A 115,343-nucleotide genomic window follows, 5' to 3' on the forward strand; every position below is an offset into this window, starting at 1 on the left:
CCCCCTCCACGCCGACCACTCCCGCTCCCGGGCCCAGCACGGCACCGTCGGCAACGCGCCGGACAGGCTGCTGCACGGGTCGTGCAATGAGTCCCGGGGCGACGGCAGTCGAGACCACCTGCGGCCAGCTCTCGCCGCCGCCGGGCCCTCTGATCCGGGCGCAGATCCTCAACTCGGGACCCTGCGCTATTTCGACTGGCCTGACTGACCGCGACACCCCCCACCCGGTTTTTCTGAGGCCACCCCCCGTCCCAGACCCCGCGGTAGGTCTGGCGATTTTTTTACAGAGCCCCAGATTATTTTGGCCGACTGGGGGTGGGCTCAGGGTGAAAAATGCTGTGCCGCAGGTGCTTTGATGCAAACGAGTTGGCGATTTCTGCGCGAAACTGACCGGGACCGGTGGAGCGCCGGTCACGGGGGTGCGTTCACCTGTGGCGCTGTGAGGGCATCGAACGCCAGCGCGGTTCCTGGCCCTCGGGGCCGGTTCGATACTCGATCAGCCAGAGCAGCGTGTCCGGTGAAACCTGGCGTCCGCCGTGCGGACACCCGAGTACCACGGGCCACTCACCGGTCTCGGCGAGCAGCTCCTTGACGTGGGCCTCGATGCGCGCACGCGTTTCTTCTCGCCGCAACTTCGCCGGGAGGTAGAGCTCGGTCTGACCCCAGCGGCCGTCATCCCATGACTGCGTCATCCTTCTGAGGGTAGGGCCGCTCACGGACAATGCCTGAAGCCGGCATGCAGGTGGCTCCGCTGACCTTGGACACCAGATCTGAGGATGCCGAAAGTTTGCTGGAGGGCCTCAGGTTGGTAGACGGTGGTCCGGGCGGCTAACTAAGAAAGTGCCTACCGAGTCGGCGTTGACCCTGTAAATCGTGCTGCGACGACCTACGCGCTGAGCGCGTAAACCCTTCACTATGCGAGTGCAGATTGCCGCATATTGGGGCATACGTCGGTATATCGGCGGTTTGTCGTTTGACCGCCATGCGACAAGATCTTAAGAAACGCGCATTGCTCTACGCATGACATTGGTTGACAATCCCGCTACAGTCGAGTTCGCCAGCCAGAGGGGAACACCGGGAAACCGGACACCAACCGAAGGTTGTGCGCTGGAGCTAGTGGGAGTCGAACCCACCGCGGGCGGCTTTGGAGGCACCCCGGGCTAACCTGCTAGCCCCAGCGGCGGAAGTGGGTCCGGGCGGACGGTGCTACGTCTGCCCGGACTTCACCTCGGTCCCGAGCCTAGTAGGTGTTGGGTCTATCACCCCCGTATGCCCGCGTTTCCGGGCGTGTCTCTTTCACTTCTTTCCCTCGCGTCACATTGGTCACTCGAACCGCTGCCCGGTCGCCGGTCACGTGGGGTCCAGTCGGCTGATCGCCTCGCTGAGCTTCGGGTCCGAGATCAGCACGTACCGGGCGGTGGTGTTGAGCTGTTCGTGCCGCATCAGCGTCTGCGTGGTGCGCAGATCCGTGCCGCTGCTGACCAGCGTGGTCCCGTACCAATGCCGCAGCCGGTGCGCGGTGCCCCCCGGGATGCCTGCGCGGATCATCGCGTTGCCGATGATGTCGCCGACCCCGCGCGGCCGGATCGGGAGACCCTTGCGCCTCGAGTTCCCGGGGAACCACCAGCCGCGGCGTGGCATGCCTTTCGCGGCCTCGGCGAGGACCGGGTGCAGCGGCAACACCGCGGTCTTCTTGCCCTTGCCGGTGACGCGCAGCGTGCCCGCCACGGGGTCGACGTCCTCGCCCCGCACGTTCGCGATCTCATGGATGCGCAGGCCCGCGAAAGCGGCGAGCTGGATCATCACCCGCGTGCGGTGGTGCATGCGGACCGCCAGCAGATCCCGCACCTGCTGGTCGGTGATGGGCCGCGGGACGCCCTTGGGTGCCTTGGGCCGTTTCACGCCGGCCGCGGCGTTCACGCCGCCGTTGCGTTCCCACCAACTGTAGAAGCTGTGGATGTACCCGTAGTAGGCGGCACGGCTGTTCTGGTTGAGTGAGGGCTGGCCGAGGAACCGCGCAATGTCGATGGTCCGCACCGACTCCAGTCGCGAGCCCGAGAACCTCTCCAGCCTGTGCATGAGGCCGAGCATCTCGGCGATGGTGCGATTCGAGCGGCCCTCGCCGCGCATGTAGATCTCCCACTCCTCCAACAGCGTCAGATCCCGCTCCCGGTCCCCGCTGTCGGCGTCGGGGACGAGCATGAGGTGCGGAGCGGCGCTCACAGCGACGTCACCGTGTACGCGTCGGCGACCCCGTCGAACTGGCGGCCACAGTGCGCGCAGCGGCCCGTGCTGCTCTCGATCGCCGCTCGCTGCCACGCTCGCAGGTGATGGCCACACAACAGCGCCTGCTCGCACCCGTGGAGGTTGAGCCGCCAGCGGGCCGGCCGCCCGCACGCGGTGCCGGCTCTGGTCGGCATCTCGCACGCGAGGTGCTCGTTCCATCCCGAGATCGCAGCTTCGAAAGCCGCCAACTCGCTGTTGTCAGGTGGGGCGGGTGATGGCTGTACAGGTGTCATGACGGCAGACTATGTCCGTCAAATTCGCTGCGCCACAACTGTTTTAAAGTCTGTCCGACGCTACAAAATATGGGCTGAGCCGATAGCTATGGCGCTGCGCGATAGATATGCGCAAAGGGCATAGATATTGCCCACCGGTGGAACGAATGGTCGCTGGTTGGGTGAATTACCCACCAGTGGGAACCGCGACGGGCGACTCGATCGACGAGCCAATTTGTGGGGTTCCTACGAAAGGCTCCCGCTGCGTGGTCGCATTCACTGCCCGTACCCCAACGCTGACCCCAACCAGGGAGAAAACCGGGTGTGTTCGCCAGTGTTCGTGGTTGCACAAAATCCCACTGAGCTGCATTGATAGAACGAGTGTGAACAGTGGCGAACGCCGCTCGGCTATCTGGGGGTCAAGTGGTCGCAGGTTCAAATCCTGTCAGCCCGACGTTGTGATGTCTCAGGACATCGGCGACAGCCGGACCTACGTTTGTAGGTTCGGCTGTTGTCGTTTCGGGGGTTGTCTGGTGGGTCCTTTAGGTGCTCCGGTGGGTTGGTAGTCGCGGTTTGGGTCGAGGGTCAGTTCGCGGAGCAGCTCTCCGGTGGCGGCGTTGACGACCCGTATCTGGAGGTCGTGGACGAGCAGGATGACGCAGGTCCCGGCGTGGATTCGTCCGATGCCGATGTGGTGCAGGCGGCTGTTGTGGCGCAGGGTCACCGACCCTGCTTTGTCGACGGTGTCGTGTCGGATGCGGTCGTGGGCGTCGGGGTGAGACGGTGGTCCGGGGGTGGCTTTGGGCATCGTGTTGTAGAGGGCGGCCGGGGTGGCTCGGTGGGGCAGGGACCGGTGTGGTCGGCGGTGGTTGTATTCGTCGCAGAAGCTATCGATGAGGGTCTGGAGCTCGGCGATCGTGTGCGGTTGGCCGGGTTGGGCGCGTAGCCATTTCTTCATGGTCTGTTGGAATCTTTCGACTTTGCCGCAGGTGGTGGGGTGGCTGGGGCGAGAGTTCTTTTGGACGATGTGATGTCGACGCAGTTCGGCTTCAAAGCTGTTGCGTCCGCCTTTGCCGCCGGCCAATCGCACGGTGTAGACCATGCCGTTGTCGGTCAGCGTGGAGGCTGGGATTCCCTGTCGGGCAATGGTTGTGCGGAATGTGGTGACAACGATCGGCGTGGTGATGCGAGGGTGGGCGCTGACGTGCAGGGCGTAGCGGGTGCAGTCCTCGAGCCAGCTGATGATTTCCACGCTGGCGCCGGGTCGGCCGTCAGGGCGGGTGAGTCGGTAATGGGTGAAGTCCGATTGCCAAGTCTGGTTGGGCATTACGGCCTGGAACCGGACATAGGAGGACTTGGGTCGCTTCTTGGGCTGCGGGGTGATGAGGCCGGCGGCCACCAGATGTCGGCTGATCGTCGAGCGGGACAGTCGGTGTCCGTGGCGGTGTTGAAGGTGCCAGGCGATGGTGTCGGGTCCGGCATCGAGGCCGGCGGCGGCCAGCTCGCTGCGTAGACCCACGATCAGCTCAACGACGTGCGGTGCGGTAGCGCCCGGAGAGGTTTTCGGTCGCCGCGAGCGGGGCTCGAGGGCAGCGTGGCCCTCAGCCTCGTAGCGGGCCTTGAGCCGAGACTTCAGCTGGGCTCTGGTGGTCGACGAACAACGCGGTCAGGACCAGACGGGCCTTCGACGTGGGTTGCGGCATCCCCGAGCATCACGCCGAGCCGGGCTGTCTCCAATGCCCCGAGACATCTGTCGCCAATGACGCGAGACATCTGTCGCCGATGTCCTGAACCAGCACACTGTCAGCCCGACGTTGTGATGTCTCAGGACATCGGAATAGCCGCGGACCTACTTTAGGTCCGCGGTTTTTTCCGTTTGGGGCCTTTGGGGGCGCCGGCGGGTTGGTAGTCCCTGGTGGGTCGAAGGTGAGTCGCGCGCGGGATGCCCGGTACCGCACCGCGATGCGGCCCGTAACCTTGGACGGTGGCCCGTCCACCCGAATTCGATCGCGCCGAGGCGTTGGTGAAGGCGCAACACCTGTTCTGGGAGCGGGGCTACGAACGCACGACCGTTCGTGACCTGACCGAGGCCATGGGCATCTCTGCGCCCAGCTTGTACAACGCCTTCGGCGGCAAGAAAGAGCTGTACGACGAGGCAGTGGCGGCCTACGTAAGCGCGCCGACGCGGGTGGTGCCGCCGGCGCTTGCCGAGCGTAGTGCCCGGGCGGTCTTTGCTCGCATCCTGGAGATCGCGGTGCGGGAGTACTCCCGTGACGATCAGCCACGTGGGTGCCTGGTTATCTCCGATCCCGTGCTGGAATTCGAACGCGACGCCGGTCGCGTAGCGATCCGTCAGCGACTGGAGAGGGCGCACGCCGACGGCGATGTGCCTGAGGACGCCGACGTGCAGGCCTTGACCGACTACGTCGACATCGTGTTACGAGGATTGTCCTCCCTCGCCAGAGACGGGGCCGATCCCGCTGCGTTGCGCTCCGCTGCCAACGTCGCCCTGCAGGCATGGCCGGCGCGGCCTCGTCGCCGTTCCGCGCGGTCCTGATCTCTGTTCGCTCGCGTCACCCCAGGTGACCGCCCCGCTGCATCGGCTGCGGAAAGTTCATGACGGCCAGCGCTGGTGTAGGTTCACTGGGCGATGTTTTATCAGGATCGCTACAAAACGTTGAGGGAGGCGGATGGACTGCCGGTGACGGACTGTGGAGTTTTGCCGACCGGCCACACTGCTGCCAAACAACATCCAAACATGTTGTGCTCGAACGGAATCAGGCCGCCCTCCGAGAAGGAACCACCATGAACGCTTCACCGATCGACATCGTGCGCCGCAACATCGAGGCGGTGCAGAACAACGGCGACTTCGCCGTGTTCGACGAGATCTTCGCCGACGACTTCGTCGACCACACCCCCCAGCGCGGCGTCAGCGCCGACAAACACGGCGTGAAGTTCCTCTACACCGGACTGCGCAAAGCATTCCCCGACTTTCGTGCCGACATTCATTGGCAGACAGTCGATCGCGACAAGGTGACGACCTACAAGACGTATCGCGGAACCCACGACGGAGCGTTCCTCGGCGTTGCCGGCACCGGGCGAGCAATCGCGTTCGACACCATCGACGTCTTCCGCGTTCAGCACAATCAACTCACCGACCACTGGGGCATCGCCGACCTCCTCGGGGTCCTCGTCCAACTCGGCGCGCTACCCGCCGAGCTTGCCCTGTGATGCCGACCCCGGAACCGACGACAGGACCAACCGACCGATGACCACACCACTGCAGGGCAAGACCGCACTCGTCACCGGCGGATCGCGCGGCATCGGCGCCGCCATCACCAAACGATTGGCCGCCGACGGAGCCGCCGTCACCTTCAGTTACGCCCGCGCGGCTGACGTCGCCAGTCAGCTCGTCGACGAGGTGGTCCACCAGGGCGGCCGGGCCGCGGCCGTCCAAGCCGACCAGGCCGACTCTGCGTCATGTCAGCGGCTCGTCAGCCACGCGGTGGACGCGTTCGGGCCGCTCGACATCCTGGTCAACAGCGCCGGTGTCTACCAGACCGGCACCATCGACGATCCCGGACGCGATGACGCCGTCTTCCTCGAACAATTGCACACCAACGTCGTCGGCGTCGTGGCCACCACCCGTGCCGCCGTGATGACGATGAACGAGGGCGGCCGCATCATCAGCGTGGGGACCGCAGGCGCCTCCCACGCGCCGTTTCCCGGCATCGGCGATTACGTAGCCTCCAAGGCCGCGCTCGCCGCCTACACCCGTAGCTGGTCGCGCGATCTCGGTCATCGGGGCATCACCGTCAACATCGTCCAACCCGGCGCGGTGAACACCGACATGAACCCCGCCGACGGGCCCAACGCAGAACTGCAGGCATCGCTGAACTCGTTGCGACGCTTCGCCGATCCCTCGGAGATCGCAGCCCTCGTCGCGTTTCTCGCCGGCCCGGAAGCGGGCTTCATCACCGGCACCACCATCGACATCGACGGAGGGCTCAACGCATGAGCGGGGTGGTGCGGATTCATCGCCACGGCGGTCCTGAGGTCCTCGTCTACGAGGACGAGTCGTTGCCGCCTCCCGGTGACGGTCACGTGCTGCTGACCCACGAGCACATCGGTGTCAACTTCGTCGACACCATGTTCCGGGACGGAACGTTCCCACTGACCGACTTCCCGGCCGTTCTCGGGCTCGAGGCCGCAGGCACGATCAGCGCCGTCGGGCCCGGCGTCCACCAGCGAAGAAAAGGCGATCGCGTCGCCTATTGGACGACGATGGGCGCCTACGCTCAACACCGACTCATCCGCGCCGACCAATTGGTCGCCGTTCCCGACGACATCTCCACCGAGGCGGCTACCGCAGTACTGACCAAGGGCATGCTGGTGTGGGCGCTCACTCGGCGTGTCGTCGACGTACGAGCCGGCGACACCGTTGTGGTCGGACCCGCCGCGGGCGGCGTGGGCTCCCTCCTCGTGCGATGGCTGCACTGGATGGGCGCACGCGTCATCGCCACCGTGGGCTCCGAAGCCAAGGTGGCACAGGTTCATGCCGCCGGGATCGAGACTGTCTTGGTCTCACCCGCCCCTGGGGCTGCAGCAGAGGCCATCGCGTATGCGGCCGGCGAGCGCGGCATCGATACCGTCTTCGACGGTGTCGGCGGGACCGGTTTCGCCAGACTGTGGCCGCTCGTCAGGCCCGGCGGCACCGCCGTGTTGTACGGCGGCGCCGCCGGCTATCCGGACGTCGACCCCAACGAACTCCGCTCAGCGGGTGTCCGGTTCGTGCAGCCCAGCACTGCCCAGTACGTCAACACTCCCGATCTGGTCGAGGCTGCCGCGTCAGCTGTGTTCGATGCGCTGCGGACCGGTGTCTTCGGGCCCGTGGCCACGACGACGTACCCGCTCTCCGATGCTGCGCTCGCACACGCCGACATCGGCGCCCGCACGACCACGGGAAGCGTGCTCCTGGCGCCTTGATTGCGTGTCACCTGCGTCGACGTCTCACTTCTTGCGATTCTCACCCAATTCCTCGGCGATGGGGTTCTGCGGCACGTCTCTGTCTCTTTCGGTGACACCCGGCTTGGTGGGCACCCGGTGCGCGGCACCCTTCTCGCCATTGGTCATCACGTCGTCGGTCAGCGGCACCGACGCGAGCACCTCGGAGAATGCGGCATACGTCTCGGGTGGGATCGAACGCAGGGCCCGGATGGTGTCGTCATCGCAGGAATGGCGTTCGGCGGCTGCGAGAAGAGTCGCCTTGTCTGCCGGGAAGTCGACATCGTCGAGGCATTCGCGGAGTCGGTGGCGTGTGGTGGCTGCGGACATGGTGCTCCTTCTCATATGCCGGGTAGGTCGGTGCCCAATGCCCGGCTCGACGGTGCGCAAACCAGGCCGTCGTGACCTGCCGGGACGAGGGCGCTAGACCTGCGGGTCCGTGCCACCTGGGTGCAGATCGTCTGTCGTGTGAGGCCCGAAGCGTCGCAGACGCCTGCTCTGCTCAGACGCCTTCCGCGCTGCGTCGACAGTCTTCTGCGCGCGCCCACGGGCGCGTTGCGACTGTTCGATCACGGCGGCACCCAGAGTCTCACGACGGTCCGCCTTGAGCTGGGCTTTGTGCAGCGATGTGAATATTTCGAAGCGCTCGAGCAGATCAGCGGCGGCGAGTGCATCGGCGACAGGTCCAGTTGGCGACACAACCAGGCAGAACGAGGTGTCCGCCTTTCCGGCGATTGAGGAGGCGTCGACGAGAGTTGTGACAAATTGGCCACCGACCGACGTGGCGCGGGACAGCTCGAGCACCAGCTGTGCCGGTTGCCGTGTCAGTTCATCGGCGACCACGCGGCCCATGGCCGCCGTCTCGGCATCATCGATGTCCCCAGAAACGAACAGGATGCTCGTCGAGTCGGGAAGTCGTCTCAGCGTGAACGAATGTCCGTTCTGCCGGCCGACGTCGCCCATTTCGCTCACTCCGTCACCTCCTCTATAGGTCCACCGGCGACCTAATCAGGCGGGGTGGGCGCTAGCTATCCGCTGACCGCCTCCGCAGTGGCCGTTTCGCGCCAGGCAGCCGGGCTGGCATGCTGGAAGGAGGGCCGCAACGACGCGGGGCAGGGGAGAATTTGGGGACCGGCGACGAGCCGCCTGCGCACACCGAGCTGGGGGCACCACATGACCGACGCGCCGTTCGAGCACGCAGCCGAGGTGCGGACAACTGACGTCGACGAGGCGGCCGATGCCGTCGGCCGCTTCTATGTCGCCGCAGAACTCGCTCCCATCGACACCGCCGCGGTGAAGATGCAGATGAAGGCGTTGGCGCTCCCCATGGTCACCGTCGGCGACGTCGGCTTCGGGGTGGATATCGAGATACGAGCCGACGACGTCAGCGCCTACTACATCGACGCACCGGTATCCGGCATGGCGATGAATCGATGGCGTGACGGTGCGGATGTCGCTACGACCGCTGGGGACGTCGCCATCTTCACACCGGGAACGCCGTGCCGGCTCGCCTGGTCCGCCGACTGCGATCAGGTCTGCGTCAAGGTGCCTGAATCACAGATGCGGCGCCAACTCGAAGCCATGCTCGACCGTCCAGTTCGGAAGCGGATCGTGTTCGATCGGCGGCTCAGTCTGAGCTCCACTGCTGCCAAGGACTGGTATTCGTTGGTGCGGCTGCTCGGGCGGCAAGCCTGGCAGCCCGGAGGCCTGCTGAACCACCCGCTCGCGGTGGGAAACCTCCAACTCCTCTTGATACAGGGCCTGTTGCAGATGCAGCCCCACAACTTCACCGATGCACTCACCGCGCACGAACACCCGGCCAGCGCAGCGGTGACGAAGCGGGCAATCGATCTCATGCATGCTCATCCGCAGAAGCTCTGGAGCACAGCAGAATTGGCGCAAGCAGCTGGAGTCAGCGCGCGTTCGCTGCAGCGGGCGTTCGAACGGTCCGGCCACCCGTCGCCCATGGCCTATCTGCGACGGCTCCGGTTGAAGCACGTGCACACCGAATTGGCCTCTCAGTCTCCGGACTCGGTCACGGTGACGACGGTCGCCGTCCGCTGGGGATTCCTGCACTTGGGCCGATTCGCCAGTCAGTATCGTGAACAATTCGGGGAAAGCCCTTCAGAGACACTTCGTTTGGCCGGTTGACCGGCTCGTCCTCGAGTCCCGGTGCCATCACCCGTCGGTTCTGGGCGAGCTCGGTCGCGGCAGCGGGCAGTAACCTCGAGTCATGCCACGCGCACTCACCGACGACGAGATCACCGCCTTCCTCGACAGCCGCCCCGGGTGGGCGGCACTGACGACACTCGACGAGGACGGGTTTCCCCACACCGTGCCGCTGGGCTACTTCCGGCTCGGCGACGACATCGTCATGGGCGTGCGCGACAACACGCGCAAGATCGCCAACGTAGAGCGTGATCCGAAGGTTAGCATCATGCTCGAAGACGGGTCCACGATGTCCGACATTCGCGGCGTCATGATCCAGGGCCACGCACGCGTGGTCCGCGACGCAGAAGCCGTCGAGCTCGCGCGGCACGGCGCCCGCAGACGTGGCGTGCCGGAGGACGAACTGCCCACCGAGCCGCGACCGGGCTCCGCCTACATCTACGTGACCCCGGTGCGCACCCGCTCCTGGCAGTACGGGGACTGATCAGCCCGCCGGGGTGACGTCGCTTCCCGAACCCTTGATCGACGCCTTGGCGCGGCTCTCGGCACGCACCGTCCGGGTGCCGCGCACATAACCGGTCGGTGAGATCGACGCGGCCAGCAGCGCATCTTCGCCCTTGATGAACGGGTGGAACCCGACACCGGCGCCGCCTCGGCCCTTGACCGGGATATCGGCGACTTCGGTGACTTTCCAGCTCTTTTCGGCCAGCGACAGGATCGCCTCACCGTTGGCACACGACACCGGCAGCGCGGCGACCACCTCGTCCCCGTCACCGGTCAGCTTCACCCCGGCGACGCCGTTCCCTGCCGCACCCTGCGGGTTGACCGCGGCCGGATCGATCCGCAGGATCTTGCCGCGCCGCGTCACCAGCGCCAGGTGATAGCCCTCGGGCAGTACACCGGAGCGCACCAGCCCGGTGATGTCCGGTGCCACCGGGATGTCGCGGATCTTGAACGGCAGGCCGCCTCCGTTGGTGAACTTCACGCGTCCATCGCTCCACACCGCCCAGCCGAGACCGGAGGTGAGCAGCTCACCGTGACTGTCGGAGAACACCCCGCGATCGTCGAGGCGCCACGCGGTGTTGACCTTGCGTTCGCGCGGACCGTCCTCGTCACTGCCCGCCGTCACGGGGGTGGCTTCGGCGTCGAGCACGGTGCGGCGGTCGAACTCCGGACCCTTGAACAGCTTCGCCGTCTCGACGAGCTCCTGATCGATCACCTTTCGACGCGCATCCGGGTCGGTCACCAGTTCGGTCAACGCGGCGAACTCGGCGTCCAGCTTCTCCGCTTCGGCACGCAGCTCGATGACGTCCAATTTGGTCAAGCGTCGAAGCTGCAGTGCCAGAACGTAATCAGCCTGCACGGCGTCGATCCCGAACCGCTCCTGCAAACCCTGCCGCGCCTCGTCGACCGTCTCCGAACCGCGGATGACCGCGACCGCCGCGTCGATGTCCAGATGGATCGTCATCAGACCGGCCACCAGGTGCCGGCGGGCGGTCACCTTCTCCAACCGGTACTCGCTGCGGTGCAGCACCACCGAATCCCGCAGCGTCAGGAACGCCGCGATCAGTTCCCGAACCGACCACCAGCGGGGCACCCGGTTCTCGTCGAGCGCGACGAGACTGGCGGCGAACGTCGACTCCAGCGGAGTCAGCGCCAGCAGCTGCGTCCGGATGTCCTCGGCGTTGTGGCCGCGCTTGGCGGTGACCACGATGCGCAGACCGTTGCGCCGGTCGGTGAGGTCGGACATGTCGGCGACGCCGGACATCTCGCCGGACTCGACCAGCGCTCGGATCCGCTCCTGCACAGTGTTGCTCGCAACACCGGGCGGCAATTCGGTGATGACGCAGTTCTTGCCGTCGACATGGATCGTGCCGCGGACCGTGAACGCACCCCGGCCGGTGGTGATGTACTCCCGAAGTCCTGCCGTGCCGACGACGGTGGCGCCGCAGCCCCAGTCGGGCCCGGGGATGAGTTTGACCAACCGGTCGTCGGTCATGTTCGGGGTCTTGAGCAGCGCCCGGCAGGCGGCCATCACCTCGCGTGGGTTGTGCGCGGGCACCTTGGTGGCCCACCCCTCGGCGATGCCGACGGCACCGTTGCAGAGCAGCACCGGCCACTGAGCCGGCAGCATCGTCGGCTCGGTCCATTCCCCGTCGAACGTGGGCACCATCGGCACGGCGTGGTCGTCGAGCTCCGCGGTCAGCGCTGCACCCGGCGCCGAGAGCCGCATCTCGGTGTACCGGTCGGCCGCAGGGATGTCTCCCTGGATGCGGGGGAATGCGCCCTGTCCGTCAATGACTTTGACGCGCTGGAACTCCGCGGCCATCAGCGCCGCCGCGCCGTACATCGACGCGCCGCCGTGGGGGTGCAGGTTGCCGGTGACCGCCGAGCAGACCTTCGACGATTTCTGCGGCTTGTTGCCGGGCAGCAGCCGTGAGTCGTGCATCTGATAGAGCAGACGCCGCTGGCCGGGTTTGAGCCCGTCGAACGCCGACGGGATGGCCCGGTCGCTGACGCTGTAGAGCGCGAAGGTCAGCTGATAGTGATTCCAGTAGTCGTCGGCGCTCTGGTCGAGCACCAGGTCGGGGTTCTGTTCAGGGATGTCCAGGGTGGCAGACACTTCAGTACTCCTAGTCGAGGTCCAACGCGGAGGTGTCGACACGGGCGGCGATCTCGGCCATCCACGTGCGACGCCCCTCGGGCGGCCCGCCGAACAACGTGTGGTGCAGCTTCGCCTCGTCGTGGTCGGGATGGACGCGAATCACCGTGCGGCGCTGCGGATCCAGCACGGTGTTCCAGAAGTCGTCGGCATCCATCTCACCGAGACCCTTGTTGCGTTGCACTTCGACCCGCTTCTTGGAGGTGGCCTTCAGTTGTGCCACCGCCGCGTCCCGTTCGGACTCGTCCTGACAGTAGATCCGGTCGTCCCCGTTCTTCACCACGAACAGCGGTGGCAACGTCACGTAGACCATGCCGGCCTCGACGAGCGGACGGTAGAAGTCCAGGAACATCGAGATCAGGCTCGAGTTGATGTTGCCGCCGTCGGGATCGGCGTCGGAGGCGAACAGGATGCGGTCATACCGGCACTGTTCGGGATCGCAGCTGTCACGCACGCCGCAGCCGAGAATCCGTTCGATCGAATCGAATTCGTCCTTGGCGCGGGCCTTGGTCAGGGCGAAGCCGTAGACATTGGGCGGCTTGCCCTTCAGCGGAAAGGCGGCTTGGAAGGTCGCGTCGCGTGCGGCTTTGATGGTACCCAGCGCCGAATCACCCTCGCAGAGAAACAGTTCGGCTCCCGAACCACGGCCAGTCTCCCTGCTGGGCAGCAGCTTCGGTGGGAGAGACAGATTGGTGCCGAGCCCCTTGGCCTTCGACGCCGCCCGCGACCGTGCCTTGGCCCCTTCGGCGCTGCGCCGCGCGCGGGCGAATTCCAGCGCCAGCTTGGTCCACAGCGAGACAGTCTCACCGTTGGCAGGATTGGCCGCCCAGATGGTGACACTGCGCGCCACATCCGGTGCCATCGCCAGGTTCAGCGACCGCGACGACACCGCTGTCTTGGCCTGGGAGTCCCACGACACGTCGGGGGCACGGGTGTCGACCGCGAGGGCGGTGACCGCCGCGAAATCCTGTGCCTCCGGGCCTTCTTCGCCCTTGGCCAGGCCGAGGTCGCGGATGCGGGACGCCCGGTCGGCCAGCGCCTCGGAGAGCCCCTTCATCGCCGCGGTGAGGTGGGAACCGCCACCGGGCGTGCGGACGGTGTTGCAGAACGCGGCCACCGTCGCCGGCTCGGCCGGGCCGGCGGTCAGCGACCAGCGGAACGGTGTCGGGCCGCGACCGGTGGTGTACTCGCCGCGACCTTCGACGACAGCCCGCACGGCGGGAGCGGGGTTACCCGCCGCGGTGCACATCAGTTCCAGCAGCGTGTCGGTGCCCCAGGGGCCGTCGAAGGGTTCGAGCAGCGCAGGCGGCACTTCGTCGCCGGGCCAGCCCTCGTCGACGACCGAAAGATGCACGCCGGGGGACATCCGCGCGGCCGCGTGGGCGCGCAGCAGCACCTCACCGATGTCCATCGTCGAATCGGGCACGACGGTGGGATCGAACAGGATGCGCACTTCAGTGCCGTGAGCGTTCGGCTTCCGATTACCGACGCCCTGCAGCTTCTGGGTGTCGGCACGAGTGAACGGCGCCTCGGGATTGAAGTCCTTGCCGTCGAACACGCCGGGGTAGCCGCCGCCGAAGCTCTGCAGGTAGGTCTTGCCGCCCCGGCGAACCGTCACGTCGGTGCGGGCGGAGATGAAGACTGCGGCCGCGGCGCCGATTCCGTTCAGACCGGCCCCGGTGCTGGTGGCGTCGGCGTGCGCGGAGAACTTGCCGCCGGCGCGGGCGGTGCCGAGGGTCTTGACAATGCCGTTCTTGCCGGTGGCCGGGTCGGTGTCGACCGGCAGGCCACGCCCGTCGTCGGCGACACTGACCGACCCGTCGGCGTGCAGGGTGATCGTTACGGTCGACCCGCCGTGGCTGGGGTCGGCGACCTCTTCCACCGCGTTGTCGATCAGCTCACGCAACGCAGTGTTCAGGATGTCCAGACCGAGGTTGACCGCCGGCCGCAGGCGGGTGTGCTGGACATCGTCGAGCTCGGTGATGTCAGCGGCGGTGTAACTCACGTCTCGTCCTTTCCATCAGGTGGGCGCCGATCGGTGGAATGGTAGACGGCGGATCCGACTTCCTCCTGCATCTGCAGCTCAGCCACTCGGTTTTTGTGGCGGTGATGACACCATGGCGTGATGCGCGCCTTCCTGTCTCGTCAGCGACGGCGGCTGACTCAGATGATGCGGCCGCGTCGGGGCGTTGGCGTCGCAGGGTTCGACGCCCGTACGAATCGGTGGGTCGACGTCGAGACAGCGATTCCCGTACAGCGCGACGAGCTGACCTTCGCGACCTTCAACATCTGGTTCAGCGATCACCACGCGCCAGCGCGCTACCACGCCATCGTGTACCTGCTCGAGGCGCACAGCCCGGATGTCATCGCGTTACAGGAGGTCACGTCCGCGGCTCTCGAGGTGTTCCTCGCGCAGCCGTGGATTCGTCAGCACTACTACCGCGCGGCGGCCACGGGTCACGCCTTCGGCAGGAACGGGCTGCTGCTTCTCTCGCGCCTGCCGATGTCGCATGCTGTCTACACCCATCTGCCGCGCAGCGTCGGGCGCGGCCTGCTCCAGGCGAACCTGACGGTCAACGGACGCGCGCTGACGATCTGCTCATTACACCTGGAAAGCGGCAAGTCGGCGTCGGAGATTCGCACGCACCAGCTGGCCACGGTGTTTCGCGCCGTCGACACCGCCGAAAACGCCGTGCTGTGTGGGGATTTCAACCTGCGAAACGCCGAGGGCAGCAGGCTGCCCGACTCCTATGTCGACGCATGGCCGACCCTGCACCCCAGCGACGAGGGGTTCACCGAGGACACGTCGGTCAATCTCATGCTGAACGACAGCAAGGGCAAGCCCAGAAAGGTGCGATTCGACCGCATCCTGGTCAAGGGTGACCAGTGGGTCCCGGCAGACATTCGACTCCTGGGTACCGAACCGATCTCGCAGACGACGCCGAGAGTCTTCCCGTCCGACCATTTCGGCCTGCTGTGCCGGGTGGTTGCCGCCGGACGAGCCGTCATTGCCGACGCATGAACACTGCGAAAACTCCGCTGTCGGCGGCCGCCTCGCCGGGCATCGGCCTCTAAGCTGGCGGAAATGCCTACCTCTTCATCGCCGCAGGACGAGTTGCGAGTCAACTTCCAAGTTCTGCTCAACAGCGCCCTCACCCACGGACGGGCGGCGTCACGCGAGTGCGGTCTGGGCCCTGCCACCGTCGAAGCGATCAACGCGATCGCCTACGACCATCCGGACGCCGAAGCCGACGCCGTCGCAGCTGCCTACGACGCCTTCGGTGCCGAGCATGGGGGAGTGCAGTCCACCAACAGGACGGCATAGCTGACGATTCTCACGCGGCGACAGCTACGTCGGCCGTGTTGGCCGTGTTGGCCTTGTTGGCCTGCAGGCATGCCCACGACATCGTGAACAGGAAGATGCAGTAGGTGGTGAGCGCCAACCAGAACAGCAGCACCCCGTTCCAGGCGAAGGGGCCGCTGTGGAAGAAGTACGCGAAGATGTCGGGGATGAACGACACGGCGACGAAGAAGTTCACGTAGCCGACCCAGCGGGGAAAGACCGTTTGGCCGCTGAGAACTGCGATGCCGATGGACAGGTTCTGCAGACAGAACAGCATGATCGCGGGGAACAGAATGAGCCAGCCCATGTCGTGCAGTAGCAGCACCGTGTCATCGGATCGATCGGTGCGGAATGTGGCCATGGCCCACAACAACATGGGCAAGAGGTTGAGCAGCAGCGTGGCGGTTCCTGTGGCGAGCTGGGTCAACGCCAGTACCGGGCGACGCCCTTCGATCCGCAGCAGATGCATGCTGATCGTGGCCACCAGCGGGGCATAGAGGACGATGCCCAGGGAGGCGAGGACGAAGCCCGCACCGGTCAGGGTGGGGTGCTCGAGGTAGAACGCGCGCACCTCGGACATCGGCGCACCCGGACCCAGAGGTAGGGGCAACATCCCGGCGATCAGCCAACCCACGAGGGTGACCACCACAGCAGCGGGCCCGCCGAGTGCACACAGTGTCAGCACGCGAGGATTCACGATTCCCTACTCTCGCAACGCGCGAGCCGCGACTGCTCGCAGGTTTTTAATTTTGATTAAGTGGAGAAGCTACGGGCTGGCATGCGGGGTGGTCAAGAGGCGCCCGCAGCACCGGACCGGATTCTTTCGCCGACGTCCCTCCCGTGGTGATCTTGATCTCTCGCGCAGCGGCCACAAATTTCGTACGGTCATGCGGTCCTTGATGTGTTCGCGGGAGCCGGGGTGTCAGATGCGTGCGGTGTTGACGTTGCCGATTTCTCCGGAATTGGACGTGGTCGAGCTGAGGGAAGCACTGGCGCCGACCACCTGGCTGCCCTCGGCCGACCCGGACGAGCCGTGGATGAAGGCTCGGGTGGATGCGCTGGTGCAGGAGTTCCCGGAGAGTCTGCGTGTTCAGCTGCAGCAGGCCGGGGTGATCTACATCCAGGTCGGGCTGACTGTCGAGGGGCTGGTCAGCTTGGAGCGTCACGGCGCAGTGATGATCCGCCTGGTCCACGACGGCAACGACGTCTCCGCGATCAAGGCCGCTGTCCACACGCTGGCCCGCCACCTACCGGACGCGCTCAAAGCGGCCACCGGCAACGACGATCTCGGATTGGAGACGGATATCGAGATCCGCCAGCGCCATGGCGGCATCGCCGTGGCCAAGGGCGAGATCATCACCCCGCACAGGTTGCGGTTCCCGAAATACGTGCGTACCGAGCGTCCTCGCGAGTTCGCGCTGGTCTGCGTACTCGCGGGCCTACTTGCGGCGACGTTCGTGACGTCGTTGTGGCTGGCCCACCTTCACCCGATCTCGCTGAGTTGGCCCGATGTGATCCGCGGTCACGGCGAACGGATTTCGTCCGCTCTGGTCGTGGCGCTGTTGACCATCCTGATCAACCTGCTGTTCGAATACCGTGATTGGCGCTCGGAAACCACCGAGGTGCGTTGGCTTTTCGGGTGAAGCTGCACAGGGCTAGCGGCAGCAGTTCGGGTCCAGCACTGCGCACAGCGCGCCCAGCGCATCCGGCGCGACACGATGAAAGACGTTCATGCCCCGGCGATCTGAGGCCACGAACCCGGCACGGCGCAGCTGCGCGAGGTGATGGCTGACGGTCGACTCGGTCAACCCGAGCGCCGCCGCCAGCGCGCCGCTGTTCTCCTCGCCGGTCGCCGAGCTGAACAGCATCGACATGATCTTCACCCGAGCTGGATCTGCCAGGGCTTTCAGGCGCAGTGCCACCTGCAGCGCATCGGCATCGCTCATCGGGCCCGAGGCCACCGGCGCACAACACACCGGACCGGACATGTCGATGGTGGGCAAGCTCTTGGGCACCCACCCATAGTGCCACCATCTTGACATTCATCACAAAGGTGGCATCGTGGGCGTCGTCAATACTTCGACATACGTCGTATAGGTAGGGAGGCTGATATGCCCTCGACGTCCCGTATCCAACTCGCACTCAACGTCGACGACCTCGACGAGGCCATCGTGTTCTACTCCGCGCTCTTCAACACCGCCCCGGCCAAGGTCAAACCCGGCTACGCGAACTTCGCCGTCGCAGACCCTCCGGTCAAGCTGGTGCTTCTCGAGAACCCCGGCCACGGCGGCACCATCAATCATCTTGGAGTCGAGGTCGATTCGAGCGATACCGTGCACAGCGAAATCGCTCGACTCGCCGGAGAGGGGCTGTTCACCGAGGAAGAGATCAACACCACCTGTTGCTTCGCGACCCAGGACAAGGTGTGGGTGAGTGGTCCCGCCGGAGAACGTTGGGAGGTCTACACCGTGCTCGCCGACTCGGACACCTTCGGCGCCCGCTGCTGATGGCCGGCTACTCGGCCGACGCCGGCGTCGTCGACAAGCTCTCGTTCCTCGACCGATTCCTGCCGCTGTGGATCGGTGTCGCCATGGCCGGCGGGCTGCTGCTCGGTCGGCTGGTGCCTGGTCTGGACAGGGTTCTCAACGGCATTGCGGTCGATGGCATCTCGCTGCCGATCGCCCTGGGTCTTCTGATCATGATGTATCCGGTGCTCGCCAAGGTGCGTTACGACCGGCTCGACACCGTGACCGGCGACCGCAGGATGCTCGCCAGTTCCCTTGTGCTGAACTGGCTCATCGGGCCCGCGCTGATGTTCGCGCTGGCCTGGCTGCTCCTGCCCGACCTCCCGGAGTACCGCACCGGTCTCATCATCGTCGGTCTGGCCCGGTGTATCGCGATGGTCATCATCTGGAACGACCTCGCCTGCGGTGACCGGGAAGCCGCCGCCGTCCTGGTCGCCGTGAACTCCGTCTTCCAGGTCCTGATGTTCGCCGCCCTAGGCTGGTTCTACCTCTCGATCCTGCCGGGTTGGCTCGGGCTGCAGCAGACGAGCATCGACGTCTCGCCGTGGCAGATCGCGAAATCCGTCACCATCTTCCTCGGACTCCCGCTGCTCGCCGGATATCTCTCGCGTCGGCTGGGAGAGCGGGCGAAGGGGCGAGACTGGTACGAACGGACCTTCCTGCCGAGAGTCAGCCCGTGGGCGCTGTACGGGCTGCTGTTCACCATCGTCGTCCTGTTCGCGTTGCAGGGCGCCCAGATCACCAGCCGGCCACTCGATGTCGCGCGCATCGCGCTGCCGCTGCTGGCCTACTTCGCGATCATGTACGGCGGCGGATATCTACTCGGCGCCGCACTCGGGCTGGGCTACGAGCGCACGACGACACTGGCTTTCACCGCCGCAGGCAACAACTTCGAACTCGCGATCGCCGTCGCCATCGCAACGTTCGGCGCCACCTCGGGGCAGGCCCTCGCCGGCGTCGTCGGACCCCTCATCGAGGTTCCCGTCCTCGTCGGTCTGGTCTACGTGTCACTCGCTCTGCGCCCGCGTTTCGCCGGGCCCCGACCGGAGGCGAGGTGGGCATGACGCCCTCGGTGTTGTTCGTGTGCGTGAAGAACGCCGGCAAGTCACAGATGGCGGCCGCTCTCATGCGTCAGCTCGCCGGCGACTCCGTGATCGTCCATTCGGCCGGCACACGACCGGGCGAGCACGTCAACGCGCTGTCCGCGCAAGCCCTCGCCGAGGTGGGCATCGACATCAGCGCAGAGGCGCCGAAGCCGCTCGAGGACAGCATCATTCGTGAGGCCGACGTGGTCGTGACACTCGGCCGCGAAGCTCACCTGGAGCGGGTCCCCGGCCCTCGATTCGAAGCATGGGACACCGTCGAACCCTCCGACAGCGGCATCGACGGCATCGAGCGCATGCGGCTGATCCGCGACGACATCGCGCGTCGCGTCCGCGTGCTCGCCGCTGGCCTAGGTGCCTGACGGGCTCACCGGCCTGGCGTTTTCAGCCTCATCGCAGCCCTCGGCAAGGAATCACCCACTGAGCGAATCCTTGTGGCGGGCAGGCAGTCTCCTGCAGACCTGCCGCGAACGCTTTACGTCCTCTCACGCAGGGCGTTTCATCGAGTGAAGCCTCATCACCGCGGCGAGTTCTGCAATGTCGCAGTCGGCGGTGTTCGGACGGACGCCACGGTCGTGTCGACGTCGTTCGTTGACAAAGGATTTCACGATGATGCGTGTATTCATGGCGCTGTTCATGGCAGGCCTGGCCGTGGCCACATCGGCAATTGCGCACGCGGGAGGCAACATCGGCGCCAACCCGGTGCGCCATGCTGTCAGCTGCAGCGGTCAGGAGATGGACGTGCAGAGCGACGGTGGCGCTCCGGTCAGCTGCCCGTCCAGCGGCGGCGGCGCGAAGAGCGACATCAAGCCCCAGACGATCGTCGCGAACATGGTGCCGGTGGGCGGTGGTGACCCGCACGACCTGACCGGGACCTACCCGAAGGTCAGCAGCTACGGTGGGATCTCTGATCCGACGCCGTCGCCTCAGTACACGGGGCCGTTCCTACCGACCCAGTAGCAATGACGTGATCGAAGACACCGACTGGCGCTACCGCTGGCTCTGCAGGATGTCGACGACCTGCTGTAGCGGGTCGGGCACCGTGGACACGGCCCCCACGAAGGGGTGCGACAGTTCGATCACGAGGAAGAGCTGCGCGCCGACGAGTGTGCCGATGATGGCCACCATCGCGTAGTGATTGGCGGGCTTCTCGACGCCGTAGATGATCGCGCAGCCCAGTAGCAGGCCGCTGGTGACGAAGATGACGGCCCACAGTGACCACGGTGGCCCGGTATCCGTGCGGGCCTGCAGCACCCGTTCCGTGCGGTTCTTGCTCAGATCGTTGAGGTTGCTGAAAGACGTTGACAGCAGGGTCTTTTGCGCATCGGTCCGGGCTGTCACACCCTCGTACGCCGCATAGACCCGGTCCAGCGCCTGATCAGCCTCGGGGTAGAACCGCCCGGCGTTCGATTCGTCCCACTCCGTCAACGCGGCCTTCTCATAGGCCAACAGGCTCTGGCGGATCCGGTCGCGGTCCGGCTCGTCGAACACACCGGAGTCGCGGGCGAGCTGCGCCCCGGCCGCTCCCTCGGTCCGCACCACGCCGTCGGCATGGCTGATCTGCCCCCACATGGCCGAGACGACGAAACCGATGAAGAACGCGAACACGAAACCGACGACACCGAAGGCGAACTTGGTCACGTCGTTGTGTTCGTCGCCGCGCAGATTCGGGAATCGTCGGCGCACCACCATCTGGATCGCGACGGCCGCGCCCGCGGTGACCAGGACCATCAGGAGCAGGAGCAACCACGGCGGCACGTGCGTCACCAGCCATTGACTCACGTCGCCCCCTCGAATCGCTGCACTTCGACCGCTGCAAACTCTAAACCGGCCGCCTGGAATACATCGCGCGACTGTGGGCACAATAGTGACAGGCTCAACAGGGATGCCTCCCTCTTTTAGCGTGCTCGAGGTACCTGATGACAGTCCTGATCGATAGCGAGGACCTCGACGATGTCGAGAGATTCGTCAACGCCAACTACCACGAGGTCCGCCTGGCGCCCACCGCGAACACCTCGGCCCGCGTCCGGGTCGATCGAGCCGAACTGGGTGAACTGACCCTCGATGACTTCTCCTACGGAATCGATTTCCAGTTCGAGAGCTTCCCGACAGACGGCGTCGTCGTCTGTATGGTCCGAGCCGGCGCGGTCGTTCGCGGAACCGACGCCAAGCAGGCGGACGTCTTCGGACCGGGGGACGTTCTTGCGGTCGGAGCGCATGACAGCGGGTTCTTCACCGGTCATGCCCACGGGCTGCAGTGCGATGCCATCGCACTCGATGCTCACCTCCTCGGCACCGTGGCCGCCGCGCCCGGTGGCGGCGACGTGATCCGGCTGACCGCCGCGAGGCCGGTGTCGCCGATCGCCACCGCACACTTGATCAGGGCGATCCAGCACGTCAAGCACTCCGTGATGGCAGATCCCCTCGCCGCTCGGAGCCCGTTGATCATCGGGAACGTGCGCCGTTACCTCGCCGCCGGCGTGCTCGCGGCGTTCCCCACCACCGCCCACCTCGAGACGACCGCGACCGACAGGAACGACAGCACCCCCACGCTGCTGCGGCGCGCCATCGCCTTCATCGAAGACAACGCCGAGCGCGACATCTCCATGGTCGACATCGCCAACGCCGTGTACGTGACGCCGCGGGCATTGCAGTACATGTTCCGCAAGCACTGCCATTGCACGCCCACCGAGTACCTTCGCCGGGCCCGGCTCTCCCATGCCCACGCTGACTTGGTGGCCGGCGACCGGTCCATGGTGCGGGTCGCCGAGGTGGCGGCGCGGTGGGGCTTCTCGCATTCCGGACGTTTCGCCGTCTACTACCGCGAGCAATACGGCGAGAGCCCGCATTCCACGCTTCGCCGTTGACTTTTTGCCCTTGGGCGAGAGCGGCCGGGGGAGTTATCGTCGCCGGGTACGGTTCCGCGATGACGAGCTCGCGGCCGTGTGCGGGAGGCCGATATGCGGCTCACATACGTCACGATCCTGCCGGCCGTGATCGGTTCCGGACTGATCGCGCTGCCGGCGGCCGCGGCCGATTGCACCAGCGCCGCCGGCACCACCGTCTGCTCCCAGGGCGACGTCCGCGGCGCCAACACGGGGCAGGGGCCCGGCGCGATCCCCACCTACAACCCGTACCAGTGCTGGTACTGCAACAACGGCGGTTGGGGACTGACGTTCATCATCGAGCGGCCGCATCGGCCTCACGGTGACGGCGGGGGTGGGAGAAGAGGTTGAGGCGCGGCGGCTTTCGCGCGCACCGCCAGCAAGCCGCCGCCGATGACCAATGCCATGCCGAGGTACGTCGACAGTGCGGGGCGATGGTGCCAGACCAGCCAGTCGATCAGCGCGGTGAACACGATCACCGAGTAGATGAACGGACCCAGCTTCTCCGCCGGTGCGTAGCGGTAGGCGACGATGATCAGCGCTTGCGCGAGCAACTGTGCGACGCCCACGGCGAGCAACCACGGCGACGCCGCCGCGGTGATCGGCGCGAAGTCCGCGGCCGCGACTGGTACTGACATCGCCGTGGACAGCAGGAAGTAATAGAACAGGATGCGCAGTGTCGGTTCGGTGGCACTGAGCCAGCGCACCGACATCATCGCGACCGCAAGCAACACCGCGCCGGCGAATGCGGACAGTTCCCCGACACTCAGGCCATGGCCCTGCGGCCGCAGCACCAGCATCACCCCGGCGAAGCCGACCGCCGCGCCGAGCCACGTCGCGGTCGCCACACGTTGCCGGGTGACGGCCCAGGCGATCAGCGGCATCCACAGCGGCGCGCTGTAGGTCAGCAGCGTGGCGTTCGCCAGCGGGATCTGGGTGATCGCGAAAAACAGTGCATACCAACAGCCGGTCCCGGTGGCAGCGCGCAGCAGATGTAACCCGACCCTGCGGGTTCGCAACGCCCCCACACCGTGCCGCAGCGCAACCGGGGCCACCGCCGCCAGGCAGATCGCGTTCTGGGTCAGCAGGAGGACCCCGGTCGAGGTGTGCTGCCCCGCCACCTTCGCCAACGCGCCGACCAGAGCGACACAGAAGAACGCCGCGGTGGTGAGAAGTGCGCCCGCAGCGAGGTTTTCGGTGCGGTAGCCGCTGCGATCAGCCGGCACTGCGACCGCCCGTCGGGGCGAGTTGCGGGGTGGAGCGCTTCATCACGCCGTTGAGCAGGCGCGGCGACACCAGATCGAGAGCCCGCAACGGCAGCATCTTGCGGGGTGCGATGCGGACCGGGCGCCGCCGTGCGGCCTCGACCATCCACTCGGCAGCCTCATCGGCACTCAGCGCGGCCAGGCCATCGTAGGCGCGTGTCGGGGCGATCATCGGGGTGGCGACCAACGGGTAGTAAATGGTCGTCGACCGGATCCCCACGTCGGCCAATTCGTTGTCGATGACGCGACTGACCGCACTCAGTGCGGCCTTTGATGCGTTGTACACGCCGAACAGCGGCGAGGACTCCGGCATCACGCGCCAACTCGAGATGTTGATGATGTGACCGTCGCCGCGCGCCACCATCCCCGGTGCGAGACCGCGGATCAAGCGCATCGGTGCGTAGTAGTTCAGCGCGATCGTGCGTTCGACGTCGTGCCAACGGTCCAGCGATTCGAGCAGCGGTCTGCGAATGGACCGGCCGGCGTTGTTGATCAGGATGTCCACCGCGCCCGCCGCCTCCGCCAGCGCGTCCACCGCGTCGAGATCAGCCAGGTTCGTCGGCATCGCGACCGCCTGTCCGCCCTGCGCCGTGATCCGAGCAACGACCTCGGCGAGCAGGTCAGCCCGGCGCGCCACAGCCAACACCGTCGCTCCCTGGGCGGCCAACTTCTCTGCCGCGACCGCGCCGATGCCCGACGACGCGCCTGTCAACAGAATGCGCTTGCCTCGCAGAGGAATTGGCGCGTCGATCGACGGGAGGGGGAGCGGTCGCATGCCGGCCAGCCGGAACGCGCGGCGCAGCGGGCTCGTCACCGGCCCAACTCTAGGGCCGACACGACGACGATCTCAGCGAATTGCCGACGCGATTCGCTGACGGGGGCGTAATTTTGCCGTAACACACGCCACGGGGGTCGGCGAAGGGACACTTCATGGGTCAGTACAAGGTGCAGGCAACCACCATCGGACGAGTCGGGGCGCTGGCCGTGACGCTGGGCGTGGGCTGGGCAGTGGCGACGGCTGCTCCGGGTGTGGCCTACGCCGACGACACCGGCAGCGACACGTCGGCGTCCGCGTCGGTGTCACCGGAGTCGTCGCAGAGCGCGACCGGGACATCCCGGGCAGCCGAGCGCCGGGCCGCTGCTCAGCAACGGCGTCAGGAGGCCCGCGAGGCGGCAGCGACGCGTCGCGCCGAACGGCAGGAGGCTCGCCGTGTCCGAGCCGCCGATCGCGCGGCAGACGACACAGACGGCGCTGTGACGTCGGTGAGGTTCACCGCCGGCGCAAGGGACGTCTCGCGCGCCGACGCCCCTGAAGGCCCCCCTCCCGCCGCGCCGCTCGCCCTCACCACGTTGCTCACGGCCGCTGCCGCGAAACGCGACGAGCGGACGGCGGCGCAGCGGACCAATGTCGTGCCGCAGGTCAGCGCACTGGCCGCCGACGACACCCCGAACGTGCTGGTGATCGGCATCGACGGCACCAACCTCAGCAAGATCCTGGCCAACCAGCAGAACAGCAACCTGTTCAGCCTCATGCAGACCGGCACGACGGCGGCCTCGACGATCGTCGGGCACACCACGATCTCCAACCCGTCGTGGTCTTCCATCCTGACCGGGGCATGGGGGGAGAAGACCGGCGTCATCAACAACGTCTTCACCCCGTGGACCTACTCGACGTGGCCGACGCTGTTCACCCAGCTCGAACAGTTCAACAGCAGCATCGAGACCACTGCGATCTCCGACTGGGACGTGATCGCCGGCATCGCCGGAACCGGTGGTGCGGACAAGGTCGACAACAACATCTTCTTCACCCAGGTCGCCGGCGACACCGACTGGTCGAAGACCGATGACCGGGTCGGCGACGCCACCGAGGCCGCGATCCTGGGCGCGAACGCCAACGTGAGCAACTTCGTCTTCAGCTACTTCGTCGGGGTCGACGAGAACGGACACATGCACGGCGGCGACTCACCGGAGTACGCCGCGGCCATCACCAACGTCGACCGCAACATCGGGGAGATCCTCGCCGCGATCGAGGCCAGCGGCCAGGAGTGGACGATCATCGTGGTCACCGATCACGGGCATCAACCGCAGAAGGGCATCGGCCACGGGTTCCAATCACCGCCGGAGACATCGACTTTCGTGATCGCGAACGGAGGCGGCTTCGACTCCGGCGCGATCAACCTGACCTACTCGATCGTCGACGTCACCCCCACGGTGCTCACCCTGTTCGGAGGTACGCCGTCCGCGAGCTCGGACGGGACGTCCCTGACCGACCAGGACGACAGCAACGTCTACCCGGTGAACGACGACGGCGCCCTGCGCGCCGGACTGCTCGACATCATCGCCAAGTACGGCTATCCGGACCGGGCCACCGAGGCCAGGCTCAGCCTGCGCACCATCGTGACCTCGGTGCCCTATTTCGTGTTCGGTGCGACCCAACAGCTCACCGGGGGTCTGCAGGATCTCGTCGACCTCGGCATTCCGCTGGTCAGCCTGGTGGCCAAGATCGCCATCATCCCGGTGCAGCTGGGTGGCGATCTGCTCTACGTCGTGACCAACCTGGCGGCGCAGATCGTCGCGAAGCTCACCGGGGTCGAGGGGGCGAGCATCTTCCCGCTGTGGCCGCCGGCACCACCGGCGATCGAGCCCCAGCCCGACGAGACGACCACACTGGTCGACCTGTTCGCGGTGTGCGGTGACGACCCGGCGTCGGCGAGCTTCCTGCAGTGCGGCGCACCGAGCATCGCGGTCTAGCCGGTACGTCTAGCGCTGCATCGACCCGATGAAGTAGGACTCTTTGCCGGTCGGATAGCCGCCGCCGTCGGTGGCGATGTGCACGTGGTCGAAGTGGTTGGCCGTCTCGTTGCCGTAGTCGGCGGTCCAACTCGGTGCCCCGATGCCGGGGTAGAGACCTTGGCGCCAGATCACGTGCAGCACGCCCCAGCGCTTGGCGTTGGCCAGGGCATAGCCGGCGATCTGGTTGCCCAGGGCGATGCCTTCCTCGGAGTGGTAATTCGGGATCATCACGTCGATGGCCAATCCGTTCGGATGCCATTTCAGCGGGTCCTGCCGGTACCCGCCGATCGTCGTGATCTCGGGGAACATCGCGCTGATCGCACGGGCCGCCCAGATCGTCTTGACCTGTAAGCCGCCTTCGGGCGCGACGCCGCGCGGCAGCGACAGATCGAACACCCGGGCGTCGATGGGTGCGCTGGCGGCCAGCAGTTCGGCCTTGTCCGGTGGCGGAGCCGCAGGCGCGGAGGACGGCCCCGCCGGCGCGGCGATCCCCGGCGCGGTGGCGGGTGACGCCGCTTTCTCGGTGTCCTGCGCGTAGAACATGCCGGCCGACACCACCAGCGACACGGCGATCGCCAGCCATCGGCCACGGCCGTTGGCTAACAGATTTGTGCGCACGACGTGCACTGTAACGCCGCGCACGGTCGTCGCGGGCAATGTTGGGCTCCCGCGCGTGTGACGGCGCGTTTGAAAAAGCGGACGGTTGGGCACGCTGTGTTCCTGTTCGTGGGGCGGGCATCCGGTGCCCGGAGGAAAGGCGAGCTCGATGAGCGAAGTCAGGACAGGATCTGCGGGGTCGACCGGCACCGAGCGCAAGCTGGGTACCAGCCTCAAATCCCGGCACATCACGATGATCTCCATCGCCGGCATCATCGGCGCGGGGTTGTTCGTCGGTTCCAAGAATGCGATCGCCGAGGCGGGGCCCGCGGTCATCCTCTCCTACATCATGGCCGGCACCCTGGTGGTGCTCGTCATGCGCATGCTGGGGGAGATGGCGACCGCCAACCCGGACACAGGCTCGTTCTCCGTCTACGCCGACCGCGCGCTCGGCGGCTGGGCCGGCTTTTCCATCGGCTGGCTGTACTGGTGGTTCTGGGTGCTCGTCATCCCCGTCGAGGCCACCGCCGCCGCCGACATCCTGACCAGTCTCATCGGTGGTGCGCAATGGATCTGGGCGCTCGCCGTCACCGCACTGCTGACCATCACCAACCTCGCGAGCGTCGGCAACTACGGCGAATTCGAATTCTGGTTCGCGCTGATCAAGGTCGTCGCGATCATCGCGTTCATCGGCGTCGGCGTGGCCGCGATCTTCGGCCTCATCCCCGACTCCCAGGTCAGCGGCATCGACAACCTGTGGCAGCCCGACGGCTTCCTGCCCAACGGGTTCGGCGCCGTCATCGCCGGCATGCTGATCACGATGTTCTCGTTCATGGGCACCGAGATCGTCACGATCGCCGCCGCCGAATCACCCAACCCCGAGAAAGGGATCACGAAGGCGGTGCGCACCGTCATCTGGCGCATCTCGCTGTTCTACATCGGCTCGATCTTCATCATCGTCTCGCTGATGCCCTACAACGAGCTGCCCGACGGGTCCTACCAGTCCACGCTGCAGGCGATCGGCATCCCCGGCTCGAAGCTCATCATGGACATCGTCATCCTCACGGCAGTGGCGTCATGCCTGAACTCCGCGCTCTACACCGCCTCCCGAATGCTGTTCTCGCTCAGCGAGCGCCGGGATGCCCCGCAGGCTGTCCGCAAGATCGCCGGCAACGGGGCGCCCTGGGTGGCGGTCCTGCTCTCGACCGCAGTCGGCTTCCTCGCGGTCATCGGCAACTACCTGCTACCGGAGAAGATCTTCGGCTACCTGCTGGCCACCAGCGGTGCGGTCGCGCTGTTCGTGTACCTGGTGATCGCGATCAGCCAGTTCGTCCTCGGGCGCAAAATGCGGGCCGCCGGCGAGCGTCCGCCGGTGCGGATGTGGCTGTTCCCCTATCTCACCGTGGTGGTCATCGGACTGATCGTGGCGGTGCTGGTGCTGATGGCCTTCGATCCCAAGCAGCAGCAGGCGATCGCCCTCTCGGTGATCTCGGCCGTCGTCATCGTCGCGCTCGGGGTGTTCGTGCACCGGCGCCACGGTGCCGACGCCGACGAGGCGATCCGCGCCAGCTGATGGTCAGGGCCGCTTGGCCACCGTCAGCAGGATCGCCGCATCCTCCAGCGCGAGCAGGGAGTGGTGGGCATCGGGGATCAACAGCAGATCCCCGGTTCGGCCGTCCCACTGATCGTCGCCGGCGACCAGCCGCACGGATCCCCTGAGCACGAAGATGGTGGCCTCGCCCGGATTGGCGTGTTCGCTCATCTGCGAACCTGCCGTCATCCCGACCACGGTCTGGCGCAGAATCCGTTCGTGACCGCCCACCACCGTGTCGGCGGCGTTGCGGCCGGTCGATGCCGCCCGCTCGAGTTGTTGGCGGGCCAAGGCCTCGATCGACACCTTCTGCATAGCTGCCATTGGATGCCTGCGCCGCGCGACGGTCAACCATGGATGTGACCGGACCGGGGATGACCCCGGTTCGGTAGGCTTCAACCGCCCCGAATCTGACAGATCACTGACCGCACCTCAACGCCGGGAGGCCACCACATGAGCGCCGAGCAGCCCACCATTTTCTACACCCTGACCGACGAGGCGCCGCTGCTCGCGACCTACGCCTTCCTGCCCGTGGTCCGTGCGTTCGCCGGTGCCGCCGACATCGACGTGAAGTCCAGTGACATCTCGGTGGCCGCCCGCATCCTCGCCGAGTTCTCCGACCGGCTCAGCGAGGACCAGCGAGTATCCGACAACCTGACCGAACTCGGTGAGCTGACCCAGTTCCCCGAGACCAACATCATCAAGCTGCCGAACATCAGCGCCTCGGTGCCGCAGTTGCTCGCGGCCATCAAGGAACTCAAGGCCAAGGGCTACGACCTGCCCGACTACCCGGGCGAGCCGAAGACCGACGACGAGCGCAAGATCAAGGAGCGCTACGCCAAGATCCTCGGAAGTGCGGTCAATCCTGTTCTGCGTGAGGGCAATTCAGACCGCCGCGCGCCCAAGGCGGTCAAGGAGTACGCCCGCAAGCACCCGCACAGCATGGGGGAGTGGTCGCAGGCTTCGCGCACGCACGTCGCGACGATGAAGGGCGGCGACTTCTACCACGGCGAGAAGTCGATGACGCTGGACAAGGCGCGCAACGTCCGGATGGAGCTCAAGACGGCGGGCGGCGAGACCGTCGTGCTCAAGCCCGAGGTCAAGCTCGACGAGGGCGACGTGATCGACAGCATGTACATGAGCAAGAAGGCCCTCATCGAGTTCTACGAGGCGCAGATCGAGGACGCCTACAAGACGGGCGTGATGTTCTCTCTGCACGTCAAGGCCACCATGATGAAGGTCAGCCACCCGATCGTGTTCGGACACGCGGTCAAGGTGTTCTACAAGGACGCGTTCGCCAAGCACCAGGAACTGTTCGACCAGTTGGGCGTCAACGTCAACAACGGTCTGTCCGATCTCTACGACAAGATCGAGGCGCTGCCCGCCTCGCAGCGCGAAGAGATCATCGAGGATCTGCACAAGTGCCACGAGCACCGGCCGGAGCTCGCGATGGTCGATTCGGCCAAGGGCATCTCCAACTTCCACTCGCCCAGCGACGTCATCGTCGACGCCTCGATGCCGGCGATGATCCGGCTCGGCGGAAAGATGTACGGCGCCGACGGCCGCACCAAGGACACCAAGGCCGTCAACCCGGAGTCGACGTTCTCTCGGATGTACCAGGAAGTCATCAACTTCTGTAAGACCCACGGTCAGTTCGACCCCACCACGATGGGCACCGTGCCCAACGTCGGGCTGATGGCGCAGAAGGCCGAGGAGTACGGCAGCCACGACAAGACCTTCGAGATCGCCGAAGACGGCGTCGCCGACATCGTCGACAACGAGACCGGCGAGGTGCTGCTGAGCCAGAACGTCGAAGCCGGCGACATCTGGCGCATGCCGATCGTCAAGGAAAGGCGAGCTCGATGAGCGAAGTCAGGACAGGATCTGCGGGGTCGACCGGCACCGAGCGCAAGCTGGGTACCAGCCTCAAATCCCGGCACATCACGATGATCTCCATCGCCGGCATCATCGGCGCGGGGTTGTTCGTCGGTTCCAAGAATGCGATCGCCGAGGCGGGGCCCGCGGTCATCCTCTCCTACATCATGGCCGGCACCCTGGTGGTGCTCGTCATGCGCATGCTGGGGGAGATGGCGACCGCCAACCCGGACACAGGCTCGTTCTCCGTCTACGCCGACCGCGCGCTCGGCGGCTGGGCCGGCTTTTCCATCGGCTGGCTGTACTGGTGGTTCTGGGTGCTCGTCATCCCCGTCGAGGCCACCGCCGCCGCCGACATCCTGACCAGTCTCATCGGTGGTGCGCAATGGATCTGGGCGCTCGCCGTCACCGCACTGCTGACCATCACCAACCTCGCGAGCGTCGGCAACTACGGCGAATTCGAATTCTGGTTCGCGCTGATCAAGGTCGTCGCGATCATCGCGTTCATCGGCGTCGGCGTGGCCGCGATCTTCGGCCTCATCCCCGACTCCCAGGTCAGCGGCATCGACAACCTGTGGCAGCCCGACGGCTTCCTGCCCAACGGGTTCGGCGCCGTCATCGCCGGCATGCTGATCACGATGTTCTCGTTCATGGGCACCGAGATCGTCACGATCGCCGCCGCCGAATCACCCAACCCCGAGAAAGGGATCACGAAGGCGGTGCGCACCGTCATCTGGCGCATCTCGCTGTTCTACATCGGCTCGATCTTCATCATCGTCTCGCTGATGCCCTACAACGAGCTGCCCGACGGGTCCTACCAGTCCACGCTGCAGGCGATCGGCATCCCCGGCTCGAAGCTCATCATGGACATCGTCATCCTCACGGCAGTGGCGTCATGCCTGAACTCCGCGCTCTACACCGCCTCCCGAATGCTGTTCTCGCTCAGCGAGCGCCGGGATGCCCCGCAGGCTGTCCGCAAGATCGCCGGCAACGGGGCGCCCTGGGTGGCGGTCCTGCTCTCGACCGCAGTCGGCTTCCTCGCGGTCATCGGCAACTACCTGCTACCGGAGAAGATCTTCGGCTACCTGCTGGCCACCAGCGGTGCGGTCGCGCTGTTCGTGTACCTGGTGATCGCGATCAGCCAGTTCGTCCTCGGGCGCAAAATGCGGGCCGCCGGCGAGCGTCCGCCGGTGCGGATGTGGCTGTTCCCCTATCTCACCGTGGTGGTCATCGGACTGATCGTGGCGGTGCTGGTGCTGATGGCCTTCGATCCCAAGCAGCAGCAGGCGATCGCCCTCTCGGTGATCTCGGCCGTCGTCATCGTCGCGCTCGGGGTGTTCGTGCACCGGCGCCACGGTGCCGACGCCGACGAGGCGATCCGCGCCAGCTGATGGTCAGGGCCGCTTGGCCACCGTCAGCAGGATCGCCGCATCCTCCAGCGCGAGCAGGGAGTGGTGGGCATCGGGGATCAACAGCAGATCCCCGGTTCGGCCGTCCCACTGATCGTCGCCGGCGACCAGCCGCACGGATCCCCTGAGCACGAAGATGGTGGCCTCGCCCGGATTGGCGTGTTCGCTCATCTGCGAACCTGCCGTCATCCCGACCACGGTCTGGCGCAGAATCCGTTCGTGACCGCCCACCACCGTGTCGGCGGCGTTGCGGCCGGTCGATGCCGCCCGCTCGAGTTGTTGGCGGGCCAAGGCCTCGATCGACACCTTCTGCATAGCTGCCATTGGATGCCTGCGCCGCGCGACGGTCAACCATGGATGTGACCGGACCGGGGATGACCCCGGTTCGGTAGGCTTCAACCGCCCCGAATCTGACAGATCACTGACCGCACCTCAACGCCGGGAGGCCACCACATGAGCGCCGAGCAGCCCACCATTTTCTACACCCTGACCGACGAGGCGCCGCTGCTCGCGACCTACGCCTTCCTGCCCGTGGTCCGTGCGTTCGCCGGTGCCGCCGACATCGACGTGAAGTCCAGTGACATCTCGGTGGCCGCCCGCATCCTCGCCGAGTTCTCCGACCGGCTCAGCGAGGACCAGCGAGTATCCGACAACCTGACCGAACTCGGTGAGCTGACCCAGTTCCCCGAGACCAACATCATCAAGCTGCCGAACATCAGCGCCTCGGTGCCGCAGTTGCTCGCGGCCATCAAGGAACTCAAGGCCAAGGGCTACGACCTGCCCGACTACCCGGGCGAGCCGAAGACCGACGACGAGCGCAAGATCAAGGAGCGCTACGCCAAGATCCTCGGAAGTGCGGTCAATCCTGTTCTGCGTGAGGGCAATTCAGACCGCCGCGCGCCCAAGGCGGTCAAGGAGTACGCCCGCAAGCACCCGCACAGCATGGGGGAGTGGTCGCAGGCTTCGCGCACGCACGTCGCGACGATGAAGGGCGGCGACTTCTACCACGGCGAGAAGTCGATGACGCTGGACAAGGCGCGCAACGTCCGGATGGAGCTCAAGACGGCGGGCGGCGAGACCGTCGTGCTCAAGCCCGAGGTCAAGCTCGACGAGGGCGACGTGATCGACAGCATGTACATGAGCAAGAAGGCCCTCATCGAGTTCTACGAGGCGCAGATCGAGGACGCCTACAAGACGGGCGTGATGTTCTCTCTGCACGTCAAGGCCACCATGATGAAGGTCAGCCACCCGATCGTGTTCGGACACGCGGTCAAGGTGTTCTACAAGGACGCGTTCGCCAAGCACCAGGAACTGTTCGACCAGTTGGGCGTCAACGTCAACAACGGTCTGTCCGATCTCTACGACAAGATCGAGGCGCTGCCCGCCTCGCAGCGCGAAGAGATCATCGAGGATCTGCACAAGTGCCACGAGCACCGGCCGGAGCTCGCGATGGTCGATTCGGCCAAGGGCATCTCCAACTTCCACTCGCCCAGCGACGTCATCGTCGACGCCTCGATGCCGGCGATGATCCGGCTCGGCGGAAAGATGTACGGCGCCGACGGCCGCACCAAGGACACCAAGGCCGTCAACCCGGAGTCGACGTTCTCTCGGATGTACCAGGAAGTCATCAACTTCTGTAAGACCCACGGTCAGTTCGACCCCACCACGATGGGCACCGTGCCCAACGTCGGGCTGATGGCGCAGAAGGCCGAGGAGTACGGCAGCCACGACAAGACCTTCGAGATCGCCGAAGACGGCGTCGCCGACATCGTCGACAACGAGACCGGCGAGGTGCTGCTGAGCCAGAACGTCGAAGCCGGCGACATCTGGCGCATGCCGATCGTCAAGGACGCCCCGATCCAGGACTGGGTCAAGCTCGCGGTGACGCGGGCGCGTGCGTCGGGCATGCCGGTGGTGTTCTGGCTCGACGACGAACGGCCGCACGAGAACGAGCTGCGCGCCAAGGTGAAGAAGTACCTGGGCGACCACGACACCGAGGGTCTGGAGATCACGATCCTGCCGCAGGTGTGGGCCATGCGGTACACGTTGGAGCGGCTGATCCGCGGCAAGGACACCATCTCGGCGACCGGCAACATCCTGCGGGACTACCTGACCGACCTGTTCCCGATCCTCGAGCTCGGCACCAGCGCCAAGATGCTGTCGATCGTGCCGCTGATGGCCGGTGGTGGCCTCTACGAGACCGGTGCCGGCGGTTCGGCGCCCAAGCACGTGAACCAGCTGGTCGAGGAGAACCACCTGCGCTGGGATTCACTGGGCGAGTTCCTCGCACTCGGGGCCAGCTTCGAAGACATGGGCGACAAGGCCGGGAACAAGAAGGCCTCGATCCTGGGCAAGGCGCTGGATGCCGCCATCGGCAAGCTGCTCGACAACAACAAGAGCCCGTCGCGCAAGACCGGTGAACTCGACAACCGGGGCAGCCAGTTCTACCTGACGATGTACTGGGCGCAGGAGCTCGCGAACCAGAGCGAGGACTCCGAGCTCGCCGAACACTTCGCCCCGCTGGCCAAGACGCTGGCCGAGCAGGAGGACACCATCGTCTCCGAACTCAACGCGGTGCAGGGCGAGGCCGTCGACATCGGCGGCTACTACTACCCGGATCGGGAGAAGACCACCGCGGTGATGCGGCCTAGCAAGACGTTCAACGCGGCCCTGGAGACCCTGCAGGGCTGAGCTGAGCCAGCTGCCCACTCAGCTAAACCCTTCTATTCGCCGCTGTGGTTAATTGCGGTTTCGCCACGTTCGGCGACATTTCGGTGTGGTGTGCGTAACATCCGACCTGGACACGCCGATATAGGGCCATCACCGGCCGTCGTCAGGGGTAGCTATGCGCGTGGTTATGGGTCTTTCGCTGACCGCCAAGAGTGCGGTGTGGGCGCTGGTCGACGTCAAGGACGGCACCATCCTGGCTGACGAGGTGGTTACCCTCGATTCGGCGAACGAGATTGCCCGGGCCACGGCGCGCAGCATCCAGGCGTTCGCCCTGCAAAGCCAACGCGACATCGACGGGGTGCGTCTGACGTGGAGTGACGACGCGCGGGCGCACGGCATCCGGTTGCGGACCAAACTGCGCCTGTTCGGTTTCGACACGGTGGAGACGGTGACGCCGGAGGCGGCCCGGGAGGGGCGCAACCGCACGGCCCGCCACATCGCTCCGCACCTGGTGCTCGCCTACGGCGCGGCCCGCGCCGACCTGCACGGTGACGAGCACCGCAACGTGCTGTCGCGTCTGGTGTCCCGCGTGCCGCTACCCGTCTCGGCGGCCGCCGGCGTGATCGCTGTCGCCGGCGTCGGAATCTATGCGCTGACGGGCGGATTCACCGCGAGCACTCCCGTCACCGAAGCGTCCGCGCCGGCTCCGGCGCCCGCCGCGGTACCGTCAGCCCCGCCGGTCCCCGCCGCAGCACCAGTGCCCGCGCCGGTCGCGGGCCCTGTGGCCGCTCCGGAGACATTCAGCCCGGTGGAATCTGCTCGGTCGTTCTCCGCGCCGGCCGACGTGACCCCGGCCGAGGAGGAGCCTCAGGCGAGCACGGCGACGCCGGTCGCGGCCACCATCGACGAGACGGTCCAGCCGGCTGTGGCCACACCGCAGACCGCGACCGCGTCGCAAACCGGGACGGTGCCGGCCACGGTCCCGGCCACGGTGCCGATCTCGGTGCCGATCACGACCGTGCAGGAGTTCCAGCAGCCCAGCACCGCCAGTGTCGCGGCGGTCGGCATCACGCCCAGCGATCCGCAGACCATCGACACGATGATCGGCGAACCGCATCTCACCGGATCGCAGCTGGCCGCCGGGCCGGTGCAAGCCGTCGTCGCCCCGGCGCCGGTGCAGTCCGCGCAGCCGGTTCCGGCGAGCACCGCCACACCGGGTGGAGCATCGCAGACGACATCAGAGGGCCCCCTGAGCGCCTTCCTCGAAGCGCTGCCCTGACGGTGAACGCCGGTCGACGGGCGTAGAAGTACTCAAGCGTTCGACGCCGGCCGGCGTCATGCTGGTCCTATGACCGTGTCGACCCCCGTCCGCGACCGCGCCGTCGACGTCGCCCGACTCGCGGCTCTCGTCGTCGTCATGTTCGGCCACTGCGCGCTGCTGCTCGCAACCATCGACGGACGCGGCCTCCATGTGGCCAACCTGATCGGCGCATTGCCCGCGATCGCACCCGTCACGTGGATCGTGCAGGTGATGCCGCTGTTCTTCCTGGCCGGGGGCGCCGCGGGCAGCTACGGGTACCGCACCGGAACAGCCTGGGGCGCATGGCTTTTCACCCGCGCGCAGCGGCTGTGCCGGCCGGTGTTCTTCTATCTCGCGGTGTGGTCGGCGGGCTTGCTGGCAGTGCAGTTCACCCTCGGCGCCGACTCGGCCGCCCGGCTCGGCCGGGAAAGCGTCGCGCTGCTGTGGTTCCTCGGGGTCTACCTGGTGACGCTCGCCTTCGTGCCCGCTCTGGTCCGGATGGCCGCGGCGCGCACGGTCACCATCGTCGTCGCCGGCCTGCTCGCGGCCGCCGCGCTCGGCGACGCGGCCCGGTTCGCCGTGCACACGCCCACCGCCGGCGTCACCAACTTCGTCGTCGTCTGGCTGATCCCGGTCGCGATCGGCGTCGGATACGCGCGACGCTTGACCAGCGCACGGTGGGCGGCCGTGCTCGGCATCGTCGCCTTCGCCGCACAGCTGGGTCTCGCCGCGGTGGGTCCGTATGACGTGTCGCTGGTGGTCACCGGCGCCGAGCGGGTGTCCAATGTCGCTCCGCCCACGCTGCTGCTGGCGCTGCACTGCACATGGATGTCGTGTGCGTTCGTGCTCGCCGCGGGGGCGCTGCAACGGTGGGCGCAGCGACCGCGGGTGTGGCGGGTGGTCAGCACCGGCAACGGCGGCGCGATGACGCTCTACCTCTGGCACATCCCGGCGATCGCCGTGACCGCCTTCGCCCTTCACGCGGTCGGCCTGGACGCCTACGACGTGCATGCGCCGGGGTTCTGGGGCCAACTGGCGCTGCGCGCCGTGGTGTTCGCCGTCGTGATGGCCGTGTTCTTCACGGTGCTGTCGCCGATCGAGCACCGCCGGTTGCCGTGGTGGGACCGGCCGGTCCATGCCCGCGGCGTGCGCGCGACCGTGACCGGCGCGCTGGTGTGCGCGGCCGGGGTGGCCCTCGTGTTCACAGCCAAACTGGGGCTGACCGGCTCGGGCTGGGTGGCGTTGGCGGTGTTCGTCGCCGCGGTGGTCGCGGCGAGGATCAGTGCGGGGGCCGGCACCGGTGCCGGGGCGTCCATCAATCGGCCGCACGACGACGCGGCGGAAAACTCGTCGCAAAAAGTCGCGTGGAAAACTTGATCTGATCCAGAAAACGGGCCAAGATCGAGGAGATGACCGACGACCCCGAATACGCAGACGCGCTGAAGTCAGCGGGCCTTCGGGTGACCCGTCCGCGCATGGCGGTGATGCATGCCGTCGAGCACCACCCGCACGCCGACACCGAGGACATCATCGCTGCAGCCCGCGACCGGCAACCCGACATCTCCCGTCAGACGGTCTACGACGCGCTCAACGCGCTCACCGCCACCGGCCTCGTGCGGCGGATTCAGCCCGCCGGTCATCTCGCCCGCTACGAAGCCCGCGTGGGCGACAACCACCACCACATCGTGTGCCGGTCGTGCGGTGTGGTGGCCGACGTGGACTGCGCCGTGGGTGAGGCGCCATGCCTGACCGCGTCGGACGATCTCGGTTTCGATGTCGACGAAGCCGAGGTCATCTTCTGGGGCCTGTGCCCCGACTGCACCTCACAGCCCCGATCACATCCGTGATCAGCTCGTCATCCACCACGAAAGGGAATGTTGTGTCCTCTGATTCGTCCGATGCACGTCCACCGCATTCAGACACCAAGACCCACAGCCACAGCGAGAGCGAGAACCCGGTCATCGACTCGCCGGAGCCCAAAGCGCATGCGCCGCTGACGAACAAGGACTGGTGGCCCGAGCAGGTCGACGTCTCGCTGCTGCACAAGCAGAACGAGAAGGGCAACCCGCTGGGCGAGGACTTCGACTACGCGACCGAGTTCGCCAAGCTCGATGTCGAGGCGTTCAAGCGCGACGTCCGTGACGTGGTCACCACCTCAGTGGACTGGTGGCCCGCCGACTACGGCAGCTATGCCGGTCTTTTCATCCGCATGAGCTGGCACGCCGCGGGCACCTATCGCATCTTCGACGGTCGGGGCGGTGCCGGTCAGGGCTCACAGCGGTTCGCGCCGTTGAACAGCTGGCCCGACAACGCCAACCTGGACAAGGCCCGCCGGCTGCTGTGGCCGATCAAGCGCAAGTACGGCAACAAGATCTCCTGGGCCGACCTGATCGCCTACGCCGGTAACGCCGCGCTGGAATCGGCCGGCTTCGAGACCTTCGGCTTCGCGTTCGGCCGCGAGGACATCTGGGAGCCCGAGGAGATGCTGTGGGGCCAGGAGGACACCTGGCTGGGCACCGACAAGCGGTACGACGGCACCAATGACGGCGATCGTCAGCTCGCCGAACCCTTCGGCGCCACCACGATGGGCTTGATCTACGTCAATCCCGAAGGGCCGGAAGGCAAGCCGGATCCGCTGGCCGCCGCGCACGACATCCGGGAGACGTTCGGCCGGATGGCGATGAACGACGAGGAGACCGCCGCCCTGATCGTCGGTGGCCACACGCTGGGCAAGACCCACGGTGCGGCCGACGTCAACGTCGGGCCCGAGCCCGAGGGCGCCCCCATCGAGCAGCAGGGCCTGGGCTGGAAGTGCCCGTTCGGCACCGGCAACGCCAACGACACCGTCACCAGCGGCCTGGAGGTCGTCTGGACCGGCACCCCGACCCAGTGGAGCAACGGCTACCTGGAGATCCTCTACGGCAACGAGTGGGAGCTGACCAAGAGCCCCGCCGGTGCCTGGCAGTTCGAGGCCAAGGATGCCGAGGCCAGCATCCCGGATCCGTTCGGCGGCCCGCCGCGCAAGCCCACGATGCTGGTCACCGACGTCTCGATGCGGGTCGATCCCATCTACGGCCAGATCACCCGGCGCTGGCTCGACCATCCCGAAGAGATGAACGACGCCTTCGCCAGGGCTTGGTACAAGCTGATGCACCGCGACATGGGCCCGGTCAGCCGCTACCTCGGACCCTGGGTGCCCGAGCCCCAGCTGTGGCAGGACCCGGTGCCCGCGGTCGACCACGAACTGGTCGACGAGTCGGACATCGCGTCGCTCAAGTCCACCATCCTGGCCTCCGGCCTGTCAGTGCCCCAGCTGGTCAAGACCGCGTGGGCGTCGGCGGCCAGCTTCCGCGGGACCGACAAGCGCGGTGGCGCCAACGGTGCGCGACTGCGCCTCGAGCCGCAGCGCAGCTGGGAGGTCAACGAGCCTGCTGAGCTGGGCAAGGTGCTGCCCGTCCTGGAGAAGATCCAGCAGGACTTCAATGCCTCGGCCTCCGGCGGGAAGAAGATCTCGCTGGCCGACGTGATCGTGCTGGCGGGCTCTGCCGGGATCGAAAAGGCCGCCAAGGACGGCGGATTCGAGATCGACGTCCACTTCGCCCCCGGCCGCACCGACGCGTCCCAGGAGCAGACCGACGTCGAGTCGTTCGCGGTACTGGAGACCCAGGCCGACGGGTTCCGCAACTACGCGCGGCCCGGCGAGAAGACGCCGGTGGAGAAGTTGCTGATCGACAAGGCGTACTTCCTCGACCTCACCGCGCCGGAGATGACCGCACTCATCGGCGGTCTGCGGGTGATCGGCGCCAACCACGGTGGCAGCAAGCACGGGGTGTTCACCGACACCCCGGGCGCGCTGACCAACGACTTCTTCACCAACCTGCTCGACATGGGCACGGAGTGGAAGCCGTCGACCAACACCGAGAACGTCTACGAGGGTCGCGATCGCGCCACCGGTGACATCAAGTGGACCGCGACTGCCAACGATCTGGTGTTCGGGTCGAACTCGATCCTGCGGGGCATCGCCGAGGTCTACGCCCAGGACGACAGCAAGGGCAAGTTGGTCGAGGACTTCGTCGCCGCCTGGGTCAAGGTGATGAACAACGACCGGTTCGACCTGCGGTAGGCAACCCTAGAGCCGGTTCTCCGGCCCGATGAGCGCCCACACCGTCTTCCCGCCCGCCGTGGGAATGCTGCCCCATCCTCTGGTCAGGGCAGCGACCACGGCGAGGCCGGAGACGGTGTGGGCGCTGTTGTCTGCCGACTCGTGGCGGACGGCGGCGCGCGGGTCGTCGTCGCTGACCGCGATCGTGACGCGGTCGTCGACGGCTTCGACGGTCACCGTGGGATAGCTGCGCGTGTGCGACAGCACGTTGTCGACCAGCACGGTGACGACCGCCGACGCCGTCGGGGCCACGTCCTGGCGAGACCATGCCGTCAGGCACTCCCGGACGAATCGACGGGCCGCCTCGACGCTGTCCGGCGAAGTGTTCAGCACCCGGCGGGCGCGCCGACGGAATCCTCCGGCTCCGATGGTCGCGACGGCCTCGGCCTCGTTCGCCACCAGCGGTACGAAACGGGTGACGCCACTGCGCCGGATCCTCGCTCGCTCGACGATGTCGTCGGACATCAGGATCACCGGGATGTCGGGCCAGACGCTGACGTGCCAGCGGGCGCTGGTGAAGGCCGCCCATGCAGTGATCGCAGGCACTGCGAGAGCACTGACATCCACGACGACCGCGTCGTGCTGGCCGAGAGCCGCTTTGATCACGCTGTCGCGAACGTCGCGGTATGTCCAGCTGTCGAGCGTGCCGGTCATCGTCACCAGCGCATGCCCCGGGCGCAGGGTCACACTGATCTCGACGGTGCTCTCGATCATTCTCCCGGTGGCATTCCTTCCGGCGTCGACGACAGTCGGTCGCGCAACACAGCCAGCGCTGAGTCCGTGGCACCGGCCACGTCAATGTAGCGCTGCTTGACGGCGGGGGAGGTGGCTTTGTCCGCAAGCTGATGAGCCAGCCGGCTCCTCTCGACCAGCGACTGGATCGCCACTGACAGCGCTCTCTCGATCTCCCGGTTCTGAGCGCCGAGCAGCGCCTCGGCCGTCCAGGCGTGCCCCACGCGGCACCGGAAGTGCTCCGGGCTCGCGATCTGAAGTGGGCCGTTGCAGTCCGGACACGTGAAACCGGCGGGCTGATCAAAGGTTTCGTTCGCGGTGTCGACGTCGAATCGGTGCGACATCGCGATGCGGTTCTCGGATTCCAGCGCCGGGTCCGGCGGGGTGTCCGCGGTGCGGACGCCGGTCAGCGGGAGGTCCGCGAGCAGGGCGCCGATGTCTGCTGCGCGTGCGGTGTGATCGACGACTCCGGCGCGTAACGCGTTGCGCGGCATCGCGGGAAACATCGCCTCCTCGGGATCCTGACAGATGGTCGTGCCGCCCCGAGAGCGGATGGCCGCCAGGCCGAGCACGCCGTCGTCGAGCACACCCGAGAGCAGCACACCGACGGCCTGCGGGCCGAATGCGACTGCCACAGAACGGAACAACGCGTTGAGTGCCGGACGGTACCCGTTCTCCGTCGGCCCCTCGGAGAGCACGATCCGGTGGTCGCGGGTCAGCAGATGCCGGCCGGGCACCGCGACGTAGATCCTGCCGGGTTCGATCGACATGCCGTCCTCCGCTGCCACGGCCCGCAGCGGTGTGCGCCGATCGATGATGTCGGCCAGCACGCTGGGCGCCTGGGCCGGGAGATGCAACGCCATCAGGACCGCGAACGGCAGGTCAGCGGGTAAGCCGGCCGCCGCCTGCGACAGCGCCTCCACACCGCCGGCCGATGCGCCCATCGCCACCACACCACGAAGCGCGCGGTCGATCGTCATCTGCAGCACGTACCCCGAAGGACCTTCGGCAATCGCGGCACGGTCCGACGAGCCACGACGCGAAGGAAAGGATCCACCGAACGAAGGGTACGCGCGCTGTCTGTTTGGCTGTATTCACTTGTGGGATCCCGACAAGTATGAGAGTCGCGATACTCGCGGACACCCACGCCGGAGGCGCCTCGGGACCGTCCGACGCTGAGTGTCTGGCAGCCGCGTTGGCGCGGCGTGACCATGACGTCCGTCTGATCACCGCCTCGCCCACGGCTGCCGAACGTGATGCGACCCAGGGCTACCGCGTCGTCACCATTCCCGTGACAGACGCCGATCCCGACCCTGACACCGGGCTGATGCCGATGATCGGCGAGATGGGCCGCTTTCTGGTCGACGAGTACACGGGGGAGCCGGCCGACGTCGTGCACTGCCAGGGCTGGGCCTACGGGATGGCGGCCGCGCTGGCTGCCAATCGTCGTCCGGTCCCGACGGTGCAGGCGTTCTCTCGCGTGTCCGACGGTGGGCCCGGCGGGAATTCGGCGACTGCGGCTACCCCGGCGACGGCCACCAAGATCGAGACGCTGCTGGCGCGCAACGCGACGATGATCACGGCCGCGTGCACCGACGACGTCACGAAGATCGTCCGCCTGGGTGCGCCGCGGGCGCGCGTGACGGTCTTACCCTCTGGAATCGACGTCGACGCCTACGCGACACCGCCGGCGGAACGCGGTACGGCGCGACACCGCATCGTCGCGCTCGTCGACGACCTGGCGGCGCCACGGGGAGTCGATCATCTGATCGCCGCGCTGCCTGCCGTGCCGTCCGCCGAACTCCTCGTGCTCGGCTCGGGCACCCCGGACTGCGCCGCGGTGCAGCAGCTACGCGCCCACGCCCGGCGCGTCGGCGTGGGCGAGCGGACCCGGGTGATGGCGGCCGTCGACGACATGGATGCCGCCGCATGGGTGGGCTCTGCCGACGTCGCCGTGTGCCCGTCACCCTACGATTCCGACGCCCGGTGGGCGCTCATGGCGATGGCATGCGGGGTGGCTGTCGTGGCCATCGAAGCCGGTGGCCCGCGCGATGCCGTCATCGCCGACGTGACCGGATTGCTGGTGCCGCCCGGACATCCGGAGGCACTCAGCCGCGCCCTGCGCTCGGTGCTCGCCCAGAACGTCCTGAGGCAGGGAATGGGGCTGGCCGGTCGCGCACGTGCGCGGTCGCGCTACAGCTGGGAACGCGTGGCCGTCGACGCCGAGACGGTGTTCCAGACCGCCGCGCGACAGACCACGGTATCCGCCTGACGAAAACGCTGACAGGACCGCGGCGTAGGAGGTGACTCCTCGCCAATCATGCTCTGCAGCTGGCATTTTGGCTGCTCACGGGCGCTTACGACTTTTCTCAGAAGTTCCGTTTGGCGAATTATCTCAAGGGTATTTGGCGCCCCATGCCTTCGCCTCAGGGACCACGCACCGTGCTCATCTGGCACGTGCACGGTGCGTGGACGGAGTCGTTCGTCTCAGGGCGGCACCACTATCTGATCCCGGTCGACGCCGGTCGTGACGACGACGGCCGCGGCCTCGCCGGGCGTGACTGGCCGCGGGCGCGGGAGGTGCCGCTGGAAGCCCTGCGTGACAGGGACGTCGACCTCGTCGTGCTGCAACGACCACGCGATCTCGAGCTTGCGGCACGGTATCTGGGTCGCAGACCGGGCCTCGACGTGCCGGCCGTGTTCGTCGAGCACAATGCCCCCCGGCCCGCGGCAGTCGACAGTGTCCATCCGTTGGCCGGTCGGAGCGATCTGACGCTTGTGCACGTCACCCCGTTCAACGAACTGATGTGGGACAACGGCGCAGCTCCGACCAGAGTCATCGAACACGGCGTGGCCGACCGGGGGAATCTCTACACCGGGGAGATCGGCGCGGCGGCAGCGATGATCAACGAACCGGTACGTCGCTGGCGCACCGTCGGTGCTGATCTGCTGGCGCCGTTGAGCCGGTACGTCCCGGTGGACGTGTGGGGAATGAAAACCGAAGAGCTGAACACAGATTCACGGTGCGCCGGGGCAGTGACCGGCCACGGCGACATCTCCGGCGCGGCGGTTCTGCCGGAGGTGGCGCGCCGCCGGGTGTACCTGCACACGGCGCGGTGGACGTCGTTGGGGTTGTCGCTGCTCGAGGCGATGTGCGCAGGCATGCCGGTGGTGGCCGTCGCCGCGACGATGGCGCCTCTGTCGGTCCCGCCCGAGGCGGGGGTGGTGAGCGCCGACCGCGCGGTGCTGGGAGAGGCGTTGGCGCACTTCGTCTCCGACCAGGCCGCCGCCGACGTCGCCGGCAAAGCTGCCCGTGAGCACGCCCTGACCCACCACGGACTCGATCGCTTCCTCGCCGATTGGGACCGCCTGATCGAGGAGGTGTGCGCATGAGCGCTCGCAGACATCGCATCGCCATGGTGTCCGAACACGCCAGTCCGCTGGCAGCGCTGGGCGGTGTCGACGCGGGCGGCCAGAACGTGGCCGTCGCCGAACTGTCCGCCGCACTGGCCGCTCAGGGTCACGACGTGGTCGTCTACACCCGCCGCGACGACGCCGACCTGTTGGAGCGGGTCGACACCGAGTTCGGCTACACCGTCGTGCACGTCCCGGCTGGACCGCCGCGAAGAATTCCCAAAGACGATCTCGCACAATACATGCCGGAGTTCGGTGACGTCCTCGCCGAGGAGTGGACGCGGTGGCGGCCCGACGTCGCCCACGCCCACTTCTGGATGTCGGGGCTGGCGACCCTGCGGGCCGCGCGGCGCCACCGGATTCCCGTGGTGCAGACCTTCCATGCCCTCGGTGTGGTCAAGCGGCGCCACCAGGGCCGCGACGACACGAGTCCCGACGACCGGATTCGCCTCGAGACGGACTTGGCGCGCACCGTCGACTGGGTCGCGGCGACGTGCACCGACGAGGTGGCGGAGCTGCGGCGACTGGGACGCGACGCCGCGGCGATGTCCGTGGTGCCGTGCGGCGTCAACCCCGACGAGTTCAGCCACATCGGGCCGGCCGCCACGCGCGGCAGCGCCCAACGGATCGTGTCGGTGGGGCGCCTGGTGCAGCGCAAGGGATTCGAGACCGTCATCCGGGCGATGCCGCAGATGCCGACCGCGGAGCTGGTGATCGTCGGTGGCCCCGACAAGTCCGAACTGGATCACGACGCCGAGGCGCAGCGGCTCAATTCCGTGGCTGCGCAGTGCGGTGTCGCTGACAGGGTGCATCTCTACGGCGCGATCGCCCGCGACGAGATGCCGATGCTGCTGCGCTCTGCGGACGTGGTGGCCGCGACTCCGTGGTACGAGCCGTTCGGCATCGTTCCGCTCGAAGCGATGGCCTGCGGGGTGCCGGTGGTGTCCAGCGCGGTGGGCGGCATGCTCGACACCGTCGTCGACGACGTCACCGGACGGCTGGTCCCGCCACGCGATCCGCACCGCTGCGCAGCAGCGATCAACTCGATCCTCGCCGATGCGGGTGTACGTGCGGCTCTCGGTCGCGCCGGACGCGCGCGCATCGAGGAACGCTACGCGTGGGAGCGCGTGGCCGAGGAGACCGCGTCCGTGTACGACCGGCTGGCAGGGGCATCGTGATGACCGCTCAGCCGCGTTCGAGCACACGCACGCAGCGCTCGGTGTCCTCCGGGAGCCTTCGGCGAGCGGCCAGCACCGCGGGCAGCGCCCGCACCGCTTCGCGCAGCGCGGCGGCGTGGGCGCGGTCCGTCGCCGCGGCCCGCAGGAACTTCGCACCAGCACGCAGGCAGTGCCGCAGCGGTCGGCGCAACCACGTCGTCAGCACGGCGTTGCGTATCGATCGGGCGTCCTGCGCCGCAGTGGTGCCGCGCACGGTCGAGGGCTGGTGGAACGCGGTCAGCCGATCGCAGAAGCACAGGTCCCATCCGTGCGCCGCGAGGTCCCAGGCCAGCAGCGTCTCCTCCCCTCGGAAGTGGATGATCGGCGAGAATCCGCCGACCGCCTCGAACGCCGATGCCCGCACGATCGCTGAACAGGCCAAAAACCCCAGGATCGACGGCCCGGGCAGCGCCGGATCACGCCCCAGCGGACTCGATGCGAGATCCGCCACGATCGGGTCCTCGCGCCCGTCCGGCATCACCACGGTGCGCGCTGCCAGCACCGCCAGCGTGGGATACGCGTCGAACAGTGACTCCGCGCAGCCGATCGACTCCGGCTCCCACCAGGAGTCGTCGTCGCAGAACGCGACGTACGGCGTCGAGGCGCGCGCGACACCGACGTTGCGACCGACCGCCCCCAGGTTCTCGTCGAGGGCGACGACCGTGAGACGGCCCTCGACGACTTCTGCGAGACGCCGCGCCATCGGGACCGAATCGTCCTCAGAAGCGTTGTCCACCAGAATGATCGGAGAGTCGGTCGTATCCAGCAGCCGGCGGAGTACTGCCGCCAGTTCGACGGAGCGGTTGCGGCTGGCGATGACGAACGAGGTTCGGGAACCTCGCGACGGCGAAACCATGGCCGATGGTGCTACCCAAGGCGGCCACCCCCAAACGCGGGCATCGCGGGTGCTGGTCACCGGTGGTGAAGGCTTCCTGGGTCGACACCTGTGTGCCCGGCTGGCCGCTGCCGGCGCGGACGTGCTGAGTCTGGACAACCTGTCGACCAGCGCGCCGCGCATGACGGACTGGCCGCCCGGGGTGCGCTTCGTCGCTCATGATGTGACCGAGCCCCTGCCGGACACAGTGGCCCGCGGGGTGTTCGACACGATCTTCCACCTGGCGTGTCCTGCCTCTCCGCCGGACTACCTACGGATGCCGCTGCACACGCTGCGGACCGGCGCGCTGGGCACCCAGACGGTGCTCGACCTCGCTCACCGATGCGGCGCCCGGGTTGTCATCGCATCCACCAGCGAGGTGTACGGTGATCCGCTCGAGCATCCGCAACTCGAAAGCTATTGGGGCAACGTCAATCCCATCGGCCCACGCAGCGTGTACGACGAGGCCAAGCGCTTCGGCGAAGCGCTCGCGTTCGCCCACCACCGCGAACTCGGGACCGACATCGGGGTGGCGCGGATCTTCAACACCTACGGGCCGGGGATGCGCCCGGACGACGGGCGTGCCGTCCCGACGTTCTGTCACCAGGCGCTGGCCGGGCATCCGCTCACGGTGGCCGGTGACGGTACCCAGACCCGGTCGTTGTGCTACGTCGACGACACGGTCGCCGGTCTCATCGCCCTGGCCCAGCACACCGTCACCGGGCCGGTGAACATCGGCAACCCCGTGGAGCTGCCCGTCCGGCGGATCGCCGAGATCATCCGCGACCTCGTCGGCGCGACTGTTCCCATCGAGTTCGGCCCGCCGGCCACCGACGACCCCCAGCGCCGCTGCCCGGACATCACCGCGGCCCGCGACGTGCTCGGCTGGACACCGGCCGTCAGCTATCACGACGGTCTGGCCAGGACCGTCGGCTGGTTCCGCGACGCCGCAGGTGTTCACATGGCTGCCACCACCGACATGCCCGCCGCCAGGTAAGGAGCCAGACATGCGAATTCTCGGTATCAACGGGGTGTTTCACGACCCCGCCGCCGCTCTGGTGATCGACGGTGAGATCGTCGCCGCCGTGGAAGAGGAACGGTTCTCCCGCCGCAAGCACGGCAAGCAGGCCGTGCCGTTCTCCACCTGGGAACTGCCCGTCGCCGCGGCGACGTGGTGCCTGGCAGAGGCCGGCCTCGAGCCTGCCGATCTGGACGCCATCGGTTACTCCTATGACCCGACACTGATGGCCGACGAGTCCGGTCAGACCGAGGGTCTGGATCGGGACTGGGAGTACCTGCGCACGCTCTACGCCCAGCGCGCGCCGCGTTTCCTCGCCACGGCCCTGCCGGGCCTGGACCCGGCCGTGGTGCGCCATGTGCGCCACCACGTCGCCCACGCCGCGTCCACCGCGCTGGCGGCGCCGGATCCCGACACCGCTGTACTCGTGGTCGACGGCCGCGGGGAGCGCACGTCGATGCTCGCCGGGGTCTATCGGGACCACAAACTCGACGTGCTGGCCACCCAGGACCTGCCGCACTCGCTGGGACTGCTCTACGAAAGCCTCACCGAGCACCTGGGTTTCACGCGATCGAGCGACGAATACAAGGTCATGGCGATGGGCTCCTATGGCAGCCCACGCTTCATCGATGCCCTGCGGGAGAAGGTGTACGCCTGCCCGGACGGCGGATTCCGCACCGAGCCGATCGCATGGACCGATTTCGCGCCGGTGCGCGTCGCGGGCACGGGGGCCCACGCCTCGGCGCTGGACCGTCCCGAGCCGATGCACGCCGATCTCGCGTGCAGTGTGCAGCTCGTGGTCGAAGAAGTGCTGCTCGACCTGGTGGCCTGGCTGCGGGAGCGGGTGGACACCGACAACCTGTGCCTGGCCGGTGGTGTTGCGCTCAATTGCGTTGCCAATACGCGCATTCATGCCGAGAGCGGCTTCGACACCATCTGGGTGCAGCCCGCCGCCGGAGATTCGGGCACCGCACTGGGCGCCGCGCTCGCCCTCGCCGCCGATGCCGGGGAGCCGATCGTGCCGATGGGATCAGCGCAGCTCGGGCGCGGCTGGTCCGACGACGAGATCCGCGCCATCCTCGATCGGGCCGCGGTGCGGTACGAACGGCCCGACGACCTCGCGCGCACGGTCGGCGACGCATTGGCCGACAACCAATTGGTGGGGTGGTTCCAGGGGCGCTCCGAGTTCGGGCCGCGCGCCTTGGGCGGCCGCTCACTGCTGGCCGATCCACGCCGGCTCGACAACCTCGAGCGGCTCAACGACGTCAAAGGCCGCGAGCAGTTCCGGCCCGTCGCACCGATGGTGCTGGCCGAGCGGGCCGCCGAGATCTTCAGCCGCGGGCCGCTGCCGAGCCCCTACATGCTGTTCGTACACGACGTCGCCGAGGCGTGGCGCGACCGTATCCCGGCGGTCACCCACGTCGACGGGACCGCCCGCGTGCAGACCGTCGACGAGTCCCTGTCACTGCTGCACGCCACCATCGCCCATTTCGCCGAGCGCACCGGTGTGCCCGTGCTGGTCAACACCAGCTTCAATACCGCAGGCCGGCCCATGGTCGACAGCCCCGTCGACGCACTGGAGTGCTTCGGCAGCGCCCCGATCGACGTCCTGGCGCTGGGCCCCTTCGTGATTCGGCGCCTCCGATGATCCTCGACGCCACCCTGGTGATCCCGACGATCGGCCGGCCCTCGCTGCAGCAACTGGTCACGGCCCTGGGCCGCGGGGACGGACCGCGGCCGGCCGAGGTGATCATCGTCGACGACCGTCCCGGCACGGACACCCTCGAGGTGCACTCCGGCCTTCCGGTCACCGTGCTCCGCAGCGGGGGACGAGGACCCGCCGCGGCCCGCAACGTCGGCTGGCGCGCGGCGCGCACACGCTGGGTCTGCTTCCTCGACGACGATGTGATGCCCACCGCCCGTTGGCTTTCCGATCTCCACCACGATCTGACGGCCGCAGAGTCGACCGGAGCCGTCGGCTCGCAGGGCCGCCTCGACGTTCCTCGCCAGGCCGCCGGCCGATCCACCGATGACGAGCAGCGCACGCTGCGCCTGGCCACCGCCCAGTGGATCACCGCCGACATGGCCTACCGGCGTGACGTGCTGGTCGAGGTCGGCGGCTTCGACCACCGCTTCCCGCGCGCCTACCGGGAAGACTCCGACATCGCCCTGCGCACGACGGCTGCTGGTCACCGCATCGTGCGTGGTGACCGGCGGTGCCTGCACCCGGTCGCGCCCGCGACGTGGCGGTCCTCGCTGCGCGTCCAGGTCGGCAATCGCGACAACGCGCTGATGCGGCGCAAGTTCGGGCCCCGGTGGCGCTACCGCATCGGTGAGGGGCGCGGCCGACTCCCGGCGCACGTCGCCACCATCGGCGCGCTCGCCGCCGCCGCGCTGGCGACGGCGTCGGGGCACCGGCGGACCGCGGTGGGCGCAGGGCTGGCGTGGGCCGGCCTGACCGCGCAGTTCGCCGTGCGCCGCCACCTAGCGAGCTCGCGCACGCCGGCCGAGCTCGGTCCGATCGCGGTGACCAGCATGCTCATTCCACCGCTCGCGACGTGGCACCGGCTCGCCGGGGAGTGGCAACACCGCCGCGCCCGCCCCGAGCCGCCACTGGCGGTGCTCTTCGACCGCGACGACACGCTGATCGCGGACGGTCCGTACCTGGGTGATCCGCGCGGTGTGCGGCCGGTGCCCGGCGCCCGCCGCGCCCTCGATCGGTTGCGCCGACACGGCGTGCTGCTCGCCGTCGCGACCAACCAGTCCGGTGTCGCTCGTGGACTGATCACCCCCGACCAGGTGAGGGAGGTGAACACCGAAGTCGCCGGCCAACTCGGCCCGTTCGACAGCTGGCAGGTGTGTCTGCACGGCGAGGACGACGGCTGCGCATGCCGCAAACCCGCCCCGGGCATGGTGCTGGCCGCGGCGGCGGCCCTCGGTGTGCCGCCGCAGCGCTGCGTGATGATCGGCGACACCGGCGGCGATGTCGGCGCCGCGCTGGCCGCAGGTGCGCGAGCGATCCTGGTGCCCACCGAACGGACACTCGCCCCCGAGATCTCCGCTGCACGATGGGATCCGCGTGCCGCGGTGGCACCCACACTGACCGCCGCCGTGGACATGGTGCTGGGGGAGACGCGATGAGCACCGCGCTGGTGGCTCGCCTCGACAGTGCGGGCGATGTGCTGATCACCGGTCCCGCGATCCGCGCCGTCGCACATCATCACGACAGGGTGGTGATGCTCGCCGGCCCCCGCGGCCGCGCCGCCGCCGAATTGCTGCCCGGCGTCGACGAGGTCATCGAATGGCAGGCGCCGTGGGTGGATTTCGACGCACCGGACCTCACGGCCGCCCACGCCGACGATCTACTCAAGCGGCTGCGCGACGTCGCCCCGCAGCGGGCCTACATCTACACCTCGTTCCATCAGTCGCCGCTGCCGCTGGCGCTGCTGTGCCGGATGGCCGACATCGGCTGGATAGGGGCGATCAGCGTCGACTATCCGGGCAGCCTGCTCGACCTACGCCATCATGTCGCCGACGACATCCCGGAACCGGAGCGCGCGCTATCGCTCAGCGAGGCGTCGGGATGCCATCTGCCGCAGGGTGATACGGGTGGGCTGCGCGTCTGCGGGGTGGCGCCTCTGCCGCAGGCGATTCGGCGCCGCATCGGAGCGGGGGAATACGTCGTGTTCCACCCGGGCGCCGCGGTGCCGGCCCGCCGTCCCGGCGCAGACCGCAGCCGTGCGATGGTCGCCGCGCTCGTCGCCGGCGGGTGCCGCGTGGTGGTGACCGGAGGACCGGACGAGACCGAACTCACCGCGCACGTCGCCGGCCCTGGTCCAGGTGGTGGGGCCGTCGATCTCGGTGGTGCGACCACGTTGGCCGAACTGGCCGCCGTTCTCGCCGCGGCCCGCGTGGTGGTGGCACCCAACACCGCCGCAGCGCATCTGGCTGCCGCGGTCGGCACGCCGGTGGTGTCACTGTTCGCCCCCGTCGTGCCCGCGTCCCGGTGGGCGCCGTACGGCGTGCCCGTCACCGTGCTCGGCGACCAGGACGCACCGTGCCGCGATACCCGCGCCCGCGTCTGCCCGCTCGAGCGCCACACCTGTCTGGACGGCATCACCGACCACGCGCTGCTGGACGCAGTACACACCACCGCAAGGGGAGGTTCATCGTGATCGCAACGCATTTCGACGATTTGATCGGCGCTGTCAGACGCGCCAGCGGCGACATCGACCAGGTGCACACCTGGGCGCGGCAGCTGGCCGGCGTCCTAACCGGCGGGGGGCGATTGCTGGCGTGTGGCAACGGCGGTAGCGCCGCTGAAGCCCAGCATCTGACCGCGGAACTGGTCGGCCGGTTCGCCGACGAGCGACGGCCGCTGTCGGCCATCGCGCTGCACGCCGACACCTCGGCGCTGACGGCGGTGTGCAACGACTACGGCGCAGAGGAGATCTTCGCGCGCGGAGTGCGTGCCCACGGCCGTCCGGGTGACGTGCTGGTCTCTCTGTCGACCAGCGGCACCAGTCAGAACGTCCTGACCGCCGTGAAGGCCGCGCACGAGATCGGGATGACGACATGGGCGTTCACGGGCCCGGCACCCAATCCGCTGGCCGCCACCTGCACCGAGGCGATCTGCGTCGACGCACCGTCGACCGCGACGGTCCAGGAGGTGCACCTGCTGCTCGTGCACGCGCTGTGCATGGCCGTCGACGAACGCATCCTGGGGACGGTGCCCTCATGAGCACTCGACCTCTCGTTGGCCCGTTGGTCGTGGTCGGCGACGCCCTGCTCGACGTCGACATCGACGGCAGCGCAACCCGACTGAGCCCTGAAGCGCCCGTCCCCGTCGTCGACGTCGAGGCAGGCTGGCACCGCCCGGGCGGCGCAGGCCTGGCTGCTGCATTGGCCGCGCGCACCCACGGGAACGTCGTGCTGGTCACCGGCATCGCCGACGACGCCGCGGGCAGGCACCTCGCCGGGTTGCTGGCATCGGCCGGCGTGCGGGTGCTCGCCCTGCCGATGCGCGGGAGCACCGTCACCAAGACTCGGGTGCGGGCCGGCGGGCAGTCCGTGGTCCGCATCGACCGCGGCGACGCCGTCCCGCTAGCCGGTCCGCTGCCCCGCGGTGTCGCCGACGCGCTGTCGGAGGCGGGTGCGATCTGCGTCGCCGACTATGGGCGCGGTGTGGCGGCGTTGCCTGCGCTGCGCGATGCGCTCAGCGATGCGGCAAGGACGATCCCGGTGGTGTGGGACCCCCATCCGCGCGGCGCCGACCCGGTGCCCGGTTGCCGGGTGGTCACGCCGAACGAGGCCGAGGCGCAACACTTCTGCGGTGCCGGTCGGAACACCGGCGAGGTGCTGCGGGCACGCTGGGGTGTCGACGCCGTGTGTGTGACCCTGGGGGCGCGCGGCGCCCGGGTCTTCGGCCCCGATGGCGCGCGCACGCACGTCGGCATCCCCGAACGGGTCGCGGCGGGAGCCGTCCGCAAAGACGCCTGTGGCGCCGGAGACCGCTTCGCCGTCGCCATCACCGACGCGTTGGCCGGTGGGGCCGACACCGTCGCCGCCGTGACCGCCGCGGTGGACGCCGCCGCGCGGTTCGTCGCCGCCGGCGGTGCCGCCGGGGTGTCCACCCCGGCGCCCGCCGCCCACGGCAGCCCGCTCGCCGACCCCGAACCGGACGCGATGGCGCTGGCCGAACGCCTGCGCGGCGAGGGCCGCACGGTCGTGGCCACGGGTGGGTGCTTCGACCTGCTGCACACCGGCCACATCCGACTGCTGCGCACGGCACGGGAACTGGGTGACGCGCTGATCGTCGTCATCAACTCCGATGACTCGGTGCGAACGCTCAAAGGGCCGAGTCGGCCCGTGATGACCGCTGACGACCGTGCCCGCGTGCTCACCGCGCTGGCGTGCGTCGACGCCGTGGCCGTCTTCGACGAACCCACCCCCGAACGCATCCTCGACCGCCTGCGGCCCGACATCTGGGTCAAGGGCGGCGATTACACCGCCGACACCCTTCCCGAGACCGACGTGGTGGCCCGTTACGGCGGCGACGTCGTGATCGTGCCCACCGTCGCCGGCTACTCCTCGTCCGCTCTGATCGCCGCCGCGCGATCGACCCAGTGAAAGGCAGCTCATGACCAACCCCACCACCCGCTCACCCGGCGCCGTGCTGATCACCGGCGGCGCGTCCGGACTCGGCGCCGCCGTCGCCGAAGCCGTTGCCGCACAAAGTGGTACACCCCTGGTGTTAGACCGTGCCCGCCCGGCCGGCGATGTCGCCCACGTGTGCGCCGACCTCGCCGACACCGACGCCGTCGACGCTGCAGTGGCCGACCTGGCCGACCAGGCAGGCGGACAGATCGACGGCGTGTTCACCGCGGCCGGCATCGACTCGTGCGGAACGCTGCGTGAGGTGCCCGCCAAGGAGTGGGAGCAGGTCGTCGTGGTGAACCTGCTCGGCACCGCGGCCGTCATCCGTTCCGCCCTGCCGTACCTGAAGACCGGACAGAGCCGCATCGTCACCGTGGCCTCCACGCTGGGGATCAAGGCAGTGAGCGACGCCACCGCCTACTGCGCCTCGAAATTCGGCGTGGTCGGCTTCACCCGCGCGCTGGCGGCCGAACTGGCCGGCGAGATCGGCGTGACCCTGCTCATCCCGGGCGGAATGCACACCCCGTTCTTCGACGGCCGCACCGAGCAGTACAAGCCGCCGGCCGACGCCGTGCTCAACCAACCGACCGACGTCGCGGCCACCGTGCTGTTCGCGCTGACCCAGCCGCCGGGCTGCGAGATCCGCGAACTCGTCGTGTGCGCATCCACGGAATCCTCATGGCCCTGAGAGAGTTCGCGACCGGCGAGCCGCGCACCATCGTGGTGCTGCGGGCACTGGGTCTCGGAGATCTGCTCACCGGGATCCCCGCGTTGCGCGGGCTGCGCCGGCACTACCCGCACGCGCGCATCCTGCTCGCCGCACCGCGGCAGTACCGCGAGCTCGCGCTGCTGTCCGACGGTGTCGACGACGTCGTCGACACCCCGGGCCTGGGACCACTGGACGCGGCACCCCGCGAACCTGACCTGGCGGTCAACCTGCACGGCCGGGGCCCGCAGAGCATCAGCGCTCTGGCCGCGCTGCGGCCCGCGCGGCTGCTGACCCACCGCCACGACGCCCACCCCGACATCGCCGGGCCACCGTGGCGCGCCGACCTGCACGAGGTGGACCGCTGGTGCGCACTCCTGCACTGGGCCGGCATCGAATGCCGCGCCGACGACCTCGCCATCGATCGTCCGGACGGGTACGGCGACAACACAGGGGTGGTGGTGATCCACCCGGGGGCGGCCGCGCGCGCACGGCAGTGGCCACCACATCGGTTCGCCGCGGTGGCCGCCGCCCTGGCCGGTGACGGTCACCGCGTCGTGGTGACCGGCTCGCCGGCCGAAGCGGATCTGGTCCGCACCGTGGTGAGGGAGGCAGGGCTGCCCCGCACGGCCATCTGGCCGGCTCCGGGGCTGCTCGCGTTGGCGGCGCTGATCAGTGACTGCGCACTCCTGATCTGTGGCGACACCGGAGTCAGCCACGTCGCGACCGCCACCGGCACACCGTCGGTGGTGCTGTTCGGCCCCACTCCGCCCAAGCGGTGGGGACCCCGCGGCGACGGCCGCCACATCGCGCTGTGGGCCGGTGACTGCGGCGACCCGCACGCAGACACCCCCGACCCGGGCCTGTTGCTGCTGACGGTGCCGCGGGTGCTCGACGCCGCACGCTCCGCTCTGATGGCACGCCGATGAGCGCATCTCTTCGTATCGGTGTGGTCGGTGTCGGGTACGTCGGCCTCACGACCGCGGTTTGCCTGGCCCGCCGCCACGACGTCGTCGCCGTCGACATCGACGACCGCAAGGTGGCGGCGCTGGCCTCGGGGGTGCCGATCATCGACGAGGCGGACCTGCCCGCGCTGCTGGCCCGCATGCTGGGCTCCGGCCGCCTCACGTTCAGCACCGATAATCAGGCGTTGACCGACCGCGATGTGGTGTTCGTCTGTGTCTCCACCCCCAGCGGCCCCGACGGTGCCGCCGATCTGCACGCCCTCGACGCCGCCACCACACGGCTTGCCGAGGTGCTGGGCCCCGGCGCGGTCGTCGTCGTCAAATCCACCGTGCCCGTCGGCACCACGCGGCGCCTCATCGACTGTCTGCGCCCGCGCGGCATCGGCGTGGTCGCCAGCCCCGAGTTCCTGCGTGAGGGCCGCGCGATCGCCGACTTCTCCCATCCCGACCGCGTCGTCGTGGGCGCTGACGCCGACGCGGACGCCGCGCTGGTGTGTGCCGCCTACGGTGCCGACCCCGCCGCAGTGCTGAGGATGAGCCCGGAGAGCGCGGAGCTGGCCAAGTACGCGAGCAACGCGTTCCTGGCGGTCAAGCTGTCTTACACCAATTCCCTTGCCCAGCTGTGTCACTCGTCTGGCGCCGACGTCGGCGACGTCACCGCGTGCATGGGTGCCGACCCGCGCATCGGTGCGGGATTCCTGCAGCCCGGACCGGGCTGGGGTGGCTCGTGTCTCCCCAAAGACACGGCAGCTCTGGTGCATTCGGCGCGCGCACGCGGAGTCGCGGTGGCCGAGGTGGAGGCGGCGCGCCGCACCAACGCCGCGCAGCCCGCCCGCGTGCTGGCCGCGCTGCAGCGGGCGATGCCCTGCGCACTGGACGGCTGCCGGATCACCGTGCTGGGGTTGACCTTCAAAGCAGCGACCAGCGACACCCGCGACTCACCGGCGTTGGCGGTCAGCACACACCTCACGGCCGCCGGCGCTCACGTCCACGGCTACGATCCGCAGCTCTCGGCCATCGACCCCGCGGTGCTGCAGGCCGCCGGGGTCACCGGTGTCGACGATCCGTATCGGGCCGCCAAAGCGGCCGATGCCGTCGTCGTGCTGACCGAGTGGCCGCAGTTCCGCGACCTGGACTGGACGGCGATCGCCGACGGTGCCCCCGGCGCAGTGGTGGCCGACACCCGCAACCTTCTCGACCCCGCGGTCGTCGTGGCCGCCGGGCTGCGCTACCTCGGCAACGGCCGCGCCGATGGGTTCTGAGCCGCGGTCACGCCGGCCGGGCCGCGCTGTCCATGGTGACGCCGGTGGCCTGGAAATAGACGCGCCGGGCGATCTCGACGGCGTGGTCGGCGAAACGTTCGTAGAACCGGCCCAGCAAGACCATGTCCGAGGCCACCAGGGGACCGTGCATCCACTGCGGTGCCATCACCCGGGTGAAGAGCTGCCGGTGCAGCTCATCCATCCGCTCGTCGTCGGCACAGACCCGCTCGGCCAGCGCGGCGTCGAACGAGCTGACCGCATCGCGCGCCTCACCCGCCATCTGCACGGCCGTCGCGCCCATCTCGGTGTACAGATCGGTGAGCTCGGGGGGCGTCGCGAGTTGCGGATGGCTGCGCGAGGCGGTGCGCGCGATGTGCGAGGCCAACGCGCCCATCCGGTCCGCGTCGGCGCCGATGTGCAACGCCGCCAGCACCGTGCGCAGGTCACGGGCCACCGGTGCCTGCAGCGCCAACAGCCGGTAGGCGCGGTCGTTGACCGACGCCCCGAGCGCGCTCAACTGCGTGAGATCGCCGCGCATCCGCCCCGCCTGCTCGGCGTCGGCCTCGAGCAGGGCCACAGTCGCCGCGTGCATCATCGCCGAGGCGCGATCGCACATCTCGGCGAGGTCAGCCACCAGAATGTCGAGCGTGTCGTGGAATTCGTTGCGCATGGGTACCTCGAGATCGGCCGGTGCGCAGACGGTACCCCCGTGCGTCGACATCAAACCGGTCCCGAGGCGAGTAAGTTCTCCGGTGTTCCAGCACGCGATCCAGCAAGGTGATGTGTGAGCGATATCAACGGCGATACCAACGGCAGCAGCAGTGACGAGGCCGAGACCTTCGAAGATCTTCTCCGCTACCTGCGGGACGCGCGCGGATTCGACTTCACCGGTTACAAGCGGACCTCGCTGATGCGGCGCGTGCGGCACCGCATGGAGCAGGCCGGTTTCCGCACCTTCGAGGAGTACCTCGACGCGCTGCAGGCCAGCGCCGACGAATTCGCCGCCCTGTTCAACACGATCCTGATCAACGTCACCAGCTTCTTCCGCGACATGGAGGCGTGGGACTACGTGCGCGACGAGGTGATCCCGACGCTGCTCGCGCAGCGGGGTCCCGGGGATCCGATCCGCATCTGGAGCGCGGGCTGCGCATCCGGGCAGGAGGCCTACACGCTGGCGATGCTGCTGGCCGAGGCGATGGGGGTCGACGACTTCCGGCAGCGCGTCAAGATCTATGCCACCGACGTCGACGAAGAGGCGCTGACCGAGGCCCGGATGGCCTCCTACGACGCGCGCGCGGTGGAATCGGTGCCCCTGTCGCTGCTCGACCGATACTTCGACCCCGTCAACGGCCGGCACGTGTTGCGCAAGGATCTGCGCCGCTCGGTGATCTTCGGCCGCAACGACCTGGTCAACGACGCCCCGATCTCGCGCGTCGACCTGCTCGTGTGCCGCAACACGCTGATGTACTTCAACGCCGACACCCAGGCCAATGTGCTCAGCCGGTTGCATTTCTCGCTCGCCCCGCGCGGGGTGCTGTTCCTCGGGCACGCCGAGATGCTGCTCAGCCACACCGATCGCTTCACCCCGATCAACCTCAAACACCGCTTTTTCCGGAAATCGCCCTCGTCGGCCGATGCCGTCGCGCCCTATCGGTCGCCCGCGTTCGGGGACCGCCGCTACGAGGTGTCGGCGCTGGACTCGATACGTGACCTCGCCTTCCACGCCAGCCCGGTGGCGCAGATCGTGGTCACCGGCGACGACACCGTCGCCATGGTCAACCAGCAGGCGGAGGTGACGTTCGGGCTCTCGGGTCGAGACATCGGCCGGCTCCTGCGCGACCTCGAGGTGTCCTACCGTCCGGTCGAGCTGCGCGGCTACGTCGAGCAGGCGAAGGTGGAACGCCGGTCAGCCCGCATCCCCGATGTCACCTGGCAACGGCCGGGCAGCGACGACGTGTGGTTCGAGATCCACGTCAACCCGCTGGTCGACGGGCAGAACGGACTGGTCGGCATCTCGATCGTGTTCTTCGACGTGACCGCGACCCGGGCACTGCTGGACAAGGTGGTCCACACCAACAGCCGACTCGAAACGGCCTACGAGGAACTGCAGTCCACCAACGAGGAACTCGAGACCACCAACGAGGAATTGCAGTCGACGGTCGAGGAACTGGAAACGACCAACGAGGAGTTGCAGTCCACCAACGAAGAACTCGAGACGATGAACGAGGAGCTGCAGTCCACCAACGACGAACTGCACACGATCAACGACGCGCTGCGCGAGAGCAGCCTCGAACTCAACGAGACCACAGCGTTTCTCGACTCACTGATCGCCTCGGTCCGGTTCGGCATGACCGTGGTGGACCGGCAGACCAAGGTTCTGGTGTGGAACCGCGGGTGTGAGGAACTGTGGGGGCTGCGCGCCGACGAGGTGATCGGCCGGCCGCTCTCGACACTGGACGTCGGCCTGCCCCTCGACGCGGTGAAGCCGTTGATCGGCCAGGTCTTCGTCGATCCGGATGCGCTCGAGGAGACTTCCGTAGACGCCGTCACCCGCCGGGGCCGCGACGCGCGGGTGCGGGTGCACTGCTCCGCGTTCCGGGCCGCCGATGGTGCGGTCAACGGGGCGCTGCTGCTTATGGAAGTGATCGAGGCGAGCAGCTAGGCGGGGGTGCGCGGGGCGTAGCGCAGAATCGCGGCGATGCCGTCGCGTGGGCTCAGCCGCTCGTCCATACCGAGCAGATCGGCGTCGATGCCGACCGCGGCGAACGGGAGTGCCTCGTCGGCGCGCACGGTCGTCGTTGCCGCGGAGCCCAACTCGGACAGCACCTCCGGTGTGGGCGCCACGGTCATCGCCGAATCGCCCATCACGACCGTGGCCTCGCCGAGATCCCCGATGATCAACGTCTCCACCGCGCCCTCCCGCAGGGCCGCACACACCCCGTCGAGCCCCTCGGTCGCCAGTCCGGAATCGCGATTGATTTCCGCCGAAAAACGTTGCGCGGCAGCATCTATGACGTCGACGCGCCGTAGTCGGAGGTGGGTGTCGATGTCGTGGGCGAGTGCCTCGGCGTCGACGCTGCCGCGGGCCCCGGCATTCACCTCGACGACCTTCTCGGTCACCCGCTGCGGCAGTAGGGCGAGCAGATCCGCACGGGAGCGGACTTCGCCGACGACGAACACCACATCCGGATCGGCGTCCTCGAACGTCGCCGTCACGTCCTCGGCGACCTCCTGCACGTTCTTCATCCGCGCGTTCTCGGCCGTCCGCTGAGGGTCGCCGTAGCCGGGGCTCTCGGCACTCGAGGCCTTGTGCACGGGATAGCGGTCACCCTCGACGCTGACCGCCCGGGTACGTCCGGCCCGGTGCACGGTGATGTCGGCGCCGGAATGGTCGACGGCCACCGTCAGATACGGCGGATCGTCGACGCCGTGCACGACGGCGGGCACCAGATACGGCAGGGCCGACAGCCGCACGATCGGCGCATCCGGTGGCCGGATCAGCCGCTGGTCGAGATGGACGCCGTCGCGGGTCGCGATCAGCGCGCGGCCGCCGCGACCGACCGGGGCCGGCGCCCCGGTGAGCGCGTCTGTGACGACGCCGACGAGCTGATCGTCGGCGCCGTGGGAGGCCAGGTCCTCAGTGACGGCCCGCCAACGCAATTCGGCCTGCTTGGCGGCGTCGGCAGTGTCGTGACTGTCGTCGACGAAAACCGAGGCGAAGGGTCCCGGTACGTCGATCAGGGCGCGGAATCTGCTGGGCTGCATTTCGGGGGAGTGCCCGCGGCAAGGCGGGACAAACTCCTCACGTGCTCAGCAGATCCGCCGCGAACCGCAGATCGGAGACCAGCGACGCCAACGCGTCTTCTCGCGCATCGGCGGGACCCCGCAGCACCGCCGACGGGTGCAGGGTCGCGACGACGGCGGGATCGGCTGCCTCACCCCATTTCTCGGTCAGGCGCAATACTTCGCCGCGGTGAGCGGTGAGGCGGAAATCGTTGCCCAGCAGTGCTTTCGCGGCGGTGGCGCCGAGGCAGACGATGACCTCGGGGTCGACCACCCGCAGTTCGGCGAGCAGCCACGGCCGGCAAGAGACCACCTCGGTGCGACTCGGCGTCTTGTGGATGCGGCGGGTGCCGCGCTCGGCGGGCACGAACTTGAAGTGCTTGACCGCATTGGTCACATACAGCGGCGCACGGTCGATACCCGCCTCGCGCAGCGCCGTGTCGAGCAACCGCCCGGCCGGACCGACGAACGGTTCACCCCTGCGATCCTCCTGGTCGCCGGGTTGCTCACCGACCAACATCATCCGCGCGCCGACCGGCCCTGCGCCGAAGACGGTGTGCGTAGCGTGTTCGAACAGGTCGCAACCGCGGCACGCATCGGCCGCGGCGGCGAGTTCGCCGAGGTCGTCAGTCGGTGGCAGAAAATCGGCGGCGGTGACCGTGGGTCTGGCAGACGGCATGGCAGGTGAGTACCCATCTGCCCGTGCCGCACCACGAAAAGTCCGCGCTGCGAAGCGTTCCGCGTCGCCTCAGGCGTCGGCGGACGTCGCAGGGGCCACTATGCGAAGTCGTCGATATCGACCGAGCGAACTGACATAAACGGGACATACTTGTCGGGAGGGGCCCTCCCCCCAGCGCGGATGGTTCAACACCGAAGCCGCCCGCCTCTTCATTTGTCACTCACAGGAGGCGACCTTTGATGACGCATGACCCCGATACCGCGATGCTGCACGACGCCTTCGTCGCGCTACACCAGCTCCCGAAGGATTCCGTGGAGCGAGAGCGCTTACGCACCCGCATCATCGAGCAATGCCTGCCGATCGCCGAACGCATCGCGCGGCGCTATGACCGGCGCGGAGAAACGCACGACGACCTGGTTCAGGTGGCCCGCGTCGGATTGATGAACGCGGTGAACCGGTTCGACCCGACGGCTGGTCCCGAATTCCTCTCCTACGCCATCCCCACCATGATGGGCGAGGTCAAACGCTATTTCCGCGACTGCAGCTGGTCGGTCAACGTGCCGCGCCGCCTCAAGGACCTCTATCCCGCGATCGGCCCGTTGACCGCCGAGTTGACCCAGCGGCTGGGCCGGGCGCCGACGGCACGTGAACTCGCCACTGCGCTGGGGGTGGATCCAGAGGAAGTGGTGGAAACACTCACCGCCGCCGCCGGTTTCAAGACCCGCTCGCTGGACTTCAGCTCCTCGAGGGACGAGGACGAAGGGCCGACACTGGCAGACCGGCTCGGTCAGCCCGACCCGGGTATCGGCTTCGTCGAAGAGCGCGACGCCCTGCGCGCACAACTCGAGACGCTGCCCGCCCGGGAGAAGCGCATCATCGTGCTGCGGTTCTTCGAGGGTCTGACGCAAAGCGAGATCGCCGAGCAGATGGGTATCTCCCAGATGCACGTGTCCCGGTTGCTCACGCAGTCGCTGCACCGGCTCCGTGACGGCATGCTGGACCGGCCGCACACGAAGGCGGCCTGAGCCGCCGGACACGCCTCCGTGCGCGACGCCTGGCTGTCGGTCGGGTTCGGTAGGGTCTGCGCCGTGACAACGAGCTCTGCATCGATTCGCCGTCCGAAACCCGTAACTGCCCGTCTCGCTGAGGAACTGGCCGTCGGGGAGGGGCAGGTCACCGCCGCCGTCCGGTTGCTGGACGAGGGCGCCACCGTGCCGTTCATCGCCCGCTACCGCAAGGAAGTAACCGGCAGCCTCGACGACGGTCAACTGCGCACGCTCGCCGACCGCCTGACGTATCTGCGCGAGCTCGACGAGCGCCGCGACGCGGTACTCATCTCGATCCGTGAACAGGGCAAACTGACCGACGAACTGGTCGAGGTGCTGATGTCCGCCGACACGAAGGCGCGTGTCGAGGACATCTACCTGCCGTACAAACCCAAGCGCAGGACCAAGGCGCAGATCGCGCGCGAAGCCGGGCTCGAACCGCTGGCCGACCGCCTGCTCGCCGATCCCACGCTGGTTCCCGATCAGGTGGCCGCCGAATTCATCGGCGCCGAGGTGAGCGACGCCGCCGCGGCACTCGACGGCGCGCGGCACATCATCGTCGAGCGGGCCGCCGAGAACGCGGAGCTGGTCGGACAGGTGCGCGAGCACTTCTGGCAGCACGGCACGGTGCGCTCGCGCGCCGCCTCCGATGCCGTGGCCGCGACACCGAAGGCCCAGAAGTTCTCCGACTACTTCGACTTCAGCGAACCCCTCACCCAGATGCCGTCGCACCGCGTCCTCGCGGTATTGCGCGGCGAAAAAGAGGAGGTGCTGGCGCTCAGCGTCGACGGCGGTGAGGATGCCGAGTACCAGGCGATGATCGCGCGCGCACTGGAGGTGGACCTGACCGCCGGCGGCGCTGCCACCCCGTGGCTGGCGGGCGTCGTCGGGTTCGCCTGGCGCACCCGGCTGTCGGTGTCGGCGTCGGTGGACGCGCGGGTCCGGCTGCGGCTGCGCGCCGAATCCGACGCGGTGACCGTGTTCGCCCGCAACTTGAAAGACCTGCTGCTCGCCGCCCCGGCAGGCAACCGCACCACGCTGGGATTGGATCCCGGCTTCCGTACCGGGGTCAAAGTGGCCGTCGTCGACGGCACCGGCAAGGTGCTCGACACCTGCGCCGTCTACCCGCACCAGCCGCAGAAGCAATGGGACGCCGCCAAGGCCACGCTGGCTGCGCTGGTCGCGCGTCACGGTGTCGAGCTGATCGCGATCGGCAACGGCACGGCCTCCCGCGAAACCGATGCGCTGGCCACCGAGTTGATCTCCGAGATCCGCGCGGCCGGCGCCGCGGCACCCACGAAAGCAGTCGTCAGCGAGGCCGGCGCCTCGGTGTACTCGGCGTCGGCCTACGCCGCGCACGAGCTGCCCGACCTGGACGTCACACTGCGCGGCGCCGTGTCCATCGCCCGGCGCCTGCAGGACCCACTGGCAGAGCTGGTCAAGATCGAACCGAAGTCCATCGGCGTCGGCCAGTACCAGCACGACGTGACCCCGGGCATCCTGGCCCGCAGTCTGGGCGCGGTGGTCGAGGACGCCGTGAACGCGGTCGGGGTCGACGTGAACACGGCCTCGGTGCCGCTGCTGGCCCGGGTATCGGGCATCACCGAGACGCTCGCCGAGTCGATCGTCGCGCATCGCGACCGCACCGGCCCCTTCCGCAGCCGGCGCGCGCTGTTGGAGGTGCCGCGGCTGGGCCCCAAAGCGTTCGAGCAGTGCGCGGGCTTCCTCCGCATCCGCGACGGGGAGGATCCTCTCGACAGCTCCGGGGTGCATCCGGAGTCCTATCCCGTGGTGCACCGCATTCTGGATCGGGCCGGCGTGACCATGGCCGAGATCATCGGCAACCAGCGCGCGCTGCGATCGGTGCGGCCCGCCGAGATCGCCGACGAACGTTTCGGTGTGCCCACCGTGACCGACATCCTGGCCGAACTCGAGAAGCCGGGGCGTGATCCGCGGCCGGGGTTCACCACGGCGAGCTTCGCCGCCGGTGTGGAGAAGGTCGCCGACCTGAAGGAGGGGATGATCCTCGAGGGCGTGGTCACCAACGTCGCCGCGTTCGGCGCATTCGTCGACGTCGGTGTGCACCAAGACGGTCTGGTCCACGTCTCCGCGATGTCCGACCGCTATGTGTCCGATCCCCATGAGGTGGTGCGGTCCGGCCAGGTGGTGCGGGTGAAAGTGGTGTCTGTCGACGTCGAGCGGCAGCGGATCGGGTTGAGCCTGCGGCTCGACGAGAAAACCCGCGCCCCGCGCAATGAACCGGCCCAGCGCTCGGCGCCGCGGCGAGGGTCGGACCAGCGTCCCCGCCGCGATGCCGCAACCGACCGGCGGGGGAGCGGCAGTGCGGGAGGGTCGATGGCCGACGCGCTGCGGGCCGCCGGTTTCGGACGGTGAGCCGGGCGCTCCGTCAGCCCGGTCGATCAGCCCAGGTAGACGGGGCCTGCGGGATACCCGCCGCCCAGCGTGGCGATGTGCACGTGGTTGTAGTGGTTGGCGTTGTCCGAGCCGAGATCGGTCATGCCATGCGGGGCGCCGTGCGTCGGGTACATCGTCTGCCGCCAGATCACGTGTGCCACGCCCAATCGGTCGGCGTTGCTCAGCGCGAACGCCACGATGGCATCTCCGAGAGCGACGCCCGCAGGGGAGTTGTAGTCGGGGATCATCACGTCGACGGCGAGACCGTCGGGATGCCACCTCAGTGCATCGGGGCGCACCCCGCCGATGCGTTGGATCTCCGGGAAGATCGCGCTGACCGCGCGGGCCACCAGGATGGTCTTCACCTGCATACCGGTCTCCGAGCCGACGGTGGTCGGCAGCGCGGCGTCGAGAGTGCGGTGCATCGACCGCGAGGCGGCGAGCCGCAAACCGTCGTCGGCGGGGACACTGCGGTACTGGGCGGTCGGTGAGCTGAGCGCGACCACCGAGGCGCAGCACGGCGTGGCGGTCACTGGGTCGGCGGGTGCGGAATGCGGGGTGTGGATCGAATCGGCCCCCGAGCACAGCAGCGCCAGCGCGGGGAGCGCTACAGCGGCCGCCGGCGCCGCCCACCGAGGACGGCGCGTGGTGGCTAAGCGATGTCTGCCCACGGGCCCGCACGTTACCGCGACATCAACGGTGTCCAGCAAGTCCGCCTCGGGCGAGGTCGGTGAGTGGGGTCCCGAACGGCCGGGGGGCCACGTGATGCGAAAGCCCTGCTCATACGCATGACGCGCGAGATCGCGTCGCTGGCATTAGGCTCCCCGTCGGCGGCGTCATGTGGCCGGTGTAACACCGGTTCTGGGTCGCCCGATGAACCACAGACACCGGCTTCGACACCCGAAGGAGATGCCGTGGGCGCAGTTCTGGGGTTGTCGTTGACCAGCACCGAGGTGACCTGGGCGCTGGTGGACGAAGCCGAGCGCACCGTCGTCGACCACGATTCAGTGGAACTCGACGACGGTATCGACACGGGTGTCGATGTCGCTCGACTGGCCGCCCGCGGCGGTCACGGTCTGGCTCGGGCGTGCGGGCTCGACGTCGACCGGTTACGGCTGGTGTGGACCCCCGATGCCGAGGCGTGTGGACGGCAACTGCGCACCGATCTGCGCTCGCTCGGCGTGACGGTCGACGCGGTGCCGCTGGCGTGCGCGACCCGGGTGCTCATCGACCCGCAAGACTGCGACATGCCGCCGCTGGTGGCTTTGGCCTACGGCGCGGCGCTGGCCGAGGTGGACCCTGCCGAGGCGATCACGGTCGCGCTGCCCCGCGTCGTCGGGCGACGTCGGAAGCGGCCGGTCCGGGTGCTCGCGGGCGCGATGGGAGTCGCCGCCGCGGCTGCCGTCGGCGCGATCTTCTTGACCGCGGGATCGGTGCCGCACGTCGAGCCCGCAGCGTCCGCGGCCGCGACGCCCGCCGCTGCCGATCGGGGGTGGGTCAGTGTCACCGCCCCCGTCGACACCGCAGCCGAGCCGATGCGCAAAGTCGTCACCGCGCCGGCGCCCGAATACGCTGCCGCACCTGTCCGCGTCGCCGCGCCCGTTGCCGTCCCCGCGCCCGCCGCCGTCGCGGCGCCGGCGCCCGCGGCTCTGCCGGGCCCCGCGACCCTGTCGGGCGCGGCCACCCTGCCGGCACCTGACGCGCTGCCCGGCCCGGCCCCTGAAGCGCTGGCGGCCGAAGCGACGAACACCGGCGCCGCCGCGGCGGCCCCGTCGGCCGAACCGCATCTCCCGGTCGCCGCGCAACAACACCTGCCCGGCGCGGAGCCCCTCGTTGCACCGCTGCCCGGTCCCGAGGCCGGGGCCGCGGCACCCGCGTTGCCCGACATGGCGATGACAGTTCCGGTGAATGTGTTCACTGCACTGCCCTGACGGGTTACCGTCGAGGCCGTGACAGCGGTCCCGCAGGTGACATGTGATGACGTAGTCGACCTCGCTCGTGGCATGAGGGAGTTGGTGCGCGAGCAGGCCGCCGCGTCGGAGAGCCAGCGCACCCTCAGCCCCAGCGTCGTCGACATGATGTGGTCGACGGGTCTGATGTCGGCGTTCAATCCCACGCCCGCGGGTGGGGTCGAGCCGTCGTTTGCCCAAATGATCGAGACCTGGATCGAAATGGCCTGGCAGGACGGCTCTTTCGGGTGGGTCGGCATCGCCAATCTGCCGTCGTCGTTCGCGGCGGCGGCGTACCTGCCCGACGACGGCTTCGCCGAGGTGTTCACCGCGCACGACAATCACGTCACTATGGGTGGGCAGTTCTTCCCCAACGGCCAAGGCGTCGCCGTCGACGGCGGATACCGGCTCACCGGCTCATGGAGTTTCGGTTCGGGCACGGGGCACGCCGAGTACGTGGCCGCGGGCTTCCTGCCGATGGTCGACGGCGAGATGCAGTGGATCAGCGAGGGCGTGCCCGACATGCGGGTGGCGATCGTGCCTCGCGCCGATGTCGATTTCCACGACGGCTGGCACGTGCAGGGACTCAAGGCCACCGGCTCCTACGACTACGCCATCGACGACGTGTTCGTCCCGCATGGCCGCACCTTCGCGTTGTTCACCCGGGAGCCGCTACGGGGTGCGTCACCCGCGACACGCATGGGCATGATGCCGGTGACCGCGGCCGGACACGCGGCGTGGGCGCTCGGGGTGGCCAAGAGCATGCTCGACGACGTCGCTGAACTCGCCGCGACCAAGTATCGGATGAGCGACATGGCCGCGCTGGCGACGCGGCCGACATTCCAGAAGGGCCTGGCCCGGCACGTCGCCGCATGGCGTGCGGCGCGACTGCTTGTGCTCGACGCGTTCGGTACGGCCGAGGCTGCCGTCGCGGCGGGCGACGAGCTGACCCCGACGATGCGGGCCGATATGCGGGTGGCTGCCGTACACGCCACCGACACCGCCCGGGAGTGCGCAGAGTGGGCGCACCTGGCCGCCGGCACCACGGCCATCCGCGAGGGCAGCCGCCTCGAGCGCGCCTTCCGCGACATCTACACCGGCACGCAGCACGCCTTCATCAGCGAAAAGGTCGCGATCGACGCCGCCCAGGTGTGGCTGGGCATCGTCGAGGACCAGTTCGGGCTCTGACTCAGCCGTCCGGTGGGCGGGGTTCGTAGGGCTGGTACCACCACCATTGGGCGCGTTCCCCGGTTGGGCCGGGGCATGGTGCGACGTCGGGCGGTGGTTGGGTGGGTGGTCGGGCCAACGAGGCTGAGGTCAGGGCGTTGCCGGCGGCGTCGGTGACGACGAGCTGATCGGCGGGGCCGGTGATCGTGATCAGGCCCCGGTGATGGGCCCGATGGTGATACGGACACACCAGGGCCAGGTTCCACAGTTCGGTGGGACCGCCGTCTTCCCAGTGCACCAGGTGGTGGGCGTGTATTGCGCGGGTGGCCGCGCAGCCGGGGACCACACACGCCCGGTCGCGATGCTCGAGCGCGCGGCGCAGCCGCCGGTTGACCGTGCGGGTCGATCGGCCGGCGCCGATCACCTGCCCGTCGCGGTGAAACCACACCTCGCAGGTGGCATCACAGGTCAGATAGCGGCGATCGCTATCGGGCAGAACGGGCCCCAAATGTAAAGCTGCCAGGCGGGTTTCGGTGTCGACGTGGATGACCACGGTGGTGCGTTGCCCGTGGGGGCGGGCCGCGGCTTCGGCGTCCCAGCTCGCACCGACCAGCCGCAGGAACGCCGCCGCGTTGCTGGGCATCGATGCCCGTCCGTCGGGGTCGGTGGCTTTCCATTCGGTGACGAGGGCGTCGCGGTGCGACGCGAGGGCGGCTTCGAACGCCGCGTTCTCGACGTGAGGGAGCGCGATCCGCCAGTACGTGTACTGCTCATCGCTGTGCGAGGTGATCGAGGGCACCGGCCCCGGATCTGTCACGGGCGTCGGCTCGTCCTCGGGCTCGGGCTCGGGCTCGGATTCAGGCTGCGGTTCAGGGGTGGGTTTGGGTTGCATCTTCAGCGCGGTCCGCAGCTGGGACACCGTCGCACACTGGGCCATGGTGGCGAAGTGCTCGTCGGATCCCGGCAGACCGCGCTCGGCGATCACCCCGACCTGATCGACCGAAAAACGACCCTCCGCCAACCCCTCGATGCAGTGCGGGAATTCGTCGAAGCGGTGGGCGATCGCGGCGATCGTCTGCGCCCGCGACGGCGACACCCCAGCCTTCCACGCCAGCCACCCCGCCGTCGACCGGGCTCCGGCAGCCGCCCACAACTCCTCGCTGTCGATCTCGGCAGCGATCTCCACGATCCGTGCATCGATCGCGTTGCGCTGCCCGTCAGCTCCGCCAACTCCTCATGCAGCACCGAGGGCCGCTCGTCGATAGCGAGAGAACTGACCGGGGGCATGACCCCAATCTCCCCGCCAGCACCGACAATTCGCCGCACCCCACCGAGAAGCTGGGGATCAATTCGGCTCTGGGGATACCTCGCCCACGGTGATGAGATCGGAGAGCACCTGCGTCCACAGCGGGCGGTTCACGCGGTGCTGATCGGCGATGGTGAAGCCGGCCTCGGTGAACAACCGCCGCATCGCCGCCGGGTCGGGCGCGTCGTATGCCGGCAGCCGCACCGCGGCGAGAACTTCGACCGGCACCAACCGGCGCGGGCTCAGCGTCGCCACGGCCGCGACGCCGCCGGGGGAGAGCACCCGGTGGAATTCCCGCAGTGCCGCGGGCTGATTGAACCAGTGGAACGCAGACGTACTCACCACCGCGTCCAGGCTGCCGTCGGCGAACGGCAGCTCCTCCGCCGGCGCCCGGACCCAGTTCACGTCGCTCGAACGGCGCCCGGCCTCGGCGAGCATGCCGTCGGACAGATCCACCCCGCTAACCTCGGCGCCCGTCACCTCTCGCGCGATGCGGTCAGCGAGAATCCCTGTGCCGCAACCGATATCGGCGATACGGCGAGCCCCGCGGGCCTGCAGCAGGGCGATCATCTCGTCCTGTGCCGGCCGGTACACCCATCGCTGCACCACCGCGGTGTCGTACACCGGCGCCGCGAAGCTCCAGAAACCGGTGACCGCTTCGTTGAACCGTCTCCGGGCGGTCGAGGGCACGGCTCTAGCGGGCCGCGTCGAGAATGGGCAGCTTCTCCGGGCAGTACGTGCGCAGACCAGCACCGATGAACTGGTAGGTCTGCTCCGTCGAGGTGTCCTTCTCCATGTTCATCTGGATGAAGCGCGCCGTGGCGAACACGTCCGGATCCACACCGGTGTAGATGCGCTTGCACATGATCTTGCCGATCCAGGCGTTGTAGTCCTTCTGCCCGTAGATGCCGTAGACGTGCAACTCGTTGGCGAAGTCCGTGTCCGGGTCGGCCATTGCGGGCGCCGCAGTGCCCAGCGCTCCCACCGTCAACGCCGCCGCAGCGATCCCCATCAGAACTCGTCTCATGCCCTCACTCCTTCTGCCGGATCACTCTGCAAGCCACCAGGTCTCGGCCACGGGGCCGGAACGGGACGCCGTCGCACCCGCTGCGGCCACCAGAACCACGGGCCCATCAGCGCGGCGATCGCGGGCGTCATGAACGCTCGGATCACCAGCGTGTCGAACAGCAGCCCCAGCCCGATCGTCGTACCGACCTGCCCGATGATGGTCAGCTCGCTGACCGCCATCGACATCATCGTAAGCGCGAACACCAGTCCCGCGGCCGTGACGACAGAACCGCTGCCGCCCATCGCACGGATGATGCCGGTGCCGATGCCCGCGTGGATCTCTTCTTTCAGTCGGGAGACCAACAGCAGGTTGTAGTCCGCGCCGACCGCCAACAGGATGATCACCGCCATCGCCAGCACCATCCAGTGCAGCGGCTGGCCCAGGATGTGCTGCCAGAACAGCACCGACAGGCCGAACGAGGCCCCCAGCGAGATCACCACCGTGCCGACGATGACCGCCGACGCGACCACGGCGCGGGTCAACAGCAGCATGATGATGAAGATCAGGCCGAGTGCAGAGATCCCCGCGATCAACAGGTCGTAGTTGTTGCCGTCCTTCATGTCCTTGAAGGTGGCCGCGGTACCGCCCAGGTAGATCTTGGAACCCTCCAGCGGGGTGCCCTTGATCGCCTCTTTCGCGGCGTTCTTGATCTTGTCGATCCGGGCGATGCCTTCTGGTGTCAGCGGATCACCCTCGTGAGCGATGATGAACCGCACGGACTTCCCGTCCGGAGACAGGAACTGCTCGAGTCCGCGTTGGAAGTCCTTGTTGTCGAAGATCTCCGGGGGCAGGTAGAACGAGTCGTCGTTCATGGAGTTGTCGAAGGCCTCACCCATGGCGTCAGCGTCTTCCTGCTGCGCCGCCATCTGGTCCTGCATGCCCTTCTGCGACTGGTACATCGTCAGCATCATGGTCTTCATGGTCTTCATCGTGGAGATCATCTCGGGCATCAACGCCACCATCTGCGGCATCAACGTGTCGAGACGCTCCATCTCCGGGATGATCGCCTTGAAGTCGTCGGTCATCACGTTGATGCCGTCGAGGGTGTCGAACACCGACCGGATCGCCCAGCAGACCGGGATGTTGTAGCAGTGCGGTTCCCAGTAGAAGTAGTTGCGGATCGGCCGGAAGAAGTCGTCGAAGTTGGCGATGCTGTCGCGCAGCGCCTCGATGTCGACGTACATGCCCTTCATCTTGGTCACCATCGAATGGGTGACTTCCGACATCTGCTTGGTGAGGCTGGACATCTTCGTCATCGTGGCGATGGTCTTGTCCATCTCGGCGGCCTGGTCCAGCATGTCGGCCATCCGGTCCTGCATGTACTTCTGGTTGAGCCGCTGGGTGGTGCCCTGCATGCTCATCTGGAACGGGATCGACGTGTGCTTGATCGGCTTGCCGTCGGGGCGCGTGATGGCCTGCACGCGGGCGATGCCCTCCACCCGGAACAGCGCCTTGGCGATCTTGTCGATCACCAGGAAGTCCGCGGAATTGCGCATGTCGTGATCGCTTTGGACCATCAACAGTTCTGGATTCAGCCGGGCCTGGGAGAAGTGCCGGTCGGCCGCGGCGTAGCCCTCGTTGGCGGGGATGTCGGCGGGCAGATAGTTCCGGTCGTTGTAGTTGGTCTTGTAGCCGGGCAGTGTCAGCAAGCCCACGAGCGACAGTGCGATCGCGCCGATCAGGATCGGCCCCGGCCAGCGGACGATCGCGGCGCCGATCTTGCGCCACCCGCGGATGCGCATGGCGCGCTTGGGCTCGAGCAGTCCGAACCGGGTGGCCAGCGAAATGATCGCCACCATCAACACGACGCCGGCCAACACCACGATCACCATGCCGATGGCCAACGGCACGCCCATCGTCTGGAAGTAGGGGAGGCGGGTGAAACTGAGACAGAACGTGGCACCGGCGATCGTCAGGCCGGAGCCGAGCACCACGTGCGCAGTGCCGTGGAACATCGTGTAGAACGCGGTTTCCTTGTCCTCACCGACGCTGCGTGCCTCCTGATATCGCCCTATCAGGAAGATCGCGTAGTCCGTGGCGGCCGCGATCGCCAGCGTGACGAGCAGGTTGGTCGCGAAGGTGGAGAGCCCGATGATGTCGTGGTAGCCCAGGAACGCGACCAGTCCGCGCGCAGTCGCCAGCGACAGCACGACCATCACCAGCGTGATCAGCACGGTGACGATCGACCGGTACACCAGCAGCAGCATGATGATGATGACGGTGAAGGTCGCGGCCTCGATCAACCGCATGCTGCGGTCGCCGGCGATGTGCTGATCGGCCGCCAGCGCGGCGGGTCCGGTGACATAGACCTTCACACCGGGCGGTGGCGGCACGCTCTCGACGATTCCTTGAACCGCCTCGACGGACTCGTTGGCCAGCGCCTCGCCCTGGTTGCCCGCCAACTTCACCTGCACGTACGCGGCTTTGCCGTCGTTGCTCGTCGAACCCGCGGCGGTGAGCGGATCGCTCCAGAAATCCTGGACCGATTGCACGTGGATGGGATCGGCACGCAGTTTCGCGACCATCTGGTCGTACCAGGCGTGTGCTTCATCGCCGAGGGGTTTGTCGCCCTCGAAGACGATCATCGCCGAGCTGTCGGAGGTGCCTTCCTCGAACGCTTCGCCGACCTGCTTCATCGACACCACGGACGGCGCTTCGTCCGGGCTCATCGACACCGCCCGCAACTGGCCGACTTCCTCCAGCTGCGGCACGACGGTGTTGAGGATGACGATGACCGCGATCCAGCCGAGCACGATCGGCAGCGCCAGTGCCCGGATCGTCCGGGGAATCAGAGGCCGGTGTGGACGCTGGGGCGGCTGCGGTTCGGTGGGGGCGTCGTGGACGGGTGCGCTCATGCCGACTTCACGAAACAGAAGGTCTGGGCATTGAGCCCGTCGGTGGTCTTCTCGTCGCGGAGCTCGTCGTCGACCAGGATCCGACAGGTGATCGAACCACCGTCACCCTGCGCCACGATGTTCGGGGCGGCGGACGGCTCGGTGGTGGACAGCGTCAGCGACCACGGCAGCGCCGCGTTGTCGACCCGCTGCGGCTTGGCGTCGAGATCGAGGTAGTTGATATCGGCGTAGCTGCCGGTTCCGGTGATCTCGTATCGGACCACTTTGGGGTCGAACGGCTCGGGCAGATCGGCGAAGTTTCGCGGCGTCTCGATGATGCCGTCGGACCCGAAGAACGTCCTGATCCGCGACACGGTCAGACCCGCGATCACGACGACGACGATGATCAGCAGGGGCAGCCATATCTTCCTGGCAACCTTCACGACACGCGTCTCCCGATCTGCCCCCGGCATGTGCCGCGCACTGTAACCCCTGGCCTCGTCTGATGTTTCGCCGATAGTAACTTAGCCGGTATAACTTCTCACCGGACACACAGTAGATCAAGTCAGTGTGGTGCCGCTAACTACTTCGTCGCCGGTGGGTCGTGCGTCACAGATGCGAGGCCGGGCCTACTCCGGGGTCTGGTCGCTGTCCTCGTGTGAGCTGTCCTCGTGTGAGGTGTCCAGCACGCTCACCGCGATGCCGTAGGGAAGGAAGCGGACCCGACGGGTGGGGTCCGTGTTGTCCTTGTTGGCCCGCAGCGCGTCGAGCTCGGTGGGGAACACCTGCTCGATGTGCGCGCCACCGGACCCGTCGACGGTGAAGATCGCCCACACCCCGTCCCCGGTCTCACCGGCCGTCTCCGGACGGCGGGGCCGGCCACCGCGCGCGAGGTCGTCGAACAGCACCGACCACCCGGCACGCTCACCCGACGTCGTCATGAACTTGCCCAGAGCATCGCGCAACCCGTCACCGGCATCGCGGATCACCCGGTCGAAGTCCTCCGGATCGAAGCCGAAAGGTCCGTTACCGCTCATGATCGCCTCCTCGCCGGCCGTGATCCGCACGGCACACACAGCAGATGCCTCCAGTGTGCCTTCGTCGGCGGGGCCAGTCGACTGTCTGTGGGTCCGGGTGGTAGGCAACCGTATGGCCTCTCCGCGTGCCGACGTGCTGTCGGCCGCCCACCGATCCCTCGCCGCGGCAGGCGAGCACGACCGCGCAGGGTGGTTGGACTTGTTCACCGCCGACGGCCGGGTCGAAGATCCCGTCGGATCGTCGCCGCACCGGGGGCGCGCGGCGATCGGGAACTTCTACGACACCTTCATCGGCCCGCGCGAGATCTCCTACGACCTCGATGCCGATCTGGTCGTCGGTGCAACGGTGCTGCGCGATCTCACCCTGGCGATCCGGATGTCGTCGACGCTGACCATGCAGGTGCCCGCCTACATCCGCTACGACCTGAAGGACACCGCGGACGGGCTCCGCATCGCTGCGCTGTCCGCCTACTGGGAACTGCCCGCGATGGTGCGCCGGTTCCTCGGTGGTGGCGTCGGCGCGGTGCCCGCCGGCCTGGCTCTGGGCCAAGCCATGGTCATCCACCAGGGGCTGCGCGGCAGCACGGGGTTCCTGCGCGGGTTCGCCGGCACCGGCAGCGGCACCGGAAAGGCATTCGGGCGGCTCCTCGGCGACGCGTGCGACGGCGACGAGATCGGGGTCCGGCGCCGCACCGCCGGTGCGGTCGTCACCGCCGGGGACGACGAACCCCGCACCGCCTCCGACGTCGTCCGGTTGCTCTCGGGGGGCCGCTGGGACAAGCAGATCCGCTCCGGCCGCTCGGTCGCGGCCCGGGTGCACACCCCCGATCAGCGCGCCATCGTGATCGGGGAGTACCGCACGCGCGGCGCCGATCGCGCGGCTCTGAGTCGGCTGCGAGTCTTCAGCGACACCGATACCGACACCGAGACCGACCGAGCGTGAGAACGGCCGTGTTGTCGCCTGCGGCAGGGCGGACGTGAGAACGTAGCAGGACCATGGACACCACCTCCCGTGCTCCCGCGACCTACATGAGTTACGAAGATTTCGGCCGCCGCTTCTTCGAGGTCGCGGTGACCGAGGAGCGCGTCGGCGAAGCGATCGGCCAGATCGCCGGCGAGGCCTTCGAGATGGGTCCGATCGCTCAGGGGCCGGGCAAGCTCGCCAAGGTGACGGCCAAGGTGCGCATCCAGACGCCGCGGGTGAACCGGCACGTGGCCGAGCAGATCACGTTCTCCATCCGCATTCCGCTTGAGATCGACATGGTGGTCGACCTGCGCATCGACAAACCCAAGTTCATGGTGTTCGGCGAGATCTCGCTGCGCGCCGTGGCGCGCGCCGCCGAACCGCTGCTGTTGATCATCGACGTCGAGAAGCCGCGCGCCAGCGACATCGCCATCCATGTGACGTCGAAATCGCTGCGCGGAGAACTCGTGCGCATCATCGGCGGTGTGGACGCCGAGATCAGGCGGTTCATCGCCGCGCACGTGGCCGGCGAGATCGAGAGCCCGGAGTCGCAGAAGGCCAAGGTCATCGACGTCGCCCACGAACTCGACACGACCTGGACGGGGATCTGAGCCCGGGTCAGCCGACCAGCTGAGCCAGTGCCGGCCGCCGGGGACCACGCGTACCGCCCACCGGCCTGCCCTGCAGGTGGTTCCACAGCCACGGCATCAGCATGTTCTGCGTCCAGAGCACCTGCGAGTACGTGCGCGAGCGCAGCGACGGAGGCGCAGCCGTCGGGTCAGCGACGGCCCACGCGTGCGAGCTACCCGGCAGACCCAGAGCCTCGGCGGCCGCCTCGGCGAAGCGCTGATGGCCTCGCGGGGAGCCGTGTACCCGGTCGGGACTCCAGGTGTCGGGCTGGATCATCGACGGTGCCGCGTACAAGTCGACCAGCGCGAAGCCGTGCCGAGCGGCCGCCGCGCGGATCAGCTCGTTGATCGCCAGGACCCTGGCACCCAGCACACGCCCGATGGGCAGGATTCGGGCCAGGTCGGGAAACGTCGTCGTCACCACCGTCGCACCGGACGCGGCGAGCGTCCGGTGCACGACCCGCAGCTGGGCCAACGCCCGGTCGAAACCCCGCCCGGGACGGGTCATGTCGTTCATACCGATGCAGAGCGTGATCAGGTCGGCATCCATGGCCAGTGCGGCGGGCAATTGGACGTCGGCCACGTCGCGAATCTGGTTGCCACGCACCGCGACATTGGCGTACTCCAGCCCCGGGAACAGCGCGTCGAGCCGCTCGGCCAGCCGATCGGCGAAACCGCGCAGGCCCGCTGCGTCGTCGCCGTCCCACAGGCCCTCGGTCTGACTGTCACCGAGGGCGACGTAACGGGCGTACCCGGTGTGACCGACCACGACAGCAGACTCTAACGCGACCGGCCCAACCTGGTCAGGTTGAGCACCATGCCGACACTGAGCCCGGTGACGGTGTCCTCCAGTCGTTTCCGATCCAACTCGGCACGCCACTGGGGCAGCGTCCCAGTCACCCGCACCACCTGAGGCGCGAATTCCACACCGGTCAGCGTCAGACCATGGGCGAGTTCGGGCAGCCGCACCGGGTAGGCGGGCGTGCGCGCCGGCAGCCGCCAGCGCCGCGCGCCCAGCGCCACCGTGTGAGCCTGCAGCCACAGCGTCGAACCGTCGACGCTGACGTCGACCTCGACATGTCCGAGGCGCGGCCGGCGCGCGAACCGGATGCGGGCCACCCCGTCGTCGCCGACGCCGCCCGCCAGTCGAGGCGCGGCACGGCCGAACATGTCGTCGACCATCGGCGCCGGCACCTCGAGCGTCACCTCCACCGGCGCGGCGACCAACAGCGGCGGCGCGCCGGGCCGGACGTGAACGTTGTGGAGGATCAGGGTTGCGCTGTTGAGAACGCCTCCCTGCCAACGGATGTCGGACACCTCCACGCGCACATCGGTGAGCTGACCGACCGACAGACCGTGCACGTCGAGCCGGGAATCGACGCGGGTGACGGTCAAGGTCAGATCGCCGTCGTCGAGCCGCACGGTGACGCGCCGACCGAGAACGAGGCGGCGAACCGTCACGAAGAGCGTGCGATAGGCGGCCGCGGCGCCGCTGTTGACCGGCACCATGGTGGTCGCCGACCACAGCGAGCTGAGCATGCGCCGCGTGGGACGGGTCATCGACTCCATCCTTACACGGGCTATCGTCGGATGTGCCTTCCCGCAGTGCCGGACTCCTTCTCTACCGCCACCGCGATGACCGACTCGAGGTGCTTCTGGGCCACCCCGGCGGTCCGTTCTGGGCCCGCAAGGACGACGGTGCCTGGTCGATCCCGAAAGGCGAGTACACCGAGGGGGAGGAGCCGTGGGTGGCCGCGCAACGGGAGTTCACCGAGGAGATCGGCCTCCCGCCGCCGGACGGGCCGCGCATCGATCTCCCGCCGGTGCGTCAGGCCGGCGGCAAGGTCGTGACCGCGTTCGCCGTGCTGGGCGACCTCGACGTCGACGGCGCCGTCAGCAACACGTTCACGATGGAATGGCCGCCTCGGTCGGGGCGGATGGCAGAATTCCCCGAACTCGACCGGGTCGCCTGGTGGGATCTGGAGACGGCACGCGTCAAACTCCTGAAAGGCCAACGGCCCCTGCTCGATGCGCTCGTCGAGGCGCTGGGCTAGAGGTCGAGCGCGAGTCCTGTGCGGCCGCGCGACACGCACGTCAGCATCATGCCGGCGGCGCGCTCGGGATCGGTGAGCAGCGTGTCGCGATGGTCCACCGTACCGTCGAGCACCCGGATCCGGCACGTCCCGCAGAACCCCTGCTGACACGAGTAGGGCGCCGCCACCCCCGCCCGCAGCAGCGCCGCCAGCAGCGTTTCCTGCGCACCCACGGCGACGGTCGTGCCCGTCGACGCCACGCTCACCTCGAACGGGCTGCCGTCCTGCACGGGAGGTGCGGCGAACCGTTCGAAGTGCAACTCCACGTCGGCGCGGTCCACCAGCGCCGCACGCACCGCGGTCAGCATCGGCGCCGGGCCGCACGCATACACCGCGGTGCCCGCTGGACAGTCTCCGAGAAGTGTTGCCGCTGAGGGCAATCCATCGACATCGTCGGTGCGGATCTGCACCGTCTCGCCGAGGCCCGCCACCTCGTCGACGAAGGGCAGACTGTCGCGGCTCCGGCCGGTGTAGATCATCGACCACTCCACGCCGAGGCCGCGTACCGCCCGCAGCATCGGCAGAATCGGCGTGATGCCGATGCCGCCGGCGATGAAACGCACACGCCGCGTGGGGGATCCGTGACCGGGCACGGTCAGAGGAAACGCGTTGCGGGGCCCGTGGGTGTGCACCACCGCGCCCACGGGCAGTGCGTCGTGACATTCGACCGAGCCACCGCCGCCGTCGGGGATGCGTCGCACCGCGATGCGGTACTCACCGGCAGCGGTCGGGTCACCGCACAGCGAGTACTGGCGGATCCGGCCGCTGGGCAGGTGCACATCCAGGTGCGCGCCCGGATACCAGCGAGGCAGCGCGGCGCCGTCGGTCGCGGCCAACGTCAGCTGCACGACGTCCTGATCGTGGGCCACCACCCGGCGCCCCTGCACCGTGAGCGCCAGCGTCGCCGGCTCTCGCGTCACGGGTGGGCGGATGCGGCGGACCGCCGCGGTCGCGGTGAACAGACCGGCGATCCCTGCGCCCGCCAGCGCCAGCACCGGATCGTGACGAGTGCGGCCCGACGCGCTCGGCGGGGTGTGCCGGTAGTGGGGCAGTTTCACAGGTGCGCCGCGCGCGCCGCCGGAGAGCTCGCCAGGTAGGCCACCGCCTGCGCGGTGGACCCGAACTGCTCCGGCGAATAGCCGCGCCGGAAGTACGTCAGGGTGCTCGACCCGAACAGCGAGCTGTAGCGCGGCAGCAGACCCAGCTTGGAGTCGCGCATCCGCATGCGGTTGAAGCGCCACCACGACGCTGTGACGTCCGGATCGGTCTTGACCAGGTACCACGCGGTGCGCTGGAAGAAGACGAACAGCATCGACGCTGCGACCGTCATCGCCCGAATGCGGGCCAGATAGCTGTCGTGGAAGTAGGTCGCGACATCGTGGGCGACGCTGCGGTGCTCGACTTCCTCACTGCCGTGCCAGCGGAACAGGTCGGTCAGCGTGGGGTCGGCGCCGTGGTCGTCCCAGGTGCAGTTCAACGCGAAATCGCCCATCACCGCGGTGTAGTGCTCGATCGCCGCGATCAGCCACAGCCGCTCGCAGAGGTGGTTGAGCCGGACGGCGGGGTCGGGGGAGTCGATCGGCGCGAGCACCCGGGAGAACACGTGCTCGACCTGCGCGAGGATCGGGCTCGGATCGACGCCGCGTTCGACCATGAAGTCGTGCAGGATCGTGTCGTGCACGTCGGCGTGGGTGGCCTCCTGGCCGATGAACCCGCGGATGTCGTCGGCCAGGTGCGGATCGTTGACCATCGGCAGCGCTTCGTCGAAGGTCTCCACGAACCAGCGCTCCCCGGCAGGTAGCACCAGGTTGAGAACGCTGATCACATGAGAGGCGGCCGGGTGCCCGGGAATCCAGTGCAGCGGAACATCGCTGACATCGAAGCTGACCTTGCGCGCCTGGATCTGCACGGGTCCGGGATCGATGTCGTCGGCGGTCACGGCGGCACGGCGGGATCGCAGCATGACGAGGAGTTTACGACGAAGTTCGCGATAACCGGGACCGCGGGTCCCGGGTAATCGGGTCAGCCGGCAGGCAGCGGCTGACCGGGAATCGCCGGCCCGCCCGGGATCTGCTGCGGTGCACCCGCGACCGGAGCGCCCGCACCGGGGGCGCCGGCGATCGGCACGACCGGCGTCGGGGTCACCGTGGTGACGCCATTGGCGCCGACGGTGGGCCCGCCCACCGGGCCCTGCGCCTTGATCTGGTCGGCAGCCGCCTGCGTGCAATCCAAGGAGAGCAGCATGCGGCCACCGCTGGTGACCTTCTGCTGGTCCACCAGACATGCCGACTGCGGCAGCACGCTGCCGCGGGAACCGCCGAAGTAGGCCTTGATGCCTTGGCTCTTGAGGATGGCCAGCGCGCGGCCGTACTGCTCACCGGTCACGTTGTACGGACTGGGCGCACCCGCGGGCTGCGACAGCGCGGCACCGGCCCCGACCAGGGCGATTGTTCCGGCGGCCACCAGGCCACCGCTGAACACGACGAGCTTTCTCACGACAACTCTCTCCTCGGGTCGGCGACGCGGTGCGAACATATCGCAGCGGTGACGAATGTGAAACCGCTGCAGACGCCGCAGGCGTTACAGCCGGCCACCTCCGGCCGTGTCATGACAACGTCACGGCAGCTCGGCCGCTGCGCGCATGACATCGCAGAGCGCCGCGGCGCGCGCATCGTCGAACAGGGCGTCGAGGAGCACCCCGCGGCCGTCGGGCCCGGCCAACGGCACCCGCCAGTTCGGGTACTCGTCGGTGGTCCCGGGCTGATTCTGGGTGCGCGTCTCGCCGACGGCGTCGGCCAACGACATGGCCAGCAGTTGCGACGGACTACGGCCCAGATAGCGGTGCAACGCGATGACGACCTCATCGACATCGGGGTCCGTGTCCGGCTGCTCACCGAGCAGGCCGACCCGCCGCAATTCGGCGAGCCAGGCGTCGCGATGCGCGCGGTCGGCCGCCCACTCCTGCTCGGCCGGGCGGGTGAGCAGGCCCAGCTCGTCGCGCAGCCGGACGTGCTCACCGACCAGGTAGCCGGCGGTCGGCGGCAGGTCATGGGTGGTGACCGCCGACAGGCAGGCCTGCCGCCACTGCTCGGCCGGCAGCGGCGCACCGTCGGGGCCGGATTCGAACCACAGGATCGAGGTGCCGAACAGGCCGCGGTCCCGCAGATAGTCGCGCACCCACGGCTCGACGGTCCCGAGATCCTCCCCGACGACCACAGCACCGGCCCGGTGGGCCTCGAGCGCGACGATGCCGATCATCGCCTCGTGGTCGTAACGCACATAGGTGCCCTCGGTCGGCGCGACGCCCCGCGGAATCCACCACAGCCGGAACAGGCCGATGATGTGGTCGACGCGCACCCCGCCGGCATGGCGCAGCGCCGCGGCGACCAGAGCGCGGAACGGTTCGTAGGCGGCCTCGGCGAGCCGGTCAGGACGCCACGGGGGCTGTGACCAGTCCTGCCCCAGCTGGTTGAACTCGTCGGGCGGTGCGCCCGCGGTGACGCCGAGCGCCAGGACATCCTGCAGCGCCCACGCGTCGGCACCGGCGGGATCCACCCCGACCGCGAGGTCGGCCATCACACCCACCTCCATACCCGCGCCCACCGCGCCGGCCTGAGCCGCGGCCAGCTGCTCGTCGAGCAGCCATTGCAACCACCGGTGGAAATCGACTGCGGCGGAGTGCTCGGCGGCATAGGCGGCGACCGCCTCGCTGCGCGGGTGCCGCAGCTCCGCGGGCCACTCACGCCAGTCCGAGCCGTACTCTTCCGACAGCGCGCACCAGGTCGCGAAATCGTCGAGTGGGGTGCCCTCGCGGTGGCAGTACCCCTGATACGCGAGTTCCCGGCCACGCCGCAGCGGCACGAGGTAAATGCTCTGCAGCGCAGCGCGTTTGGCCTCCCACGCGCGGTCGCGGTCGATGCGCTGCGAGCGGGCCGCGCGGGCCTGCAACCGCGAGTGCGCTTTGCGCACCCGGCCGCGATGGCGCAGATAGGCGTACTCCGGCACCGCTTCCACCCGCAGGTACAGCGGATTGACGAACCGGCGCGACGTCGGCAGATACGGCGACGGCTCCATCGGCGGGATCGGTGCCGCCGCGTGCAGCGGATTGACCAGGATGAAGCCGGCGTCGTGCTCGCCTGCCGACCACACGGCCAGATCGGTCAGATCCGTCAGATCGCCGACGCCCCAGGAATCCTCGGACCGCACGCTGTAGAGCTGGGTTGACAGACCCCACAGCCGGCGGGCGCCCATCCGCACCGGGGTGGCGATGTGCGACGGCGTCACGATCACGGTGGCGCCCGTGTCGAAGGCGCCGACGCGCAGATGCACCCGGTGATACCCCAGGGGGAGGTCGCCGGGCAGTTCGAAGCTCGCTTCGCCGACCAGGCGGCCGTCGAGATCGTAGGGCGGCCGGTTGTTCTCGAGCTGCCGCAGATGATCTCGGCGGGTGCCGTCCTCCAGCTGCAGCCAGACATCGACGGGATCGCCGTGGGTGACATGCACCCAGAACGGCGTCGCGGCGCCTTCCCGCGCGACGATCGATGCGGGCAACGACCGCGCCCAGTAGGCGGCCTCGTGCGCGGTGAGCGCGTCGGTCCGCTCGGCGTCGGTCCCGGCCTCGACGCCCAGCGCGCCCAGGACGGCCACCAGCGTCGTGTCGGGCACGGTGACGTGGCGACCAGACCAGTCCTGATAGTCGGTGGACACGCCGTAGCGGGCGGCCAGGTCGATGAGCGACGAGCGGTCCGTGGGCATGGGCGTCATCTTGCCGTCCCGTGGCCGCGCCGTCGCAGCGACCGTCCGGCGCGACGGTAGGGTCGCACGCATCATGGCGCCCCATCCGCTCGACGGCGGCCAGGCGCGCGACCGGCGGGCCCGGATCGCGATCGGCGCCGTCTTCCTCACCAACGGCGCGATCTTCGCCAACCTGCTGCCCCGGCTACCGGAGGTCAAGACCGATCTGGGGCTCTCGAACGCGATGCTGGGCGGCGCGGTGGCGTCGTTCTCGGCGGGTGCCCTGATCGCCGGTCCCGCCGCCGCGGCGCTGATCCGGCGCTTCCAGTCCGCCCGCGTGAACCTGGCGACGACGTTGATCCTCGCAGTGTTCATCGTCGCGGCCGCCGCTGCGCCGAGCGCCGTCACACTCGCAGCCGCCCTCTTCGTCGCCGGTGCCGCCGACGCGATCACCGACGTGGCGCAGAACGTGAACGCCCTACGCCTGCAACGGCAATACGGTCGCTCGATCATCAACTCGCTGCACGCCGTCTGGGCGGTGGGTGCGATGCTCGGCGGGTTGATGGCCGCCGGCGCCATCGCGGTGCACCTGCCGCGAACGCTGCACCTCGGCCTGTCGGCGGTGCTGTTCGGCGTGGTGGCCGCCGCCGCGTACCCGTTCCTGCTGCATGGTCCCGACCACGATGACCACCCCACCCGGGACGGCAGCGGCATCTCGGCTGGCACCGGGGTCTACCTCGTGCTGCTGGCACTGATCGGCATCGCGATCGCGGGCGCCACCGTCGAAGACGCCGGAAGCTCGTGGTCGACGCTGTACCTCCGGGACAGCCTGGGTGCCTCGGGTTCGGTGGCCGCGTTCGGTTACATCGCCCTGGTCGGATCCATGTGCATCGGACGCTTGGTCGGCGACCGCCTCGTCGACCGGTTCGGCGAACGTGCCGTGGTGCGGACAGGCGGGGTGATCAACGCGGCCGGGATGGCTGCCGCGCTGGCGTTCCCGTCGGTGCCGGGCACCATCGCCGGGTTCGCCGCGGCCGGGTTGGGTGTGGCCACGGCGGTGCCGGCGGCGATGCGCGCCGCCGACGAACTCCCCGGGCTGCGCGCCGGTACCGGTCTGACGATCCTGACCTGGCTGATGCGGGTCGGCTTCCTCGGCGCCCCCCTGCTCGTCGGTGTCGTCGCCGACGCCGCCGGGCTGCGGGTCGGGCTGCTCATCGTCGTGGTGGCCGGGGTCAGCCTGCTCGCCCTGGGCAGGGTGCTGGCCGGAAAAGCCCGGCGGTGAGCCGGACCTGCGCTGGTACAGTGGCGTACCGGGGACGTACCGGGCATGCCGGCCCTTCGATCGAAGGAGAAGTACTGAGATGACCGCGGAACCCCGCTTCGACGAGACCCGCAGCAACACCGGCGGTCATCCGGTGGTGGACACCGCCTACGGGCCGGTCCGCGGCGTCGACGACGGCACGATCGCGTCGTGGCGGGCCGTTCCGTACGCCGCCCCGCCCGTCGGCGACCTGCGGTGGCGCGCGCCGGTGCCACCCAGTGCCTGGACCGAGCCGCGCGACGCCTCCCGCGTCGGGCCGGCCTGCCCGCAGCCGACCGACCCGCGCATTCCCCTCCCTCTCGGCGCTCCCCAGGGCGAGGACTTCCTCACGCTCAACGTCTGGGCGCCGTCCGGCACCGAACCCGGCGCGGGTAAGCCGGTGATGGTGTGGGTGCACGGCGGTGCCTACCTCCTCGGTGCGGCCAGCCAGCCGCTCTATCGCGGCCGGCGGCTCGCTGCCGACGGCGACGTCATCGTGGTCACCATCAACTACCGTCTCGGTGCGCTGGGCTTCCTCGAACTCGCCGCACTCGGCGCCGAATCCGAACGCTTCGCCACCAACGTCGGATTGCGCGATGTACTCGCCGCACTCACCTGGGTGCGCGACAACATCGCCGCGTTCGGCGGAGATCCCGGCCGGGTGACGCTGTTCGGCGAGTCCGCCGGCGGCGGTGTGGTGACCACGCTGCTGGGCACTCCCGCGGCCAAGGGGCTGTTCCACGCCGCGATCGCACAGAGCTCTCCCGTCACGTCCTCCTACGACATCGAACAGGCCGGCCGCATCGCGGCCCGGTTCCTCGACGTCGTCGGGGTCGGCCGCGACGAGCTGTCCCGGCTCGCCCAGCTGCCCATCGGGGCGATCGTGGAGGCGTCGCGCACCGTGTTCAACGAGGTGCCCGTGCGCACCCCGGGCAGGCTCGCCTTCGCGCCGATCGTCGACCGCGACCTCGTGCCGGACTACCCGATCCGGCTGGCCCAGAACGGTCAGACACATCCGGTGCCACTGATCATCGGTACCAACCGGAACGAAGCGGCGCTGTTCCGCTACATGAAGTTGCCGTTGCTGCCGATCAAGGCCGAAGCGATCCAGGCGATGTTCGCCCAGATCGCCGCCGAACAACCAGAACTGACACTGCCCGAGCGGGCGCAGCTCGAGGGCATGTATCAGGGGCGACGGGCGGGCAAGGGGCTGGGCCTCGCCAGCGACCTCGGTTTCCGGATGCCGTCGATCTGGTTCGCCGACGGGCACCGCGCCACCGCGCCCGTGTACCTGTACCGCTTCGACTTCGCCACCCCGATGCTGCGCGCGGTGCGGATGGCCGCCGCGCACGCCACCGAATTGCCGTTCGTGTGGGGAAATCTCGGTTCGGGGCGCAAGGATCCGATGTTCGCGCTCGGGGGCCGCACCGCCGGCGCCGAGGTGTCCCGGCGCATGCGTGCCCGCTGGACCAGCTTCGCCCGTGACGGCGCGCCGGGCACCCCGGCGGCCGCGCCGCACTGGCGCCCCTACGACGACGCCCGCGCCACCCTGGTCATCGATCGGTACGACAGCGTGGTCGACGATCTCGATGCGCCGGTACGCCAAGCGTGGGGCGACGATGTGCTGAGCTTCCGATAGGAGACGGCAATGGCGTCAGCGGAGTTCCTCACCGTGCTGCCACCCGCGATGCGGGATCCGGTGCTGTTCGCGATCCCGTTCTTCCTGCTGCTGCTCGTCATCGAATGGGTCGCCGCTCGGAAGCTCGAACACGTTGTGGCAGAACAGGACCGAGAGGACCGTCCCGGTGCCGGCGCGTACCTGACCCGCGACGCCTGGGCGAGCATCTCGATGGGACTGGTGTCGGTCGCGACCATGGGCGCCTGGAAATTCCTGGCGCTTCTGGGGTACGCCGCGATCTACACCTATCTGGCGCCGTGGCACCTCTCGCCGACGCAGTGGTACACCTGGGTGATCGCGATCCTCGGGGTCGACCTGCTGTTCTACGCCTATCACCGCACGGCGCACCGCGTTCGGCTGATCTGGGCCACCCACCAGGCGCACCACTCCAGCGAGTACTTCAACTTCGCGACGGCGCTGCGGCAGAAGTGGAACAACAGCGGCGAGATCGTGATGTGGCTACCGTTGCCGCTGTTGGGAATTCCGCCGTGGATGGTCTTCTTCAGCTTCTCGGTCAGCCTCGTCTACCAGTTCTGGATCCACACCGAGCGGATCGGCACCCTGGCGCGGCCCATCGAGTTCCTGTTCAACACCCCATCGCATCACCGTGTTCACCACGGCATGGACCAGCTCTATCTGGACCGCAACTACGGCGGCATCCTGATCATCTGGGACCGGCTGTTCGGCACCTTCCAACCCGAGGTGTTCCGGCCGCGCTACGGACTCACCAAGCCGGTGAACACCTTCAACATCTGGCGGCTGCAGACCCGCGAATACGCCGCGATCGGTCGCGACGTCCGCTCGGCGCGGCGGCTGCGCGACAAGCTCGGCTACATCGTGGGCCCGCCCGGCTGGCAGCCGGCCGGGCGACCGATCGGGAAGGCCGAGCCCGTCACCGGCGCTCATGTCAACCCGTAGTCTTCGCGGTGTGCACACCGTCTTCGATGCCCCCGTCGACTCCGCCCTGGTGGACCGGTCCCTGGCCGGCAGCACGCTGGGCTCGGTCTGGTTGGACCCCGGCTCCGTCGACCGCCCGGACCACCCGGTCCTGTCGGGCCCGCTGACCGCCGACCTGCTGGTGGTCGGCGGCGGCTACACCGGACTGTGGAGTGCACTGCATGCCGCGCGCCGCCACCCCGACCGCCGGATCGTCCTCATCGAAGCCGACCGCATCGGGTGGGCCGCCTCGGGCCGTAACGGCGGTTTCGTCGAGGCGAGCCTGACCCACGGCTACGACAACGGGAAGTCGCGCTGGCCCGACGAGATCGACACGCTCGAGGCGCTCGGCATCGAGAACCTCGACGGCATGCAGGCCGAGATCGCCGAACTGGGCCTCGACACCGAGTGGCAGCGCACCGGGATGATGACGGTGGCCACCGAACCCCACCAGGTGGAGTGGCTCACCGAGGCGGCCGCCGACAACCACGGGAAGTTCCTCGACACCGAGGCGGTGCGCGCCGAGGTAGCCTCCCCGACCTATCTGGCCGGCCTCTACAGCAGCGAGGACTGCGCGATCGTCAATCCGGCGAAGCTGGCACTCGAACTCGCGCGCGCCTGCCGGGAGGCCGGTGTGGAGATCTTCGAGCACACGACGGCACGCCGCATCCATTCCGGCGGGGCGGCGCTGCGCGTCGACACCGACGGCCCGGCTCTGACGTGCCGACAGATCATGTTGGCCACCAACGTCTTTCCGAGTCTGCTGCGCCGCAACCGGCTCCACACCGTGCCGGTCTACGACTACGTGCTGGCCACCGAGCCGCTCACCGACGCCCAGCTCGACCGCATCGGGTGGCGGCACCGGCAGGGGATCGGCGACTCGGCCAACCAGTTCCACTACTACCGCCTGACGATGGACAACCGGATCGTGTGGGGTGGTTACGACGCGGTGTACCACTTCGGCCGCAAGGTCAAGTCGAGCTACGAGGATCGCGCCGAGAGTTACCGCCGGCTCGCAGCGCACTTCTTCGTCACGTTCCCCGCTCTCGACGATGTCCGCTTCACCCACCGATGGGCGGGCGCGATCGACACGAACACGCGCTTCTGCGCGCACTGGGGGACCGCGCGCGACGGCCGCGTCGCCTACGTCAACGGGTTCACCGGGCTCGGCGTCGGGGCGGCCCGCTTCGCCGCCGACGTGTGCCTTGACCTGCTCGACGGTCTCTCCACGCCCCGTACCCGGCTCGAGATGGTGCGCAGGAAGCCGCTGCCGTTCCCGCCGGAACCGCTCGCCAGTGCCGGCATCCAGGCCACCCGCTGGTCACTGGACCGCGCCGACCACAACGGCGGGCGGCGCAACCTATTGCTTCGCACGCTCGACGCGGTGGGCCTCGGCTTCGATTCCTGACGCCTGACCCCTCCTGACCCCTCCGGTACCGGCCCGTCCGCGTGTAACGCGCCGTTATCGACCTGCGATGAGCCAGTTACACCGTCGGCGCACGGGGGTAATCACCTCCCCACTGTGAGCACGGCGGTCGCCGAGAACTCACCCGGGGAGAGTGGAGGGGCCGTGCTCAAACGACTGCACAACCGCCTGTCGTCGCGCCACCGTATGTCTTTTGGCACATCGGCCGCTGTAATGGCCCTGCTGGCGCTGCTGATTCCCGCGGTGCCCGCCGGCGCGCAGCCCGACCCACTCGTCTACCCCGGCATGGAGATCCACCAGGACTCGGTGCTGTGCACACTCGGGTACGTCGACCCCGCCACCCGTACCGCGTTCACCGCAGGGCACTGCCGCGCCTCGGGCACCGTCACCGACAAGACGGGCACGGTGATCGGCACCCAGGGCTCCTACCGGGACAACACCCCGGACGGCATGACCGTCGACACCAACCATCAGATCGCCGACTGGGAGGTGATCCACCTACTCCCGACGGCCACCGTCAACAACGTGCTGCCCAGCGGCAAGGCGCTGGTCACCGATCCCGCGGTGCTGCCCGTCGCCGGAATGCCGGTGTGCCACTTCGGCGTCGTGACGGGGGAGAGCTGCGGCACCGTCGAGGCGGTCAACAACGGCTGGTTCACGATGGCGGGCGGCGTGGTCAGCCGCAAGGGCGACTCCGGCGGACCCGTCTACACCACCACTGCCGACGGCCGCACCGTGCTGATCGGAGTGTTCAACAGCACGTGGGGCACCTACCCGGCCGCCGTCTCCTGGCAGACCGCGAGCTCCGAGGCCCGCGCGGACACCATCTCGGCCGCCTCCGCCGAGATCACGCCGGTCTCCGCCCAGCCCTAATCCGAGAGCACGAACACCGGGATCGACGGCGCCACGGCGCGCAGCTGCTCTTCGGTCGACGTCGGCGTCAAGCCCCCGATGTGCCCCTTGACCTGCCAGTACCACCGGTCGACGTACGGTCGGAGCACAGCGGGCTTCGCGTCATCGGCAAGCTCGACCGCGGTGCGTTGCCGGGAGTGCCGACGGGGTCCGGTCTCGACAGTGCCCGCGGCGCGGACATTGCGCGCCCACTGGGTGTTGCCGCGCGGGGAGATCAGGTAGTCCCTGCCGTCGACGGTCAGCAGGTTGATCACGACCTGGCGCGCCACACCGCTCGTGCGTCCCCGCACCCGCAGAGCGGTGCTGCCCTGGATGCTGACCCCGCGCTCGGCGAGCCACCGCATAGCGGTGTTGAACAGCCGTGCGGCGGGCCCCGGAACGTCGTAGCGGGCAATGGAGTGGTCGGTCATGGTCTGATCTCCTCAATGTCTGAAACGAGAGCACTGCTCTCGCAACTGTGGCACGACCTCACCGAGAATGCAAGAGCAGTGCTCTCGGATATGTCAGACTGGTCGCCGTGGGCACACGGCAGGACGGCAGGGCGCGCATCGAGCGGCAGATCGTCGAGATCGGCCGGCGCCACCTGGTGACCGAGGGCGCCGCGGGGCTGTCGCTCCGTGCGGTCGCCCGCGATCTGGGCATGGTCTCCTCGGCGGTGTACCGCTATGTCGCCAGCCGTGACGAGCTGCTCACGCTGCTGCTGATCGACGCCTACACCGAGCTCGCCGACGCCGTCGACGACGCGCACCGTGCCGCCGAGCCCGATTGGCAGCGCCAGCTGTCCGCTGTCGCCCACGCGGCGCGAACCTGGGCGCGCGATCAACCTGCGCGCTGGGCGCTGCTCTACGGCAGCCCGGTGCCTGGCTATCACGCCCCCGCGGAACGCACCGTCGGGCCCGGGACGCGGGTGATCGGCACGCTGTTCGGCATCGTCGACACCGCCGTCACCGCCGGCGCGCTCCGCGAATCCGATACTCCTGTGCCGCAGCAACTCTCATCAGATTTCGAGAGGCTGAAAGCCGAGTTCGGGATCACCGTCGACGACGGCACCCTTGCCCGGTGCTTCGCGCTCTGGGCTGCGCTGGTCGGCGCCGTGAGCCTGGAGGTGTTCGGTCAGTACGGCTCCGACACGCTGACCGATCCCGGGTTGGTCTTCGACACCCAGGTGCGGCTGCTCACCGAGATGCTGGCTCAGTAACCGCGGCTGCCGTCCGGCGACGTGACGAAGCCGTGCTCGCCGTAGTGGCGGTCCGGCGGATCGACGGTGTCGGCCGGCCAGGACGCCGGCTTGGCCGCGTGGCAGGCCAACGTGTCGGCGGTGGGGACCGCGCACACCACGCCGTTGCCCGCGTCGAATCGCGAACCGACCGGCAGCACAGGAGGGGCGGACTCAGGCGCCGACTCGGGCATGTCGGATTCGGTGAACATCGCCTCGTGGGTCAGCGACACCGAGACCATCGTCGCGTCCGTGCCGGCCAGCGGGCCCGAGCAGACGATTCCCAGATCGGGGATCAGGCTGTCCTGGCAGCGCACGCCCCCCGGCGTCTCGAAGATCCACCCCGATGTGCTCGGATGTGCGCCGAACACCTGATACGGCGCTGGGTCGACCGCCGGATAGGCAGTCAGGTCGACCTCGGGCGGTGCAGCCTGTGCGGGCGCCGCGCCGGCCCGGAGGCCGGCGACGGTCAGGACGACGGCAGTGGAGACGTCGGAGACGGCCGGGATGCGCATGTCAGGACTATCGCGGCGGCCGGGGATCCCGTTAGCGGGCGGTCCACTCCGCGGTTCGTTCGGGCGAGGCCTCGGCCAACGCCTGCACGGTCTTCTCGACGTCGAAATCCTTGCCGTACACCGGAGATCCCGGTTGCTGGCGCCACGACTCGGCGATCGGCCCGGCATGGACCGGGTCGAAGCCCAACTGGTCGACGATGTCGTGCACGAGATCGCGACCGGAGCCGTCGTCACCGGCCACCGGCAGCGCGATCCGATCGGCCGCGCCGCGAGGCTTTCCGCTCTCGAGCAGATGCTTCCACCAGATGCCGTTGAACACCTTGAACACGGGGGCGCCGATCTGCTCTGCCACCCAAGCACTTTCGACCTGGCCGTCTTCGATCGCCGCGATCTCACCGTCGCGCTGCTGCGGGTAGTAGTTGTTGGTCTCGATCACCGGAGCGCCCGGCTTGCGCGCGTCGACGATGCCGTCGGCGAGATCCGGAACGTTCTTCTGGGGAATGCTGACGATCACCAGATCGGCGTCGGTCGCGGCCTCGCGGGCCCACACCGCCGTGGCCCCCGTCTCGTTCGCCAGGTCGGCGAGTGTCTCCGGCGAGCGCGAGTTCGCCATGCTGACCTCATGGCCGAGCTCGCTCAGGCGTCGGGTCAGAGTCCCACCGATCAGACCTGCTCCGATGATTCCGATCCGCATCGTGCCTCCTCGAGAATGTGTCGTGTCGACCTCGTCGCGCAACGCCGGACTCGCGGCGGCTATTCCGGGGAGCCGGGGCAGAAATAGAACACGTTCTAGCACGCGTGGACGGCGAACGATATTCTCGACTCGATGCTTGACCAGACACCTGTCCAGATTGCCTGGGTGACGCGCGACCTCGATGCGACCGAGGCGGCATTGACCGCGCTGATGGGGGCCCGCACCTGGGTGCGCATGCCGGGTGTGCACTTCGGCCCGGACACCTGCACCTACCGTGGGCAGCCGGCCGACCACGTGGCCGACGTCGCGCTGAGTTATGCCGGCGACATCCAGCTCGAGGTGATCGCACCGGTGCGCGGAGAGAGCATCTACACCGAATTCCTCGACCGCTGCGGCCCCGGCTTGCACCATGTGTGCCGCGCCGCACCGGACCTCGAATCCTTCGACGCCGCCGTCGCCGCCGCCGCCAGCGAGGGCACGCCGGTGGCGATGGCCGGCACGATGGCCGGCATGCGGTTCGCCTACCTCGCAGCGCCCGACGCCGGCGTGCCCTACCTCGAAATCGCCTACATCCCAGCTGAACTCGCCGCATTCTTCGACCACATCAAACAGGAGCAGAAGTGAGCTTGCCCACCCCCGACACCGTCAAGGCCGCCGACGTCACCTCCTGGTCCGACGAGACCGACGTCGTCGTCATCGGCTTCGGCATCGCCGGTGGCTGCGCGGCCGTCAGCGCCGCCGCATCCGGCGCGCGGGTCCTCGTGCTGGAGAAGGCGGCCGCCGCCGGCGGCACCACCTCGATGGCCGGCGGCCACTTCTACCTCGGCGCCGGCACCGCGGTACAGCAGGCCACCGGTCACCCGGATTCTGCCGAGGAGATGTACAAGTACCTGGTCTCGCAGTCCCGCGACCCCGAACACGACAAGATCCGCGCCTACTGCGACGGCAGCGTCGAGCACTTCGACTGGCTGGAAGCCCTCGGCTTCCAGTTCGAGCGCAGCTATTACCCCGGCAAGGTCGTCGTACCGCCCGGCACCGAGGGGCTCTCCTACACCGGCAACGAGAAGGTCTGGCCGTTCTGCGAGCAGGCCGTCCCGGCGCCACGCGGACACTCGGTCCCGGTGCCCGGCGAACTCGGCGGCGCCGGGATGGTGATCGACCTGCTGGTCGCCCGCGCGGAGGAACTGGGCGTGCAGTTCCGCTACGAGACCGGGGCCACCGCGCTGGTGCTCGACGACGACGGCGCGGTGGCCGGCGTGCGCTGGAAACACTTCGGCGACACCGGCCACATCAAGGCCGCGTCCGTCGTCATCGCGGCCGGCGGATTCGCGATGAACGCCGAGCTCGTCGCCGAATACACGCCGGCGCTGGGCGCCGAACGCAAGACCAAACACCACGGCACCGTCGCCCCCTACATCCTGGGCAACCCCAACGACGACGGCCTGGCCATCGCGCTCGGCGTCTCAGCCGGCGGCGTCGCCACCCACATGGACCAGTTGTTCATCACCGCCGCGGCCTACCCGCCCGAGATCCTGCTCACCGGCGTCATCGTCAACGCCGACGGCAAGAGGTTCGTCGCCGAGGACTCCTACCACGCCCGGACGTCGGCGTTCGTCCTCGACCAGCCCGACCAGGTGGCCTACCTGATCGTCGACGAGGCGCACATGCAGATGCCCGAGATGCCGCTGATCAAGTTCATCGACGGCTGGGAGACCGTCGCCGAGATGGAGGAGGCGCTCGGCATCCCGGCCGGCAACCTGGCCGCCACGCTGGACCGCTACAACGCGGGCGCCGCCCGCGGTGAGGATCCCGACTTCCACAAGCAGCCCGACTACGTCGCCGCGCAGGACACAGGCCCGTGGGCCGCGTTCGACCTGTCCCTGGGGAGGGCGATGTACTCCGGTTTCACGATGGGCGGATTGAAGGTCTCGATCGACGGCGAGGTGCTAAGGGAGGACGACAGCGCGATCGAAGGCCTGTACGCCGCCGGGGCCTGCGCGTCGAACATCGCCCAGGACGGCAGGGGCTACGCCAGCGGAACCCAGCTGGGCGAAGGATCCTTCTTCGGCCGCCGCGCGGGCAGGCACGCCGCCGCACGCGCGGCGGCAGCCATCGTCTAGGGCGCTGCGACCCGAGCGGGTTCCCCGCCGATCACGCCGAGCTCCCATCCGCCGCCGCCCAACAGCTTCAGCTCCCGGGTGTGGTGGCGCTGCAGGCTGCTGCGATGGCTCACGCTGACCAGGATCGTGTTGGGGAGCTCGGTGCGCACCAGCTCGTACATCGTCAACTCCAGGCCCTCGTCGAGCGCCGAGGTCGACTCGTCGAGGAACACGGCCTTCGGCCGGGTCAACAGGATGCGGGCGAACGCGATGCGCTGCTGCTCGCCGGGGGAGAGCACCTTCGCCCAGTCCTGCACCTCGTCGAGCCGCTCGACCAGATGCGGCAGCGCGACCTTGCGCAGTGCCTCGACCACGGCGTCGTCACCGATCGTGCCCTCCTTGTTCGGATAGGACACCACGGCGCGCAGGTCACCCAGCGGGACATAGGGCATCTGCGACAGGAACATCGTCTCGTTCTCGTTGATCGGGTAGGTCAACCGGCCCGATGTGAAGGGCCACAACTGCGCCAGGCTGCGCAACAGCGTGGTCTTGCCGCTCCCGGATTTGCCGGTGACCATCAGGCACTCACCGGGCTCCAGACGCAGATCCACCGGGTCGAGCAGCTGCTTACCGTCGGGGGTACGCACCTCGACCTTCTCCAGCGTGACGTTCTGGCCGGTGCAGTCGGCGACGTCGAGGTGCGGCAGCGCGCGGCCCTGCTCGTCGGCGGTGACCAGGCCGTCGAGACGGATGATCGCGGCCCGGTAGCCGGCGAACATGTCGTAGGCGTTGCGGAAGAATGACAGGCCGCCCTGGATCGCGCCGAACGCTGACGCCGACTGGTTCAGCGCGCCCAGCGGGATCTCCCCTGCAGCGAAGCGCGGGAATTGGATCAAGTAGGGCAGCGGCACGATGAGCTGGCCCATCGACCAGTTCCATCCGTTGAATCGCAGGGACCGGTTCACGTACCGCCGGTAGTTGGTGACGACGGGCGCGAACAGCTTCCGCAGTCCCGTGCGTTCGGCAGCCTCACCGCGATAGAACGCCACCGCCTCGGACGCGTCCCGCAACCGCACCAGTGCATAGCGGAAGGCGGCGTTGTACTTCTCGTTGAGGAACGACAGCCCGATGATCGGGCGGCCGATCCAGAACGCGATGACCGTGGCGAACAGCACGTAGCCAATCGCGATCCAGAAGATCGCGTGCGGCAACGTGACCCCGGCCAGCGTCAGCGGGCCAGACAGATTCCACAAGATCGCGGTGAAGGAAATGACTGAGATGACCGCCGAGATCGCCCCGAACAGCAGCGAATTGCTCGAGCCGTAGTACGGCATGTTGGGCTGCGGGCCGTTGGTCGCGGTGAAGATGTCGATGTCGGACTGGATGCGCTGGTCCGGGTTGTCGATTCGCTCGTCGATGAACCGGGCCCGGTAATAGGCGCGGCCGCTGAGCCAGTCACCGGTCAGCCGGTCGGTCAGCCAGGCCCGCCACCGCAAGCAGAACCGCTGGAACAGGTACATGTCCAACAGCAGCTGGGTGATCGACAGCGCCGCCAGGATGCTGAAGATGAGGATCGTCGACCAGAACCCGTCGATGCCGGACTGCCTGACCTCGTCGTTGCCCGACGTCAAGCCCTGCACGACCACCTGGAAGCTGGTCAGCAGATCGTTGCTCTGGTAGGTGAGCAGCACGTCGAGCCGCACGTTGATCAGTACCGAGGCCAACAAGGTCGCCAGAAATGCCCAGACCTTGACGCTCTCGCGCCCGGTGAAGTAGGCGCCGGAGATTCGCCAGAACTGCCGCCCCCACAGGGTGAATCGGATGATCAGAGTCAACACGACCAGAGTCGCGACCGCCGTCATGGCCCAGGCCTTCGCGAGCCACCACAGCGAGGTCCACAGTTCGTTGCCCCAGTCCAGCGTCGGGGCGAACAATTCGCTCATGCGGGCAAGGTACCGCGCCAACCTGCCCGCGGCGTGGCGGAGGCGTCAACCCGAAGGCGCGAGTCGCTCCAGCCGCCATTCGCCGTCGCCGACGAGCGAGAGCCGACGGTCGTGCAGCGGGTGCACCGTGGCGCGATGGCTCACGCTGACCACGATCGTCTCGGGTAGCCGCTCACGCAGGAGGCGGTACAGCATCTCCTCCAGGCCTTCGTCCAGCGCCGAGGTGGACTCGTCGAGGAACACCGCGCTCGGCTCTGCCAGCAGCGCCCGGGCGAAGACGATCCGCTGCTGTTCGCCCACCGAGAGCATCTTGGCCCAGTCCTGGGCCTCGGCGAGGCGGATCATCAAGTGCGGCAACGCCACATCGCGCAGCGCCGACTGCATCGCGGCGTCGTCGTAGGTCTCCGGCGGGTGCGGATAGGCCACCGCGGTGCGCAGGTCGCCCAGCGGCAGGTAGGGCAGCTGCGGGACGAACATCACCGCATCGCACCCCCCGGGCAGCCGCACCTCGCCCGAGGCGTACGGCCACACCCCGGCCAGGCTCGCCATCAACAGCGACTTCCCGATGCCCGACGGGCCGGTGACGACGAGTGACTCGCCGGGTTCGAGCGCGACGTCGAGCGGATGCAGCAGCGGACTGCCGTCGGGCCGGCGCACCGCGACCCCCGACACCTCGAGGCGGCCGTCAGTGGAGTCCGACGGGCGCACCGGCGTGAACCGGCCCGCCCGTACGTTCTGGTCGGCCAGACCGTCGAGCCGGATGATCGCCGCCCGATAGCTCGCGAACTGGTCATAGGCGTTGCGGAAGAACGACAGGTTGTCATGGATCGCGGCGAAGGCGTTCGACGACTGCCACACCCCGCCGAACGAGATCCGCTGCGCGAACAGCCCCTGCGCCTGCACCAGCCACGGCAGGGGATTGATCGCCTGGCTCATCGACACGTTCCAGCCGAAGAACAGCATCATCCGGTTCAGCCAGTGCCGGTAGTTCTCCATCACCGCGTCCAGACGCCGGCTCAGCACCGTGCGCTCCGCGGCCTCGCCCCGGTAGAGCCCGATCGCGGCGCCGCCCTCGCGCACGCGGACCAGTGCGTACCGAAATGCGGCGTTGCGCATCTCGTTCAGATAGCTGAGCCGGATCAGCGGCCGCCCGATCGCGAACGCGACGACGGTCGCCACCAGCACGTACACCAGCACGATCCAGAACAGGGCACGCTGCAGCGTCACCCCGCCCACGGTCAGCGGCTCGGACAGCTGCCACAGGATCACCCCGAACGACAACACCGACAGCACCGCTTCGACGGCGCCGAACAGCAACGTGTTGCCCGAGGTGAAGATCGGATTGTTGGTGTCCCCGCCGACCCCGGTGGTGAACACGTCGACGTCCTGCTGGATGCGCTGATCGGGATTGTCGATCGGCCGGGCGCCGAACTGCGCCCGGTAGTACGCCAGATCGCCCAGCCAGCCGTCGATGAAGTTCCTGCTCAACCAGATTCGCCACCGCATGATGAACCGCTGGGTGACGTACATGTCGAGCAGCAGACGCACGATGTAGCAGCCGGCCAGCACGGCGAAGATCACCATCGTGGCCCAGAACCCGGCGATCCCGCTGGACCGGTCCGGCCCCGAGGAGAACGCGATCTGCAGCGCGGTGAACAGATCGTTGACGTAGTAGGTCAGCAGCACGTTGATGCGGACCGACACGATCACCAGCAGCAGGAGAAGAGCCACACACGCCCACACCCCGACGCTGGCGCGGCCGGTGAAGTACCCGCCCGTGACCCGCCAGAACTGCCGACCCCACTCGGTGAAACGGCCCAGCGCGACGAGGACCACGGCCAGGCACAGCGCCGTCACCACGAACGCCGTCAGCACCCAGATCCCCGAGTTGAGCCATTCCCGGCTCCAGTCCAGTGTCGGCGCGAACGTCTGCCCGAACGTCTCGGTGTTCACGCGGCGCACCCCCCTTCGGCACGGCCCGGTCTGCGGCGAAGTTACCCCAGGACCCCCGTCCCGATGGGGACGTCCGAGACCGCCGGCGCCGAATGTCGCGTGGCAGTCCGTCGTCGCGCCACCTCTCCCGCGTACCGTGATCGTGTGGCACGCACCTCTTCGAAAACGTCGGCCCCGGCCCCCGCATCGGCGCAGGGCAAGAAGCCGAGCGGGCGCCTGTCGGGGCGCTTCTGGAAAATGCTCGGGGCCAGCACCGACCGCAATCAGAACCGTTCGATGGAGCAGGTTCAGGCCGCCGCGGACTTCGACACCAAGGCCGCCGAACTCGACGACGAGAAGCTGACCAAGGCGGCCACCCTGCTGCAGCTCGAGGACCTCGCGGAGTCGGCGGACATCCCGCAGTTCCTCGCGATCGCGCGGGAGGCCTCCGAACGCACCACCGGCTTGCGCGCCTTCGACGTCCAGCTGCTCGGTGCACAGCGGATGCTCGCCGGCGACGTGGTGGAGATGGCCACCGGTGAGGGCAAGACACTGTCCGGCGCGATCGCCGCCGCCGGCTACGCGCTGGCCGGCCGCAGCGTGCACGTCATCACCATCAACGATTACCTGGCCCGCCGCGACGCCGAGTGGATGGCGCCGCTGATCGAGGCGCTGGGCCTGACCGTCGGCTGGATCACCGCGGACTCCACCGCCGAGGAACGCCGCGCCGCCTACCAGTGCAACGTCACCTACGCCTCGGTCAACGAGATCGGCTTCGACGTGCTGCGCGACCAGCTGGTCACCGACGTCGCCGATCTGGTGTCGCCCAACCCCGACGTCGCCCTGATCGACGAAGCCGACTCCGTCCTCGTCGACGAGGCGCTGGTCCCGCTGGTGCTGGCCGGGACCAGCCACCGCGAGGCGCCGCGCCTGGACCTGATCCGCTACGTCGGAGAGCTCGTCGACGACGTCGACTGGGCCACCGACGCCGAGGGACGCAATGTCCACCTCACCGAGTCCGGCGCCCAGAAGATCGAGGCCAAGCTGGGCGGGATCGACCTGTACTCCGAGGAGCACGTCGCCACGACGCTGACCGAGATCAACGTCGCGCTGCACGCGCACGTGCTGCTGCAGCGCGACGTGCACTACATCGTCCGCGACGACGCCGTGCACCTGATCAACGCCTCCCGCGGCCGCATCGCGACGCTGCAGCGCTGGCCCGACGGCCTGCAGGCCGCTGTCGAGGCCAAAGAGGGCATCGAGACCACCGAGACCGGCGAGGTGCTCGACACCATCACCGTGCAGGCGCTGATCAACCGGTACCCGACGGTGTGCGGGATGACCGGCACCGCGCTGGCCGCCGGTGAACAGCTGCGCCAGTTCTACAAGCTCGGTGTGTCGCCGATCCCGCCGAACACCCCCAACATCCGCGAGGACGAACCCGACCGCGTGTACGTCACCGCCGCGGCGCGCAACGACGCGGTGCTCGAACACATCACCGAGATCCACGAGAGCGGCCAGCCCATCCTGGTCGGCACCCGCGACGTCGCGGAATCCGAGGACCTGCACCGGCGGCTGGTCAAGGCCGGCATCCCCGCGGTCGTGCTGAACGCCAAGAACGACGAGGAGGAGGCGGCCGTCATCGCCGAGGCCGGCCAGCTCGGTGCGGTCACCGTGTCGACCCAGATGGCCGGCCGGGGCACCGACATCCGGCTGGGCGGCTCCGACGAGAAGAACCATGATGCGGTGGCCGAGCTCGGCGGGCTGCACGTCATCGGCACCGGCCGCCACCACACCGAACGCCTCGACAACCAGCTGCGCGGGCGCGCCGGCCGCCAGGGCGACCCCGGTTCCACCGTCTTCTTCTCCAGCTGGGAGGACGACGTGGTGGTCTCGCACCTCGACGCGGGCAAGCTGCCGCTGGACTGCGACTCCGACGGCAAGGTGCTCAGCACCAAAGCCGCGACTCTGCTCGAACACGCCCAGCGCGTCGCCGAGGGCCGACTACTCGACGTGCACGCCAACACGTGGCGCTACAACCAGCTGATCGCCCAGCAGCGCGCGATCCTGGTCGAACGGCGAGACGCGTTGCTGCGCACCGCAACTGCCCGCGAAGAGCTGGCCGCGCTGTCTCCCGAGCGCTACGAGAGTCTGCTGGAGGAGCTCGGCGACGAGGGCGAAGCGAAGCTGGAGAAGATCTGCCGGCTGATCATGCTCTACCACCTCGACCGCGGGTGGGCCGATCACCTGGCCTACCTCGCCGACATCCGGGAGAGCATCCACCTGCGGGCGCTCGGCCGGCAGAACCCGCTCGACGAATTCCACCGCCTCGCCGTCGACGCCTTCGGCTCGCTGGCCGCCGACGCGATCGAGGCCGCCCAGCAGACCTTCGACACCGCTGCCTCGATCGAGGACGAGCCCGGCGTGGACCTGTCGAAGCTGGCACGCCCGACGTCGACGTGGACCTACATGGTTCACGACAACCCGCTCAACGACGACACCCTGTCGGCGCTGAGCCTGCCCGGGGTGTTCCGCTAGGTTCTACGCATGGCTCGCGGGTCCGAACCGGGGGACACCCCGGCACCGCGCGACCGGGTGTTGACGATCCCGAACGTGTTGTCGGTGCTGCGGCTCGTCCTGGTCCCGGTGTTCCTGGTGCTGCTGCTGGTCTCCCACCACACCGGGTGGGCGGTGGCGGTGCTGATGTTCAGCGGCGCCTCCGACTGGGCCGACGGCAAGATCGCCCGGCTGTTCGACAACCAGTCCTCGCGGCTGGGCGCGCTGCTCGACCCCGCAGTGGACCGCATCTACATGGTCGTGATCCCGATCGCGTTGGCCCTGGCCGGCGTCGTGCCGTGGTGGCTGGTGATCACGCTGCTGGGCCGCGACCTCGTGCTGGCGACGACGCTGCCGCTGCTGCGCAGCCGCGGCTTGACCGCGCTGCCCGTCACCTACATCGGCAAGGCCGCGACCTTCGCCCTGATGTCGGGGCTGCCACTGGTGCTGCTCGGGCAGGGCGACGCCGCCTGGCAGCCGCCGGTGCTGGCGTTCGGGTGGGGTTTCGTGATCTGGGGGACCGCGATGTACCTGTGGTCCGGCGTGCTCTACCTCATCCAGGTCGGCATGGTGGCGCGGTCCCTACCGCGCTCGGGTTCCGGGGGAACCGGGGTGCTGACCCCGTGACACAGCTGGGCGGCTTCGACCCGGCATCGGGGCGCAACGCGCACCGGGCAGGGGTGCCGACGCTGATCCCGGTCCCGTCGCTGCTGCGCTCCCTGCTCTCCGAGCACCTCGATGCGGGGTACGCCGCCGCGGCGCAGACGCCCCGCGGCCGCACCGACTGGCTGTGGCAGCTGGTGGCGGCGGCGCTGGTGGCGGCGGTGTTCGCGCTGGCCTGGTCCCAGGCGCGCGCGACGGCTCCCGGCGTGCGTGAATCCCAGCAGGTCCTGGTGACCAGCGTGCGCGCCGCCGAGGCGGCCACCGACGAGCTGACCGCGCGCCGCAACAGTCTGACCGCCGAAGCCGATGCGCTGCGGCGCAGCCGACTCGCCGGCGATGCGACCGGCAGGCAGCTGCTGAGCGACCTCGACCAGGCCGCGTTCGCCGCGGCCGCCACCCCGGTGATCGGGCCCGGCCTGACCGTGACCGTCACCGACCCGGGCGTCACCCGCGACCTGACCGACGTGTCCAAACAGCGCGTCGAAGGCAGCAGACAGGTGATCCTCGACCGCGACCTGCAGCTGGTCGTCAACTCGCTGTGGCTGGCCGGCGCCGAGGCGATCTCGGTGGGCGGAGTCCGCATCGGCCCCAACGTGACGATCCGCCAGGCGGGCGGCGGCATCCTGGTCGACAATCAACCCATCAGCAGCCCCTACGCCGTCGTCGCGGTCGGACCGCCGCACGCGATGGCCGACGCCTTCGACCGCAGCTCGGGTCTGCAGCGGCTGCGCCTGCTCGAATCGTCCTACGGCGTGCGCGTCACGGTGGCGGCCGGCGACGGCCTCACCCTGCCCGCCGGCTCCGTCCGCGACCTCACCTTCGCCAAAGGACTCCCGTGATCGGAATCGTCGCCCTGGTCATCGGCATCGTCATCGGTGTCGTGTTCCGTCCCAGCGTGCCGGAGGTGATCCAGCCCTACCTGCCGATCGCCGTCGTCGCCGCCTTGGACGCTGTGTTCGGCGGGTTGCGCGCCTACCTGGAGAACATCTTCGACGCCAAGGTCTTCGTGGTGTCCTTCGTGTTCAACGTGGTCGTGGCGGCGGTGATCGTCTACGTGGGCGATCAGCTCGGGGTCGGGACGCAGCTGTCCACCGCGATCATCGTGGTGCTCGGCATCCGCATCTTCGGCAATGCCGCCGCACTGCGGCGAAGGCTGTTCGGTGCCTGACAAGAGTCCGGCGCAGGAGCCGACGGACCAGCCGGCCGATCATCCGGCCGATCATCATGGCCGCCACGAGATGCCGCCACCGCCGCACGGCGGGGGACTGGACAGGTGGCGCCGCATCCCTCGTCACGGTCCCCGCAGCTCCGTCTTCGGGGTGCTTGCAGTCCTGCTGTGCCTGGTGCTGGGCATCGCGATCGCCACCCAGGTCCGGCAGACCGATTCGGGCGACGCCCTGGACACCGCCCGACCGGCCGACCTGCTGGTGCTGCTGGACTCGCTGCAGCAGCGCGAGGCCGCGTTGAACCGCGAAGTCACCGACCTACAGCGCACGCTGGCCGAACTGCAGGCCTCGGGCAGCAGTGACCAGGCCGCGATCGAGAACGCCCGCGCGCGGCTGGCCGCCCTGTCCATCCTGATCGGCACCGTGCCGGCGACCGGGCCGGGTGTCACGCTCACCATCGGCGACCCCTCGTCGGGGGTGGCCGCGGAGACCATGCTCGACGTGATCAACGAGCTGCGGGCCGCCGGCGCCGAGGCGATGGAGATCCGCGGCAGCGCCGGGGGTGACCAGTCGAGCGCGCGCATCGGTGTCGACACCTGGGTCGTCGGCCCTGCCGGCGCACTCGTGGTGGACTCCACCACGCTCAACCCGCCGTATTCGATTGTCGCCATTGGAGATCCGCCGACTCTCGCCGCGGCGATGAACATTCCAGGTGGAGCGATGGACAGCATCGAACGCGTCGGCGGATCGATGGTGATACAACAGTCCGACCGGGTCGACGTGACCGCCTTGCGGCAACCGAAACCTCGCCAATACGCTCAGCCCGTCAAATGAGAACCCGAGAACCAAGGAGCCGAGGAGCACTGTGACCGAGATCCCCGCCGACCTGTCCTACACCGAAGAGCACGAGTGGGTGGCGAAGACGGGCGACGACACGGTGCGCGTCGGCATCACCGATTTCGCGCAGTCGGCGCTCGGCGACGTGGTGTTCGTGCAGCTGCCGGACGTGGGTGCGCAGATCAGTGCGGGGGAGTCGTTCGGTGAGGTCGAGTCGACCAAGTCGGTGTCGGACCTCTACGCGCCGGTCACCGCGAAAGTCGTTGCCGTCAACACCGATTTGGACGCCAATCCGCAACTGGTGAACTCCGATCCGTACGGCGGCGGCTGGCTGGTGGAACTGCAGGCTGAGGGCGGTGCGCTGAGCGACGTGCTGGGCGCCCTACTCGACGCGGAGGCCTACCGCGCCCACGTGACCGAGTGAGGGTTGTTAGGGTCGCAGTCGACCATTGAGCGGATCCGGCCGTGGTGGACCCAATGGGGTCCACTGCGCGGTACGGTCGACACCAGCGGCGAGAGCGCTGGAGGTCCCGGCCGGAGATCGCCACAGCAGCCAGTGAGGAGCAGCGGGTGACGGAAAAAGACTTCACTTCGGGGGCCGACTCTGACGAAGTCACCGTGGAGACCACATCGGTGTTCCGCGCCGACTTCCTCAACGAGCTCGACGCTCCACCCGCCGCCGGCGGTGAGAGTGCGGTCTCGGGCGTGGAAGGCCTGCCCGTCGGGTCGGCGTTGCTCGTCGTCAAGCGCGGGCCGAACGCCGGCTCCCGCTTCCTGCTGGACCAGCCCACCACCTCGGCGGGCCGCCATCCTGACAGCGACATCTTCCTCGACGACGTCACCGTGAGCCGTCGGCACGCCGAGTTCCGCCTCGAGGGCGGCGAGTTCCAGGTCGTCGACGTGGGCAGCCTCAACGGCACCTACGTCAACCGGGAGCCCGTCGACTCGGCTGTGCTCGCCAACGGCGACGAGGTGCAGATCGGCAAGTTCCGCCTGGTGTTCCTGACCGGCCCCAAGGGCGCCGACGGCAGCTCCGACTGACCCGGAACTGACTCCACCCTCGACCGCGGCGACCAGCGATGACCCAACCCGAGACCTCGGGGCAGGCCCTGCCCGGGATGTCGATCGGCGTCGTCCTCGACACACTGCGCGGCGACTTCCCGGACGTCACGATCAGCAAGATCCGCTTCCTGGAAGCCGAGGGGCTGGTGACGCCGCAGCGCACGGCGTCGGGCTACCGCAGGTTCACCGCCTACGACTGCGCGCGGCTGCGGTTCATCCTGACCGCGCAGCGGGACCACTATCTGCCGCTCAAGGTCATCAAGGCCCAGCTCGACGCGCAGCCCGACGGTGAGCTGCCGCAGAGCCCGTCGGCATACGCCACGCGCCTGGTGCCCGTCGGCGCGACGGACGCCGACCACGACGGCGGGCAGGCCGCGCCCGCGCAGGCGCGGCTGAGCCGCGACGGCCTGCTGGAGCGGTCCGGGGTGAGCGACGAACTGCTCACCTCGCTGGTGAAGTCCGGGGTCATCACGCCCATCTTCAAGGGCGCGGGCACCGCGTTCTTCGACGAACACTCGGTGGTGATCGCGCAGTGCGCTCGTGCGCTGGCCGATTACGGGGTGGAGCCGCGTCATCTGCGCGCCTTCCGGTCCGCGGCCGACCGGCAGTCCGATCTGATCGCCCAGATCGCCGGACCCGTGGTGAAGGCGGGCAAGGCCGGCGCGCGTGACCGCGCGGACGATCTCGCGCGCGAAGTCGCGGCGCTTGCGATCACGCTGCACACGTCACTGATCAAATCGGCCGTACGCGACGTTCTGGATCGCTGAGGACTAGACTCGCCGTGACGGTTTTTCCGTCTCCTCCGGCCCCTTCGGGCCGGGCGGCTACAGCGCAACACCGGTGCGGAGGGTAGGCACAGATGGGCGAGGTTCGCGTGGTCGGAATCCGTGTGGAGCAGCCGCAGAACCAGCCCGTGTTGTTGCTCCGCGAGGCCGCCGGTGACCGCTATCTGCCGATCTGGATCGGCCAGTCCGAAGCCGCCGCGATCGCACTGGAACAGCAGGGTGTCGAGCCGGCGCGCCCCCTGACCCATGATCTGTTCCGCGATGTCATTGCGGCGCTGGGACATTCGCTCAAAGAGGTTCGCATCGTCGATCTGCAGGAGGGCACCTTCTACGCGGATCTGATCTTCGACCGCGACATCAAGGTCTCCGCGCGGCCGTCGGATTCGGTGGCCATCGCGTTGCGCGTCGGTGTGCCCATTTACGTCGAAGAGGCGGTGCTGGCCGAGGCCGGGCTGCTGATCCCCGACGAGAACGACGACGAGGCCCCCGGCGCCGTCCGTGAGGACGAGGTCGAGAAGTTCAAGGAGTTCCTCGACTCGGTGTCGCCCGACGACTTCAAGGCCACCTGAGCCGGCAACCTAAACCGACCTCTTGGTCACGGATGCGTCTCGTCGTGTTCGACACGCGCGGCGTGTTCCGGCAGGAGCCGAAACGACGGCGATACTTGCTTCCGACGGGCAGTCACAGCAGGCGTCCAAGCGTATGCTCGAACCTGGTTCGGGCTGGGATAACGTGCGCCCACGAGACGACGCAAGTTTCGATCGGCGAGAGGATTCGACACGTGGGAGACACGCCACGCCAGGAGCAGCTGGACCTGAACACCGGCGCGTCCGCGGACACCCTGCCCCGGGTCGCCGCGGAACCCGTGCAGGCCGGCCTGTTCCCCGATGACTCCGTGCCAGACGAACTCGTCGGCTATCGCGGGCCCAGCGCCTGCCAGATCGCCGGCATCACCTACCGCCAGCTCGACTACTGGGCGCGCACCTCGCTGGTGGTGCCCTCGATCCGCGGCGCGGCGGGCTCCGGGAGCCAGCGGCTGTACTCCTTCAAGGACATCCTGGTCCTCAAGATCGTCAAGCGGCTGCTCGACACCGGCATCTCCCTGCACAACATCCGCGTCGCCGTCGACCATCTGCGCCAGCGCGGCGTGTCCGATCTCGCCAACATCACCCTGTTCTCCGACGGCACCACGGTCTACGAGTGCACCTCCGCCGAAGAAGTGGTCGACCTGCTCCAGGGCGGTCAGGGCGTGTTCGGTATCGCGGTCTCCGGCGCGATGCGGGAGCTGACGGGCGCGATCGCCGATTTCCCCGGCGAACGCGCCGACGGCGGGGAATCGATCTCCGCACCCGAGGACGAGCTCGCCTCACGGCGCAAGCATCGCGACCGCAAGATCGGCTGACAGCGCACCTGCGCACGGCGGCCGGTAGACTCGGCTGCGCATCGCCCTCACGCGGGAGAGATCCGTGGCCGCCAGCCACGGGCGCCGAAGGAGCAACACCTCTCCGTCAACCTCTCAGGCCCCCGGACCGCGTCAGGCCCCGATGCCTCTGGAAAGCGGTGCATCGCACCCGCCCATGGGGAAAGGCAGCCCGTCCGTGATCACCGCGGTCGGCCGCCGAATCTCTCAGGCAGCCCGGACCGGGCGGACGACAGAGGGGGAGGCGCCGCAGCCCTGCGCGCCTCGCGCCCGAACGTCGGGAGACCCTCGTGTCTGACCCAGTGTCGAACAAGCCCGCCCCCCGCGAACTCACCTTCGTCGACCGCCACATCGGCCCCGACGCCGCCGCGGTCGCCACGCTGCTGGAGACCATCGGCGTCTCCTCTCTCGACGAGCTCGCCGCCAAGGCGCTGCCCGCCGGCATCCTCGATGCGGCCGGCGACGGGATCGCGCCCGGCCTCGACCATCTGCCGCCCGCGGCCACCGAAGCCGAGGCGCTGGCCGAACTGCGCGCGCTGGCCGAGGAGAACACCGTCGCGGTGTCCATGATCGGCCAGGGCTACTACGACACGCTGACCCCGCCGGTGCTGCTGCGCAACATCCTGGAGAACCCGGCCTGGTACACCGCGTACACCCCGTACCAGCCGGAGATCAGCCAGGGCCGTCTCGAGGCGCTGCTGAACTTCCAGACGATGGTGACCGACCTGACCGCGCTGGAGGTCGCCAACGCCTCGATGCTCGACGAGGCCACCGCCGCGGCCGAGGCGATGACGCTGATGCAGCGCGCCGTGCGCGGCTCCGGCCGCCGGCTCGCCGTCGATGTCGACGTGTACGCCCAGACCGCCGCGGTGCTCTCGACGCGTGCGCAGCCGCTGGGCATCGAGATCGTGACCGCCGACCTGCGTGACGGTCTGCCCGAGGGGGACTTCTTCGGCGTGATCGTGCAGCTGCCCGGCGCCAGCGGTGTCGTGCACGACTGGAGCCCGCTGGTCACCGAGGCGCACGAACGCGGCGCGCTCGTCGCCGTCGGCGCGGACCTGCTGGCGCTGACGCTGGTCGCCCCGCCGGGGGAGATCGGCGCTGACGTCGCGTTCGGCACCACCCAGCGCTTCGGCGTGCCGATGGGCTTCGGCGGCCCACACGCCGGCTATCTGGCCGTGCACGCGCAGCACGCGCGGCAGCTGCCCGGCCGGCTGGTCGGGGTCTCGGTGGACGCCGACGGGGCGCCGGCCTACCGCCTGGCTCTGCAGACCCGTGAGCAGCACATCCGCCGCGACAAGGCCACCAGCAACATCTGCACCGCACAGGTGCTGCTCGCCGTGATGGCCGCGATGTACGCGAGCTATCACGGCGCCGACGGGCTGCGCGCGATCGCGGCGCGCGTGCACGATCGGGCCCGCGCGGTGGCCGGCGGTCTGGCCGAGGCCGGGGTCGACGTCGTCCATCCCGCGTTCTTCGACACCGTGCTGGCCCGGGTGCCCGGCCGCGCCGGCGAGGTCGTCGACGCCGCGAAACGCCGGGGCATCAACCTGTGGTCCGTCGACGCCGACCACGTGTCGGTGGCCTGTGACGAGGTCACCACGGAGGCGCACGTGGCCGACGTGCTCGCCGCATTCTCCGGTGGTGCCACCGCGGTGCCGGCCGCTCTGGCGGGAGAAGACATCGCGAACCGCACCACCGATTTCCTGACCCACCCGGCGTTCACCTCCTACCGCACCGAGACCGCGATGATGCGGTACCTGCGCTCGCTGGCCGACAAGGACATCGCGCTGGACCGCAGCATGATCCCGCTGGGTTCCTGCACGATGAAGCTGAACGCGGCCGCCGAGATGGAGCCGATCACGTGGCCGGAGTTCGGCCGCCAGCACCCGTTCGCCCCGGCGTCGGACACCCCGGGGCTGCGCCGCCTGATCGCCGACCTGCAGGCGTGGTTGACCGGGATCACCGGATACGACGAGATCTCACTGCAGCCCAATGCCGGCTCGCAGGGCGAGTACGCCGGCCTGCTGGCGATCCAGGCGTACCACATCGCCGCCGGGCAGGCCGAGCGCAACGTGTGCCTGATCCCGTCGAGCGCCCACGGCACCAACGCCGCATCGGCGGCGCTGGCCGGCATGAAGGTCGTCGTCGTCGCCTGCCGCGAGAACGGTGACGTCGACCTCGACGATCTGCGTGCCAAGATCACCCAGCACGCCGAGCACCTGTCGGCGCTGATGATCACCTACCCGTCCACGCACGGCGTCTACGAGCACGACGTCGCCGACATCTGCGCCGCGGTGCACGACGCCGGCGGCCAGGTCTACGTCGACGGCGCGAACCTCAATGCGCTCGTCGGGCTGGCCCGGCCCGGCAAGTTCGGCGGCGACGTCAGCCACCTCAACCTGCACAAGACGTTCTGCATCCCGCACGGCGGCGGCGGTCCCGGCGTGGGCCCGGTGGCGGTGCGCGCGCATCTCGCGCCGTACCTGCCCGGGCACCCGCTGGCCTCCGAGCTCGGCGAGGACTACACCGTGTCCGCGGCGCCCTACGGTTCGGCATCGATCCTGCCGATCACGTGGGCCTACATCCGGATGATGGGGGCCCGCGGGCTGCGCTCGGCGACGCTGGTCGCGATCGCGTCGGCCAACTACATCGCACGACGCCTCGACGAGTACTACCCGGTGCTCTACACCGGCGAGAACGGCATGGTCGCCCACGAATGCATCCTGGACCTGCGCGGCATCACGAAGGCGACCGGTGTGACTGTCGACGACGTGGCCAAGCGGCTGGCGGACTTCGGGTTCCACGCACCGACGATGAGCTTCCCGGTGGCGGGCACGCTGATGGTGGAGCCGACCGAGAGCGAGTCGCTGGCCGAGGTGGACGCGTTCTGCGAGGCCATGATCGCTATTCGTGCCGAGATCGACAAGGTGGGCTCGGGCGAGTGGCCCGCTGAGGACAACCCGCTGCGCGGCGCCCCGCACACCGCGCAGAGCCTGCTGGTCGACGACTGGCAGCACCCGTACACCCGGGAGCAGGCGGCCTATCCGCTGGGGCACGGGTTCCGGCCGAAGGTGTGGCCGCCGGTGCGACGCATCGACGGTGCGTACGGCGATCGGAACCTAGTGTGCTCGTGCCCGCCCGTGGAGGCTTTCGCCTGAGGTGTTCAGCTAGTCGTTAAGGTGTCCCGGTGACGCAGCCCAGGTTGTTCATCTTTCCGCACGCCGGCGGGTCCGCGCAGTACTACGTGCCGTTCGCGAAGACGTTCACGATGGACGTCAAGCGGACCGCGGTGCAGTACCCGGGACAGCGCGGCAAGCAGGACTTCGCGTCGTTCACGAGTCTGCCGGCCCTCGCCGACGAGATCGTGACGATGGTGTCTCCGGAGAAGGACCACGGGGGACCGGTGTTCTTCTTCGGCCACAGCATGGGCGGACTGCTGGCCTTCGAGGTGGCGCGCCGGTTCGAGGCGGCCGGCCGGCCGATCAGCGGTCTGTTCGTGTCCGCCGTCGCCGCGCCGGGGCATGTCGGTTACGAGGACATTCCCGACGACGACGAGGGCCTGCTGGGTGCGGTGAGCACGATGACGGGGGCCAACCCGGAGTTCATGAAGAACCCCGAGTTCGCGGCCGCGATCCTGCCGACGCTGCGGGGCCTCAAGGCGATCGCGTCGTACAGCTGCCCGCCGGAGGTGACGCTGACCGGCCCGATCCATGCGTACTTCGGCGACGAGGACGAGATCGCGACCGCGCAGAAGGTCGCGCCGTGGGCGGACCGCACCCGCGCCGAGTTCTCCGCACGCGAGTTGCCCGGCCATCACTTCTATCTCAACGAGCAGCTCGGCGTCGTGGTGCCCGACATCGAGGCGAAGATCCAGGCCAGGATCGCCGGATAGCCTGGTCGCAGCCGTGTGGCTTTCGCCACACCCGTGTTCGAGAGGGCTGCCGGCGGCGGGTCGCGGAGCACATCAGGTCGGTCGGTGCGGAAAATGCGGATCGCCCCCGTGCGGCTGGCCGGACCTGCTTCTTACTGCAGAGTCAGGACGGTACTCGACGTGAACGTGCAGATTCCGCAAATCGTTTACGGACGCGTCAAAGCGAACGGAGCATGGCATTGCGCTGCCACGGCGGCTGCTTCGCATACCGGACCGTGCCTCGGTTGAGCAACCGGTCACCCGTTGGTGAGGTGGACGTTTGCCGAGCTGGCAAAATCGTCGAGGTTGCCCGGGGAATAAAATCGGCCGTCGGCGACGCGCATTCCGGGCGAAATGGCGGCCAATGGCGCAACTTCCCTCTGGCAAGCACTTCGTGGTCTAATCCTTGGTCGGATTACACGACATTTGTGACGGGTCGGTGTTAGCCTTCGGCCAAGCGGGGGATGCGCGGCCACGAGCTGGCGTCCGGTTTGCCACACGGCAATGGGGCCGGGACGCAGGATCTTTACGATGAAAGGACGTCGCCATGCCTTTGCTTGAGTCGACCATTCCTGGCCTCCTCGCCGAGCGCGCTCGGCAGCAGCCCGATGACCCGGCGTACACCTTCCTCGACTTCGACATCGACCCCAACGGGTTCGCCGAAACCCTGACGTGGTCGCAGGTCCACCATCGGGTGCAGGTCGTCGCCGCGGAGCTGCTGCGCCACGGGAGCAAGGGCGACCGCGCGGCCATCCTCGCCCCCCAGGGGCTGGAGTACATCGTCGCCTTCTACGGCGCGATGGCCGCCGGGATGATCGCGGTGCCGCTGCCGGTGCCGGCGATGGGTCAGCTCGATGAGCGCGTCAACGGCGCGCTGCGCGACTGCCAGCCCACCGCTGTGCTCACCACCTCCGCCGTCGTCGGCGAGATCCTCAACTACGTGGGCAACCTGCCCGGCGGCAACCCGCCGGCCGTCATCGAGGTCGACGCGCTGGACCTCGATTCGCCGGTGACCCCCGAGGTCAACGTCGGCCCGCTGCCCAAGAACGCCTACCTGCAGTACACCTCGGGCTCCACCCGGGCGCCCGCCGGCGTGATCATGACCCACCAGAACGTGATCGCGAACGTCAAGCAGGTGTTCGACGACTACATGGAGCACCGCAACGGCGTGCCGCCCCGCGACATCACGATGGTGTCCTGGCTGCCCTTCTACCACGACATGGGCCTCATCCAGGGTGTCTTCGCCTCGCTGCTGACCCCGAACGAGGACGACGGCGGGAAGCTGCACGGCCGCCCCGCGATCGTGATGAGCCCGGTCGCGTTCCTGCAGAAGCCGGCCCGCTGGATCCAGCAGCTCGCACTGAACAGCTGCGCCTGGTCGGCCGCGCCGAACTTCGCCTTCGAGCTGTCGGTGCGGCGCACCACCGACGCCGACCTCGAGGGCATGGACCTCAGCGGGGTGCTGGGCATCATCAGCGGCAGCGAGCGCATCCACTCGGCGACCATCCGTCGCTTCAACGAGCGGTTCACCAAGTTCGGCATGCCCACGACGACAGTGCTGCCGTCCTACGGTCTCGCCGAGGCCACCCTGTACGTGATCTCGGCGCCGATGGGCCACACCCCGTCGACCGTGCGCTTCGACTACGAGAAGCTGGCCGCCGGTCACGCCGAGCGCTGCGGCACCGAGTCCGGCACCGAGCTGGTCACCTACGGCGCACCGCGGTCGTCGACCATGCGCATCGTCGATCCGGAGACGTGTGTCGAGAACCCCGACGGCAAGGTCGGTGAGATCTGGATCCACGGCGCACAGGTCGCGATGGGCTACTGGCGGGACCCGCAGAAGACCGAGCGCACCTTCAACGGTCAGCTCGTCAACCCGTCGGAGGGCACGCCCGTCGGTCCGTGGCTGCGCACCGGCGACCTCGGCGTGATGAGTGAGGGCGAGATGTTCATCATCGGCCGCATCAAGGACATGCTGATCGTCGACGGCCGCAATCACTACCCGGACGACATCGAGGCCACCATCCAGGAGATCACCGGCGGCCGCGTCGCTGCGATCTCGGTTCTCGACGACACCAGCGAGCAGCTGGTCGCCGTGGTCGAGCTGAAGAAGAAGGGCACCTCGGAGGCCGAAGCGCTGGACAAGCTCAAGGCCGTCAAGCGTGAGGTCGCCTCGGCGATCAAGAAGACCCACAGCGTGCGGGTGTCCGATCTGGTTCTCGTCGCTCCCGGATCCATCCCGATCACCACCAGTGGCAAGATCCGGCGCTCGGCCTGCGTGGACCGCTATCGCTCCGACGAGTTCAGCCGGTTGGACGTCACTACATGACCTCTGCTTTCGACGAGGATGCACTCCGGCACTGGTTGGTCGACTACCTGGTCACCAACATCGGATGCAGCCCTGACGAAATCGATCTCGATGCTCCGCTGAACGACCTCGCCGTCGGGTCCAGTGACGCCGTCGTGCTGACCGGTGAGCTGTCCGAACTGCTGGGTCGCACCGTGTCGCCGGTCGAGTTCTGGCAGTACCCGACGATCAACGCGCTGGCGAAGTTCCTGACCGGCGGCGAGGTCGATCCGCTCGACGGTGCCGCCGGTGCGATGGCCGCCGTCCGGGACAGTGGCCGGGCCGACCACGACGACGCGATCGCCGTGATCGGTCTGGGGCTGCGGCTCCCCGGCGGGGCCGACGCGGACGGCAACATCGAGGGACCCGAGCAGTTCTGGGAGTTCCTGACCGAGGGCCGGTCCGCCGTGCGCGAGGTGCCCGCCGACCGCTGGGAATCGTTCCGGATCGACTCGCCCGAGGCGGCCGCAGCACTGGCCGGCACCACCCGGTGGGGATCGTTCCTGCGTGACGTCGACGCGTTCGACGCCGAGTTCTTCGAGATCTCCCCGAGCGAAGCCGACAAGATGGACCCCCAGCAGCGGCTGCTGCTCGAGGTCACCCACGAGGCGCTCGAGCACGCCGGTATCCCGGCCCACAGCCTGCGGCACACCCAGACCGGGGTCTTCGCGGCGGCGTGTCTGGGGGAGTACGGCTACCTGTCGACCACCGACCTCGGCGATGTCGACTCGTGGTCCGGCACCGGCGGCGCGCTCTCCATCATCGCCAACCGCGTGTCGTACTACTTCGACCTGCGCGGCCCGTCGATGACCATCGACACCGCCTGTTCGTCGTCGCTGGTGACGATTCACCTGGCGTGCCAGAGTCTGCGCGCCGGCGATTCGGACGTCGCCCTGGCGGCGGGTGTGAACATGGTGCTGTCGCCGGCCGTGACCCGCAGCTTCGACCAACTCGAGGCCATGTCGAAGACCGGGCAGTGCCATGCGTTCGACGCCTCCGCGGACGGGTTCGTGCGCGGCGAGGGCGCCGGGGTGGCGGTACTCAAGCGGCTCTCGGATGCGCAGCGCGACGGCGACCGGGTGCTGGCGGTCATTCGCGGCTCGGCGGTCAACCAGGACGGCCGGTCCAACGGGCTGATGGCACCGAACCCGGCCGCCCAGATGGCCGTGCTGCGGTCGGCCTACGCTGCCGCGGGTGTCGAGCCCCGCGAGGTGGACTACGTGGAGGCGCACGGCACCGGCACGCTGCTGGGTGACCCGATCGAGGCCCGCGCGCTGGGCACCGTGCTCGGCAAGGGCCGGCCCGCCGACCGCCCGCTGCTGCTGGGCGCGGTGAAGTCGAACCTCGGGCACCTGGAGGCCGCGGCCGGTATCGCCGGGTTCGCCAAGGCTGTGCTGTCGCTGCAGCACAACGTGATTCCGGCCAACCTCGGCTATCGAACCCCGAACCCGCACATCCCGTTCGAGAATCTGCGCCTGCGGGTCGTCGCCGAGCCCACCGACTGGGCGCCGGCCGCGCGGCCGCGCCGGGCCGGGATCTCGTCGTTCGGTTTCGGCGGCACCAACGCGCACGTCGTCATCGAGGAGGCGCCCCGGGCGGCGGCGGCACCCGCGTCCGAGCCCGCCTCCGAGCCCGACCCGGCCGTGACCACGCTCGTCGTGACCGGCCGCACGCCGGACCGCGTCGCCGCGCAGGCGGGGATGCTGGCCGACTGGATGGCCGGCGCCGGCGCAGAGACGTCACTGGCCGAGGTCGCGCACGCGCTCAACCATCACCGCTCCCATCACAACAAGTTCGCGACCGTGGCCGCCCGCGACCAGGCGCAGGCCATTGCAGGTCTGCAGGCGCTGGCCACGGGCCAATCCGCCCCCGGCGTCGTCGGCCCCCATGTCGGGGCCTGCACGCCGGGCCGGGTGTTCGTGTATTCGGGTCAGGGGTCGCAGTGGGCCGGGATGGGTCGGCAGCTGCTGGCCGATGAGCCGGCGTTCGCCGCGGCGGTGGCCGAGATCGAGCCGGTGTTCGTGGAGAAGGTCGGTTTCTCGCTGCACGAGGTGATCGCCGAGGGCCGTGCGGTCAGCGGAGACGCCGAGGTGCAGCCGGTGCTGATGGGTCTGCAGCTGGCGTTGACCGAGCTGTGGGGGTCCTACGGCGTGCATCCGGATGCGGTGATCGGGCACTCGATGGGCGAGGTCACCGCGGCCGTGGTCGCGGGCGCGTTGAGTCTGGCCGATGGTCTGACGGTGATCGCGGCCCGCTCGTCGATCATGTCCCGGCTCGCCGGCCAGGGCGCCGTCGCACTCGTGGAACTCGATCCCGATGCGGCCCAGACGCTGATCGCCGATCATCCGAGCGTCGAGATCGCCGGCTTCGTGTCGCCGCGTCAGACGGTCGTCGCGGGCCTGCCCGACGAGGTCGATGCGGTGATCGCCGCCGTCGGCGCGCAGGACCGGTTCGCCCGCCGCGTCAACATGGAGGTCGCCTCCCACACCGCGCTGATGGACCCGGTGCTGCCGGATCTGCGCGAGGCATTCGCCGGCATCACCCCGCGCACCCCGTCGATCCCGTTCCTGTCCACCGTTGTCGATGCCGAGGATCCGACGCTCGACGCCGACTACTGGGTGGCCAATGTGCGCCAGCCGGTGCAGTTCAGCCGGGCGATCGAGGCGGCCGCGCAGGAGATCGGCACGTTCGTCGAGATCAGCCCCAATCCGATCCTGACCTACGCGATCGCCGACACGCTCACCACCGGGCACCATCACGCGCTGGGCACGCTGGTGCGCGACGGCGACGACGCGGTGTCGTTCCACACCGCTCTGAACGCCACCCACACCACGCATCCCCCCGAGACGGAGCATCCCGCCCATCCTGGCGGTGCGCGGGTCGCGCTGCCGACCACACCGTGGCACCGCACCCGGCACTGGGCGATCCGGAAACCGTCGTCCTCCGGTGCCACCGCACCCCGCCCGGGCACCGTGCTGGGCGGCCACACCGCCGTCGCCGGTCCGCAGCCCGGACATCTGTGGCAGGCCCGGCTGACGCCGCAGGCCCGGCCGTACCCGGCCCCGCACCGGTTCGCGGGCGTGGAGATCGTGCCGCTGTCGGTGTTGCTCCACACGCTCGCGCTGGCCGCCGAGCAGACGGGTGCCGCCGCGCTCGCCGACGTGCGCTTCGAGTTCCCGATCGCCCTCGATTCACCCCGCGTGGTGCAGGTCTACGCCGACGCGGACGTCGTGACGATCTCGTCGGCCACCGGGGACGACACTCGGGCCAGTAGCTGGGTCCGACATGTCAGCGCGCGGATCCACCGGGACACGATCGGTCCCGCCGAACCGGCCGACTCCGATGTGGCGGGGTACGACCCCACCGCACTGGCCGAACTCCACCACGCGTGGGGGATCGACGGGCTGGCGTACCCCTGGACGGTCAGCGGACACGCTCAGGTACGCGGTGAAGCGCGCACCGAGGTGACGTTCGCCGACGCTCCCGAGGCGCCGCTGGCCGCAGCGCTGGATGCCGCCGTCAACCTGGGGCGCCTGGTCGACGCGTCCACGCCCGGTCTGCTGGTGCCTGCCGCGATCGAGTACGTCCTCGTCGGCGACTCCCACGCGGGCCTCGGCACCGTCGTGACCCGCCACCGCGGCCGCACCGGCGACGACCTCGTCGTCGACCTGTCCGTCGAATCCGAGGGCGGCACCGTCGTCGCCGATCTGCGCGGCATCCGCTACACCGCCGTCGACGTCGACGAGGCGGCCCCGGCCGCCGAACCGCGTCGCATCGCACACCGGCTCGATTGGCAGCCCGTGACCACCGAGTCGGCGGGCACCGACACGGGGCCGGTCGCCGTCGTCGGCTCCGGCGCCCTCGCCGCAGCACTGCGCCGGACCGTCGGTTCCGACACACACTCCGGGGCTGATGTCGCGCAAGCCCGCACGGTCGTGTTCGTCGCCGACTCCGACGGGCCGTCCGCGCAGGAGACGGCTGTCCGGCTCACCACCGAGGTGGGGGAGCTCGTCGCCGAGCTCGCCGACCGGGAGCCGCGCAAC

The 115,343-nt window shown here is 68.6% G+C and carries 102 protein-coding genes, 4 pseudogenes and 2 riboswitches (1 of these 108 running past the window's edge); of the genes and pseudogenes, 66 read left to right on the plus strand and 40 right to left on the minus strand.

The annotated features are described in order from the left end of the window. A pseudogene (locus DMB80_RS28335) lies at positions 1–208 on the plus strand (hypothetical protein); the annotation flags it as partial. 217 nt (positions 209–425) lie between these two features. Here the strand turns inward: DMB80_RS28335 and DMB80_RS04375 are convergent. The 4 genes from DMB80_RS04375 to DMB80_RS04390 form a co-directional block, all read right to left on the minus strand. After that, positions 426–692 (minus strand): hypothetical protein, encoded by a 267-nt coding sequence (locus DMB80_RS04375; RefSeq protein WP_111508728.1) that lies wholly within the window; start codon positions 690–692, stop codon positions 426–428. Between the two features lie 658 nt (positions 693–1,350). Continuing rightward, a complete protein-coding gene (locus DMB80_RS04380; protein WP_240431006.1) occupies positions 1,351–2,223 on the minus strand; it encodes a tyrosine-type recombinase/integrase in 873 nt (290 codons plus the stop codon). Then, positions 2,220–2,519, minus strand: coding sequence for a hypothetical protein (locus DMB80_RS04385; RefSeq protein WP_162938404.1), 300 nt, complete (start codon positions 2,517–2,519; stop codon positions 2,220–2,222). Before DMB80_RS04385 ends, DMB80_RS04380 begins: the two co-directional genes overlap by 4 nt. Positions 2,520–2,988: 469 nt before the next feature. Beyond that, positions 2,989–4,134, minus strand: a complete 1,146-nt coding sequence (locus DMB80_RS04390) for an integrase core domain-containing protein (protein WP_240431018.1) — start codon at positions 4,132–4,134, stop codon at positions 2,989–2,991. Between the two features lie 348 nt (positions 4,135–4,482). On the opposite strand from DMB80_RS04390, the gene DMB80_RS04395 reads away from it, so the two are divergent. From DMB80_RS04395 to DMB80_RS04410, 4 genes are all read left to right on the plus strand, one after another. Next, positions 4,483–5,055, plus strand: coding sequence for a TetR/AcrR family transcriptional regulator (locus tag DMB80_RS04395; protein ID WP_111508730.1), 573 nt, complete (start codon positions 4,483–4,485; stop codon positions 5,053–5,055). A gap of 248 nt (positions 5,056–5,303) precedes the next feature. Beyond that, complete coding sequence (locus DMB80_RS04400; RefSeq protein ID WP_111508731.1) at positions 5,304–5,729, plus strand: ester cyclase; 426 nt, start codon at positions 5,304–5,306, stop codon at positions 5,727–5,729. A 37-nt stretch (positions 5,730–5,766) separates the two neighbouring features. Beyond that, the gene (locus tag DMB80_RS04405) at positions 5,767–6,516 is read left to right on the plus strand and encodes an SDR family NAD(P)-dependent oxidoreductase (protein WP_111508732.1); all 750 of its coding nucleotides are present in this window, start codon (positions 5,767–5,769) and stop codon (positions 6,514–6,516) included. Next, positions 6,513–7,484 (plus strand): quinone oxidoreductase family protein, encoded by a 972-nt coding sequence (locus DMB80_RS04410; RefSeq protein ID WP_111508733.1) that lies wholly within the window; start codon positions 6,513–6,515, stop codon positions 7,482–7,484. The genes DMB80_RS04405 and DMB80_RS04410 overlap by 4 nt, the downstream gene beginning before the upstream one ends. Positions 7,485–7,508: 24 nt before the next feature. On the opposite strand, the gene DMB80_RS04415 is transcribed toward DMB80_RS04410, so the two are convergent. Both DMB80_RS04415 and DMB80_RS04420 read right to left on the minus strand, forming a co-directional pair. Continuing rightward, positions 7,509–7,832: a DUF2795 domain-containing protein gene (locus tag DMB80_RS04415; protein WP_162938405.1), complete on the minus strand. Its 324-nt coding sequence runs from the start codon at positions 7,830–7,832 to the stop codon at positions 7,509–7,511. A gap of 93 nt (positions 7,833–7,925) precedes the next feature. After that, the gene (locus DMB80_RS04420) at positions 7,926–8,465 is read right to left on the minus strand and encodes an STAS domain-containing protein (protein WP_111508735.1); all 540 of its coding nucleotides are present in this window, start codon (positions 8,463–8,465) and stop codon (positions 7,926–7,928) included. A gap of 210 nt (positions 8,466–8,675) precedes the next feature. On the opposite strand from DMB80_RS04420, the gene DMB80_RS04425 reads away from it, so the two are divergent. Further along, positions 8,676–9,653, plus strand: coding sequence for an AraC family transcriptional regulator (locus tag DMB80_RS04425; protein ID WP_111508736.1), 978 nt, complete (start codon positions 8,676–8,678; stop codon positions 9,651–9,653). Positions 9,654–9,735: 82 nt separating this feature from the next. Next, positions 9,736–10,155, plus strand: a complete 420-nt coding sequence (locus DMB80_RS04430) for a pyridoxamine 5'-phosphate oxidase family protein (RefSeq protein ID WP_111508737.1) — start codon at positions 9,736–9,738, stop codon at positions 10,153–10,155. Here DMB80_RS04430 and DMB80_RS04435 read toward each other — a convergent pair whose 3' ends face one another. Next, positions 10,156–12,294: a DNA gyrase subunit A gene (locus DMB80_RS04435; protein ID WP_048424331.1), complete on the minus strand. Its 2,139-nt coding sequence runs from the start codon at positions 12,292–12,294 to the stop codon at positions 10,156–10,158. A gap of 10 nt (positions 12,295–12,304) precedes the next feature. After that, positions 12,305–14,338 carry a toprim domain-containing protein gene (locus DMB80_RS04440; RefSeq protein WP_111508738.1) on the minus strand — a complete coding sequence of 678 codons (2,034 nt, stop codon included), beginning with the start codon at positions 14,336–14,338 and terminating at the stop codon, positions 12,305–12,307. A 120-nt stretch (positions 14,339–14,458) separates the two neighbouring features. On the opposite strand from DMB80_RS04440, the gene DMB80_RS04445 reads away from it, so the two are divergent. Both DMB80_RS04445 and DMB80_RS04450 read left to right on the plus strand, forming a co-directional pair. Next, entirely contained in the window at positions 14,459–15,355 is an 897-nt protein-coding gene (locus tag DMB80_RS04445) for an endonuclease/exonuclease/phosphatase family protein (protein ID WP_240431007.1), read from the plus strand. A gap of 63 nt (positions 15,356–15,418) precedes the next feature. Then, positions 15,419–15,658: a hypothetical protein gene (locus tag DMB80_RS04450; protein ID WP_111508739.1), complete on the plus strand. Its 240-nt coding sequence runs from the start codon at positions 15,419–15,421 to the stop codon at positions 15,656–15,658. Positions 15,659–15,668: 10 nt separating this feature from the next. On the opposite strand, the gene DMB80_RS04455 is transcribed toward DMB80_RS04450, so the two are convergent. Further along, on the minus strand, positions 15,669–16,373 hold the full coding sequence (locus DMB80_RS04455) for a hypothetical protein (protein WP_240431008.1): 705 nt from the start codon (positions 16,371–16,373) through the stop codon (positions 15,669–15,671). Between the two features lie 229 nt (positions 16,374–16,602). On the opposite strand from DMB80_RS04455, the gene DMB80_RS04460 reads away from it, so the two are divergent. Then, positions 16,603–17,319 (plus strand): hypothetical protein, encoded by a 717-nt coding sequence (locus tag DMB80_RS04460; protein ID WP_111508740.1) that lies wholly within the window; start codon positions 16,603–16,605, stop codon positions 17,317–17,319. A gap of 12 nt (positions 17,320–17,331) precedes the next feature. Here the strand turns inward: DMB80_RS04460 and DMB80_RS04465 are convergent, their stop codons facing one another. Beyond that, positions 17,332–17,691: an Rv2640c family ArsR-like transcriptional regulator gene (locus DMB80_RS04465; RefSeq protein WP_111508741.1), complete on the minus strand. Its 360-nt coding sequence runs from the start codon at positions 17,689–17,691 to the stop codon at positions 17,332–17,334. Between the two features lie 96 nt (positions 17,692–17,787). Here DMB80_RS04465 and DMB80_RS04470 point away from each other — a divergent pair, with 96 nt between their 5' ends. The 3 genes and pseudogenes from DMB80_RS04470 (at position 17,788) to DMB80_RS04485 (ending at position 20,264) form a co-directional block, all read left to right on the plus strand. Further along, complete coding sequence (locus DMB80_RS04470) at positions 17,788–18,183, plus strand: ArsI/CadI family heavy metal resistance metalloenzyme (RefSeq protein WP_111508742.1); 396 nt, start codon at positions 17,788–17,790, stop codon at positions 18,181–18,183. After that, positions 18,183–19,508: pseudogene (gene arsB / locus DMB80_RS04475) on the plus strand (ACR3 family arsenite efflux transporter); the annotation flags it as partial. The gene DMB80_RS04470 and the pseudogene arsB, both read left to right, overlap by 1 nt. 405 nt (positions 19,509–19,913) lie before the next feature. After that, complete coding sequence (locus DMB80_RS04485) at positions 19,914–20,264, plus strand: hypothetical protein (RefSeq protein WP_111508744.1); 351 nt, start codon at positions 19,914–19,916, stop codon at positions 20,262–20,264. 30 nt (positions 20,265–20,294) lie between these two features. On the opposite strand, the gene DMB80_RS04490 is transcribed toward DMB80_RS04485, so the two are convergent. Further along, entirely contained in the window at positions 20,295–21,086 is a 792-nt protein-coding gene (locus DMB80_RS04490) for a bestrophin-like domain (RefSeq protein WP_240431009.1), read from the minus strand. Between the two features lie 137 nt (positions 21,087–21,223). Between DMB80_RS04490 and DMB80_RS04495 the strand changes: the two genes are divergently transcribed. Both DMB80_RS04495 and DMB80_RS04500 read left to right on the plus strand, forming a co-directional pair. Beyond that, complete coding sequence (locus DMB80_RS04495) at positions 21,224–22,171, plus strand: helix-turn-helix transcriptional regulator (RefSeq protein WP_111508745.1); 948 nt, start codon at positions 21,224–21,226, stop codon at positions 22,169–22,171. A 93-nt stretch (positions 22,172–22,264) separates the two neighbouring features. Further along, the gene (locus tag DMB80_RS04500; RefSeq protein WP_111508746.1) at positions 22,265–22,540 is read left to right on the plus strand and encodes a hypothetical protein; all 276 of its coding nucleotides are present in this window, start codon (positions 22,265–22,267) and stop codon (positions 22,538–22,540) included. Here DMB80_RS04500 and DMB80_RS04505 read toward each other — a convergent pair. Next, positions 22,507–23,415: a DMT family transporter gene (locus DMB80_RS04505; RefSeq protein WP_111508747.1), complete on the minus strand. Its 909-nt coding sequence runs from the start codon at positions 23,413–23,415 to the stop codon at positions 22,507–22,509. The genes DMB80_RS04500 and DMB80_RS04505 overlap by 34 nt on opposite strands. Continuing rightward, positions 23,405–24,268 carry an SDR family oxidoreductase gene (locus DMB80_RS04510; RefSeq protein ID WP_162938407.1) on the minus strand — a complete coding sequence of 288 codons (864 nt, stop codon included), beginning with the start codon at positions 24,266–24,268 and terminating at the stop codon, positions 23,405–23,407. The genes DMB80_RS04505 and DMB80_RS04510 overlap by 11 nt, the downstream gene beginning before the upstream one ends. Before the next feature lie 116 nt (positions 24,269–24,384). Here DMB80_RS04510 and DMB80_RS04515 point away from each other — a divergent pair, with 116 nt between their 5' ends. Then, positions 24,385–26,205, plus strand: coding sequence for an alkaline phosphatase family protein (locus DMB80_RS04515; RefSeq protein WP_111508748.1), 1,821 nt, complete (start codon positions 24,385–24,387; stop codon positions 26,203–26,205). A gap of 9 nt (positions 26,206–26,214) precedes the next feature. Here the strand turns inward: DMB80_RS04515 and DMB80_RS04520 are convergent, their stop codons facing one another. Next, a complete protein-coding gene (locus DMB80_RS04520; protein WP_420812124.1) occupies positions 26,215–26,904 on the minus strand; it encodes a VldE C-terminal domain-containing protein in 690 nt (229 codons plus the stop codon). A gap of 109 nt (positions 26,905–27,013) precedes the next feature. Between DMB80_RS04520 and DMB80_RS04525 the strand changes: the two genes are divergently transcribed. Further along, positions 27,014–28,417, plus strand: a complete 1,404-nt coding sequence (locus tag DMB80_RS04525) for an amino acid permease (protein WP_111508749.1) — start codon at positions 27,014–27,016, stop codon at positions 28,415–28,417. A gap of 3 nt (positions 28,418–28,420) precedes the next feature. On the opposite strand, the gene DMB80_RS04530 is transcribed toward DMB80_RS04525, so the two are convergent. Further along, positions 28,421–28,750, minus strand: a complete 330-nt coding sequence (locus DMB80_RS04530) for a cupin domain-containing protein (RefSeq protein WP_111508750.1) — start codon at positions 28,748–28,750, stop codon at positions 28,421–28,423. A gap of 138 nt (positions 28,751–28,888) precedes the next feature. Between DMB80_RS04530 and DMB80_RS04535 the strand changes: the two are divergent. Together DMB80_RS04535 and DMB80_RS04540 are read left to right on the plus strand one after the other, a co-directional pair. After that, positions 28,889–30,298 (plus strand): annotated as a pseudogene (locus tag DMB80_RS04535) (NADP-dependent isocitrate dehydrogenase); the annotation flags it as partial. Further along, positions 30,298–31,701, plus strand: a complete 1,404-nt coding sequence (locus tag DMB80_RS04540; RefSeq protein WP_111508749.1) for an amino acid permease — start codon at positions 30,298–30,300, stop codon at positions 31,699–31,701. The pseudogene DMB80_RS04535 and the gene DMB80_RS04540, both read left to right, overlap by 1 nt. A gap of 3 nt (positions 31,702–31,704) precedes the next feature. Here the strand turns inward: DMB80_RS04540 and DMB80_RS04545 are convergent, their stop codons facing one another. Next, complete coding sequence (locus tag DMB80_RS04545) at positions 31,705–32,034, minus strand: cupin domain-containing protein (RefSeq protein WP_111508750.1); 330 nt, start codon at positions 32,032–32,034, stop codon at positions 31,705–31,707. Between the two features lie 138 nt (positions 32,035–32,172). Here DMB80_RS04545 and DMB80_RS04550 point away from each other — a divergent pair, with 138 nt between their 5' ends. From DMB80_RS04550 to katG, 5 genes are all read left to right on the plus strand, one after another. After that, positions 32,173–34,410, plus strand: a complete 2,238-nt coding sequence (locus DMB80_RS04550) for an NADP-dependent isocitrate dehydrogenase (RefSeq protein ID WP_111508751.1) — start codon at positions 32,173–32,175, stop codon at positions 34,408–34,410. Between the two features lie 166 nt (positions 34,411–34,576). Beyond that, a complete protein-coding gene (locus DMB80_RS04555; RefSeq protein WP_205538527.1) occupies positions 34,577–35,668 on the plus strand; it encodes a hypothetical protein in 1,092 nt (363 codons plus the stop codon). Positions 35,669–35,737: 69 nt separating this feature from the next. Continuing rightward, a complete protein-coding gene (locus DMB80_RS04560) occupies positions 35,738–37,066 on the plus strand; it encodes an acyltransferase family protein (protein WP_111508752.1) in 1,329 nt (442 codons plus the stop codon). Between the two features lie 32 nt (positions 37,067–37,098). Further along, complete coding sequence (locus DMB80_RS04565; RefSeq protein WP_111508753.1) at positions 37,099–37,536, plus strand: Fur family transcriptional regulator; 438 nt, start codon at positions 37,099–37,101, stop codon at positions 37,534–37,536. A 32-nt stretch (positions 37,537–37,568) separates the two neighbouring features. Further along, positions 37,569–39,812, plus strand: a complete 2,244-nt coding sequence (gene katG / locus DMB80_RS04570) for a catalase/peroxidase HPI (RefSeq protein WP_111508754.1) — start codon at positions 37,569–37,571, stop codon at positions 39,810–39,812. 6 nt (positions 39,813–39,818) lie between these two features. On the opposite strand, the gene DMB80_RS04575 is transcribed toward katG, so the two are convergent. Both DMB80_RS04575 and DMB80_RS04580 read right to left on the minus strand, forming a co-directional pair. Next, the gene (locus DMB80_RS04575; RefSeq protein WP_111508755.1) at positions 39,819–40,565 is read right to left on the minus strand and encodes a sulfate transporter; all 747 of its coding nucleotides are present in this window, start codon (positions 40,563–40,565) and stop codon (positions 39,819–39,821) included. Beyond that, positions 40,562–41,563, minus strand: a complete 1,002-nt coding sequence (locus DMB80_RS04580; protein ID WP_111508865.1) for a chemotaxis protein CheB — start codon at positions 41,561–41,563, stop codon at positions 40,562–40,564. Before DMB80_RS04580 ends, DMB80_RS04575 begins: the two co-directional genes overlap by 4 nt. Positions 41,564–41,700: 137 nt before the next feature. Between DMB80_RS04580 and DMB80_RS04585 the strand changes: the two genes are divergently transcribed. From DMB80_RS04585 to DMB80_RS04595, 3 genes are all read left to right on the plus strand, one after another. Beyond that, on the plus strand, positions 41,701–42,855 hold the full coding sequence (locus DMB80_RS04585) for a glycosyltransferase (RefSeq protein ID WP_111508756.1): 1,155 nt from the start codon (positions 41,701–41,703) through the stop codon (positions 42,853–42,855). 143 nt (positions 42,856–42,998) lie between these two features. Further along, the gene (locus DMB80_RS04590) at positions 42,999–43,976 is read left to right on the plus strand and encodes a glycosyltransferase (protein WP_205538530.1); all 978 of its coding nucleotides are present in this window, start codon (positions 42,999–43,001) and stop codon (positions 43,974–43,976) included. After that, a complete protein-coding gene (locus DMB80_RS04595; protein WP_240431010.1) occupies positions 43,973–45,175 on the plus strand; it encodes a glycosyltransferase in 1,203 nt (400 codons plus the stop codon). The genes DMB80_RS04590 and DMB80_RS04595 overlap by 4 nt, the downstream gene beginning before the upstream one ends. A 7-nt stretch (positions 45,176–45,182) precedes the next feature. On the opposite strand, the gene DMB80_RS28340 is transcribed toward DMB80_RS04595, so the two are convergent. Next, positions 45,183–46,070 carry a glycosyltransferase family 2 protein gene (locus tag DMB80_RS28340; RefSeq protein ID WP_205538533.1) on the minus strand — a complete coding sequence of 296 codons (888 nt, stop codon included), beginning with the start codon at positions 46,068–46,070 and terminating at the stop codon, positions 45,183–45,185. Here DMB80_RS28340 and DMB80_RS04605 point away from each other — a divergent pair. From DMB80_RS04605 to DMB80_RS04645, 9 genes are read left to right on the plus strand one after another with little or no spacing between them, the layout of a single operon-like run. Continuing rightward, on the plus strand, positions 46,069–47,085 hold the full coding sequence (locus DMB80_RS04605) for an NAD-dependent epimerase/dehydratase family protein (RefSeq protein WP_240431011.1): 1,017 nt from the start codon (positions 46,069–46,071) through the stop codon (positions 47,083–47,085). The genes DMB80_RS28340 and DMB80_RS04605 overlap by 2 nt on opposite strands. A gap of 10 nt (positions 47,086–47,095) precedes the next feature. Further along, a complete protein-coding gene (locus tag DMB80_RS04610) occupies positions 47,096–48,754 on the plus strand; it encodes a carbamoyltransferase family protein (RefSeq protein ID WP_111508758.1) in 1,659 nt (552 codons plus the stop codon). Next, positions 48,751–50,247, plus strand: coding sequence for an HAD-IIIA family hydrolase (locus DMB80_RS04615; protein ID WP_111508759.1), 1,497 nt, complete (start codon positions 48,751–48,753; stop codon positions 50,245–50,247). The genes DMB80_RS04610 and DMB80_RS04615 overlap by 4 nt, the downstream gene beginning before the upstream one ends. After that, positions 50,244–51,281: a glycosyltransferase family 9 protein gene (locus DMB80_RS04620; RefSeq protein ID WP_111508760.1), complete on the plus strand. Its 1,038-nt coding sequence runs from the start codon at positions 50,244–50,246 to the stop codon at positions 51,279–51,281. Before DMB80_RS04615 ends, DMB80_RS04620 begins: the two co-directional genes overlap by 4 nt. After that, positions 51,278–51,847: a D-sedoheptulose-7-phosphate isomerase gene (locus tag DMB80_RS04625; RefSeq protein ID WP_162938409.1), complete on the plus strand. Its 570-nt coding sequence runs from the start codon at positions 51,278–51,280 to the stop codon at positions 51,845–51,847. Before DMB80_RS04620 ends, DMB80_RS04625 begins: the two co-directional genes overlap by 4 nt. Then, the gene (rfaE2, locus tag DMB80_RS04630; protein WP_111508761.1) at positions 51,844–53,235 is read left to right on the plus strand and encodes a D-glycero-beta-D-manno-heptose 1-phosphate adenylyltransferase; all 1,392 of its coding nucleotides are present in this window, start codon (positions 51,844–51,846) and stop codon (positions 53,233–53,235) included. The genes DMB80_RS04625 and rfaE2 overlap by 4 nt, the downstream gene beginning before the upstream one ends. 10 nt (positions 53,236–53,245) lie before the next feature. Next, positions 53,246–53,950: an SDR family oxidoreductase gene (locus DMB80_RS04635; protein WP_111508762.1), complete on the plus strand. Its 705-nt coding sequence runs from the start codon at positions 53,246–53,248 to the stop codon at positions 53,948–53,950. After that, a complete protein-coding gene (locus DMB80_RS04640) occupies positions 53,941–54,897 on the plus strand; it encodes a glycosyltransferase family 9 protein (protein ID WP_111508763.1) in 957 nt (318 codons plus the stop codon). The genes DMB80_RS04635 and DMB80_RS04640 overlap by 10 nt, the downstream gene beginning before the upstream one ends. Further along, positions 54,894–56,195 carry a UDP-glucose dehydrogenase family protein gene (locus DMB80_RS04645; protein ID WP_111508764.1) on the plus strand — a complete coding sequence of 434 codons (1,302 nt, stop codon included), beginning with the start codon at positions 54,894–54,896 and terminating at the stop codon, positions 56,193–56,195. The genes DMB80_RS04640 and DMB80_RS04645 overlap by 4 nt, the downstream gene beginning before the upstream one ends. A gap of 7 nt (positions 56,196–56,202) precedes the next feature. On the opposite strand, the gene phoU is transcribed toward DMB80_RS04645, so the two are convergent. Then, on the minus strand, positions 56,203–56,916 hold the full coding sequence (gene phoU, locus DMB80_RS04650) for a phosphate signaling complex protein PhoU (RefSeq protein WP_338043851.1): 714 nt from the start codon (positions 56,914–56,916) through the stop codon (positions 56,203–56,205). A gap of 63 nt (positions 56,917–56,979) precedes the next feature. Here phoU and DMB80_RS04655 point away from each other — a divergent pair, with 63 nt between their 5' ends. Beyond that, the gene (locus DMB80_RS04655; protein WP_240431012.1) at positions 56,980–58,857 is read left to right on the plus strand and encodes a CheR family methyltransferase; all 1,878 of its coding nucleotides are present in this window, start codon (positions 56,980–56,982) and stop codon (positions 58,855–58,857) included. On the opposite strand, the gene DMB80_RS04660 is transcribed toward DMB80_RS04655, so the two are convergent. Both DMB80_RS04660 and DMB80_RS04665 read right to left on the minus strand, forming a co-directional pair. Beyond that, the gene (locus DMB80_RS04660; RefSeq protein WP_111508765.1) at positions 58,854–59,960 is read right to left on the minus strand and encodes an Rv2629 family ribosome hibernation factor; all 1,107 of its coding nucleotides are present in this window, start codon (positions 59,958–59,960) and stop codon (positions 58,854–58,856) included. The genes DMB80_RS04655 and DMB80_RS04660 overlap by 4 nt on opposite strands. 37 nt (positions 59,961–59,997) lie before the next feature. Beyond that, complete coding sequence (locus DMB80_RS04665) at positions 59,998–60,657, minus strand: UdgX family uracil-DNA binding protein (RefSeq protein WP_111508766.1); 660 nt, start codon at positions 60,655–60,657, stop codon at positions 59,998–60,000. Positions 60,658–60,896: 239 nt separating this feature from the next. Between DMB80_RS04665 and DMB80_RS04670 the strand changes: the two genes are divergently transcribed. Together DMB80_RS04670 and DMB80_RS04675 are read left to right on the plus strand one after the other, a co-directional pair. After that, positions 60,897–61,682 (plus strand): SigB/SigF/SigG family RNA polymerase sigma factor, encoded by a 786-nt coding sequence (locus DMB80_RS04670; RefSeq protein WP_111508767.1) that lies wholly within the window; start codon positions 60,897–60,899, stop codon positions 61,680–61,682. Positions 61,683–61,745: 63 nt separating this feature from the next. Continuing rightward, positions 61,746–64,097: a Tex family protein gene (locus DMB80_RS04675; protein WP_205538537.1), complete on the plus strand. Its 2,352-nt coding sequence runs from the start codon at positions 61,746–61,748 to the stop codon at positions 64,095–64,097. Positions 64,098–64,123: 26 nt separating this feature from the next. Here DMB80_RS04675 and DMB80_RS04680 read toward each other — a convergent pair whose 3' ends face one another. Then, positions 64,124–64,789: a VldE C-terminal domain-containing protein gene (locus tag DMB80_RS04680; protein WP_111508768.1), complete on the minus strand. Its 666-nt coding sequence runs from the start codon at positions 64,787–64,789 to the stop codon at positions 64,124–64,126. 243 nt (positions 64,790–65,032) lie between these two features. Here DMB80_RS04680 and DMB80_RS04685 point away from each other — a divergent pair, with 243 nt between their 5' ends. Continuing rightward, on the plus strand, positions 65,033–66,049 hold the full coding sequence (locus tag DMB80_RS04685; protein WP_111508769.1) for a DUF7159 family protein: 1,017 nt from the start codon (positions 65,033–65,035) through the stop codon (positions 66,047–66,049). Positions 66,050–66,121: 72 nt separating this feature from the next. Then, on the plus strand, positions 66,122–67,255 hold the full coding sequence (locus DMB80_RS04690; RefSeq protein ID WP_111508770.1) for an acyl-CoA dehydrogenase family protein: 1,134 nt from the start codon (positions 66,122–66,124) through the stop codon (positions 67,253–67,255). Between the two features lies 1 nt (position 67,256). Here DMB80_RS04690 and DMB80_RS04695 read toward each other — a convergent pair. From DMB80_RS04695 to DMB80_RS04720, 6 genes and pseudogenes are all read right to left on the minus strand, one after another. Then, a pseudogene (locus tag DMB80_RS04695) lies at positions 67,257–68,521 on the minus strand (HNH endonuclease signature motif containing protein). A gap of 58 nt (positions 68,522–68,579) precedes the next feature. Beyond that, positions 68,580–69,230, minus strand: coding sequence for a class I SAM-dependent methyltransferase (locus DMB80_RS04700; protein WP_111508771.1), 651 nt, complete (start codon positions 69,228–69,230; stop codon positions 68,580–68,582). A gap of 4 nt (positions 69,231–69,234) precedes the next feature. After that, the gene (locus tag DMB80_RS04705; RefSeq protein WP_111508772.1) at positions 69,235–69,567 is read right to left on the minus strand and encodes a DUF732 domain-containing protein; all 333 of its coding nucleotides are present in this window, start codon (positions 69,565–69,567) and stop codon (positions 69,235–69,237) included. Then, positions 69,564–72,464 carry an MMPL/RND family transporter gene (locus tag DMB80_RS04710; protein ID WP_111508773.1) on the minus strand — a complete coding sequence of 967 codons (2,901 nt, stop codon included), beginning with the start codon at positions 72,462–72,464 and terminating at the stop codon, positions 69,564–69,566. The genes DMB80_RS04705 and DMB80_RS04710 overlap by 4 nt, the downstream gene beginning before the upstream one ends. Next, complete coding sequence (locus DMB80_RS04715; RefSeq protein ID WP_046366167.1) at positions 72,461–72,916, minus strand: MmpS family transport accessory protein; 456 nt, start codon at positions 72,914–72,916, stop codon at positions 72,461–72,463. The genes DMB80_RS04710 and DMB80_RS04715 overlap by 4 nt, the downstream gene beginning before the upstream one ends. Positions 72,917–73,072: 156 nt before the next feature. Beyond that, a complete protein-coding gene (locus DMB80_RS04720) occupies positions 73,073–73,480 on the minus strand; it encodes a hypothetical protein (protein ID WP_111508873.1) in 408 nt (135 codons plus the stop codon). A 112-nt stretch (positions 73,481–73,592) separates the two neighbouring features. Here DMB80_RS04720 and DMB80_RS04725 point away from each other — a divergent pair, with 112 nt between their 5' ends. Further along, positions 73,593–74,423, plus strand: a complete 831-nt coding sequence (locus DMB80_RS04725) for a nuclear transport factor 2 family protein (protein WP_111508774.1) — start codon at positions 73,593–73,595, stop codon at positions 74,421–74,423. Positions 74,424–74,476: 53 nt separating this feature from the next. Beyond that, the gene (locus DMB80_RS04730; protein WP_111508775.1) at positions 74,477–75,055 is read left to right on the plus strand and encodes a hypothetical protein; all 579 of its coding nucleotides are present in this window, start codon (positions 74,477–74,479) and stop codon (positions 75,053–75,055) included. Positions 75,056–75,062: 7 nt separating this feature from the next. Here the strand turns inward: DMB80_RS04730 and DMB80_RS04735 are convergent, their stop codons facing one another. After that, the gene (locus DMB80_RS04735; RefSeq protein ID WP_111508776.1) at positions 75,063–75,842 is read right to left on the minus strand and encodes an SGNH/GDSL hydrolase family protein; all 780 of its coding nucleotides are present in this window, start codon (positions 75,840–75,842) and stop codon (positions 75,063–75,065) included. An 11-nt stretch (positions 75,843–75,853) separates the two neighbouring features. Further along, positions 75,854–76,633, minus strand: a complete 780-nt coding sequence (locus tag DMB80_RS04740; RefSeq protein ID WP_205538541.1) for a hypothetical protein — start codon at positions 76,631–76,633, stop codon at positions 75,854–75,856. 32 nt (positions 76,634–76,665) lie between these two features. Between DMB80_RS04740 and DMB80_RS04745 the strand changes: the two genes are divergently transcribed. Then, entirely contained in the window at positions 76,666–77,127 is a 462-nt protein-coding gene (locus DMB80_RS04745; RefSeq protein WP_111508777.1) for an NUDIX hydrolase, read from the plus strand. Here DMB80_RS04745 and DMB80_RS04750 read toward each other — a convergent pair. From DMB80_RS04750 to malQ, 4 genes are all read right to left on the minus strand, one after another. Next, a complete protein-coding gene (locus DMB80_RS04750) occupies positions 77,124–78,224 on the minus strand; it encodes a PDR/VanB family oxidoreductase (protein ID WP_240431013.1) in 1,101 nt (366 codons plus the stop codon). The genes DMB80_RS04745 and DMB80_RS04750 overlap by 4 nt on opposite strands. Beyond that, the gene (locus tag DMB80_RS04755) at positions 78,221–79,129 is read right to left on the minus strand and encodes a metal-dependent hydrolase (protein ID WP_111508778.1); all 909 of its coding nucleotides are present in this window, start codon (positions 79,127–79,129) and stop codon (positions 78,221–78,223) included. The genes DMB80_RS04750 and DMB80_RS04755 overlap by 4 nt, the downstream gene beginning before the upstream one ends. 59 nt (positions 79,130–79,188) lie before the next feature. After that, positions 79,189–79,662 carry a hypothetical protein gene (locus DMB80_RS04760; RefSeq protein ID WP_111508779.1) on the minus strand — a complete coding sequence of 158 codons (474 nt, stop codon included), beginning with the start codon at positions 79,660–79,662 and terminating at the stop codon, positions 79,189–79,191. 120 nt (positions 79,663–79,782) lie between these two features. Beyond that, positions 79,783–81,921, minus strand: coding sequence for a 4-alpha-glucanotransferase (malQ, locus tag DMB80_RS04765; protein WP_420812130.1), 2,139 nt, complete (start codon positions 81,919–81,921; stop codon positions 79,783–79,785). A gap of 73 nt (positions 81,922–81,994) precedes the next feature. Here malQ and DMB80_RS04770 point away from each other — a divergent pair, with 73 nt between their 5' ends. From DMB80_RS04770 to DMB80_RS04790, 5 genes are all read left to right on the plus strand, one after another. After that, positions 81,995–83,182 carry an MFS transporter gene (locus tag DMB80_RS04770; RefSeq protein ID WP_111508780.1) on the plus strand — a complete coding sequence of 396 codons (1,188 nt, stop codon included), beginning with the start codon at positions 81,995–81,997 and terminating at the stop codon, positions 83,180–83,182. Between the two features lie 79 nt (positions 83,183–83,261). Then, complete coding sequence (locus tag DMB80_RS04775; RefSeq protein WP_111508781.1) at positions 83,262–84,839, plus strand: carboxylesterase/lipase family protein; 1,578 nt, start codon at positions 83,262–83,264, stop codon at positions 84,837–84,839. Positions 84,840–84,848: 9 nt separating this feature from the next. Then, a complete protein-coding gene (locus tag DMB80_RS04780; protein WP_111508782.1) occupies positions 84,849–85,796 on the plus strand; it encodes a sterol desaturase family protein in 948 nt (315 codons plus the stop codon). A gap of 10 nt (positions 85,797–85,806) precedes the next feature. Beyond that, positions 85,807–87,222: an NAD(P)/FAD-dependent oxidoreductase gene (locus DMB80_RS04785; RefSeq protein ID WP_111508783.1), complete on the plus strand. Its 1,416-nt coding sequence runs from the start codon at positions 85,807–85,809 to the stop codon at positions 87,220–87,222. Between the two features lie 231 nt (positions 87,223–87,453). Then, positions 87,454–88,113, plus strand: a complete 660-nt coding sequence (locus DMB80_RS04790; protein WP_205538543.1) for an Rv1815 family serine proteinase — start codon at positions 87,454–87,456, stop codon at positions 88,111–88,113. On the opposite strand, the gene DMB80_RS04795 is transcribed toward DMB80_RS04790, so the two are convergent. After that, complete coding sequence (locus tag DMB80_RS04795) at positions 88,110–88,562, minus strand: nitroreductase/quinone reductase family protein (RefSeq protein WP_111508784.1); 453 nt, start codon at positions 88,560–88,562, stop codon at positions 88,110–88,112. The genes DMB80_RS04790 and DMB80_RS04795 overlap by 4 nt on opposite strands. Before the next feature lie 107 nt (positions 88,563–88,669). On the opposite strand from DMB80_RS04795, the gene DMB80_RS04800 reads away from it, so the two are divergent. Beyond that, positions 88,670–89,350: a TetR/AcrR family transcriptional regulator gene (locus DMB80_RS04800; RefSeq protein WP_111508785.1), complete on the plus strand. Its 681-nt coding sequence runs from the start codon at positions 88,670–88,672 to the stop codon at positions 89,348–89,350. Here the strand turns inward: DMB80_RS04800 and DMB80_RS28005 are convergent. Both DMB80_RS28005 and DMB80_RS04810 read right to left on the minus strand, forming a co-directional pair. After that, complete coding sequence (locus DMB80_RS28005; RefSeq protein WP_205538549.1) at positions 89,344–89,778, minus strand: hypothetical protein; 435 nt, start codon at positions 89,776–89,778, stop codon at positions 89,344–89,346. The genes DMB80_RS04800 and DMB80_RS28005 overlap by 7 nt on opposite strands. Positions 89,779–89,914: 136 nt before the next feature. Next, entirely contained in the window at positions 89,915–90,577 is a 663-nt protein-coding gene (locus tag DMB80_RS04810) for an NADPH-dependent F420 reductase (RefSeq protein WP_111508786.1), read from the minus strand. 132 nt (positions 90,578–90,709) lie between these two features. Between DMB80_RS04810 and DMB80_RS04815 the strand changes: the two genes are divergently transcribed. Both DMB80_RS04815 and DMB80_RS04820 read left to right on the plus strand, forming a co-directional pair. Continuing rightward, the gene (locus DMB80_RS04815) at positions 90,710–91,201 is read left to right on the plus strand and encodes a VOC family protein (RefSeq protein WP_111508787.1); all 492 of its coding nucleotides are present in this window, start codon (positions 90,710–90,712) and stop codon (positions 91,199–91,201) included. After that, positions 91,198–92,697 (plus strand): FAD-binding protein, encoded by a 1,500-nt coding sequence (locus tag DMB80_RS04820; RefSeq protein WP_111508788.1) that lies wholly within the window; start codon positions 91,198–91,200, stop codon positions 92,695–92,697. Before DMB80_RS04815 ends, DMB80_RS04820 begins: the two co-directional genes overlap by 4 nt. Here DMB80_RS04820 and DMB80_RS04825 read toward each other — a convergent pair. Continuing rightward, the gene (locus DMB80_RS04825) at positions 92,694–94,619 is read right to left on the minus strand and encodes an ABC transporter ATP-binding protein/permease (protein ID WP_111508789.1); all 1,926 of its coding nucleotides are present in this window, start codon (positions 94,617–94,619) and stop codon (positions 92,694–92,696) included. The genes DMB80_RS04820 and DMB80_RS04825 overlap by 4 nt on opposite strands. A gap of 45 nt (positions 94,620–94,664) precedes the next feature. Beyond that, the gene (locus DMB80_RS04830; RefSeq protein WP_111508879.1) at positions 94,665–96,572 is read right to left on the minus strand and encodes an ABC transporter ATP-binding protein/permease; all 1,908 of its coding nucleotides are present in this window, start codon (positions 96,570–96,572) and stop codon (positions 94,665–94,667) included. Between the two features lie 216 nt (positions 96,573–96,788). Between DMB80_RS04830 and secA2 the strand changes: the two genes are divergently transcribed. The 14 genes from secA2 to DMB80_RS04900 all read left to right on the plus strand — a co-directional run. Beyond that, positions 96,789–99,089: an accessory Sec system translocase SecA2 gene (secA2, locus tag DMB80_RS04835; protein WP_420812131.1), complete on the plus strand. Its 2,301-nt coding sequence runs from the start codon at positions 96,789–96,791 to the stop codon at positions 99,087–99,089. Between the two features lie 9 nt (positions 99,090–99,098). Continuing rightward, on the plus strand, positions 99,099–99,734 hold the full coding sequence (locus DMB80_RS04840; protein WP_111508791.1) for a CDP-alcohol phosphatidyltransferase family protein: 636 nt from the start codon (positions 99,099–99,101) through the stop codon (positions 99,732–99,734). Continuing rightward, entirely contained in the window at positions 99,731–100,609 is an 879-nt protein-coding gene (locus DMB80_RS04845; protein ID WP_111508792.1) for a DUF881 domain-containing protein, read from the plus strand. Before DMB80_RS04840 ends, DMB80_RS04845 begins: the two co-directional genes overlap by 4 nt. Further along, positions 100,606–100,938, plus strand: coding sequence for a small basic family protein (locus DMB80_RS04850; protein WP_046365297.1), 333 nt, complete (start codon positions 100,606–100,608; stop codon positions 100,936–100,938). Before DMB80_RS04845 ends, DMB80_RS04850 begins: the two co-directional genes overlap by 4 nt. A gap of 70 nt (positions 100,939–101,008) precedes the next feature. Then, entirely contained in the window at positions 101,009–101,770 is a 762-nt protein-coding gene (locus DMB80_RS04855; RefSeq protein WP_111508880.1) for a DUF881 domain-containing protein, read from the plus strand. A gap of 31 nt (positions 101,771–101,801) precedes the next feature. Further along, positions 101,802–102,197, plus strand: coding sequence for a glycine cleavage system protein GcvH (gene gcvH, locus DMB80_RS04860; RefSeq protein ID WP_111508793.1), 396 nt, complete (start codon positions 101,802–101,804; stop codon positions 102,195–102,197). Between the two features lie 146 nt (positions 102,198–102,343). Then, positions 102,344–102,814: a glycogen accumulation regulator GarA gene (gene garA, locus DMB80_RS04865; protein ID WP_046365295.1), complete on the plus strand. Its 471-nt coding sequence runs from the start codon at positions 102,344–102,346 to the stop codon at positions 102,812–102,814. 38 nt (positions 102,815–102,852) lie between these two features. Further along, positions 102,853–103,602, plus strand: a complete 750-nt coding sequence (gene ftsR / locus DMB80_RS04870; protein ID WP_111508794.1) for a transcriptional regulator FtsR — start codon at positions 102,853–102,855, stop codon at positions 103,600–103,602. A gap of 92 nt (positions 103,603–103,694) precedes the next feature. Continuing rightward, positions 103,695–104,189: a bifunctional nuclease family protein gene (locus DMB80_RS04875; RefSeq protein WP_046365293.1), complete on the plus strand. Its 495-nt coding sequence runs from the start codon at positions 103,695–103,697 to the stop codon at positions 104,187–104,189. A 212-nt stretch (positions 104,190–104,401) separates the two neighbouring features. Then, a complete protein-coding gene (locus DMB80_RS04880) occupies positions 104,402–105,022 on the plus strand; it encodes a MerR family transcriptional regulator (protein WP_046365292.1) in 621 nt (206 codons plus the stop codon). A 42-nt stretch (positions 105,023–105,064) separates the two neighbouring features. Beyond that, positions 105,065–105,158, plus strand: a riboswitch (glycine riboswitch). A gap of 2 nt (positions 105,159–105,160) precedes the next feature. After that, positions 105,161–105,273, plus strand: a riboswitch (glycine riboswitch). Between the two features lie 69 nt (positions 105,274–105,342). Then, positions 105,343–108,201 carry an aminomethyl-transferring glycine dehydrogenase gene (gene gcvP / locus DMB80_RS04885; RefSeq protein WP_111508795.1) on the plus strand — a complete coding sequence of 953 codons (2,859 nt, stop codon included), beginning with the start codon at positions 105,343–105,345 and terminating at the stop codon, positions 108,199–108,201. 29 nt (positions 108,202–108,230) lie between these two features. Further along, positions 108,231–108,935: a thioesterase II family protein gene (locus DMB80_RS04890; RefSeq protein WP_111508796.1), complete on the plus strand. Its 705-nt coding sequence runs from the start codon at positions 108,231–108,233 to the stop codon at positions 108,933–108,935. Positions 108,936–109,500: 565 nt separating this feature from the next. Further along, on the plus strand, positions 109,501–111,282 hold the full coding sequence (locus tag DMB80_RS04895) for an AMP-binding protein (RefSeq protein ID WP_111508797.1): 1,782 nt from the start codon (positions 109,501–109,503) through the stop codon (positions 111,280–111,282). Further along, positions 111,279–115,343: the 5' portion of a type I polyketide synthase gene (locus tag DMB80_RS04900; RefSeq protein ID WP_111508798.1), read on the plus strand. Its footprint extends 1,422 nt past the window's final position; only the first 4,065 of its 5,487 coding nucleotides appear in the window; it begins with the start codon at positions 111,279–111,281; its stop codon lies beyond the right edge, outside the window. The genes DMB80_RS04895 and DMB80_RS04900 overlap by 4 nt, the downstream gene beginning before the upstream one ends.

This window comes from Mycobacterium kyogaense (assembly GCF_003254575.1).
Classification (GTDB): Bacteria; Actinomycetota; Actinomycetes; order Mycobacteriales; family Mycobacteriaceae; genus Mycobacterium; species Mycobacterium kyogaense.

Bases quoted from the DNA above. Each gene is read 5' to 3' on its own strand.
- DMB80_RS04375 (WP_111508728.1), bottom strand. From the start codon at position 692: ATGACGCAGTCATGGGATGACGGCCGCTGGGGTCAGACCGAGCTCTAC.
- DMB80_RS04385 (WP_162938404.1), bottom strand. From the start codon at position 2,519: ATGACACCTGTACAGCCATCACCCGCCCCACCTGACAACAGCGAGTTG.
- DMB80_RS04400 (WP_111508731.1), top strand. From the start codon at position 5,304: ATGAACGCTTCACCGATCGACATCGTGCGCCGCAACATCGAGGCGGTG.
- DMB80_RS04405 (WP_111508732.1), top strand. From the start codon at position 5,767: ATGACCACACCACTGCAGGGCAAGACCGCACTCGTCACCGGCGGATCG.
- DMB80_RS04410 (WP_111508733.1), top strand. From the start codon at position 6,513: ATGAGCGGGGTGGTGCGGATTCATCGCCACGGCGGTCCTGAGGTCCTC.
- DMB80_RS04415 (WP_162938405.1), bottom strand. From the start codon at position 7,832: ATGTCCGCAGCCACCACACGCCACCGACTCCGCGAATGCCTCGACGAT.
- DMB80_RS04420 (WP_111508735.1), bottom strand. From the start codon at position 8,465: ATGGGCGACGTCGGCCGGCAGAACGGACATTCGTTCACGCTGAGACGA.
- DMB80_RS04425 (WP_111508736.1), top strand. From the start codon at position 8,676: ATGACCGACGCGCCGTTCGAGCACGCAGCCGAGGTGCGGACAACTGAC.
- DMB80_RS04430 (WP_111508737.1), top strand. From the start codon at position 9,736: ATGCCACGCGCACTCACCGACGACGAGATCACCGCCTTCCTCGACAGC.
- DMB80_RS04445 (WP_240431007.1), top strand. From the start codon at position 14,459: ATGCGCGCCTTCCTGTCTCGTCAGCGACGGCGGCTGACTCAGATGATG.
- DMB80_RS04450 (WP_111508739.1), top strand. From the start codon at position 15,419: ATGCCTACCTCTTCATCGCCGCAGGACGAGTTGCGAGTCAACTTCCAA.
- DMB80_RS04460 (WP_111508740.1), top strand. From the start codon at position 16,603: ATGCGTGCGGTGTTGACGTTGCCGATTTCTCCGGAATTGGACGTGGTC.
- DMB80_RS04470 (WP_111508742.1), top strand. From the start codon at position 17,788: ATGCCCTCGACGTCCCGTATCCAACTCGCACTCAACGTCGACGACCTC.
- DMB80_RS04485 (WP_111508744.1), top strand. From the start codon at position 19,914: ATGATGCGTGTATTCATGGCGCTGTTCATGGCAGGCCTGGCCGTGGCC.
- DMB80_RS04495 (WP_111508745.1), top strand. From the start codon at position 21,224: ATGACAGTCCTGATCGATAGCGAGGACCTCGACGATGTCGAGAGATTC.
- DMB80_RS04500 (WP_111508746.1), top strand. From the start codon at position 22,265: ATGCGGCTCACATACGTCACGATCCTGCCGGCCGTGATCGGTTCCGGA.
- DMB80_RS04515 (WP_111508748.1), top strand. From the start codon at position 24,385: ATGGGTCAGTACAAGGTGCAGGCAACCACCATCGGACGAGTCGGGGCG.
- DMB80_RS04525 (WP_111508749.1), top strand. From the start codon at position 27,014: ATGAGCGAAGTCAGGACAGGATCTGCGGGGTCGACCGGCACCGAGCGC.
- DMB80_RS04530 (WP_111508750.1), bottom strand. From the start codon at position 28,750: ATGCAGAAGGTGTCGATCGAGGCCTTGGCCCGCCAACAACTCGAGCGG.
- DMB80_RS04540 (WP_111508749.1), top strand. From the start codon at position 30,298: ATGAGCGAAGTCAGGACAGGATCTGCGGGGTCGACCGGCACCGAGCGC.
- DMB80_RS04545 (WP_111508750.1), bottom strand. From the start codon at position 32,034: ATGCAGAAGGTGTCGATCGAGGCCTTGGCCCGCCAACAACTCGAGCGG.
- DMB80_RS04550 (WP_111508751.1), top strand. From the start codon at position 32,173: ATGAGCGCCGAGCAGCCCACCATTTTCTACACCCTGACCGACGAGGCG.
- DMB80_RS04555 (WP_205538527.1), top strand. From the start codon at position 34,577: ATGGGTCTTTCGCTGACCGCCAAGAGTGCGGTGTGGGCGCTGGTCGAC.
- DMB80_RS04560 (WP_111508752.1), top strand. From the start codon at position 35,738: ATGACCGTGTCGACCCCCGTCCGCGACCGCGCCGTCGACGTCGCCCGA.
- DMB80_RS04565 (WP_111508753.1), top strand. From the start codon at position 37,099: ATGACCGACGACCCCGAATACGCAGACGCGCTGAAGTCAGCGGGCCTT.
- DMB80_RS04575 (WP_111508755.1), bottom strand. From the start codon at position 40,565: ATGATCGAGAGCACCGTCGAGATCAGTGTGACCCTGCGCCCGGGGCAT.
- DMB80_RS04580 (WP_111508865.1), bottom strand. From the start codon at position 41,563: ATGACGATCGACCGCGCGCTTCGTGGTGTGGTGGCGATGGGCGCATCG.
- DMB80_RS04585 (WP_111508756.1), top strand. From the start codon at position 41,701: ATGAGAGTCGCGATACTCGCGGACACCCACGCCGGAGGCGCCTCGGGA.
- DMB80_RS04590 (WP_205538530.1), top strand. From the start codon at position 42,999: ATGCCTTCGCCTCAGGGACCACGCACCGTGCTCATCTGGCACGTGCAC.
- DMB80_RS04595 (WP_240431010.1), top strand. From the start codon at position 43,973: ATGAGCGCTCGCAGACATCGCATCGCCATGGTGTCCGAACACGCCAGT.
- DMB80_RS04605 (WP_240431011.1), top strand. From the start codon at position 46,069: ATGGCCGATGGTGCTACCCAAGGCGGCCACCCCCAAACGCGGGCATCG.
- DMB80_RS28340 (WP_205538533.1), bottom strand. From the start codon at position 46,070: ATGGTTTCGCCGTCGCGAGGTTCCCGAACCTCGTTCGTCATCGCCAGC.
- DMB80_RS04610 (WP_111508758.1), top strand. From the start codon at position 47,096: ATGCGAATTCTCGGTATCAACGGGGTGTTTCACGACCCCGCCGCCGCT.
- DMB80_RS04615 (WP_111508759.1), top strand. From the start codon at position 48,751: ATGATCCTCGACGCCACCCTGGTGATCCCGACGATCGGCCGGCCCTCG.
- DMB80_RS04620 (WP_111508760.1), top strand. From the start codon at position 50,244: ATGAGCACCGCGCTGGTGGCTCGCCTCGACAGTGCGGGCGATGTGCTG.
- rfaE2 (WP_111508761.1), top strand. From the start codon at position 51,844: ATGAGCACTCGACCTCTCGTTGGCCCGTTGGTCGTGGTCGGCGACGCC.
- DMB80_RS04635 (WP_111508762.1), top strand. From the start codon at position 53,246: ATGACCAACCCCACCACCCGCTCACCCGGCGCCGTGCTGATCACCGGC.
- DMB80_RS04640 (WP_111508763.1), top strand. From the start codon at position 53,941: ATGGCCCTGAGAGAGTTCGCGACCGGCGAGCCGCGCACCATCGTGGTG.
- DMB80_RS04645 (WP_111508764.1), top strand. From the start codon at position 54,894: ATGAGCGCATCTCTTCGTATCGGTGTGGTCGGTGTCGGGTACGTCGGC.
- phoU (WP_338043851.1), bottom strand. From the start codon at position 56,916: ATGTCGACGCACGGGGGTACCGTCTGCGCACCGGCCGATCTCGAGGTA.
- DMB80_RS04660 (WP_111508765.1), bottom strand. From the start codon at position 59,960: ATGCAGCCCAGCAGATTCCGCGCCCTGATCGACGTACCGGGACCCTTC.
- DMB80_RS04665 (WP_111508766.1), bottom strand. From the start codon at position 60,657: ATGCCGTCTGCCAGACCCACGGTCACCGCCGCCGATTTTCTGCCACCG.
- DMB80_RS04670 (WP_111508767.1), top strand. From the start codon at position 60,897: ATGACGCATGACCCCGATACCGCGATGCTGCACGACGCCTTCGTCGCG.
- DMB80_RS04690 (WP_111508770.1), top strand. From the start codon at position 66,122: ATGAGGGAGTTGGTGCGCGAGCAGGCCGCCGCGTCGGAGAGCCAGCGC.
- DMB80_RS04705 (WP_111508772.1), bottom strand. From the start codon at position 69,567: ATGAGACGAGTTCTGATGGGGATCGCTGCGGCGGCGTTGACGGTGGGA.
- DMB80_RS04710 (WP_111508773.1), bottom strand. From the start codon at position 72,464: ATGAGCGCACCCGTCCACGACGCCCCCACCGAACCGCAGCCGCCCCAG.
- DMB80_RS04715 (WP_046366167.1), bottom strand. From the start codon at position 72,916: ATGCCGGGGGCAGATCGGGAGACGCGTGTCGTGAAGGTTGCCAGGAAG.
- DMB80_RS04720 (WP_111508873.1), bottom strand. From the start codon at position 73,480: ATGAGCGGTAACGGACCTTTCGGCTTCGATCCGGAGGACTTCGACCGG.
- DMB80_RS04725 (WP_111508774.1), top strand. From the start codon at position 73,593: ATGGCCTCTCCGCGTGCCGACGTGCTGTCGGCCGCCCACCGATCCCTC.
- DMB80_RS04730 (WP_111508775.1), top strand. From the start codon at position 74,477: ATGGACACCACCTCCCGTGCTCCCGCGACCTACATGAGTTACGAAGAT.
- DMB80_RS04740 (WP_205538541.1), bottom strand. From the start codon at position 76,633: ATGACCCGTCCCACGCGGCGCATGCTCAGCTCGCTGTGGTCGGCGACC.
- DMB80_RS04755 (WP_111508778.1), bottom strand. From the start codon at position 79,129: ATGCTGCGATCCCGCCGTGCCGCCGTGACCGCCGACGACATCGATCCC.
- malQ (WP_420812130.1), bottom strand. From the start codon at position 81,921: ATGCCCACGGACCGCTCGTCGCTCATCGACCTGGCCGCCCGCTACGGC.
- DMB80_RS04770 (WP_111508780.1), top strand. From the start codon at position 81,995: ATGGCGCCCCATCCGCTCGACGGCGGCCAGGCGCGCGACCGGCGGGCC.
- DMB80_RS04775 (WP_111508781.1), top strand. From the start codon at position 83,262: ATGACCGCGGAACCCCGCTTCGACGAGACCCGCAGCAACACCGGCGGT.
- DMB80_RS04780 (WP_111508782.1), top strand. From the start codon at position 84,849: ATGGCGTCAGCGGAGTTCCTCACCGTGCTGCCACCCGCGATGCGGGAT.
- DMB80_RS04790 (WP_205538543.1), top strand. From the start codon at position 87,454: ATGGCCCTGCTGGCGCTGCTGATTCCCGCGGTGCCCGCCGGCGCGCAG.
- DMB80_RS04795 (WP_111508784.1), bottom strand. From the start codon at position 88,562: ATGACCGACCACTCCATTGCCCGCTACGACGTTCCGGGGCCCGCCGCA.
- DMB80_RS04810 (WP_111508786.1), bottom strand. From the start codon at position 90,577: ATGCGGATCGGAATCATCGGAGCAGGTCTGATCGGTGGGACTCTGACC.
- DMB80_RS04815 (WP_111508787.1), top strand. From the start codon at position 90,710: ATGCTTGACCAGACACCTGTCCAGATTGCCTGGGTGACGCGCGACCTC.
- DMB80_RS04825 (WP_111508789.1), bottom strand. From the start codon at position 94,619: ATGAGCGAATTGTTCGCCCCGACGCTGGACTGGGGCAACGAACTGTGG.
- DMB80_RS04840 (WP_111508791.1), top strand. From the start codon at position 99,099: ATGGCTCGCGGGTCCGAACCGGGGGACACCCCGGCACCGCGCGACCGG.
- DMB80_RS04855 (WP_111508880.1), top strand. From the start codon at position 101,009: ATGCCGCCACCGCCGCACGGCGGGGGACTGGACAGGTGGCGCCGCATC.
- ftsR (WP_111508794.1), top strand. From the start codon at position 102,853: ATGACCCAACCCGAGACCTCGGGGCAGGCCCTGCCCGGGATGTCGATC.
- DMB80_RS04875 (WP_046365293.1), top strand. From the start codon at position 103,695: ATGGGCGAGGTTCGCGTGGTCGGAATCCGTGTGGAGCAGCCGCAGAAC.
- DMB80_RS04895 (WP_111508797.1), top strand. From the start codon at position 109,501: ATGCCTTTGCTTGAGTCGACCATTCCTGGCCTCCTCGCCGAGCGCGCT.